Source organism: Glycomyces sp. NPDC048151, assembly GCF_043202775.1.
GTDB lineage: Bacteria > Actinomycetota > Actinomycetes > Mycobacteriales > Micromonosporaceae > Glycomyces.
The window spans coordinates 242,734-356,035 of sequence record NZ_JBIDBB010000007.1 but is presented as its reverse complement, the minus strand read 5'-3'; the positions used below and the strand labels follow the sequence as shown (position 1 = coordinate 356,035).

The following is a 113,302-nucleotide window of genomic DNA, read 5'->3' as shown; positions in this document are numbered from 1 at the left end:
CGGCGATTCCAGGCATAAGTCGCGCTCGCGGTGGTATGACCTGTGGGGGGCGTCCGCGACACGGAAGCCGGGCTCCCAGAAGCGACCCTGCGGAAGGATTCCCATGTCTGCCAAGCAAGACGACAACGGCACCGGCGGCTGTCCGATGGGGCACCGCCCCGCGCTGCTCCCCGTCCAGGGGGGCGGCAACCGGGGCTGGTGGCCGGACCGGATCAACCTCAAGCTCCTCAACAAGAACCCGGCCGCCGGGAACCCCCTCGGCGGCGACTTCGACTACGCGGCGGCGTTCGAGTCCCTCGACCTCGCCGAGGTCAAGCGCGACATCGAGGCGGTCATGACCGACTCGAAGGACTGGTGGCCGGCGGACTTCGGGCACTACGGCCCGCTGTTCATCCGCATGGCCTGGCACAGCGCCGGGACGTACCGCATCAGCGACGGGCGCGGCGGGGCGGGCACGAGCCAGCAGCGGTTCGCGCCGCTCAACTCCTGGCCGGACAACATCAGTCTCGACAAGGCCCGGCGGCTGCTGTGGCCGGTCAAGCAGAAGTACGGCCGCAAGCTCTCCTGGGCGGACCTGATGATCCTCACCGGGAACGTCGCCCTGGAGTCGATGGGCTTTCGCACGTTCGGGTTCGGCGGGGGCCGCGAGGACGCGTGGGAGGCCGACGAGGACATCTACTGGGGCCCGGAGACCGACTGGCTCGACGACCAGCGGCGCGGCGAGGACCAGCGGATCGACGACGCGTTCGCGGCGGCCCAGATGGGCCTCATCTACGTCAACCCGCAGGGCACGGGCGGCCGCCCGGACCCGGTCGAGTCGGCGCAGGACATCCGCGACACGTTCGGGCGCATGGCGATGAACGACGAGGAGACCGTCGCGCTCATCGTCGGCGGCCACACGTTCGGCAAGACCCACGGGGCCGCGCCGGAGTCGAACCTCGGGGCCGAGCCGGAGGCCGCGCCGCTGGAGGCGCAGGGCCTGGGCTGGGCGAACGCGCACGGCACCGGCAAGGGGAACGACACGATCACCAGCGGCCTCGAGGGGATCTGGACGAACACGCCGACCGAGTGGGACAACAGCTTCCTGCAGATCCTGTTCGGCTACGAGTGGGAGCTGTTCGACAGCCCGGCCGGGGCGCACCAGTGGCGGCCGAAGGACGGCGCGGGCGAGGGCACCGTCCCCGACGCGCACGACCCGACGAAGCGGCACGCGCCGACGATGCTGACCACCGACCTGTCGCTGCGGTTCGACCCGGTGTACGAGGCGATCGCGCGGCGGTTCCTCGAGCACCCGGACAAGCTGGAGGACGCGTTCGCGCGCGCGTGGTTCAAGCTCACGCACCGCGACCTGGGACCGATCTGGCGCTACAAGGGCCCGGAGGTTCCTTCTGAGCAGCTGATCTGGCAGGACCCGCTCCCGACCGCGGACTACGAGCCGGTCGAGGAGTCCGACATCGCCGACCTGAAGGAGCGGATCCTCGAGTCGGGCCCGACGCAGCGGCAGCTCATTGCCGCCGCGTGGGCGGCGGCGTCCTCGTTCCGCGGCAGCGACAAGCGCGGCGGCGCGAACGGGGCCCGCATCCGGCTCGAACCGCAGAAGGACTGGGAGGTCAACGAACCGGAGTCGCTCGCGGCCGTGCTCCGCGCGCTCGAAGGCGTCCAGGAGGCGTTCAACGCCCGCTCCGGCGGCAAGCGCGTCTCGCTCGCCGACCTGATCGTCCTGGGCGGCTCGGCCGCGATCGAGCGCGCCGCCGAGGCCGCCGGGCACCACATCGAGGTGCCGTTCACGCCCGGCCGGGTCGACGCGACGCAGGAGCAGACCGACGCGGACTCGTTCGCGCCGCTCGAACCGGCCGCCGACGGGTTCCGCAACTACGTCGGCAAGGCGCAGCGGCTGCCCGCCGAGTACATGCTGGTGGACCGCTCGAACCTGCTGGGCCTGACGGTCCCGGAGATGACGGTGCTCGTCGGGGGCCTGCGCGTCCTCGGCGTCAACTTCGAGGACTCGCCCGTCGGCGTCCTCACCGACCGGCCCGGGCAGCTCACCAACGACTTCTACCGGAACCTGCTGTCGCCGGACATCGAGTGGTCGCCGGTCTCGGACGACTCGCAGCACTTCGAGGCCCGCGACCGCGCCACCGGCGCGCGCAAGTGGACGGGTTCCCGCGTCGACCTGGTGTTCGGCTCGAACTCCGAGCTCCGCGCCGTCGCCGAGGTCTACGCCGCCGACGACGCCGAGTCGCACTTCATCCGCGACTTCAACCGCGCGTGGACGAAGGTCATGAACGCCGACCGCTTCGACGTGCGCTAACCGCGCGGGCCCCCGGCGCGAGCCGGGGGCCGCTCCCCCGAGCCGCGCGCGACGAACCGCGTCGGCAGCTCGATCCTCCTGGTGAACCCGAGCGGGTCCGCCATCCGCTCGATCGCGAGCCGGGCCGCGTGCCGCCCCAGGTCCACCGGGTCGTGGGCGATGACGCTGACGCCGAGCACGTCGGCGGTGTCGAAGTCGTCGAAGCCGATGAGCGCCGGGGCGTCCCCGCCCAGAGAGCGCATGGCGCGCAGCGCCCCCACGGTCATGCGGTTGTTCCCGGTGACGACGGCCGTCGGCGGGTCCTCGCCGCCGAGGAGCCCGGCGATGATCCGCTCCGGGGCGGCGTGCGGGTCGTCGACGAGCCGCTCCCAGCGCCTGGTGTCGCCGATCCCGTTGGCGGCCATGGCCTCCCGGTAGCCCGCGACCCGCTCGGCCTGGGTGGCGACCGAAGCGGGGTTGCACGCGTAGCCGATGCGGCGGTGGCCCAGGCGCAGCAGCCGCGTAGTCGCGTCGCGGACGCCGTCGCGCCCGGCGAGGACGATCGCATCCGCGACGAGGTTCCGCGCGGGCCGGTCGATCGCGACGACCGGCGTCCCCAGGTGCCGCTCGCCCTCCAGATAGGACTGGTCGGCGGCGACGGGCACGAGCAGGAGCGCACCGACGCGCTGGGCGAGCAGGGCGTCGACCACGCGCTCCTCGCCGTCCGGGACGTCCCCTGTGGTGGCGACGACGAGGGCGTTCCCGTTGCGGGAGAGCTCCTGCTCGATCCCTGAGGCGATCCCGTAGTAGAACGGGTTGCCGAACTCCCCCATGACGAAGCCGACCGTGTCGGTCGCGCCGCCGCGCCGCAGTGTGCGCGCGAGCGAGTTGGGCCGGAACCGGAGCCGCTTCGCGGCGTCCAGGACCCGCTCGGCGGTCGCGGGGGCGACGGCCTCCCGGTTCCCGAACACCCGCGAGACGGTCTTCGAGCTCACCCTCGCGAGCCGCGCGACGTCCTCGGCCGTCGCCCGCTGCTGCATCGCCATACCGGGCCCTTCTTCTCCGAACCTGCGCTTATGCGGTCAAGTCATTTGGTGTCCAACGTTGGACATGAAGTCGAATTTCATCGATATGAATTGCCTGATGAAGATATGAATTCCCAGCTCAACGCCTGCTCAATATCCGGAAAGATCACCGATCGATAACAAGACAGCGTTGACATGAACTTGCCCTTAACCGGTTCAGATACTACGCTTCGTTCAGCTCCGCTAGAACGGCCGCGCGGAGCAGTTCAATGAAGAACCCGACAAGGAGTCCCTCATGAAGAAGAAGGCATTGGCCGGTGTCGCGACCATCGCCGCCGCCGCGATCGCGCTCAGCGGTTGCATGGGCGGCGCCGCCGACAACGACCCCTCGAACACGATCGACGGCGAGGTGAAGGGCGACCTCAAGATCATCACGTGGCGCACCGACCTCGTCGAGAACGGCAAGTTCGACGAGTACATCGCGGCGTTCGAGGAGAAGTACCCGGACGTCTCGGTGGAAGTCGAAGGCATCACCGACTACGCGGGCGAGATGACCACCCGCATCAGCACCGACAACTACGGCGACGTCATCGGCATCCCCGCCGCGATCCAGCCGAACCAGTACGACCAGTTCCTCGAGCCGCTCGGCGAGAAGGCCGAGTTCGAGGAGACCTACCGGTTCCTCAACGGCGCCTCCTACGACGGGACCCAGTACGGGCTCGCCATCGGCGGCAACGCGAACGGCGTCCTCTACAACAAGCGCGTGTTCGAGCAGGCGGGCATCACCGAGCTGCCGACCACCCCCGAGGCGTTCCTCGCCGCGCTCCAGCTCATCGAGGACAAGACCGACGCCATCCCGATGTACACCAACTACAAGGACGGCTGGCCCCTCGGCCAGTCCTTCGGGAACCTCGGCGGCGTCACCGCCAACCCCGACGCCTCCAGCCAGATGGCGAAGGACCCCGCGCCCTGGACCGAGGGCAAGGACATGTACGCGATCGACGGCCTGCTCTACGACGCCGTCGCCGCGGGCCTGACCGAGGAGGACCCGCTCACCACGAACTGGGAGCAGTCCAAGATCGACATCGCGACCGGCAAGATCGGCACGATGACCCTCGGCTCCTGGGCGATCTCGCAGATGCAGGCCGCCGCCGAGGCCAACGGGGCCTCCGCCGCCGACATCGGCTACATGGCGTTCCCCTCGAACGTCGACGGCACCCAGCACGCGGTCATCGGCGGCGACTACAACCTCGCCGTCAGCCGCCACTCCGAGTCCAAGGCCGCGGCCTGGGCCTGGATCCAGTGGTTCATCGAGGAGTCCGGCTTCGCCGAGAACGAGGCCATGATCTCCACGGTGAAGGCCGACCCGCTGCCCGAGAACCTGGCCGGCCTGGAGGAGAACGGCGTCGAGCTCATGGAGATGAACGCCGCCCCCGCCGGTGAGGAAGGCCTGCTCAACGAGGTCTCCAGCGATTCGCAGGTCGACCTGTTCGGCAACATCTACCGCCAGGAGCTCGTCGACGTCGCCCGCGGCGCGGCCGACGGCGACAAGGAGGGCTTCTTCGCCGACCTGAACGCCCGCTGGGGCGAGTCGGTCGAACGGGTCGCGGGCTAAGGGACACCAATGGCGATCAACGCAACCGGTGCCGCCTCGGCGGACACCAGCGCCGACCGCCTCCACCCGGAGGGCCGCCCCGCGCGGCCCTCCGGGGCCGCCCGGCGGCGGTCCTGGAGGCAGACGCGGCGCCAGCTCACCCCGTACCTGTTCATCGCGGCCGCGGTCGCGCTGCTGGTCCTGCTCACCTACTGGCCCGCGGCGAACCTGCTGTACTTCAGCCTCACCGACTGGGACGGCATCGACCAGAGCCTGAACTACGTGGGCGTCGACAACTACGTGCAGGTCTTCACCGACCCGCGCATCTTCGAGGTCTTCTACGTCAGCCTCTACTACTTCGGGGCGTCGTTCCTGCAGATCGGTCTCGCGCTGTACTTCGCGACGATCCTGAGCTTCAACACCCGGTTCAGGAACTTCTTCCGCGGCGTGCTGTTCTTCCCGTACCTCATCAACGGCGTCGCCATCGGGTTCGTGTTCCTGTACCTGTTCCAGCCGGGCGGGACGCTCGATACGGTCCTGTCGTGGTTCGGCCTGGCCGACCCGCCGCAGTGGATCGGCGACCCCGAGATCGCGAACTGGTCGCTCGCGGGCACCAGCATCTGGCGGTACATGGGCATGAACTTCGTGCTGTTCCTCGGCGCGATCCAATCGATCCCTTCCGACATCTACGAGGCGGCCGAGCTCGACGGCGCGAACAAGTGGCAGCAGTTCTGGGCGATCATCCTGCCGGGCATCCGCCGCATCATCGGCCTGTGCTTCGTCCTGTCGATCGCGGGCTCGCTCAGCGTCTTCGAGATCCCGTTCATCATGACCGGCGGCGCGAACGGCACGTCCACGTTCGTCATCTCGACCATCCAGACCGCGTTCACGCACCGGCAGGTCGGCGTCGCCTCCGCGATGGCCGTGATCCTGCTCGTGATCGTCCTCCTGGTGACCTTCGTGCAGCGCAAGCTCTTCCCCGACGAGAAGGTGGACCTGACATGACCACCGTCCACAACGACCCGCGGCCGGGGCTGAAGGCGCAGCGCGTCACCGTCGGCACCGCGAAGTACCTGAGCCTGGTCCTGGCGGCGGCGTGCACGCTGCTGCCGCTGGTCACCGTGCTGTTCGCGAGTCTGAAGACCGCGGAGGAGTACGGCTCGACGGGCGCGCTCACGCCGCCGTCGAACTGGTTCAACCTGTCGAACTTCGTGACGGCCTTCGACAGCGGCGAGATGCTCCAGGGCATCGTCAACACCGGCATCGTCCTCGCCGTCTCGCTCACGGGCACGATCCTCATCGGCACGATGGCCGCGTACGGGCTCGACCGGTTCGAGTTCCGCGGCAAGAAGCTCGTGTTCGCGCTGTTCCTCATCGCCACGCTCATCCCGGGCGTCACCAGCCAGGTCGCCACGTTCCAGGTCATCAACGGCATGGGGCTGTACGACACGAAGGCCGCGCTGATCCTCTTGTTCATGGGCACCGACATCATCGCGATCTACCTGTTCATCCAGTTCATGCAGGCCATCCCGGCATCGCTGGACGAGGCGGCGATGATCGACGGCGCGAACCGCTGGACGATCTACTGGAAGATCGTGCTGCCGCTGCTGCGCCCCGCGATCGCCACGGTCGTGATCATCAAGGGCATCGCGATCTACAACGAGTTCTACACGCCGTTCCTGTACCTGCCCTCGCAGGACCTGATCTCCACGTCGCTGTTCCGGTTCAAGGGCCCGTTCGGCGCGCAGTGGGAGGTCATCTCGGCCGGGACGCTCATCGTCATCATCCCCACCCTCATCGCGTTCCTGTTCCTCCAGCGGTGGATCTACAGGGGCCTCACCTCGGGAGCCGTGAAATGACCGCGAACCCCTTGGCCCCGTATGTGGCCGGTATGACCTGGGGCTGGACCGGGGTGCGCGGGACGTGGGCGGCCCCGGAGGCCGCCGCGTCGATGCGGGCGATGACCGGCATCGGCGTCAACTGGACCGCGATCGCGTACGCGGCGGTCCAGGAGACCGCGCAGTCCACTGTGGTGCCGTTCCGGGAGGAGCCCACGGTCACCGACGACGAGGTGGTGTGGGCGATCCGGGAGGCGAAGTCCTTGGGGCTCAAGGTGTGCCTCAAGCCGGTCGTGAACGTCGGCGACGGCACGTGGCGGGCGTACATCGGGTTCTTCGACTGGGACGTCCCGGGCGAGCCGACCTGGGGCGACTGGTTCGCGTCGTACCGGGAGTTCATCGTCCACTCGGCGCGGATCGCCGAGGCCGAGGGCTGCGAGATGCTCTGCGTCGGATGCGAGATGGTCCGCGCCGACGGCCGGGAGGCCGAGTGGCGGGAGCTCCTCGCATCGGTCCGCGAGGTCTACTCGGGGCTGGTCACGTACAACTGCGACAAGTACCAGGAGGACCACGTCACCTGGTGGGACGCGGTCGACGTGGTGTCCTCGAGCGGGTACTACCCGATCGACCGGTGGGAGGCCGAGCTCGACCGGATCGAGCCGGTCGTCGCCGCCTCGGGGAAGCCGTTCTTCTTCATGGAGGCGGGCTGCCCCTCGCGCACCGGCTCGCCGAACCGGCCGAACGACTGGAGCCTGCCGGGCGACCCGTCCGGCGCGGAGCAGGCGCGGTACTACGAGGCGATGTTCGCCGCGTGCGACGCGCGGCCGTGGGTCGGCGGATTCATGCTCTGGGACTGGCCGCCGATGCTCTACGCCGAGGCCGACGCCGCGGCGAACGACGACTACTGCCCGTACGGGAAGCCCGCGGCCGACCTGATCGCCCGCCACTACGCCGAGAGGACCGCCGGGTGACCGCGACACTGGCGATCGACGCGGGGCAGACGAGCGTGAAGGTCCGCCTGCAGGGCGCGGGCCGCACCGCCGACTGGTCGGCCCCCGGGGTCCGCACGGACGGCCCGCTGCTACCGCAGCTCGCGGCCGTCGTCGACCGGGCGGTCGCGGACGGGCACGCGTTCGAGCGGCTGGCCCTCGGCGTCTCGGGCCTGGAGTCGGCGGACACCGAGGCGGCCGCGCTCCTGGCCCGGCACGGGGGCCTCAGGTCGGTCCACATCGCGCACGACTCCGTGACGGCGTTCCTCGGGGCGCTCGGCGACGGCCGCGGCGCGGTCGTCGCCTCCGGCACCGGGGTGGTCACGCTCGCGGTGGGCCGCAACGAGGTCGCGCGGGTCGACGGCTGGGGCCACCTCATCGGGGACGCGGGCAGCGGCTTCTGGATCGGCCGGGCGGGCCTGGACGCGGTGATGCGCGCCCACGACGGCCGGGGCGGCCCGACCGCGCTCACCGGCCTCGTCGCGGCCGACTTCCCCGACATCGAGCGGGCCTACCTCGAGCTGCAGGCCGACCCGGACCGGGTGCGGCGCACCGCCGGGTACGCCCGCGCGGTCACCGCGGCAGCCGCGGAGGGCGACGCGGTCGCCTCGGCGATCCTCGCCGCGGCGGGCCGCGAGCTGGCGCTCTCGGCGGTCGCGGGCCTGCGCCGCGTCGGCGAGGCCGAGCGGCCCCGCGTGCGCGGCATCGGCGGGGTCTTCACCGCGCCGCCGCTCGCGGCGGCGTTCACCGACGCGGTCCAGGAGGCCCTCCCCGGAGCCGAAGTCGCCGTAGGCGAGACGGACCCGCTGGACGGCGCCCAGGCGCTGCCCGACGTGGCCCCCGCGAGCGCCCTCGCCGCACGCATCGCCGTCGCCAGGGCGAACTGAGGCGGCGTTCGCGTTGCGGGACAAGCACTTCGGAGAGAGACGCAGCCTTCACCTGCGCACGGAACCGAGGCCGCCGTCCAGGCGGCGGGCGCGCTCATCGCGCGCATCGCCAGCGCGCACTGGGCGGCGCTCGCGCTGCGGCGCAGGGAATCCGGTGAGCGGTGCGCCCGCCCGCGCCACAGCCGCCGCGCGACCCGCACCCGCCGCGAACACCACCGTCAAGGACTGCGAGCGCGCTAGCGCGGCACCGGCCGTGAGGCCCGGCGGGGCCCGCGCCGCCGCCGCGTAGGACCGGCAAGACCACACCACACCACAACTCAGGAAAGGGAACGGCAGTGCTCCTCCCCATCGACAACGACCCCCGCCCGTACCCGTGGGGCGCGGTCGGCCGGATCGCGGCGCTGCTGGGCCGTCCGGCGACGGGCGGGCCCGAGGCCGAGCTGTGGCTGGGCGCCCACGCGGGCTCGCCCGCGCGCGTGCTCGACCCGGCGGTCGGCACCGACCTGCGGGAGTGGATCGAACGCGAACCGGAGCGCGCGCTCGGCCCGCACGCCGCTGGCCGCCGCCTTCCGTTCCTGCTCAAGGTCCTCGCGGCCGGGTCGCCACTGTCGCTGCAGGCGCACCCCGACCCCGAGCGGGCCGCCGCCGGGTTCGCCCGCGAGAACGCGGCCGGGATCCCGCTGGACGCCCCGCACCGCAACTACCGCGACCCGTTCCACAAGCCGGAGCTCATCGTCGCGGTCAGCGACACGTTCGACGCCCTGTGCGGGTTCCGGCCCGTCGCCGAGACCCGGGACCTGGCCGCCGCGCTCCTCGCGCTCGACGCCGCCGGTCCCGACCCCGATCCGGAACCGCTGCAGGCGTTCGCGAAGCAGCTCGACAGCGGCCTGAGCGCCACGGTCGCCTGGCTCCTCGGCGGCGGCGCGGCACCGGCCGTCGCCCGCATCGTCGGCCTCGCCGGACGCGCGGACCGCCTCCCGCTGGCGCAGGCCGAAGCGCTCGCCACGGTCCTCGACCTCGACGCGGCCTACCCGGGCGACCCCGGCTCGGCCGTGTCGCTCCTGCTCAACCGGGTGGCCCTGCGCCGCGGCGAGGCGCTCTACCTGCCCGCGGGCAACATCCACGCCTACCTCGAAGGCGTCGGCGTCGAGCTCATGGCCGCCTCCGACAACGTCCTGCGCGGCGGCCTCACCGGCAAGCACGTCGACGTGCCCGAGCTGCTCGACGTGCTCGACTTCCGGCCCCTGCCGGTGCCCCGCCTGGACCCCGAGCGGCTCGCGCCGGGCGTCGACCGGTTCCGGCCCGACGTCCCCGACTTCGCGCTCTACCGGCTCGACCTCGACGCGGGCCCGGCCGAACTCCGCCTGCCCGGACCCGCGATCGCCCTGTCCACCAACGGGAGCGGCCGGATCGGAACGGACGCGTTCACCCTCGGCACCGCCTGGTACCGCACCCCGGACCCCTCGCCCGTGACGATCGCCGGGACCGGCGAGCTCTTCGTCGCGACCACCGCGCACGACCTGACACCCGACACCGCAAAGGAACAGCGATGACCCACCTGCCGCCGACCTTCCGCCCGCTCCACGAGGGCTGGACCATGACCGCCGACACCCTCGCGGCGGACGCCCCGGCACCGGTCGCGGCCGCGCTCGCCTCGGGCGTGCCGGCCGCCGTCCCCGGCGAAGCGCACCTCGACCTGCGCCGGGCCGGGCTGATCGACGATCCGTTCGACGGCGGCAACGAGGCCGCGCAGCAGTGGATCGGCGACACCGCCTGGCGGTTCACCACGGTCTTCGACTGGGCCGACGACGGCTCGGCCCGCCACGACCTCGTCGCGTACGGCCTCGACACCGTGGCTGTGCTGTCGCTCAACGGAACCGAGGTCGGCCGTACCGAGAACCAGCACCGCTCCTACCGCTTCGACGTGCGCGGTCTCCTGCGCGAGGGCCGCAACTCCCTCAGCGTCGCCTTCGCCGCGCCCGTCCCCGAGACCGACGCCCGCGCCGCCCGCGACGGCGAGCTCCCGCGCGTGAACCACCACGAGTACAACCAGATCCGCAAGATGGCCTGCTCCTTCGGCTGGGACTGGGGGATCGACGTGGCGGGCGCCGGGATCTGGCGGCCGATCGGCCTCGACTCGTGGTCGGGGGCGCGCATCGCCGCCGTCCGCCCGCTCGTCGACGTCGCCGACCGCCTCGGCGGCGGCCACGACGGCCTCCTCACCGCCCACGTCGACCTCGAACGCGCCGCGGGCGACGCCCCGGTTCCCGTCCAGGTCACGGTGACCGGCCCGGACGGCGAGACCCGGCACGCCACCGCGGAGGTCCCCGCCGGGGCGGCCTCCACCACTGTCGAGGTCCGCGTCCCGGACGTGCGCCGCTGGTGGCCGGTCGGCCACGGCGACCAGCCGCTCTACGACGTCGACGTCACCGCGGGCGAAGCGGTCTGGCACGGCCGCGTCGGGTTCCGCACCGTCGAGCTCGACACCGAGCCGGACGCGGCGGGCGCGCCGTTCGACCTGTTGGTCAACGGCGAACGCGTCCTCGTGCGCGGCGCGAACTGGATCCCCGACCACGCGTTCCTCACCGAGATCGACGCCGACCGGCTCGCGAGCCGCTTCGCGGACGCCTTGGACGCCAACATGAACCTGCTCCGCGTGTGGGGCGGCGGCATCTACGAGACCGAGGCGTTCTACGACCTCGCCGACGAGCACGGCCTCCTGGTCTGGCAGGACTTCCTCTTCGCGTGCGCCGCCTACAGCGAGACCGGAGCGACCCGCTCCGAAGTGGAGGCTGAGGCGCGCGAGCAGATCACCCGCCTCAGCGCCCACCCGTCCCTCGTCCTCTGGAACGGCAACAACGAGAACACCTGGGGCTCGGTCGACTGGTCCTGGGCGCACCACGTCGACGAGCGCGGCTGGGGCGACGCCTACTACTCCGAGCTCCTGCCCGCGCTCCTCGCCGAGCTCGACCCGACCCGCCCGTACTCCCCCGCGAGCCCGTACTCGTTCGGCGACTACCGCCACCCCAACGACGAGCGCTACGGCACCATGCACATCTGGGACGTGTGGAACCGCGCCGACTACAAGGTCTACGCCGACTACAAGCCGCGCTTCGTCTCCGAGTTCGGCTTCCAGGCCCCGCCCGCCTGGTCGACCCTCACCCGCGTCGTGCACGACGAGCCGCTCGACCCGTTCGGGCACGAGATGCTCGTCCACCAGAAGGCCAACCTCGGCAACGCCAAACTCGAACGCGGCTGGCAGGGGCACCTGCCCGACCCGCAGTCCATCGAGGACTGGCACTGGACCACCCAGCTCAACCAAGCCCACGCGATCCGCTTCGGCGTCGAGCACTTCCGGTCCCTCACCCCGCACAACACGGGCACGATCCTGTGGCAGCTCAACGACAACTGGCCCGTGGTCTCCTGGGCCGCCGTCGACTTCGACGGGCACCGCAAACCCGTCTGGCACGCCCTCCGCGACGCCTACGCGCCCCGCCTCGCCACCCTCCAGCCCCGCGCGTCGGCCGCAGCGGTCGCGAACGCCTGGGAAGGCCTCGAAGCCGAACCCGACACGCTCGCGCTCGTCCTGGTCAACGACACCGGCGAACCCTACCGCGGCACGTTCACCCTGACCCGCGAGACCTTCGACGGCGAAGTCCTCGCCAAAGCGGTGCTCGAAACCGCCGTCGACCCGCGCGACGCGACCGCAGTCACCGTCCCCGCCGACGTGGCCGCGTTCGGCGACCCCGCGACCGAGTACCTCCGCGCCGAAGGCGACGGCTTCGCCCCCGCGTTCCGCTTCGCCGCCGAAGTCGCCGCCCAGCGCCTCGACCCGCGGCCCTACACCGTCACGGCGGAACCCGCGCCCGACGGCTGCGTCCTCCACATCACGGCGACCTCCCTCGTCCGCGACCTCTTCTGCCACGCCGACAAGGTCCACCCTGACGCCCGCGCCGACCAGGGCATGCTGACCCTCCGCGCAGGCGACACCGCCACGATCCGCGTCACCGCCCCCACCGCCGACCCCGAGGCCTTCGCCGCGGCCCTCCGCAGCGCCAACGACCTCGCCTGACCCCGCAGACCACGAAACCCCGGCCCGCAAGGGCCGGGGTTCTTCTGTGCGCGAGGGGGGACTTGAACCCCCACGTCCGAGGACACAGGAACCTAAATCCTGCGCGTCTGCCAGTTCCGCCACTCGCGCGAGGTGGTCTGGTGCAGGGCAGCAACTAGTGTTTCACACGCGTCAGGGGTCCCGTAGTCTGGTGGGGATGACTCGACCTGACAAGCGCGCCGCCGACGAGCTGCGCCCCGTGAAGTTCACCCGATCCTGGACCGACCACCCCGAGGGCTCGGTGCTCGTTGAATTCGGCCGCACCCGGGTGCTCTGCACCGCGACGGTGACGCCGGGCGTGCCGCGCTGGCGGCGCGGTTCCGGCGAGGGCTGGGTCACCGCCGAGTACTCGATGCTCCCGCGGTCGACGCACTCGCGCAGCGACCGCGAGTCCATCCGCGGCAAGATCGGCGGCCGCACGCACGAGATCTCGCGCCTCATCGGCCGGTCCCTGCGCGCCTGCATCGACTTCAAGGCCCTCGGCGAGAACACGATCACCCTCGACTGCGACGTGCTCCAGGCCGACGGCGGCACCCGCACCGCGGCGATCACCGGCGCGTACGTCGCGCTGCACGACGCCGTCGACTGGCTCAAGGACCAGAAGATCGCGCGCAAGCCCGACAAGATCCTGACGACCTCGGTCGCGGCGATCAGCGTCGGCGTCGTCAACGGCGTCCCGGTGCTCGACCTCCCGTACGAGGAGGACGTGGCCGCGTCGGTCGACATGAACGTGGTCTGCACCGGCGAGGGCGACTTCGTCGAGGTCCAGGGCACCGGCGAGGAGGCGGTGTTCAACCGCGCCCAGCTCGACGAGCTGCTGGACCTGGCCCTCAAGGGCTGTAAGGAACTCGCCGGCCTCCAGGCCCGGACCCTCCTCGCGCCGTGAGGGTCCTGCTCGCCACCCGCAACGCCGGGAAGATCGACGAACTGCGGCAGATCCTCGCCGAGGCCGCCCCGCACGTCGAGCTCGTCGGCCTGAACGACGTCCCCGACTACCCGGAGACCCCCGAGACTGAGCTGACGTTCGCCGGGAACGCCCTCCTCAAGGCCCGCGACGGCGTCAAGCACTCGGGGCTCGCGACGATCGCGGACGACTCCGGCCTCGCCGTCGACGCCCTCAACGGGATGCCCGGGGTGCTCTCGGCCCGCTGGGCCGGCAGCGCCAAGGACGACGCTGCGAACAACGCGCTCCTGCTCGACCAGCTCGCCGACGTCGCAGACGAATTGCGCGGCGCGAAGTTCGTGTGCGCGGCCGCGATCGCCTGGCCTGACGGCCGCGAACTCGTCGTCCACGGCGAGATGCGCGGCACCGTCGGACGCGAACCGAAGGGCGCCAACGGGTTCGGCTACGACCCGCTGTTCACCCCCGAAGGATTCGACCGCACTAGCGCCGAGCTCACCGCCGCGGAGAAGAACGCGATCTCCCACCGGGGCAAGGCGTTCAGAGAACTGGCAAGCAAGATCTAGCTGAAGAGGCGGCCTCCGGGCCGCCTCTCCGCTTTTCCGCGTTACGCGGCCTTCAGCAGCTCCAGCGCCTTGTCGGCGTGGGCGTTCATGTTGACCTCGCTCTTGAACGCGCCGAGGACCCTCCGGTCGGCGCCGATGACGAAGGTCTTGCGCTTGGCCCCGAGCATGCCGAGCTTGCGGCGCGCACCGAAGGCCTCGGCGATCTTCCCGTCGGGGTCGGACAGGAGCGGGTACCCGAAGGAGTGCTTGGCGGCGAAGGCCGCCTGGCGGTCGACGGTGTCGTTCGAGATGCCGACGGGGGTCGCGCCGACGGCCTTGAAGTCGGCGGCGAGGTCGCGGAAGTGGCAGGCCTCGGCGGTGCAGCCGGCGGTCATCGCCTGGGGGTAGAAGAAGAGCACGACCGGGCCTGACTCGAGGAGTTCGTCGAGGCTGCGCGCGGTTCCGGTCTCGTCGTCAAGGGTGAATGCGGGTGCGGTGTCTCCGGTGTCCATGAAGCCGAGTGTATCCGCGTCCGCCGGGATCGGCCGTTTCGCGCACGGCCGCCCGAACCCGTTGCGTTCCATCAATAGATATAGATACACTCGAATATCACGATATTGTCAGCAGCAGTCCACGAGATCGCGCTGGCTCCTCCAGGGCCAGGTTGGGAGCGCTCCATGTCCGACAGAGGAGTAATTCCATGTCCACCACCGCCACGGCGGCGCTGGGCGGCAGACGCCGCCGCATCGCCGCCGTCATGTCGATGGTCCTGGCCGCCGTAGCGGCCCTGGCCATCACGGGGCTCTTCAGCAGGGACGAGGCCGAGGCCCACGGGGCGACGGTCTTCCCCGGCTCGCGCCAGTACTTCTGCTATTTCGACGCGCTCACGCAGAACGGCGCGCTCGACCCGTACAACGAGGCCTGCCAGGCCGCGTTCGACGAGGTCGGCCCCACCCCCTTCTACAACTGGTTCGGGAACCTCGACTCCAACGGCGCGGGCCAGACCGTCGGGTACATCCCCGACGGGCGCCTGTGCGACGGGAACGGCAAGGGCCCGTACGACTTCGAGCCGTTCAACGACCCGGGCAACTGGCCGCGCACGCACGTGACGGCCGGGGCGACCGTGGAGTGGCGCTACAACAACTGGGCGCACCACCCGGGCCGGTTCGACGTGTACATCACCAAGGCCGGGTGGGACCCGTCGCAGCCGATCGGCTGGGACGACCTGGAGAAGTTCCAGACGATCACCAACCCGGCGTCGAACGGCGGCGCGGGGACCAACGAGCACTACTACTACGCGAACATGACGCTGCCGCAGCGCAGCGGCTACCACGTGGTGTTCACCCACTGGGTGCGCTCGGACTCGAACGAGAACTTCTACGCCTGCTCCGACGTCGAGTTCGACGGCGGCAACGGCGAGATCACCGGCATCCGCCCCGGCGCCGACCTGCCGGGCAACGACGGCGGCGTCGTCAACCCGCCGACCGGGACCCCGACCTCCACGCCGACGTCGACCCCGACTTCGACGCCCACGTCGACGCCGACCGGGAACCCGACCGGCGCCTGCACCGCGACCGCCGAGGTCTACTCGTGGTCGGGCGGCGCGACGGTGAACATCACCGTCAAGAACACGGGCACGACGAGCATGGGGAACTGGATGGTCCACTGGCTGTGGCCCCCGAACTCGGGGATCGCCGTCAGGGACTCGTGGAACACCACGATCAGCACCATGGGCGACATGCAGATGGCCGGGCCCTCCGGCTGGAACGCGACCATCGCGTCGGGCGGGACGGCGAGCTTCGGCTTCAACGTCACCGGCAACCTGACGACGATGCCCGCGATGGACTGCATGCCCGCGTGACAGGCCGGTGATTCGCGAAGGTGACGCCGACCAGGCGGGAACCTGAACGATCGTCGAAATATCGCCGCTTCGACTCCTCCCCCCGAAGGCCTCCTGGAATACTTGAGCCAGCAGGTCTTCCGGGGGGAGGAGCCATGTCAGCATCCGCAGCGCCGGCGAAAGCCGGGCCTGAACCGATGACGGCGTCCACACGCGCCGGGGTCGTCGTCCAGACCTATATCTCCGACCACGTCGACGCGCTCAACCGCGCCATAGCGGCGTTCGAACGCCAGGCGCCCGGCTCCGCCGGGACCGTCCGCGTCACGATCCACCGGCTGCGCACCGTCATCCGCGGCTACGCGCACCTGTTCACCGAGACGCCGCCGCGCAGCCAGGAGCTCGACCACCTCCTGACGGCGCTCAAGCACACCGAGGACCTGGAGCGGCTCCGCGTCCACTTCTCGGACCGCTTCGACCAGCTCGGCCTCGTGGCCCCCGAGTACCCGAAATGGTATGCGGCCCTTGAACACGAGATGCGGTCCTCGTACGCGCAGGCCGAGGGCATCGCGTCGCAGACGTGGGTCGCGGTCCTGCTCAGCCAGGTGCGGCTGTTCACCGAGCACGTCCGGCTCAGCAGGGACGGCGACAAGCCCGCGTCCTCGCTCATGGGCGTGCTCTCGCAGGCGAAGAACCACCTGCTCGACACGTACGGGAAGCTCAGCTACGCCACCGACCTCGCGCTCGCGCGGGACGAGACGCGCGTCGCGGCCCGGGAGGCGCACTTCCTCGCCGAGGCCGCCGTGCCCGCGCTCGGGCAGGCCGCCCAGGACGTCGTCACGCCGGTCGCCGACCTCGAGCATCTGCTCGACCAGTACCGGCAGGCGGTGATCGCCCGCAACTGGCTCCTGCGCCTGCCGGGCGCCGACCGGGCCGACCGCCTCACGGCGAGCCTCGCCGACCTCGAGAAGCAGCACCTGCACCAGCTGGGCGAGGAGATCGACAGGGCCGCGCAGGACCTGACCGAACGCTGGAAGTAGCGAACGACGAACGGGCCCAAGGCGAAAGCCTCGGGCCCGTTCCTCTTGCGCGCTACCCCCGCAGGACGGAGGCGAGGTTGTCGAGGCCGATCGGCCCCAGGTTGAGGGCCCGCGTGTGCCAGGCCTTCAGGTCGAACGACGCACCGGCGGCGGCCTGCGCCTCCGCGCGGGCGTCCACCCACGCGCGCTCGCCGAGCTTGTAGCAGATGGCCTGGCCCGGCCAGCCCGCGTAGCGGACGATCTCCGGGTAGGCGCGGTGCTCGGCGATGCGGCCGCGCGACTTGAGCACGTCGAGGGCGACGTCGAAGCTCCAGCGGTCGCCGTGGCGCTTCGCCTCGGCGGCGGGCAGCGGCAGGTCGAGGTGCCAGCCGATGTCGATCACGACGCGGGCGGCGCGCAGCGCCGAGCCCTTGAGCATGCCCAGGCGCGAGCCCTTGTCGGTGAACCAGCCCAGCTCGTCCGAGAGCCGCTCGGCGTACAGCGCCCAGCCCTCGGCGTGGCCCGAGACCGAGCCGAACACCTTCGCGAAGCGCGAGAGGCCGTCCCCGGCGACCTTCGTCTGGCCGATCTGGAGGTGGTGCCCGGGCACGCCCTCGTGGAACACGGTGGTCAGCTCGCCCCAGGTGCGGAACGTCTCGCGCTCGGCGACCGGCCACCACGTGCGGCCCGGCCGCGACAGGTCCTCGCTCGGGCCCGTGTAGTACGCCGAGCCGGCCGAGGAGCCGTGCACGACCTGCACGTCCAGGTTCATCAGGCGCGGGTCGATGTCGAAGTGGACGCCGTTGAGAGCCTCGAGCGCGCCCTGGTGCTTCTCGCTCAGCCAGGCCAGGTACTCCTCGTGGGTGCCCACGGCCTCGGTCGCGTCCAGGTGGGCGATGACCTCGTCGAGCCCGGCGCCGGGGACGATCTTGTCGGCCTCGGCCGCCATCTCGTCCTCGATGCGGTGCAGCTCGTCCCACGCCCACTCGTACGCGTCGTGCGGGTCGAGGACCGCGCCGAGCGTGGACCGGGCCGCGAGGAGGTACCGCTCCTCGCCGACGCCGTCGCGCGGGGCCGCGTGCGGCGCGTACACCCGCTCCAGGTAGTCGGCGGCCGAGGCGAACGCCTCGTACGCGGCCTCGGCGGCCTCGCGCAGGTCGCGGGCCTGCGCGCCGTCGCCGTACGCGTCCAGGTGCTTGTCGAACGTGCGCGACTCGGCGTTGCGGCGGGCCTGCTTGACGCCCTCGGTTACCTGCAGCAGCGCCACGGTCTCGCCCGCCTCGATCCCGGCGTTCAGGGTTCGGCGCCAGGTCGCGAGCATCTCGGGGATGGCGCGCATCCGCGAGACGTTCAGGCGCCAGTCGTTCTCGGTCTTGCGCGGGGCGAGGTCCACATAGCTCACCAGGCTCTGCAGCATCCCGTACGGGACGCGCAGCGCGCGGCGCCACTCCCCGGCCTCGTGCTGGGCGACGCTCACCTCGAGGCGTTCGGCCATGTGGAGGCGGGCGAGGTCGTCGGCCGGGCCGGTCGACTCCAGGGCGTTCAGCTTCGCGAGGGTGTCGGCGTCGAGCTTCGCCCGCTCGGCGACGGCCTCGGGGCCGAAGTCGGTGGCGACCCCGAAGTCGCCCTTGATGCCGGCGGACCCGGCGAACATGGGGTGGAGGCGGGCGTACTCGGTGATGTACCCGTCGGCGAGCGCGAATATCGGTGAGGTCATGGCCGCCAGCTTACCGCGCGGCTAGTAATCCTTCGTTACGTGATCGTTGCTCGGCTTGGTCGAAACCACGACCGCACCCACCAAAGCGGCCAGGAGCAGCAAAGACAGCACTTCGAACGGCAGCACCCAGTCCGCGAACACCGCCTCGCCCATCCGCGCCGCACCGCCGCCCTCCCGGTCCGCGAGCCCGGCCCGGGTCCATCCGAACGCGCCGACGACCACGGCCGCCAGGCCGAGCCCGACCCCGCCCGCGATCAAGGCCCCGGGCAGCCGCGCCCGGTCCAGGTCGTCCGAAGGATCAGTGGGAGCCCTGGTCAGCATCGTCGCGAACAGCAGCAGCACCACGATCGCGCCGACGTACACCAGCACCAGCACCCAGGCTAGGAACTCGGCCGTCAGCACCAGCGCCGCCCCCGCGATGCCCGCGAACGCCACCGCCAGCCACAGCCCCGCCCGCACGATCCGCCGCGTCGTCACCACCGCCAGCGCGGCCCCGAGCGCGAGCAGCCCGAACGCCAGCAGCAGCACGTCGGCGAGCGTCACCCTTCGTCCGCCTTCACGGTCTCGGTCTTCGCCGCCTCCGGGACCGTCCCGAGCCACTCCCCCAGGTGCTCCTTGTCGTGCAGCAGGTCCCTGATGTCGCCCTCCGCGTACGCGAAGTCGGGGGCCCAGAACAGGGCGTCGAAGGGGCACACGTCGACGCAGATCCCGCAGTACATGCACAGCGAGAAGTCGATGTCGAACCGGTCGAGCACGTTCACCTGCCGCGGCCGGGCCGCGCCCTCGACCTCCACGGTCTCCTTGTGCGAGTCGATGTAGATGCACCAGTCCGGGCACTCCCGCGCGCACAGCATGCAGGACGTGCAGCTCGGCTCGTGCAGCGCGATCACGCCGCGCGTGCGCTCGGGCAGCTCGGGCTCGTTCTCGGGGTACTGGCTGGTGACGGCGCGGCGCGCGGCGGTGCGCGCGGTCTGTGCGAGACCGCTGACCAGTCCGCTCCCGGGAAGCCTCATCCCCTCATCGTGGCAGATGACACCGGTGTTTTCCAGACCGCAAGCCGCGCTTCGCACTCGAATTTCGGATCCGCCCGCCGTCCGGCCCGGCCGCGGCTGTCCGATTCCCGACTCGCCAGGCGTGGCGGCGGGGGCCGGTTTTCGCTTGAAACCGCCTGCTGCGTCCACAAGAGCCGTTACCGTGAGCCATTGACACGTCACGTACCGGGGGCGACCCGGTGCCGTCCGGGGAGGAACCGTGCCCATGCGAATGACGCAGCCCATCCGAGGGATGCTCGCCGCGCTGGCGCTCAGCGCCGCGCTCGTGCTGACCACCGCCGTTCCCGCGAACGCGGCCATCACCGTCACGCTCTCGCCGACGGCGGGCGCGACGGGCACCCGAGTGGACGTGCTCGCGTCGAACTGCGACATGGACGCGACCGGCGACGTCGAGAACACCGACACGAGCTTCAAGCTGCCGAAGAACAACAACAACGCGCAGGGCAGCTTCACCGTGACGGACAAGATGAAGCCCGGCACGTACACGGTCACGGTGACCTGCGGCAGCGACACCGCGTCGACCAAGTTCACGGTGACCTCGGGGACCGGCGCCGCCACGGGCGGCGGCTCGACCGCCTCCGACGCTGCCACGGCGGTGCTGTGGACCGGCGCGGCGGCGGTGCTCGTGGCCGCGGCGGGGCTCTGGCTGCTCAAGCGCCGCAGCAATGTCACTGCCGCCTGAGCCGACGGGCGCCGAGGCGCCCGAAGCACGTCACACTGCCGAACGACCCATCCACCGGCCGGAACCCGCGTTCCGGCCGGTGGCCGTCGTCGTCCTCTCGATCGTCCTCGCCGGGGGCCTCGGGCTCATGCTCGGCAGCGTCGTCCCGGTCCCCTCCTTCTCCATGCCGCACTTCGGGAACCCGTTCCACGAGGACCCGTTCGCCGTCGCCGACCCGGCGGGCGGCACCTGGCTCGACCGCTCCGAGCCGACCCGCGTCGACATCGGCGCCGTCGACATCCACGCCCCGCTCACCGCGCTCGGCCTCGACTACGAGGGGAACTTCGAGGTCCCCCGGATGTGGCGGCCGCACGAGGCGGGCTGGTTCGAGGCGGGCCCGACCCCCGGCGAGTTCGGTCCGACCGTGCTCATGGGCCATGTGGACACCGAGCGCTCCGGCCCGGCGGTGTTCTTCCCGCTCAAGGAGCTCGAGAAGGGCGACCGCATCGACGTCACCCGCGAGGACGGGATCGTCGTGACCTTCAAGGTGACCGCGGTCGAGTCCTACGCGAAGCAGCGCCTCCCGTACGAGGAGGTCTTCGGCATCGAGCCCGAACCGGCGCTGCGCCTCATCACGTGCGGCGGCGCCTTCGACCGGAAGGCGGGCGACTACACCGAGAACCTGGTCGTGTTCGCGAGCTACACGGGCCACCGCGAGGCGACCGAGAAGGACCGCGACCGCCCCTTGCACGGCCGCGACCACTTCAAAGACTGAGTCGACCGCGGGGGCGGGACCGGAGTGCTTGACCCCTGCCGGTCCCGCCCCCGCGGCATTCCAGGGGGCTCGTCCGCGGGCGCTCCGGCGTTGCCCAACCGCTGCCGGCGCGCCCGCGGCGCTCCTATGTCAGGACGCGCTCGAAAGCGGCCCTGGTCTCCTCGAAGACCTCCGCGCCCGGGCGGGCCCAGAGCGCGTCGTTGAACAGTTCGACCTCGATGGGGCCGTCGAAGCCGGTGGCGTCGACGGCGTCGAGGTAGCGGCGCATGTCGACGCAGCCGTCACCGAGCTGGCCGCGTCCGGTGAGGACGCCCGCCGGGAGCGGGGTGATCCAGTCGGCGAGCTGGAAGGACGCGATGCGGCCTTCGGCCCCGGCGCGTGCGATGCCCTGCCACACTTCCGGATCCCACCAGATGTGGTACGTGTCGACCACGACGCCGACGGCGGCCGGGTCGAACGGGGCGGCCAAGTCGAGCGATTCCTTCAAGGTGGTCACGACGCACCGGTCGCTCGCGAACATCGGGTGCAGCGGCTCGATCGCGAGCGTGACCCCCTGCTCCAGGGCGTACGGCGCGAGTTCGGCGAGGGCCGTCTTGACGCCCTCGCGGGCGGTGTCGATGGTGCCGCCGGGCTGGATCGGGCCCGAGACGAGGACGAGCGCCGGGGCGCCGACCGCGGCGGCCTCGTCGATCGCCTTCCGGTTCTCGGCCAGCGCCTCGTCGGTCGGGTCGGTGAAGAAGCCCCCGCGGCAGAGGCTCGTCACCGTGACTCCGGCGTCCTGGACGAGTTTCGCGGTAGCCTCGACGCCCATCTCCTGCAGCGGTTCGCGCCACAGGCCGATGCCGGAGCCGGTGCGCGCGCAGGCTTCGACGGCCTCGCGCTGGTCCCAGAACTTCGCGGTCGCGTGGTTGAACGAGAAGCGGTCGAGGATGCTCATGCGAGGGTCCGCTTCGGCTGGCCCGCCACCTTCAGGAGGGCGTTGAACCGGTCGATCGCGAGCGCTTCGTCCGGGAAGAGGTCCACTTCCAAAGCCAGGTCGACGATCTCGCCGAAGTGCGCGATGGAGCGGGCGGACTCGAGGCCGCCGACCATCTTGAAGTGGTCCTGGTGGCCCGAGAGCCACGCCAGGAACACGACGCCGGTCTTGTAGTTGAACGTGGGGGCCTCGAAGACCTTGCGGGCCAAGGGCACCGTCGGGTCGAGGATCGCGTGGAACCCGGCGACGTCGCCTTCGTCGAGGCGCTGCACGGCCTTCGCGGCGAGCGGCGCGAGCGGGTCGAAGATGCCCAGGAGCGCGTCCGAGTGGCCCTGCTCGTCGCCCGCGATGAGGCGCGGGTAGTTGAAGTCGTCGCCGGTGTAGCAGCGGACGCCTGCGGGGAGCCTGCGGCGGACGGCGATCTCGGCCTCGGCGTCGAGGAGGCTCATCTTGATGCCGTCGATCTTGGCGGCGTTCTCGGTGATGATCTCGATGAACGTGTCGGCGGCGGCCTCGAGGTCCGAAGAGCCCCAGTAGCCTTCGAGGCTCGGGTCGAACATGGGGCCGAGCCAGTGGAGGATCGCCTTGCCGCTGACCTCGCCGAGGAGCTCGGCGTACAGGGCCTTGTAGTCGTCGGCGCTCTTCGCGCTGGCGGCGAGGGCCCTGGAGCACATGAGGATCGTGCCCGCTCCGGCGTCCTCGACGACGGCGAGCTGCTCGAGGTACGTCGCCCGGATCTCGTCCATCGTGGTGGGCACGGCGCCGAGCTGGTCGGTGCCGACGCCGCACGCGAGGAGGTCGTCGGGGCCGGCGGCCTCGGCGGAGCGGCGGATGAGCTGCTTGGTCGCCTCCCAGTCGAGGCCCATGCCGCGCTGGGCGGTGTCCATGGCGTCGGCGATGCCGAGGCCGAGGTCCCACAGGTGCCTGCGGTAGGCGATCGTGGCGTCCCAGTCGACGGCGGCGAGGCGGCCGGGGCCGTTGTCCGCCAGGGGGTCCGCGACGACGTGGGCCGCGGAGTAGATGACGCGTGAGGTGAACTTGCGGGTCACAGGACCAGGTCCTCCAGCTCGATGCGGCGGCCTTCGCGGGCAGACCGGTATCCGGCCTCGGCCAGCTGGACGCCGCGGGCGGCGGCGAGGAAGTCGTGGTGCCACGGCTCGTCGTCGACGACGTGGCGCAGGAACTCCTCCCACTGGATCTTGAAGCCGTTGTCGAAGACCTCGTTGTCCGGCACCTCGTGCCACTGCTGGCGGAAGGGGATCGGCTGGTCGATGTCGGGGTTCCAGACGGGCTTGGGGGTGTGGACGCGGTGCTGGGCGCGGGCCTTGCGCAGGCCCGCGATGGCGGAGCCCTCGGTGCCGTCGACGTGGAACTCGACGAGCTCCTCGCGGTCGACGCGGGTGGCCCAGGAGGAGTTCATCTGGACGACGGTGCCGTCCTCGAGTTCGAAGAGGGCGTAGGCGGCGTCGTCGGCGGTGGCGGCGTAGGCCTGGCCGTGCTCGTCGAAGCGCTCGGGGATGTGGGTGACGACGTGCGCGGAGACGGACTTGACCTTGGCGAACGTCTCTTCGAACACGTAGGACCAGTGGGGGAACATGTCGAGGACCATGCCGCCGCCGTCTTCGGCGCGGTAGTTCCAGGAGGGGCGCTGGGCTTCCTGCCAGTCGCCTTCGAAGACCCAGTAGCCGAACTCGCCGCGCACGGAGAGGACGCGGCCGAAGAAGCCGGAGTCGACCAGGCGCTTGAGCTTGCGCAGGCCGGGGAGGTACAGCTTGTCGGCGACGGCGCCGTTCTTGACGCCGGCGTCGCGGGCGGCCCGGGCGAGGTTGAGGGCGTCGTCGAGGTTGGTGGCGATGGGCTTCTCGGTGTACACGTGCTTGCCGGCCTTGATGGCCGAGTTGACGGCGGCGAGGCGGTGCTGGGTGGTGAGGGCGTCGAAGTAGACGTCGATCTTGTCGTCGCCGAGGGCCTCGTCCAGGCTGGTCGTGTACTTGTCGAGGCCGTGGCGGCCGGCGATCTCGGCGAGCTTGTCGGCGCTGCGGCCGACGAGGGTGAGCTCGGGCCAGATCACGCTGCCGTCGGCGCGCTCGACGCCGCCCTGCTCGCGGATGGCGAGGAGCGAGCGCACGAGGTGCTGCCGGTAGCCCATGCGCCCGGTCACCCCGTTGAGGGCGATGCCGACGGTGATTCTCTCTGCCATAGGGATGTGCTCCAGACCTTGCCGAACATGGCGTGGGGAGCGCTCGCCGAACCATGCAGGCAAACGCTTTCTTATTTCTCTGAACTATACATCAAACAACAGCCGTGTGAAAGCGGTCTCCTGACACTTTCGCCGGAACGGCCGCGCGGGCCGGGGCGGGCACGGAAAAAGCCCCGGCCGCGCGGCCGGGGCTTCCTCGGAAGTCCTAGAGGTACTGCTCGCTGATGTCGGTGACCTCTTCGGCGGGCGCCCAGATCTGGTACACGCCGTTGTCGTACGGTTCGAGCCCGAGCGAGCGGGCCACGTCGCTGCGGCCGCCGCGGTACTCCAGCCGCAGCCACTCCCCCGAGGCGCCGAGCACGAAGAACGGCTCGCCCCGCCAGGTCGCGACCGTGCGCACGTAGAAGAAGTCCTCGAGCTCGCCGATCGGCACGCCGCGCCGGAACCGCCCGTCGGCGACCTCGACGAACCCGTCGCCGCCGGTGGGCGAGTACAGCCGCACGTGGGCCCCGTCGGGGCTGGAGTCGTATTCGGCGCCCTTCCAGCGGGCGATGTAGCCGTCGCGCATCAGGCGTCCTTCCATTCGCGGTCGCGGGTGTCGAGCACGTGCGCGGCCCGCTCCTCCGGGTTGGGACGCACCAGGTCGTAGTGCCCGTCGGCGTCGCCCCAGGCCTCGCCGAGCGCGCTGTCGTAGCCGTACGCCTCGCCCATCGGGCCGCTCGGCGCGGGACCGGCGGGCAGCGCCGGAGCAGCGGACGCCTCGATCGCGGCCGGACCGCCGAACGATCCGTCGATCGGGGTCCACTCGCGGGTGTCGGCGTCGTAGTAGGCGATCTCGGCGACCTCGCCGCGCGAGTCGATCCGGAGGATCTTCGCGCCGTGCGGGAGCCGCACCGAGTCGACCTTGTGCTCGGGGATGCGCTCGTCGCCCTCGGAGGGCGCGAACCCGTCGCCGCGGAACGGGCCGGGCTCGACGACGGTGCCGCCGCGCGACTCGGCCGTCGCGTAGTCGTTGCCGCCCAAGGCGACCGGGTAGAGGTCGGTGCGGTAGCCGATCCAGCGCAGGACGTGCACGGAGTCGTCGGCGGGGCTGAACTCCTCGCTGGAGCGGATGAGCCCGAGCGCGAGGTACAGCTGCGCGGGCGTGCGCAGGTGCTCCACGGCCCCGGCCGGGTGCACGAAGCCGCCGACGCGGTCGTAGCCGCGTTCGAGGTAGAACGGCACCTGCTGGTGCGGGATGGTCTTCTGCCACAGGACGGGCTGGACCTTGTGGGCGGGCGAGTTGGCGCGCGCGGCCGCGGCGTGGCGCTTCTCCATCTCGGTCGCGAACCGGAGCAGGTCCTTGGCCTCGGCCCACTTGATGAGCGGCTCGATCTCGGGGCCGCTCATGTTGGCGCCCACGGAGGTCCCGGGGTTGACGTACAGCGCGTAGTCCTGGGAGGGCCAGTGCTGGATGAGCCAGCCGAAGGGCACCGTGGTGTGCGCGGTGTCCTCGCCGGCGCGCTCGGCCATGCGCTCGGGCGTGGTGTAGACGGTGATGCCGATGATGCCGTCGACGATGTCGCTGGACCAGCGGAACGCCGGGTCGCCGACGCGCAGGTGCGCGGCCTCGGGGTCGCCGATCGGGAGGATCACGCTGGCGCACAGGAGGGTCTGGAGGAACGCGGCGGTGTCGCCGGAGGACGCGGCGGCGGCGAGCAGCGGCTCGGCCTCGTCCCCGGTGAGCTCGACCGGCTCGCCCTGCGCCTGGGCGCTCGGCGCCTCGGCCTCGGCGGGGCGGCGCCCGAAGGCGCTCGACATGGACGCGAACGATTCGGCGGAGCGCTGCGGCTCGGAGCCGAAGGCGCCGTTGCCGAAGCCGTCGCCGTTCTGGAACGGGTCCTGCTGCTGCGGGACGAACGCGGCGGCGTTCCCGAAGGACTCGCCCGCCGGGAACGGCTCGGGAGCGCCCACGGGCGGCGCGGGGGCGCGGGTCGGCAGGGTCGACGGGTCGGGCTGCTGGTCGCGCAGCCAGTCGGGGGCGTCGGGCCATTCCTGCTGCTGCGACTGGCTCGGCCACTGCGCGTCGGCCGGGAACGCCGGAGGCGCCGCGGGCGGCTGGGAGTGGTGCGGCGGCTGCGAGCCGAAGCCCTGCGGCTGCGAGCCGAACTCGCGCGGCTGGGATCCGAAACCCTGGGGCTGCGAGCCGAACGAGCGGGGCTGGGACTGCTCCGGCTCGGGCGGCGGCTGGGACGCGAAGGCGTGCCCGTTGAACGCGTCGGCCTCGGGCGCTTCGTCGCGCGGGGGCTGGCGCAGCGGCAGCCCGGCGGAGGTGGTGCCGCCGACGGTCGAGGCGGCCTGCTGCGCGGCGCCGTTCAAATCGGAGGAGCGGCGCGGGGCGGGCGGGACCTCGGGGACCGGCGGGGCCGGGGGCATGAAGCTCTCACGGCGCGGCTCGGGGGCGGGCGCCATAGGGTTCGCGAACGGGTCGGACTGCGCAGCCGAGAACGGGGACGGCTGCGCGCCGGAGGAGTAGGCGTCGTACTGCTCGGCAGGCGCCGGTTCAGGCGCGGGGTCTGCGGGGACGGTCGTCATGCCCTGGGCGACTTGGGAGACGAACCAGGCCGGGAGGTACCCCTCGATCGGCAGGCCGGGGTTGACGGCGAGCCACCACTCCTCGTCGGGCCAGGCCTCGGCCAGCGCGGCGAAGGAGACGCGGCGGGAAGCGCCGGCGTTGTCGCGGAGGCAGGTCTGGAGGGCGGTCTCGGAGGTGAAGGCGAGGATGTGGGTGCGGTCGTCGGTGGTCCAGGTGGCCCACGTGTCGGCGCCGGACCCGTTCGAGTCCTCATAGGACAGTGGGAGGACGAGTTCGATCTGCGCCAGGATGCGGAAGTATCCGTCCTGGTCCTCGGCTCGGAGCGCCTCGCGGAGGCGCTGCTCGATCTCGTTACTGGGTTCCCACATCGATCCCACTCAGCCCTTCCCCCCTACCGGTCCTGGATGGGGCGGTGCCCGTCGACGGCTCGCAAGCGTCGCCGGGGCATGTCGAGCGAACGCGGCGTCCCCTCGCGATCGTCACCGTAACGCGAGGGCGTTGTCAAGTTTCCGTCAGTAGGGCGAGAATAACGAATTCATAAAGGAGAGCGTGTGTCATTCCCACGCTGTGGGCCTGTCGCTGTGTAACGATCCGGTTCTCATGGGGGACCGGTTCGCTCGCTTCGCTCTCGCCTGTGTGTGCTCGACGCTGTTGGCGCTCTTGCTCTCCGCGCACACGGGCCGGGCCTCCGCGCCCGCGGCGTGGCATCTGGAGGCGGTGGGGGCGCCCGCGGCGTGGGCGACGAGCACCGGTGCGGGCGTGGTCGTGGCGGTCGTGGACTCGGGTGTGGACGCGGACCATCCGGCGCTGGAGGGCGCGGTCCTGCCGGGCCGCAGTTATGTGGACGTGGACCCGGGGGCGGAGCCGCGGCTGCTGGCGTTCGGGTCGGATCCGGGGCCGGTGTACGAGCGGGCGTTCGGCCAGGCCGATCCGGTCGGGCACGGGACGGCGGTGGCGGGGTTGATCGCGGGCCGGGAGGCCGGACATTCGGGGGTGGCCCCGGACGCGGAGATCCTGCCGGTGCGGGTGCTCGACGACGAGAACCGGTACCACGATTCGGCGATGGTCGGCGCGGCCGTGGAGTGGGCGGTGGACAACGGCGCGGACATCGTGAACCTGTCGCTGGGCGGCCATTACGATTCGCCGCCGTTCGCGGAGGCGATCGCGTACGCGGAGGCGCATGACGTCTTGATCGTGGCGTGCACGGGGAACCAGCGCGCGGAGGCGCCCGCCGAGGACGTGTGGTTCCCGGCGCGGGTGCCGGAGGTCTTGGCGGTGACGGGCTCGGACGAGGACGGACGGCGCTGGAAGACCGCGGTGACGGGCGAGGAGACCGATCTGGCCGCGCCGGGCGCGGACCTGACGGCCCCGAAGCCCGGCGGCGGGTACAAGACGGTGACGGGCACGTCGTTCGCGTCGGCCGTGGTGTCGGGCGCGGCGGCGCTGGTGCGTTCGGCGCACCCGGAGTGGAGTGCGGATCAGGTGCGGCGGGCGCTGACGGGTTCGGCGGCCGGTGCCGGTGCGGGCCTGGGCGGCGGGGTCGTGGACGCGGCCGCGGCGGTGGACGCGGAGGTGCTGCCGCGCGCGTCGGGGACGGCGGAGTCGGCGATCTCACCGGTGTGGAGCGCGGCGGCGACGGCCGCCGGGGGCGGCCTGCTGGGGGCGTCGGCGCTGCTCCTGCGGGGCGGGCGCGGGCATCGCGGGCGCGGTCGGCTGCCGGGCCGTCCGCGTACCATGGCGGGGTGACCGCCGCCGACGCCCGGAAGGGTAAAGAGACCGAGCTGGCCAGGAAGCGCCGGGCCCGTGTGATCGACCGCCTGCTGGCCGCGGCGCATCCGGATGCGCACTGCGAGCTGGACTACGCGAACCCCCTCGAACTGGCGGTGGCGACGATCCTGTCGGCGCAGTGCACGGACGTCCGGGTGAACCTGACGACTCCCGCGCTGTTCAAGAAGTACCGTTCGGCAGCGGACTACGCGGAGGCGAACCCGGAGGAGGTCGAGGCGATCATCCGCCCGACCGGGTTCTACCGCAACAAGGCGAAGTCGATCATGGGCCTGGGCAAGGCCCTCGTCGAGCACCACGACGGCAGGCTCCCGGAGGACATGGAGTCGCTGGTGAAGCTGCCGGGGATCGGCCGCAAGACGGCGAACGTGATCCGCGGCAACGCGTTCGGGGTCCCGGGCATCACCGTCGACACGCACATGATCCGGATCACGAACCGGCTCGGCCTCGTGGACGGGAAAGACCCGGTGAAGCTGGAGTTCCAGCTGCAGAAGCTGATCGAGCACCGCGAGTGGACGATGTTCTCGCACCGAATCATCTTCCACGGCCGCCGCGTGTGCATCGCCCGCAAGCCCGCGTGCGGCGCGTGCACCCTGGCGGCGCACTGCCCGTCCTTCGGGGAGGGCCCGACCGACCCGGCCGAGGCCGTGAAGCTCTTGAAGGGCGACAACGTGGACGAGCTGATCCGGCTCGCGGGCATCGAGCGCGCGGTGGGCGCGTGAAGCGGGTCCTGACCGCCGCGGCGGCACTGTTCTTCTTGGCGGCGTGCACGGCGGAGTCGCCCGCGCCGGGCGTCACGGTTCCCGAAGCGGCCGAACCGACCTGGTCGGTCGCCTGCGTTTCCGGCACGACTGCGATCGACGGCGTCGGCGACCTCGAACTGGACTGCCTCGGCGACGAGGCTCCCACAGCGGTGGGCCCGGACGGCAAGCCGATGCTCGTCGTCCTGTGGGCGTCCTGGTGCGGGCCGTGCCAGGCCGAGGCCCCGGAGGTCGAGGCGTTCTACCAGGCGTACGGCGACCAGGTCGACGTGCTCGGGGTGGACACCGCCGACGTGCGCGACACGGGCCGCTCGTTCGCGGAGGAGTTCGGCATGACCTTTCCTTCCGTGTTCGATCCCGAAGAGGCCGTTCGCATCGGGCTCGGCGTCCCGGGCCTGCCGGGGGTCGCGTTCGTGAACGCGGACGGCACCGTCGCCGAGGTCGTCGCCGAGCCCGGCGTCACCACTGCGAGCCTCGCCGAGACCGCCGAGTCCGCGTTCGGACTGGAGCTGGCATGACCGAGACCCGACCCGGCTGGTGGCCGCCGCTGCTCAAGGCCGCCGAGGCCGCGGAGCCGCCGGTGATCGGCCGCGTCATCGCCGACCACCTCCTCCCCTACGAGGAGGACGACGCCCGCACCGCGTCGGTCCTGGTGCTGCTCAAGGACACCGACGAAGGCCCCTCGGTGCTGCTGCAGCAGCGGGCCGCCACCCTGCGCCACCACCCCGGCGAGGTCGCGTTCCCCGGCGGCGGGACCGAGCCGGGCGACGCCGACGCCGCCGCGACGGCCCTGCGCGAAGCCGCCGAGGAACTCGCCGTCGACCCGTCCTCGGTGCTCGTCGGCCGCTCCCTGCCGAAACTGTGGATCCCCGTGTCCGGCTTCGCGGTCACGCCCGTGCTCGCCCTGTGGACCCGCCCGCACCTGGTCGCCCCGCAGGCCGCGTCCGAAGTCGCCGCCGCGCACCAGGTCCCGCTGCCGCTCCTGGCCGACCCGGCCTCGCGCGGCACCGTCCCGTTCCCGTCCGGCCGCAGCGGCCCGGGCTTCCAGATCGAAGGCGTGCCCTTGATTTGGGGGTTCACCGCCGGGGTACTGTCGTGGCTCCTGGACCTCGGCGGGTGGACCCGCCCCTGGGACACCGGCCGGACGATGGAGCTCGAACGGCGCTGAACGGAGGCGGCATGGAACCGACCAGTGCGGGACTCCTCGTCGACGTCGTCATCGTGCTCCTGGCGCTCCTGTTCGCGATCAACGGGTACCGCGAGGGGTTCATCGCCTCCGCGACCACGTTCATCGGGTTCCTCGGCGGCGCGATCCTCGGCATCCAGATCGCCCCGTTCGCCGCCGACTTCTACTCCGAGGCGCTCGCGAAGCTCATCGCGTCGCTCCTGGTCGTCTTCGCACTCGCCCTGGGCGGCATGGCCATCGCCACGTCACTGGGGTACAGGCTCCGCAGGCGGCTGCGCCGCGACGGCTCCAAACGCCTCGACCACCTCGCCGGGCCGATCGTCTCCGTCGCCGCCGTCCTCCTCGTCACCTGGGTCGCGGCCGCGCCGCTCGCGAACTCCTCGATGCCCGCCGTCGCCTCCGCCGTGCGCAACTCCAGCCTCGTCTCCGGCATCGACGAGTACATGCCCGAGGCCGTCAAAGGCGTCTACGAGTCGATGCGCGAATCGCTCAACACCTCCGGCATGCCCGACGTGTTCTCCGGGCTCGACCCGACCGAGGCCCGCTCGGTCGACCCGCCCGACCCCGAGCTCGCCGCGTCCGGCGTCGTCACCGGCTCCAAGGACTCCGTCCTCAAGGTCCACGGCTCCGCGCCGTCCTGCGACCGCCAGATCGAGGGCTCCAGCTTCGTGTACGCCGACGGCCTCGTCGCCACCAACGCGCACGTCGTCGCCGGGACCGAGCAGGTCCAGGTCGAATCCGACGGCGACCTCTACGACGCCGAGGTCATCGTGTTCGAACCCGAGAAGGACCTCGCGGTCCTCTCGGTCCCCGACCTCGACGCCGCGCCGCTCCCGCTCCAGGCCGACACCGCCGCGTCCGGCGACGACGCCATCGTCCTCGGCTACCCCGGCGGCGGCCCCTACACCGCGACCGCCGCCCGCGTCCGCGAGGCGCGCATCGTCACCGGCCCCGACATCTACGACGACGGCACCGTCACCCGCGAGGTCTACCAGCTGTACGCGCAGATCATCGGCGGCAACTCCGGCGGGCCCCTCCTCAACCCGCAAGGCGAGGTGATCGGTGTCATCTTCGCCGCCGCCGTGGACGACCCCGAGACCGGATACGCCCTGACCATGGACGAGTCCGCGCCGGTCCTCGACGCCGGCCGCACCGCCTCCGGACCCGTCGGCACCGGATCGTGCACCTGATCTGTGGGTTCCTGTGGGAATACGCCATTGCCTGATACTGGGCGTGGCGTCACATTGCAGGTAGGCTGTACCGGTCGCTGTCGACGCTTTCCGTTTACCGGAGACAATCCCCTGCTGAGACGGCGTGGTGAGTCTCTCGGGGTGACGCTCGGAACCGACGGAACGCATTCATTCGGATACGAATGTCGATTTCGGCGTCTACGGTGCGCATGTGGATTTACGGGGGTCTCGCTCCCGCAATGCGGACAAGAGGCATAGACTCAGTACTTGCACTAGCGGTGCGTTGAAGAAAGGTGCGAACGGACATGGAAGATGTATTGGCCAGGGCCGCCCTGTTCAAGGGCGTAGACCCCGAAGCTGTCGAGTCGCTCATCAAAGAGATGGAGTACATCGACGTCAACAAGGGCCAGACAGTCTTCACCGAGAACGAGCCGGGTGACAGTCTGTACATCGTCATGTCCGGGAAGGTGAAGCTCGGCCGCCGCTCGGCCGACGGCCGCCAGAACCTGATCGCGGTCATGGGCCCGTCCGACATGGTCGGCGAGCTCGCGCTGTTCGACCCCGGTCCCCGCACCGCCACCGCCACCGCTCTCACCGACACCCGCCTGGCCCGCCTGTCGAAGACGGCGCTGCGCCCCTGGCTGGCCAACCGGCCCGAGATCGCCGAGCAGCTGCTCCGCGTGATAGCTCGCCGGCTGCGTCGCACCAACGACTCGATGGCGGACCTCATCTTCACCGACGTCCCCGGACGCGTCGCCAAGGCCCTGCTGCACATGGCGAGCCGCTTCGGCACCCGCGACGGCGGCGTCCTGCGCGTCACGCACGACCTCACGCAGGAAGAGCTCGCCCAGCTGGTCGGCGCCTCCCGCGAGACCGTGAACAAGGCCCTCGCCGACTTCGCCGGGCGCGGCTGGCTGCGCCTGGACGGCAAGAGCGTCATCATCATGGACCCCGAGCGGTTGGCTCGCCGGGCCCGCGTGTAACGCCCAAGGATGAACATGAGGCCCTCGGCTGTGCCGGGGGCCTTCTTGTTTCCACAGGTCCGCAGCGTGATCTCCCGATCACGGCCCCCGGGCGACTCGACGTTCGCGCCGAAGCCCGTCTAGACTTCCCGTAACCATCCCGGAGTCTGCTGAAGGAGCGTTGTGGCAGGGCAACTGAACGTCGAAGTCGTAGCAGTCGACTCGAAGGTGTGGTCCGGAACGGCCAAGGCCGTCTACGCGCGCACCACCGAAGGCGAACTGGGCGTCCTCCCCGGACACCAGCCGCTGCTGGGCGAACTGCGGATCGACAGCAACGTACGCGTGCAGCCGGTCGACGGCGGCGAACTCGCCTGGCAGATCGAAGGCGGCTTCCTGTCGGTCACCACCGACGGGGTCACCATCCTCGCCGAGACCGCCGAGCCGGTCGCCCCCGCTTCGGCCTAGACCATGCTGAAGGCACTGCTCGTCGTCGCCGCACTGGCGGCGGCCGTCGCGGTGTTCCTCGTGCTCACGTACGTCCGCCGGTCCTTCCTGTCCCGCTCCGGCTCGGTGGCCATGGCCGCCCGGCTCTCCCGGCACATGGAAGGACGCGGCTGGGCCCCCGGCTTCGCCGTCTACGAACGCGGCACCCTCCGCTGGTACCGGATGTTCTCCCTCGCCTTCGGCCCCCGCTACTCCCTGCAGCGCCACGACGTCCAGGTCTCCGAGCGCCGCAAGCCCGCCGGGCCCGAAGCCCAGATCTTCCCCCCCGAAGTGGCGATCCTCCGCTGCAAGTCCTCCTCCGGCGAAGTCGAACTCGCGATGACCACCTCGGCGGTCACCGGGTTCCTCTCCTGGCTCGAAGCCGCCCCGCCCGGAGCCGAGTTCTACAGCGGCCGCGACTGACACGAAAACGCCTCCCCCGAACCGATCGGAGGAGGCGTTCCGCGTTGCTAAGCCGCCGGCTCCAGCGTCTTCACGAACAGCGTGTTCCCGTCGAGGTCCTTGAGCGACACCGTGAACATCTCCGTCTCCGCGTCGATCCCGACCTCCCCGAAGAACTGGTAGCCCATCGCCGGCGACGTGTTCGCCGCCGGAGGCGGCTTCATGAACACGGCCTCGGGGCCGAAGGTCGCATCGAGCTTCCCGGGCCCGAACGCGCCCGCGTTGAGCGGCCCCGACACGAACTCCCAGAACGGGTCGAAGTCCTGGAACACCGCCCGGTCCGGGCTGTAGTGGTGCGCCGCCGTGTAGTGCACGTCGGCGGTCAGCCACACCATGTTCTTCACGCCCTCGCGCTTCGCGAACGACAGCAGGTCCGCGATCTCGCCCTCGCGGCCGCCCGGCGCACCGCCGGTGCCGTTCGAGACCCCTTCCTGCGCACCGGTCCCGTCGCCGACGACGAGCCCGATCGGCAGGTCCGCCGCGATCGCCTTCCACGTCGCATTCGAGCGCCGCAGCTCCCGCTTGAGCCACGCGAGCTGCTCCGCGCCCAGGATCTGCCCGGTCGGGCCGTCCGCGTCCGGGTTGGGGCTCTTGAAGGTCCGCATGTCGAGCACGAACAGGTCCAGCAGCGGACCATGAGCGATCTTCCGGTAGATCCGGCCCGCCGCGTCGAACCCGCCCGGCGTGTACTCCGCGAACGCCTGCCGCGCCCGCGCCGCCAGCACGTCCACGTTCTTCTCCGTGTACTGCGGCAGGTCCAGGATCTCCCCCGGGTACCAGTTGTTCGTCACCTCGTGGTCGTCCCACTGGTTCACCATCGGCACCTTCGCGAGGTACGCGCGCAGATTCTCGTCCAGCAGGTTGTACTTGAACTGGCCCCGGTACTCGTCCAGGGTCTCGGCGACCTTCAGCTTCTCGTCGACGAGCGTGTTCCTCCACGTCCGCCCGTCCGGCAGCGCCACCGTCTCCACGAGCGGGCCGTCGCTGTACACGAAGTCGCCCGAGCACAGGAAGAAGTCCGGTTCGGCGTCGGCCATCGCCTGGAAGATCCGGTACCCGCCGAAGTCCGGGTTGATCCCCCAGCCCTGCCCGGCCAGGTCGCCCGACCACTGGAACGTGATGTCCGCCGGCTCGCACGCGGCCGTCGTGAACGACCCCTCCAGGGCCTCCGACTCCCGCTCGCCCTCGGCGGTGATCCGGTAGTGGTACGTCTTCCCCGCCCGCAGGCCCTTGAGCCGCACCTTCCCGGTGAAGTCCGTCACTTCCGTCAGCGCCGGGCCGTGGATCCGCCTGGCGTGCTTGAAGTCCGGGCGCGTGGACAGCTCCACGCGCATCTCGGAGCCCCGGTCGGCCCGCGTCCACAGGACCGCGCCCCGATCGGTCACGTCACCGGACTGGACGCCGTGGGTGAGCTGCGGGCGCGAAGCGGCGTACGAGATCCCGGGAGTGCCGAGAAGGACCGCGCCGCCGGCCCCGGCGGCCAGCAGCCGCCGACGAGCAATCTGCACTGTCGTCTCCAAAAAACCGTGGGGGTGTTCGATTGACAGCCTCACCCTCCCAGCCGAGGAAGACCTGAAGGTGGCGCGGAGGTGAACACCTTGCAGCCGAGCGGAGGTCAGCAGTCTTTCGGGAGCAGCCTGAAGGCGCCGCCCTGCAGCGGCGTGACCGGTCGGAAGTCCCGCTCATCGCGAGTGAGCAGGTCGAGCGTCTTGTACCGGTAGGCAAGGACAACCAGGCTCGCGTCGGTGAGCCCGAGGTCCAGCCCGGCGTACTTCGCATCGACTCTGACGGCCGTCAGCAGGTCGGTATGGGACATCGAGGCGACCTCGATCATCCGTCCCTGGAGCAGTCCGGACAGGATCCCTCGTGCGGCTTCGCTGCTCACCACCTTGCGAACGAGGTAGTCGAACTCAGCGAGGACGAGCGGGCTGACAATGAGCGGCCTGGTCTGCACGGCAGCGAGCCCCCGGACCTCCTCATGGTGCTGATCGTCGGCGTTGACGAGACTGAGCAGGCAGTTCGTGTCGCAGATTCGAGCAAAGGTAATCCTCTTCGTCTCCGAGCGCGGCGAGCTCCGGGCTGCTGATCACCGGCAACTGGTCCCACTGGGGTGTGGTGGATTCGAGGCCCGCATCGATGAACTCGCGGATCACCTCGGCCTCGGATATCCCGCGTTCGGCAGCACTGCGGCGGATGCCGTCCTTCTCTTCAGGAGTGAGGTACACCGTGGTCTTGAACATAAGCACACTGTGCCATGCGTACGGCGTCTCCGATGAACAAAAAGGGCCCCGCTCCCCGGACCGGCTCGCGCCGTGGTGTTGCCGGGAAGCGGGGCAGGAGACCCCTCTCCTAAGCGCCGAGGCGCGGGAAGGGCTTGGTGGCGAAGACCACTTCGACGGGGACCTCGAAGTACTCGGCGAGCTTCAGAGCCAGGTACAGGCTCGGGCTGTACTCGCCGCGTTCGAGGTAGCCCACGGTCTGGTAGTGGACGCCGAGGGCGTCGGCCAGCTGCCGCCGCGACACGCCCCGCTCGGCGCGCAGCATCGCGATCCGGTTGTAGACCTCGTCCCCGGCCACGGCTCGATCACCAGTCCCTCTGCATGTCGGCGCGGCGCGCCGCCACCGCCGAACCCGATTCGCGCCGCGACATCCGCCGGAGCAGCCTGGGCGCCAAGGCCATCGAGACCACGGCCCACAGCGCGAGCACGGCGAACATGGTAACCGTGCGCCACTCGCCGCCGACCTCCACGGCCGCCATCGAGTCCGGCAGCAGCGCGTGCCGCATGCCCAGGCCCATCCAGTACACCGGGAACGCCTGCCCGACCCCCTGCAGCCAGCCCGGCAGCGCCGTGATCGGGTAGAAGATCCCCGAGACCGCGATCAAGCCCATGATCGGGAACATGACCAGGCCCATGTTGCGCGGGTTGTCGAGCAGCGCGCCGATGACCGCCCCGATCGGCAGGGCCGCGACGATCCCCATGAGCAGCACGGCGGCGAAGATCAGCCACCGGTCGGGCGTCCCGAACTCGAGGCCGTCGAACAGCGGCAGGCCGACCGCGAGCATCGCGATCACCGTGATGCACAGGAACATCGCCGTCGACACGAGGTGCCCGACCAGGTACCCGGTCATGCCGCCCGGCATCGACTTGGCGCGCAGCAGCGTCCCGTTCGTGCGGTCCATCGCCAGCGCGCCGACCATCGCGGTGATGCCGCCGAAGATGACGTTCATGCCGATGAGGCTCGGCATGTTCATGGAGCCCAGGGAGACCGGTGCGCCTTCGAAGTCGGCCCGCTGCATGAAGACGAGGACGACCATGGCGATGCCGGTGGGGACGAGGAAGCCCATGAGGTCCCCCGGGGACGTCAGGGAGATCTTCGTCTGGATGAGGGCGCGCTTCCAGCCGGTCCGGTACTCGTGGAGAGTGTTGGTGCTCATCGGGTGGCCTCCTTGAACGAGTCGACGGCCGTGACCGCTTCGCCCGCTTCGAACTTCGCGACGAGTTCGAGGTAGGCGTCTTCGAGACTGGCTCGGTGGACTTCGAGTTCGGTGACGGTGCCGCCGTCGGTGGCGAGGAGCTGGCGCACGAAGTCGGTGGCGTCCTCGGTGGCGTGGATCTGGAGCTTCCCGTCCTGGACCCACTTCACTTCGGCGGTGGTCGCGGCGGCGCGGGCGAGCTGGTCGGGCGAGCCGTCGGCGATGATGCGCCCGCCCGCGAGGATGAGGATCCGCTCGGCGAGCTTCTCGGCCTCGTCGAGGTCGTGGGTGGTGAGCAGGATCGTGGTGCCGTCGAGGTCGGTGAGCCGGTGGATGAGCTCGTGGAACTCGCGGCGGGCGTGGGGGTCGAACCCGGTGGTCGGCTCGTCGAGGAAGAGCAGGGCCGGGCGGCCGATGATGCCGAGGGCGACGTCGAGGCGGCGGCGCTGGCCGCCGGAGAGCGCTTGGACGCGCTGCCCGCCTTGCGCGGTGAGGCCGACGATGTCGAGGAGTTCCGCCGCGGCCCAGGGGTCGGTGTAGGGCTTGTAGTACTCGGCGAAGTGGGCGACGATGTCGCGGACCTTCCATTTGCCGTTGTCGCGCCATTCCTGGAGGACGACGCCGAGGCGGGCGCGCCAGGCCTCGTTGCCGTTGGCGGGGTCGGTGCCGAGGACTTCGACGTCGCCGCCGGAGCGGCCGCGGAAGCCTTCGAGGATCTCGATGGTGGTGGTCTTGCCGGCGCCGTTGGGCCCGAGGAGCGCGGTGACGCCGCCGGGCTGGATCTCAAGGTCGAGCCCGGTGAGCACGTCCTTGTCGCCGTAGCGCATCCGCAGGTCGGATACGGCGATGGCGGGGTGTCCCATGTTCTTCTCCGCAGTAGCAGTCCGTTGATTGATAGCACTCATGCTACATCTCGCGGTAGGACTCTGCCAAACCGTATAACGACGAGGGCCGCCGACCATCGGTCGGCGGCCCTCGCGGTGCGGAGAGGGTTGGTCTAGGTGCGCCGCTTCTCACCCGAGCGCGCCAGGGCCCTCTGGAGGAGGATGAACGCGAGGAGCAGGACGCCCATCACGATCCGCGCCCACCAGGAGGAGAGGTTCCCCTGGAACTGGATGAGGGTGTTGAGCAGGCCCCACACCATGACGCCCGCGAGCGTGCCGAGCACGAACCCGGCGCCGCCGGTGAGGAGCGTGCCGCCGATGACGACGGCCGCGATGGCGTCGAGCTCGGCGCCGACGTGGCGGAGCGGGTCGGCGCTCTTGGTCGCGAACGCGGCCAGGACCCCGGCGAAGGACGCGCAGAAGCCGCTGACGACGTAGACGCCGATCTTGGTGCGCGCCACCGGGAGGCCCATGAGGAGCGCGGACTGCTCGTTGCCGCCGACGGCGTAGACCCCGCGTCCGAAGCGCGTGTAGTGGAGGACCACGAACGCGATCAGGACGATCGCGATGGCGGCGAACGACAGGTACGGGAGCCAGAACCCGCCTTGGCGGATCCCGCCGCCGAACTCGACGTGGGTCATGCCCCACTGGAAGAACCCGACGTCGCGCATCGACATGTCGCTGGTGGAGATCTGCAGCGTCAGGCCGCGGAACAGGAAGAGCCCCACGAGGGTCGCGATGAACGGCTGCACGTTGAAGTAGTGGATCACCGCGCCGATGAGCAGGCCCCACCCGGTGCCGAAGAGGAGGACGAGGGCGACCACGAGCGGCGCGCCGAGCCCGGCTTCGACGGTGAGCCAGGCGCAGGTCATGGTCGAGAAGGCCATGACCGAGCCGACGGACAGGTCGATGCCGCCGGAGAGGATCACGAAGGTCATGCCGATCGCGATCACCAGGAGCGGCGCGTTGTCGATGAACAGGTTCGCCAGGACCTGCGGCTTCTCGAAGTTGCGGTAGTTGGCGACGCCGCCGGTGTACAGGGCCAGGAGCAGCGCCACGGTGGCGCCGATCGGGATGTACCTGGTGAGGCCGTCGAACAGGGACGAGCGCGACGGGCGCTCGGTCAGGGTCTGGGTGCTCATCTGGCCGGGACCTCCTCGGCGGGCGCGTCCGCCTGCGCGGCGGGTCTCCTCTTGAACGGTTTGAACACCCAGGCCCGGAACTCGCTGCTCTGGAGCAGGGCGACGATGAACACGACGATGGCCTTGACGGTGAACTGCCACTGGTCGGAGAGGCCGATGTTGATGATGGTGTCGCCGAGGGTGCCGATGATGACGACGCCGATCGCGGTGCCCAGCAGGTAGAACCGGCCGCCGAGCAGCGAGGTGCCGCCGATGACGACGGCGAGGATCGCGTCGAGCTCGATCCACAGGCCGCCGTTGTTGGCGTCGGCGCTGCCGAGGTTGGCCGCGCCGATGAGCCCGGCCAGGCCCGCGCACAGCCCGCACACGAGGTACACGAGCACGGTGATGCCCTTGGACCTGATGCCCGCGAGGCGGCTCGCCTCGGGGTTGCCGCCGACCGATTCGAGCAGCATGCCCAGGGCGGTCCTGCGGGTGAGGAGGACGAGCGCGGCGAAGACGGCCGCGGCGATCCAGATCGGCACCGGCACGGTGAGGATCTCGCCTCGCCCGAGCTCGGTGAACGGGCTGGAGTCCTGGACCTTCGGGATCTGCCCGCCGGTGACGAGCTGCGCGATGCCGCGCCCGGCGATCATGAGGATGAGGGTGGCGACGATCGGCTGGATCCCGAAGTACGCCACCATGGTCCCGTTCCACGCGCCGATGACGGCGGTGACGACGAGCGCGACGGCGACGGCCCGGAAGATGAGCCCGGCCGCGGACTGGTCCGCGCCGTCGATGATGGTCTGGCAGGCGATGGCCGCGCCGATGGCGTAGACCGCGCCGACCGACAGGTCGATGCCCTTGGTGGCGATGACGAGCGTCATGCCGAGCGCGATGAGCATGAGCGGGGCCGAGCGGCGCAGGATGTTCACGAACGCGCCGGAGAGGCGCCCGTCCTGGACGTCGGGCCAGATGAAGTCGAAGCCGGTCACCATGATGTTGACTACGACGAGGACGACGAGGACCAGCACGGGCCACATGAGGCGGCGCGCGTACTGGTTGGCGCGGATGCGGTCGAGGGCGCTACTCACTGCCGCCTCCGGCCACGATCGTGTCGACGATGCGTTCGGTCGTCATGTCTGCCTCGGATTCGAGCACGCTGATGAGTTCCCGGTCGCGCAGGACCGCGATCCGGTCGGACAGGCGGGTGACCTCGTCGAGCTCGGCGGAGACGAACAGGACGGCCATCCCGTCGCCGGAGAGCTCGGCGACGAGCTTCTGGATGTCGGCCTTCGCGCCCACGTCGATGCCGCGGGTCGGCTCGTCGAGGATGAGGAGCTTGGGCTCGATGAGCATCCAGCGGGCGAGCAGCACCTTCTGCTGGTTGCCGCCCGAGAGGTTCTTGACGGGCATGTCGGGGTTCGCCGGGCGGATCCCGAGCTTGTCGATGAACTCGGCGACGACCCGGTTGCGCTGCGCGGCAGGGATCGTGCGGGCCCAGCCGCGAGCGGCCTGCATCGCCAGGATCATGTTCTCCGCCACCGTGAGGTCGCCGACGAGGCCCTCGGTCTTGCGGTTCTCGGGGCAGAACGCGATGCCGCGCGCGGCAGCTGTGCGCGGGTTGTGTCCGCCGACCTTCGCGCCGTCGAAGAGGAGCGAACCGGAGTCGGCCCGGTCGGCCCCGGCGATAAGCCGGACGGTCTCGGTGCGGCCCGAGCCGAGGAGCCCGGCGAGGCCGACGACCTCGCCGCGGCGCACGTCCAGGTCGTACGGGGCGATGGAGCCCTTGCGGCCCAGGCCGTTCGCGCTCAGCAGCGGCGCCTCGTCGGCGACCTCGTGCGCGGCCACGGACCGCTCCAGCTGCTCCAGCGTGGCGGCCTCGCGGCCGAGCATGTGCCCGATGAGCTCGGACTCCGGCAGGTCCGCCGTGGCCCACTCGCCGACGAGCTTCCCGTTGCGCAGCACCGTCATCCGGTCGCAGATGTCGTAGACCTGGTCGAGGAAGTGCGAGATGAACACCATCGCGGTGCCCCGCTCGGCGGCGAGGCGGCGCATGAGCCCCAGGAGGACGGCGACCTCGTCGCGGTCGAGCGAGGACGTCGGCTCGTCGAGGATGAGCACCTTCGCGTCGATGTCGACCGCCCTGGCGATCGCCACGAGCTGCTGCATCGCGATCGAGTACGACGACAGGGGCGCCGCCACGTTCAGGTCGATGCCGAGGTCGTCCAGGAGCGCCTTCGCCTTGCGGCGCATGGCCCTGAAGTCGATGAAGGGGCCGAGGCGCGGCTCGCGCCCGGCGAGGAGGTTCTCCGCGACCGACAGGTTCTCGGCCAGGTTCACCTCCTGGTAGACCGTGGCGATCCCGGCGGCCTGGGCCGCGCCCGGGCTGTGGAAGCGCACCGGCTTCCCGTCGAGGAGGATCTCCCCCGCGTCGTGCGCGTGCACGCCCGTGAGGACCTTGATGAGTGTGGACTTCCCGGCGCCGTTCTCACCCATGACGGCGTGGATCTCGCCGGGTCTGAGGGTGAAGTCGACGCCGTCGAGGGCGCGGACGCCGGTGAAGTCCTTCACGATGCCGGTCATCGAGACCAGGGCAGCATCGGACATGGGACTCGTCCTTCGTTCGGATCGGACTCTGGGGTCGGCGGCGCCGTCCAGGACGAGGGGAGGTCCTGGACGGCGCGGCGGTGCCCTTGCGGGGCTTTAGAACTGACGGTTCGGGAGCTCGGCCTCGAAGGTCTCGGGGCCGAAGACGCCTTCCTCGACCGGCGTGAACTTCTCCGGGCTGCCGCCCTCGATGACGTCGACGACGACGTCCATGAGCTGCTCGCCGAACGCCGGGTTGCACTCGACGATGTAGTTGACCTTGCCGTCGACGCCGGCCTGGAACCCGGCCTTCGAGCCGTCGACGATGATGATCTGGATGTCGGTGCCCGGGGCCTTGCCGGCCTCCTCGATGGCCTGGATCGCGCCGAGGCCCATCTCGTCGTTGTGGGCGTACAGCAGGTGGATCCCGTCGAGACCGTGGGTCGTGATGAAGGTCTCCATCGTCGCCTTGCCCTCTTCGGCGGTGAAGTTGCCGGTCTGGGAGTCGACGAGCGTGTAGGCCACGGCCTTCTCGTCGAGGACGGCGAAGAACCCGGCCTTGCGGTCGTTCGCGGGAGCCGAGCCCGTCGTGCCGGTGAGCTCGAGGATCTTGAAGTCCGGAGTCGCGGCGAAGGTCGTCGCGGCCCACTCGCCGGCCGAGCGGCCCTCGGCCTCGAAGTCCGAGCCCAGACGCGTGACGTACAGGTCCTCGTCGGCCGCCTCGATGCCGCGGTCGGCCAGGACCACCGGGATGCCGGCGTCGGAGGCCTCGGTCAGCACGTCGGTCCAGCCGGTCTCGACCACCGGTGCCAGGACGATGGCGTCGACCGCCTGGTTGATGTAGCCGCGGACCGCGGCGATCTGCTTCTCCTGGTCCTGCTGGCCGTCGTCGAACTTGAGCTCGATGCCGCGCTCGTCCGCGGCCGCGGCGTCCTGCACGGACTTGGAGTTGGCGGTGCGCCAAGCGGATTCGGCACCGACCTGCGAGAAGCCGATGACGTACCCGTCGCCGCTCCCGCCGTCGCCGCCTTCACCGGAGTCCTCGCCGCAAGCGGTGAGGCTGAACAGAGCTGCGCCGGCGCCGATGCCGGCGAGAGACCGTCGTTTCAAGGGGGGTCGCCTTTCGAGAGCGGATTTGCACTACGAGGGTTTTCGATATTTGCGAATATGCATGTTACCGCTCATATCCTCACCTGTGTTATCGCTCTCGTCAAGCTGGCAACCTTGTTCAGGCCAGTAACGATTTGAAAACGCGGCGAGACGACGCCCTGTCTACGCCTGCGACGCCCCCGGCTTCCACAGCACGTCGCCGCCCGGGTTCGCCTTGCGCGCCAACACGAACAGCAGGTCCGAGAGCCGGTTGAGATACGTCACCGGCACCGCGTGCGTCGTGTCCGGCTCGGCGTCCAGCAGCGCCCACACGTGCCGCTCGGCCCGCCGCGCCACCGTGCACGCCTGGTGCAGCAGCGCCGCGCCCGGCGTCCCGCCGCGCAGGATGAACGACCGGAGCGCCTCGAGGTCGGCGTTGCACTCGTCGATCCACCCCTCCAGACGGGTCACATAGGACTCGTCGATCCGCATCGGCGGGTACTTCGGGTCCTCGGACACCGGCGTCGAGAGGTCCGCGCCGACGTCGAACAGGTCGTTCTGGACCGCGAGCAGGATCTCCCGCTCGCGCTCCCCGATCTCGCCCGTGTGCAGCGCCAACGCCGTCCCGATGACCGCATTGGCCTCGTCCACGTCGCCGTACGCGGCGAGCCTGACATGCGTCTTGGGGACGCGGGAGAAGTCGGCGAGGCCGGTCGTGCCGTCGTCGCCGGTCTTCGTGTAGATCCTGGTGAGATTGACCGCCATGCACCGACCATATAGCCTCGCCCCATGGCAACAGTCACAGTAATCGGTTCGGGACTCATGGGCTCCGGGATCGCGCAGGTCACGAGCCTGGGCGGTTGGGACGTCACGTTGATCGACACAGACAAGAGCGCCCTCGAACGCGCCAGGGCCACGATCCGCGGTTCGCTCGACCGCTTCGTGGCGAAGGAGAAGGTCACCGCGGAGGACGCCGAGGCCGCGCAGGCCCGCATCACCGTCGCCACCGACCTCGACGCCGCCGCGGGCTCCCAGATCGCCGTGGAGGCGGTCTTCGAGCGCCTCGCGGTCAAGCAGGACGTCTTCCGGAAGCTCTCGGCGGTCTGCTCCCCCGAGACCGTCCTCGCGACCAACACCTCCGCGATCCCCATCACCGAGATCGCCGCCGCCGCAACGCATCCCGAACGGGTCGTCGGCACCCACTTCTTCTCGCCCGTCCCGATGATGCAGCTGTGCGAGCTCGTGCGCGGCATCCACACCAGCGACGACGCGCTCGACGCGGCCCGCCGCCTCGCCGAGTCCGCCGGGAAGACCTGCGTGGTCGTCAACCGCGACGTCGCCGGGTTCGCGACCACGCGGCTCATCTGCGCCCTCGTGAACGAGGCCGCCCGGCTCGTCGAGGACGGCGTGATCTCCGCCGAGGACCTCGACACCGCCTGCAGGCTCGGCTTCGGCCACCCGATGGGCCCGCTCGCCACCGCCGACCTCACCGGCATCGACGTCATCACGCACGCGACCGAGAACATCTACGAGGACACTGCTGACCCGCAGTTCTTCCCGCCCGCGCTCCTGCGCCGCCTCGTCGCGGCGGGCGAGATCGGCCGCAAGTCCGGGAAGGGCTTCTTCGACTACAGCAAGTTATCCACAGGCCTGTGGACAACGGAAAACGGCGCTGACCTGCTGGTCAGCGCCGTTTCTCGACGTCTCGTTACTTCGCGGCCAAGGTCGCGCGCACCGGGGCGAGGACCTTCTCGCCCGCGCTCGTGACGGTCATGGCCAGTTCGACCGAGGCCGCGTCGACCTTGCGGACCTTGCCTTCCACGACGACTTCCGCGCCTTCGGCGGCGGGCACGACGACCGGCTTCGCGAAGCGCGCCGAGAAGTCGGTGAGGGTCGCGTCGATCCCGGCGTCCGCGGCCCATTCGCGGACCGCGCGGGAGACGAGGCCCATCGTGTACATGCCGTGGGCGATCACGTCAGGGAGCCCGGCGGCCTTGGCCGCGGCTTCGTCCTGGTGGATCGGGTTCTGGTCCCCGGAGGCGTCCGCGTACGCGACGAGGTCGGCGCGCGTGACCGGGAACGCCGTGGTGAACACGGTCTGCCCCGTTTCGAGTCCGCTGAAGGTCACGCCTGGTCTCCCGCCACGAACAGGGTGGTCCACACCTCGGCGACCAGGTCGTCGCCCTCGCGCACGTCGGTGCGCAGCGCGAGGAGGTCGTTCCCGGCGACGGACTTGATCGACTCGATCGTCGCGGCGCACGACACGGCGGCGCCCGCCCGGAGCTCCCGGTGGTACGCGAAACGCTGCTCGCGGTGCAGGACGCGGCTCCAGTCGAGCCCGAAGTCGGGGTCGTCGATGAGCCGCTCCGCCGCGGGCAGCGTGAGCGATATCAAGAACGTAGGCGGAACCGAACCGTCGTCGTCCAGGCCGAGGGCCTGGACGAAACGGGTCACCGAATCCGGGGTCACGACCACCGGTTCAGCGGGCGGCAAAGACCGACCTATGTACGAAGTGTTGAGCATGTACTGCGGTGGAAGGACTAGCGGGTCTCTTTGTGGGTACGCGAGACCTTGCACTTCGGGCAGTACTTCTTGAGCTCGAGCCGGTCGGGGTGGTTCCGACGGTTCTTCTTCGTGACGTAGTTGCGCTCTTTGCACTCCACGCACGCCATGGTGATCTTGGGGCGGACGTCAGTAGCCTTGGCCACGATGAGTGCCTTCCTCTAACGCGGCCTGCCGGGATGACGGGCCGTTCTTGAACAAAACAAAGCGTCGGCCAGCATATCTCAGTGACCGACGCTTGACAAAAGTAGCGATGGGCAGGATCGAACTGCCGACACAACGATTATGAGTCGTTTGCTCTACCACTGAGCTACACCGCCGTGCGCTCACTGCCTACAGATGGCTCTGTGTGAGCAGTACAGCACTCGAATGGTTCTTGAGTGCTTCCGAGCCCCCTTACGGAATCGAACCGTAGACCTTCTCCTTACCATGGAGACGCTCTGCCGACTGAGCTAAGGGGGCGTTCGCGAGGCTTCCCTCGCGGCCTTGACAAGAGTACATGACGGGCCGCCGGGAACGAACACGGGGCCCGCCTTGCGGTGCGGGCCACAGCGCCGCCGTCAAACGACGCGGAGGCGGGCCCGGCCGGTGCCGCCGGCCTGGCTGTCGAGCCACGCGGCGAACCGGTCGGCGGGCAGCGGGCGCGAGAAGTAGTAGCCCTGACCGGCCTCGCAGTGGAGCTCGCGGAGCTGCTCGACGGTCTGGTGCGCCTCGATGCCCTCGGCGACGACGTCGATCGCGAAGTGCCGGGCGAGGCCGAGCACGGCCTCCACGATCGCGCGGTCGTCGGCGTCGGTGGCCATGCCCTGCACGAACCGCAGGTCGATCTTGATCTCCTGCACCGGCAGCCGCCGCAGGTACGCGAGCGAGGAGTACCCGGTCCCGAAGTCGTCCACCGAGAGGCGCACGCCCATCTCGTGCAGCCGGTCGAGCGCGGGCGTGAGCCGCGGCTCGCCCGACACCACGTCGTCCTCGGTGATCTCGAACGTCAGACGGTCCGCCGGGACGCCGTGCCGCTCCAGGACCGTGGCGACCTTGTCGGGGAAGTCCGCGTCCGCGAGCGTGCGCGGCGACAGGTTCACCGACATCGGCAGCGGCCCGTCCTCCCCCGCCCACTCGGCCGAGCGCCGCAGCGCCTCGTCCAGGACGGTGTCCGTGAGCTGCCCGAGCTGCCCGGTCGACGCGGCGATCGGGATGAACTCCTCGGGCGCGACGAGCCCGAACGTCGGGTGCGGCCAGCGCACGAGCGCTTCAGCGCCGAGGATCGCGCCGGGGTCGGTGAGGGCCCGGTCGAGGCGGACCTTGGGCTGGAAGTGCACTTCGAGCTGGCCGCGGTCGAGGGCGCGGCGCAGGTCGGCGGCGAGGCCGATGCGGCGCAGGCTCTCCGATTCGAGCCCGGAGTGGTAGAGCTGCACACCGTCGGCGGCGTTCTTGGCCTGCCTCGTGGCGCCGTCGGCGCGCTTGAGGAGTTCGTCGGCGTCGGCGGCGAAGTCGGGGTGGGTGACGACGCCGACGGCGGCGGAAAGGCTGACGGCGACACCGCCGACTTCGAAGGGGCCCTGGACGGCGGCGCGCAGGCGCCGGGCGGTGTCGAGCGCCTCGTCGGTGGAGGCGAGGCGGGTCTGGAGGATGAACTCGTCGGAGTCGATGCGGCCGAGGAAGGACGCGGCGGGGGCGTGCCGCTTGAGGCGTTCGGCGAACTCCCTGAGGGCGGTGTCCCCGGCCTCGTGGCCGAGGGCGTCGTTGATCTCGTGGAGGGAGTCCACATCGAACATGAAGACGGCGACGACTTCCCCGGGCACGGTGATCGAGAGGGCCTCCTGGAGCGCGGCGAGGGAGCGGCGGCGGCTGGGGAGGCCGGTGAGCGGGTCGTGGTAGGCGTCGTAGCGGAGCTGGTCGACGAGGCGCTCGTTCTGGACGGCGATGCCGACGTTCGCAGCGATCGTCTCCATGAGCTGGAGGTCGGTGGGCACGAAGTGGGAGATCTCGCCGCCGATGCGGTCGGCGACCGAGAGGCACCCGTAGACCTCGTCGCCGGACCTGAGCGGCACCATCATCGCGCCGCGGAGCCCGGCGGCCTCGAGGGCGGCCTTCTGCTCGCGGGTGCCGTTCTTGGGGCTGAGGAGGACGCCTTCGCCGGAGGCCATGACGGCCTGCTGGAGCTCGTCGGGGATGGGGTCGAGGTCGGTGAGTCCGGCGTCGTCGAGAGTCGAGGTCAAGCGGATCTCGGGGTAGCGCCCGGACTTGGGGACCCAGACGGTCGCGGACTCGGCGGAGAGGATGTCGCGCAGGCGTCCGAGCATGGCGTCGATGAGGCGCTTGGAGCGGACGGAGTCGACGACGAGCTGGGTGAAGTCGTTGAGCTCGCGCAGGACGTGCCGCTGGCGGCGCAGCGCGGTGTAGCTGCGGGCGAGGTAGATGAAGGCGGCGACGACTGCGGCGATGAGGACCCCGGTCCACAGGTTCGCGCCGAGGAGCACGAGGAACAGGACGCCGACGCAGGCGGCGAGGATCGGGCCGATGAGGGTGAGGGCGAAGCCGATCCAGGCCTTCTTGACGCTGTCCCATCCGGAGAGGAAGAACAGCATGAGGGAGATGAGGATCGTGGTGATGAGGCCGACGATGACGATCGCGGAGATGAGGACGAACCAGGTGCGGGGGTCGGCGGCCGCGCCGAGCTGCATGTACTGGACGTAGAAGACCGCGACCGCAGTGGAGGAGGTCGTCATGCCGACGTTGAACGTCGGCTTCATGAGCCCGATGTCCTCGCGGATGTACCGCCCGGCGTAGTAGCAGGCGGAGGCGAAGCACTTGGTGGCGACGACCCAGAACGGGGGCAGGAAGAACAGCGCGATGACGAGCGGGATGTCGGTGAGGTTGAAGGAGATCCGCATCCCGCGGGCCTCGTGCTGGACGAGGAGCCCCTGTGCGACGACGAAGAAGACGACGAACAGGGCTACCTGGACCACGGGGAAGTTAGCGGGCGGCCCCAGGAGGGCCAGCCCGCCGATGCCCATGGCGGTGACGACGCCGGTGACCACCCGAGGCATGACCTGGCGGAGTACCCGGTCACGGCCTCTGGTCACCGTCATCGCGTATGGACCTGTCGCTGAGCGGAGGCGCTAGCTGATGTCGCCCGAGCTCTGCGCGGACATGGAGATGTCGCCAGAGCTGTTCGGGTTCGCGGAGATGTCTCCGGAGCTGCCGCCGGCGTTGGCGGCGGTGGCGCTTCCGGCGATGATGCCGAGCGCGAGGAGCCCCGCGGCAAGCGCAGCGCCGAGCCGCTTGAAGAAGTTGACCGGTTTCACGAGGCCTCCCGTGAGGTGTGGGAATGTGCTGTCAAGGGGACCAGTAGAGCCCATGGTGCCACAGTCCGCTCTCCCTGGGGAAGGCTTGCGACCGTGATTCTCGCGCTCTTTCTGGTTCAGCCGTACGGGTGAGCACGGCTCACACCATTCTCGCCGATGCCCGGAGGGGGCTCGCCCACGGGTCGGGCGTTCGCACGCCTGGTCGTGCTCGGTCATGTAGGTTAGGCTCACCTTACACAAGAATATGATCGCTGTTCGATAAGGAATACGCACATGCCTGCAGACACCGCCGCTGCGAACGGACCGGCCGACGCCGGTGCGCCCCTCTTCTCGGCCCGGATCCGCGAAGCCTCATGGTCGCGCCACCAAGGGCTCGACCCGTCGGCCGACGAGGCCGCCGAGAAGGCCCCGGGCGTGTTCGACCTGCTCTTCGACGGCACCCTCAGCGTCGACGACTACACCCGCTGGCACGCGCAGCAGTACTTCGTCTACGAGGCGATCGAGGCCGCGGCCGCACGCTTCGCAGACGACCCGGCCGCCGGGCCGTTCGTGTTCCCCGAGCTCGCGCGCGTCCCCGCGATCGAGGCCGACCTGAAGTTCCTCATGGGACCGAAGTGGCGCTCCGGCATCGAACCGCTCCCGGCGACCAAGGCCTACGTGGACCGGATCAACGAGGTCACCGCCGACTGGCCCGGCGGGTACATCGCCCACGCCTACACCCGCTACCTCGGCGACCTCTCCGGCGGCCAGGCCTTCGGGAAGGCCGCGCGCCGCAACTACGGCTTCGAGGACGAGGGCGCGTCCTTCTACGTGTTCGCCGACATCAAGAGCCCCAAGGCGTTCAAGGACGAGTACCGGGCCCGCCTGGACGCGGTGGACCTGCCGGAGGCCGACAAGGCCCGCGTCATCGAGGAGATCCTCCTGGCGTACGACCACAACGGCGCGGTGCTCGCGGCGCTCGGCGCGGAACTGGGCCGCAACCCGTTCGAGCCGAAGGTGATTGCCGCGATCTGCCACCACATGAACACCGACCACGTCGCCGACACGCTCGTGATCTGCCAGGGCGCGGGCGGCCAGCGCGACGCGGCGACGGCGCGCATGACGGGCTTCGACGGCGAGGGCGCGGACTTCGCGGCGGTCGTGGACGGCGCGGAGGTGCCGGTGCGGATCAACTGGGCGGGACCGTTGTCGGAGCGGGCGGAGGTGCGGCCGGAGATCGTGCGGCTGTTCACCGAGTCCAAAGCGCAGCTCGAGAACGCCTGACCACTACCTTCCGGGAATGTCCTGATTGTCGCGACACGCCGGGCGGTGACGAATCTCGCCCGCCCGGTGTCCGCGGCGCTACCGTGTGGCGGTTGCCAAGCCCACGGCAGGCCCCCCGGGAACCTCCGGTTCCGAAGCGCCGCCGATGGGCACCGCCACTATCTCGGAGCTCGAATGTCCGATTCCGGACCGGTAGCCGCCTCCGCCATCAGGCGTCACGCCGCCCGGCCGCACCGCACGAGGGGCCAGCACCGCGCCTCGTGGGCCGCTGAACTCTCCCCGCTGCTGGCGGGGACGCAACGCCGTTACACCGCCGTGGTCGGCTCGGCCGTCGCCGGGGCGTCGATCGTCGCGATGGCGACCGGCGCCGGGTTCTCCTCCGGCGAGGAGGCCCCGGAGCGGTCGCGGGCGGTGGCCGACATCGCGGCGCTGGCCGCGGAGGCGAGCGTCCCGGAGACCGAGGTGGGTTCCACTGGGGACGTCCCGATCGGGACGGCGACGGCCGACGCGGCCGCGGTCGCGGAGCGGACGTCGCCGGTGACGGGGCAGGCGGCGCAGATCGCGTGGACGCCGATGCTGGACGACATCACGATCACGTCGCTGTTCGGGCAGCGGTGGGGCCGCAACCACAACGGGGTCGACTTCGACGCCGAGACCGGGGACCCGGTCTATGCGGCGTATCCGGGGACGATAACGCACGCGGGCTGGGAGACGGGGTTCGGGAACCTCGTCGTCATCGACCACGGCGACGGGGTCGAGACGTACTACGCGCACAACTCGGAGGTCCTCGTGAGCGAGGGCGACTGGGTGGACGCGGGCGGGCAGATCGCGAACGCGGGCAACACGGGCCGCTCGTTCGGCTCGCACGTCCACTTCGAGGTGCACGTGAACGGCGAGCCGGTCGAGCCGCTGAGCTACCTGGCCGAGGCCGGGCTGGACCTGTGCTGAAGGCCGCCCGGCGGGCGTACGGGCGGTCCCGGGTACCCTCCCGATCCCACCTTCACCACTACCAGTGAAAAGGACACTCTCCCATAAGGGTCCGACAATCGCCCCTGACCTGCGGGTACGTCAGAGTTTGCTGACGGGGGCGAGCCGGAGGATCACCCATTTGGGTTCGCCGTCGCCGAAGTCGATGCGGGCCTGGGCCCTCGGGCCGGAGCCCTTGAGCTCGACGACGCGGCCGAGGCCCCACTTGTCGTGGGTGACCCTGTCCCCCACGTCGAGCGCGGGGATGTCGGCGGCGTTGCGCATGACGATCGGGGAGCCGAAGGTCGCGGTGGTCTTGGATTTGACCACGCGCGGCGGCGGGGCCGACTCGGACCATTCGATGAGGTCGCCCGGGATCTCGGCGAGGAAGCGGCTGGCGGCGTAGAACTGCGGCTGCCCGAAGATGTTGCGGGTCCCGGCGCGCGTGAGGTGCAGGTGCTTGCGGGCGCGGGTGAGGCCCACGTACGCGAGGCGCCGCTCCTCCTCCATGTCGCCGGGCTTGTTCATGGACCGCTCGTGCGGGAACAGGCCGTCGTCGAGGCCGGTGAGGAACACCGTGTCGAACTCCAGGCCCTTCGCGGTGTGGAGGGTCATGAGCGTGATGACGCCGCCCTCCTCCGCCTCGGGGTCGGGGATCGAGTCGGCGTCGGAGACGAGCGCGACGTGCTCCAGGAAGGACGGCACGTCGGCGGTCAGGTCGGACTCGTCGGCGTCGGTGGTGCCGCGCACGACCGACTCGGTGAACTCGTGGGCGACGGCCACGAGCTCCTGCAGGTTCTCGATGCGGCCCTCGTCCTGCGGGTCCTTGGACTGCTCCAGGCCCTCGAGGTAGCCGGTGTCGCCGATGAGCTTGTCGAGGACCTCCTCGGGCGGCGCGGTCTGCGCCAGCGCGGTCGCCTCGTCGAGGATCTCGCAGAACCGCTTGATGCCGGTGCGGGCGCGGCCGGAGACCCCGGGGGCCTCGTCGACGCGGTGCAGCGCGGCCGGGAAGGAGATCCGCAGGCGCGCAGCGAGCGCCTCGACCTCGGCCACGGCCCGGTCGCCGACGCCGCGCTTGGGGACGTTGACGACGCGCATCGCCGAGACCGTGTCGTCGGGGTTCGCGGTGAGCTTGAGGTACGCGAGCATGTCGCGGACTTCCTTGCGCTCGTAGAAGCGGACGCCGCCGACCACTTTGTACGGGATGCCGCGGCGCACGAAGACCTCTTCGAACGCGCGGGACTGGGCGTTGGTGCGGTAGAAGATCGCCGAGTCGCCGAAGCTGGTCTCCCCGGCGTCGACGAGCTCGTCGATCCGGTTGGCGACCCACGCGGCCTCGTCGTGCTCGTTGTCGCCGGTGTGCCCGAGGATCGCCGTGCCGGGGCCCTCGTCGCTCCACAGGCGCTTCTCGCGGCCGCGTTCGGTGTTGTTGCGGATGACGCCGTTGGCGGCGTCGAGGATCGTCTGCGTGGAGCGGTAGTTCTGCTCCAAGAGGATCGTCTTCGCGTCGGGGAAGTCCCGCTCGAACTCGATGATGTTGCGGATCGTGGCGCCGCGGAAGGCGTAGATGGACTGGTCGGCGTCGCCGACGACGCACAGCTCGGCGCGGTCGTCGCCGGTGCCGACGAGTTCGCGCACGAGCGTGTACTGGGCGTGGTTGGTGTCCTGGTACTCGTCGACCATGACGTGCCGGAACCGCATCCGGTACATCTTGGCGACGTCGGGGAACGCCTGGAACAGGTGCACGGTGGACCCGATGATGTCGTCGAAGTCGACGGCCTGGGCCAGGCGCAGCCGCTCGGTGTACTGCGCGTAGACGTCGGCGACGAGCTTCCCGCGCGCGTCGTCGGCTTTGCCCGCGGCCTCTTCGGGGCCGATGAGCTCGTTCTTGAGCCGCGAGATCTCGGCGGCGAACCAGCGCGGCGACTGCTTCTTGGAGTCGAGGCCGAGGTCCTTGACGATCTGGGTGAGGAGCCTGCGGGCGTCGTCGGTGTCGTAGATCGTGAAGCTGGACTTCCAGCCGAGCCGGTGGGCTTCGCGGCGGAGGATCCGCAGGCACGCGGAGTGGAAGGTGAGCACCCACATCGCGCGCGAACGGGGGCCGACGAGCGCGTCGACGCGTTCGCGCATCTCCGCGGCGGCCTTGTTCGTGAAGGTGATCGCGAGGATCTCGCCGGGGTGGGCGCCGCGCTCGGCCAGGAGGTGGCCGATGCGGTGGGTGAGGACGCGGGTCTTGCCCGAGCCCGCTCCCGCGACGATGAGCAGCGGGGACCCGGCGTGCTCGACGGCTTGGCGTTGCGGTTCGTTGAGGCCGGTCAGAAGGTCGTTCATCACGTCCAATTATGCCGCAGCTTGCAAGGCATAACGGAGGCAGAGCGCCGCGCCGGGTACGACACCCCTCCGGCGCGGCATCACTCTTTAGAGGGGTCCGCGGCCGGAGCGCAGGACCAGCATGGCGATCTGGATGCCGTCGTCGCCGAGGGCGGCGCGGTACTTCTCGAGGATGGCGCGCTCGCGGTCCAGGACCAGGCGGGTGCCGCCGTTGGCCATGCGGATCTCGCCGACGCGCTTGGAGACCTCCGCGCGGCGCTGCCACAGGCGGATGATCTCGGCGTCGAGGCCGTCGATCTCGACGCGCAGCGCCTTGAGCTCGTCGGGGACGACTTCGGTTTCGATGCTGGCGGTCATCAGGGCTTCTCCTTAGAGCGATTACTCATCTGACTCCGGGCGGTTGTGGGCCCTGGGCGTGAAAAAGGCCCCGGGCTGTTCGCCCGGGGCCGGTAGGTCTTGGTGTCAGCGCGACGACCTACGGCTCGGACGGTTCCGGCCGTAGTAAAAGTAAAATCGCGCGCTCTGGGACACGCGGCAAGTATGCCACACGCCCGCCGGTCTGACCAGCGGGCGTGTGGCGGTTATCGCAGTGTTCAGTCGCTGTTAAGCGTCCGAGCCCCAGTTCGCGGCGGCGCGGCGGCGGCGCATGAGCACCATCGCGACGACGCCGGCGAGCAGGACCGCGCCGCCGACGGAGGCGACGGTGGTCAGGCTGGAACCGGTGACGGGCAGCTGCGGCTTCGGGGACTCGCTGGTCGGCGGGACCTCGTCCACGACGATCTCGAACTCGACCTCGGCGGAGTACTCCTCGGAGTGCTCCTCGGCGAGGATGAGGCGCTGGCCCTCGACGTCCGCTCCGGCGTCGTCGACCGGCACGAAGGTGCGGCCGGCCGGGGTGGTCCAGAAGAACGAGTCGGTGACGAGGGTGACCGAGCTGGTCTTGGCCTCGTCGAACTTGACGTAGAAGACCTGGCCGTCGGTGAGGGAGGTGATCTCCTCGCCGTTCTCGTCGACGATGGTCGCGCCCTCGGGCTGCGAGAAGGTGAGTTCGTCGATGTTGGTCGAGGCGGTCAGCGGGCCGAAGGTGCTGCCCTCGGTCTTGGCCGCGGAGTCGTCGACGTCGAAGTAGGGCTCGAAGTCGGGCTCGTCGGTCGGCACGGCCTTCTCGAGGATGTAGGCCTGGAGGGCCGGGACGATCGCGTCGGCGACGTCGTTCTCGGTCGGGTCGGTGGTGTCGAGGACCCAGCCGTCGGTCAGCGACCAGATCGCGGACTGGGTGGCGGCGTAGGCCAGCTGGTCCTGGGTGACGTCGCCGTAGTCGTCGCTGGCGAGGCCGGCCGCTTCGAGGAGCTCGCCGGCGTTGGTGCCGTCGTAGCCCTCGCTGAGGACGCCGAGGACCATCGGGAGGTCTTCGACGGGCACGTCCTCCCACGGGCGCTCCTCGTGGAGGTACTGCTCCTCGAGGTTGACGTTGAGCTGGATGCAGTAGACGGTGCGGATGTCGCCTTCGGCCATCTCGAGGCCGATCATCGAGGCGTGGGGCTCTTTCTCCACGCCCGCGGCTTCGCCGTACAGCTGAATGCCGCCGTCCTCGATGATCACGTTGCCGGCGGCGAGGGTGCTCGGCGCCTCTTCATCCTGGGCCTGAGCGGCGGCGACGCCGGTGAGACCGAGAGCGACGCCCGCGGCAGCGGCCATCGTCCCTTTCAGGGCTTTGGTCATCATTGGTAGAAGTCCCTTTGCTTTTCCGAGGGATTGACGCGTTGACTCTTCATGCGACACGTTAGCGGTACGCCGCCGGTTGCATTCGAGGGCGCGAATTTCTCGAGCTGGACTTTGACTGCGAGACAACGGAAACGGCGCGGCCTGCGAGAGCCGCGCCACTATAACGATTCGGTATCGACCGTGCCTTTGACTTCAGACGGTGACGTGTGGATACCCGTGGGACGAGAGTGGCCGGGACCGGAGGGGATCGCTTCCTCCGGTCCCGGCCGCACCATGCGCCGGGCCTTGTGTCGAGCCGCGGAGCGCGCCCGGGTCCGGACCGTTCGACGTGGTCCGGAACGCTCCTTGCGGCAGCGGGCGCTCGCCATCGGCAAGCGGGCGCCCGCATCCTTCAGGTCTTAGTGGTCGGCGGCCTTGCGGCGCTTGCCGAGCGCGATCACCGTGAGGCCGCCGACCAGGAGCGCCAGGCCCGCCGCGAAGGCGACCGTCAGGCTCGAACCGGTGGAGGGCAGCTGCGGCTTGGGCGCCTCGCTGGACTCGGGCGTGTCGAGGGCGAAACGCCACTCGGCGGGGACCTCGCCCTCGCGCGGCTGCGCGAGGATCAGCTTCTGGGAGTCGCCCACGGTCATCGGGTTGACAGCGTCGCCTGAGAGCGCTTCATCGCTGGTGGCCAGGAAGACCCGGCCGACCGGCAGGTCGTACTGGGCGTTGCCCTTGACGGTGATCTCGTTCGTGCCCTCGTCGAGGACGATCCAGAACTGCCCGCCGTCGTTCAGCGACTCGACCGCCTCGCCGTCGGCGGTCTCCAGGCGCCCGCCTTCGGCGGAGAGCTCGACCGGACCGGCGTTGGAGCGGACCGTGTAGGGGCCGAAGCGGCCGTCCTCGAACGTCGCGGACTCCTCGCCCTCGAGGTCCACAGTGAACCCGGACGGGTCCGGGACGCTGCCGGTCTCCTCGGTGAGGTGGTTGTAGACCGCGAGCACGGCCTCGTCCTCGCCGTTGTTGCCGCCCTTGACCGGGTTGTCCTTCAGCAGGTTCCAGTCGTCGGTGAAGTGCCAGACTGCGGCCTGCGTGCCCGCGAAGGCGACCTGCTCGAGCTTCTCGTCGTCCCAGTCGGGGTTGACCTCGGCGCCCGCGGCCTCGACGAGGTCGGCGGCGCCGACGTTCGGGTAGCCGCTGAACAGGACCCAGCGGACCTGCTCGAGGTTCGCGACCCCGGACTCCTCCCAGTCGCCCTCGGTGTACGGGCTCTCGGTGTCGAGCGGGGTGTGGATGTCGATGCAGTAGACGACGAGCGTCTCCTCACCGCCGTGCGGCTTGAGACCGAGCACGTTGGCCCACACGTCATAGCGTTCCTCGTCGAACTCCCCGCGCAGCTCCAGGCCGGGGGCGGTGACGACGTCGCCGGAGACCGGCTCGGGCTCCTCGGCGTGGGCCGGGGCGCCCGCGAGCACTGCGAGGAGCGCGGCTGCGGCCGCCAGCGGCGTGCGGATCGTCTTGAGTCTCATCGTGGTTCGGTCCTCCTGGGAGCGGACTTGAGGTGTGAGGTCTTCTATGGAGGGGAAACGAGACGACCCTCGGTGACGGCGCGGCCACTCGGCCGAACGATGTCCAGAACCCTCCGAAAGTACGAGCCCAAACCAGGACAAGGGTCGCGTCTCATCACCGCCGCAACACGCGAGCGCGGACCGGACCCGTCGGCGCGGCGCTCTATAGTCGGAGGCATGCCGATCTCGAAAGCCGCCGCTCGCGGCATCACCGACGAATTCGCTCGCCGGAGGGGCCCCAAGACCGGCCTGGTCGTGGGCGCGGCCTGGGGGAACCCGGTGCTGACGGCCGCGCTCGAAGCGCTCATGCCCGCCGACCGGCTCACCGTCGTCGCCGACCCCGTCTCCATTGAGGACTTGAAAGCTTCGCTGGCGGCCGAGGGCTCCTGGACCGCCGGGAACGTCACCGCCGTCGCCGCCCTCGCCGACGCCGAACCGGCCGAAGAGGTCATGCTCGCCTCCCCCGTCACCGTGGAGGCCGAGGAGTTCATCGCCGACATCGAGCTGCTGCGCGAGAAGGTCGTCCCCGGCGGCGTCCTCTCCTTCGCCGCGACGCTCACCGCGCCCGCCCGCGAGGAGATCGCCGAGCTCGTCGCCGAATACGGCATCGGCACCGACCTCATCGTCCGGTCGCTCCCGCCCGTGCGCATCCACAAGCTCCGCATCGGATCCGCCGCGAAACGCGAAGGCGAACCGCTCGCGGTCGCCCCCGCCGAAGACCTCGCCCCCGCCTGGCGCGCTTCTTCAGTCGCCGTCACCCCGCGCATGCACCTCGACTCGAACGGCGTCATCGCCGCCGGGCTGCTCCTCGGGACCGCTTGGGCCGCAAAGAAGATCCGGCCCTCATCGAAGGCGTGGGTCCTGCCCGCGCTCGCCGCCGTCCCGGTCGCCGCGTTCTTCCGCGACCCGCAGCGCGAAGCGGACCTGCGCGGCGAGGACGACGAGCCCGAAGCGGTCCTCGCCGCCTCCGACGGCACCGTCATGGCCGTCGAGACCGTCGTCGACGAGCGCTTCGGCGCCGCCACCGGCACCGCCGGATCCGAGTGGCTGCGCGTCAGCGCCTACCTCTCGGTCACCGACGTCCACATCAACCGCGCGCCCGTCGCCGGGGAAGTGGTCGACGTGTTCACCGAACGCGGCGGCTACTCGAAGGTGAGCGCGCCCGAAGCCGAGCACAACGCCGCCTGCTACACGGTGCTGTCGACCCCGCGGGGCCGCGTCGTCGTCGCCCAGCGCACCGGCGCGCTCCTGCGCCGCATCGTCAACCGCACCAAACCCGGTGCGGCCGTTGCCAAGGGCGAACGGTACGGGCTCATCCGGTTCGGCTCCCGCACCGACGTGTACCTGCCCGCCGGGGCAGCCGAAGCCGCGGTCGTCCCCGGCGAAGTCGTCCGCGCCGGAGAGACCGTCCTGGCCAGATGGCGTTAGGCCTGAGCGGCGAGGTTCTTCAGGTCGACGACCTGGAGCGCGTCCTCGACGGCGGCCGAGAGCGGCAGGTCGTCGAGGGCGTCCGCATTCCACCAGCGGGACTCGCTCGTGGAGCCGCCCGCGGCCTCGACCACCTGCGCGGCGGACGGGTCGGGGACGGTCGCGGAGTAGATCGCGCGCACCCCGTGCCAGTCCAGCGGGTAGCCCTCGGGGCCGATCGCGCGGCGGTGCCGGAATGACGTCACGTTGAGCAGCTCGCCCACCTTCGCCTCCTGGCCGGTCTCCTCGTAGATCTCGCGGGAGACGGCCGCCGTCGGCGACTCCCCGAAGTCGACGCCGCCGCCGGGCAGGTGCCAGGTCCCGCCGCCGGGGTAGCCCTCGGCGATGCGGGCGAGGAGGATGCGGCCGTCGCCGTCGGCGACGACCCCGTACGCGCCGAAGCGCTGGCCGCGCCTGCGGCGGCCCTTCTTGGCCTTCGCGGGCGGCACAGGGCGCGTCTCCTGGGGGGCCTTGTCGACGCGTCCGGCGAGCCGGTCGTCGGCGAGGTGCAGGCACGCGGAGACGAACGGCGAATGGGATTCGGCGGCCGCGCGGGCCGGTTCGACCCATTCGGCGGCGTCGCCGTCGAAGTCGCCGCCGGGGCCGCTGGTCACGGTGGCGGTGTAGATGATCGCGTTGGTGTGGACGCCCCGCCTGGCGACGGCGACGGCTTCGAGGGGAGCGCCGACGGCGACCTCGTAGCCGGTGTGCTCGCCGACGAGGCGCCCGGCGGCCCGCTTCGGGGGTTCGCCGTGGTCGATGACGCCGCCCGGCAGGTGCCAGGGGCCCGCTTCGCGTCCGCGGGTCCGCCTCGTCAGCAGGACCCGGCCGTTCTCGTCACGGACCTCCCCGTACGCAGCTATCCGGAATTGCATCCCTCAACTGTACGGCGTGATCACAGAATGACTATTCCCATTCGATGGTCCCCGGGGGCTTGCTGGTCACATCGAGGACGACGCGGTTGACGTCGGCGACCTCGTTGGTGATGCGCGTGGAGATCTTCGCGAGCAGCTCGTAGGGCAGGCGGGACCAGTCGGCGGTCATCGCGTCCTCGGAGGAGACCGGGCGCAGCACGATCGGGTGGCCGTAGGTGCGGCCGTCGCCCTGGACGCCCACGGAGCGGACGTCGGCGAGGAGCACCACGGGGAACTGCCACACGGAGCGGTCGAGCCCGGCGGCGGTGAGCTCGGCGCGGGCGATCGCGTCGGCGGCCTTGAGCAGGTCGAGGCGTTCGCGGGTGATCTCGCCGACGATGCGGATGCCCAGGCCGGGGCCGGGGAACGGGTGGCGCCACACCATCGCCTCAGGGAGGCCCAGTTCGAGGCCGATCGCGCGGACCTCGTCCTTGAAGAGGGTCCGCAGCGGCTCGATGAGCGCGAACTGGAGGTCGTCGGGCAGGCCGCCGACGTTGTGGTGGGACTTGATGTTGGCGGTGCCGGTGCCGCCGCCGGACTCGACGACGTCCGGGTACAGGGTGCCCTGGACGAGGAAGTCGATGCCCTGCTCCTCGGCGATCTCCCGGGCGGCGGCCTCGAAGGTGCGGATGAACTCGCGGCCGATGATCTTGCGCTTCTCCTCCGGGTCCGTGACGCCCTTCAGGGCCGCCAGGAACTGCTCGGAGACGTCCACGGCGCGCACGTCGATACCGGTGAGCTGCGCATAGTCCTTCTCGACCTGCTCGGCCTCGCCCGCGCGGAGCAGGCCGTGGTCGACGAACACGCACGTGAGCTGGTCGCCGATCGCGCGGTGCACGAGGGCCGCCGCGACAGAGGAGTCGACGCCGCCGGAGAGGGCGCACAGGACGCGCTTGTCGCCGACCTGCTCGCGGATGGCCTGGACCTGCTCGTCGATGATCGCCGAGTTCGTCCAGTTCGGCTTGATCCCGGCGATGTCGTGCAGGAAGTGGCGGATGACGGCCTGGCCGTGCGGGGTGTGGGCCACCTCGGGGTGGTATTGGACGCCCGCGAGGCGCGACTCGAGGTTCTCGAACGCGGCGACCGGCGCACCGGCGGTGCGGGCGACGACCTCGAACCCGGCGGGGGCCTCGGTGACCGAGTCGCCGTGGCTCATCCACACCGACTGGTGCTCGGGCAGGCCCTCCAGCAGCTTCGACGGGCACAGCACGTCGAGCTCGGTCCCGCCGTACTCCGACAGGCCGGTCTTGGCGACCGTGCCGCCGAGGGCGTTGGCCATGGCCTGGAAGCCGTAGCAGATCCCGAGGACGGGCACGCCCGCCTCGAAGAGGGCGCGCTCCACCTGCGGGGCCCCTTCGGCGTACACGCTCGAAGGACCGCCCGAGAGGATGATCGCCGCCGGCTCCTTGGCGAGCATCTCGCTCGCGGGCATCGAGGAGGGCACGATCTCCGAGTAGACGTTGGCTTCGCGTACGCGGCGCGCGATGAGCTGCGCGTATTGGGCCCCGAAGTCGACCACCAGCACCGTTTGTCGCATGCCACCAGCGTAACCGGTAGCCCGCCTCACACGAGAAGGCGCGGCAGCCGGTGTGGGGCGTTCGCGACCGGGCACGGCCCCGCCGCGGACGCCCCGCACCGCCTAAGCTCATGACGTGCTCAACCCTGGGGTCCGCGAATCGTTCCGCCGGGTCGGCCGGGACCTGCGGTCATGGACCCCGGGCGAGGCCGTGCCGGTCCTCGCCGTGCGCGCCGCGTTCGGCATCGCCGTCGCCATGGCCGCCGTCGCGTTCCTCGACCACCCGCACTGGGGCCAGGCAGCGATCATGGGCGCCTGGCTGGGCGGCGTCGCCATGCTCACCCCCGGCACCCGCACCGGACCGGCCCTGCCGCTCCTCGTCGGCGCCGCCGGAGCCCTCGGCGTCGTGCTCGGCGCGATCGACCAGCCGATCGTCCTCATCGCCGCCGCGGCCGCCTACGCGTTCACGCTCACGTTCATCGGCTCCGTGACGCACATCGCGGGCGTCACCTTCACCGTGTCCGGCATCATGTTCTTCCTCGCCGACCACCTCACCGCGGGCACGAGCATCCTCCTCGCCGCCCTCGCCGTCGCCGCGGGCGGCGCCGTCCAGGCCCTCACCGCGCTCCTGCCCCCGTACTTCCGGTGGGCCGAGGACCGGCGCACCCTCGCCGACGCCTGGCTCGCCCTCGCCGCCGAAGCCGACGCGCTCGCCGCCGACCCCGACGCGCCGTTCCGCACCGAACCGCTCTTCGAGGCCGCGCAGGAACTCGACCGCCGCCGCGCCCTGCCCGCCGCGATCCTCGAAGCCCGCCGCCAGCTGTACGCCGTGTCGACCGCGATCGGCCGCACCGCCTCCGCGCGCGCCCGCGCCGACGCCCAGGACCGCGACACCGTCGAGTTCTACTCCGAAGCCCTCGAACTCACCGCCCGGCTCCTCAACCACTTCGCCGAGCAGATCACCTCCCGCGCCCAGGTGAAACTCGACTGGGACGCCCTCCTCGACGGCCTCTCCCAGAACCCCATGGCCACCTCCACCGGCACCATGCCCACCGAGATCGGCGGGCTCCTGCGCACCCTCCACGAGACCGGCGGGTTCGCCGAACGCATCACCGCAGGCGGCGACGACGTCGTCGCCGACCCCGCGCTCGCCCACGCCACCTCGACCGCCCGCCAGGCCGTCGGCCAGCTCCGGGCCCGGCTCCACCGCCGCGACCCGGTGATCCACCACGCGCTGCGCCGCGCCGGCGTCATCGCCCTGGCGATGACGATCGGCCTCGCCTGGCCGACCGGCCACGGCTACTGGATCCCGCTCACCGCATGGCTCGTCCTCCAAGCGGACTTCGCCGGGACGCTCACCCGCGGCGTCACCCGCGCCGTCGGCACCACCGGCGGCGTCGTCCTCGCCTCCCTCCTGGGACTGCTGCTGCCGCAGGACCAGTTGTGGCTCAGCCTCATCGTGCTCGCCTACGCGCTCATCGCGTACCTGACGCGACCGGTGTCGATGCTCGTGTTCGCCGCCGCCGTCTCCGGATTCACCGTGTTCCAGATCGACCTCTCCGGCGAGAGCCCGGTCGCCGCCGCGTTCGACCGGGGCCTGTGCACCCTCGTCGGCGCCGCACTCGCGATCGGCTTCTACACGCTCGTCCCCACCTGGCAGACCCGCCGCCTCGGCGACCTCCTCGGGGACCTCGTCGACGCCTACCGCGACTACGCGCGCCTCTCCCTCGACCGGCAGGCGCACCCGGCCGACTACGACCGGAAGGTCATGCACGCCGCGATCGACCGCATCCGGGCCCGCCGCGCCGCGCTCACCAGCGCGGCCGACCAGGCGAAGGCCGAACCGGTCGCCGGGCCGGGCCCGCTCTCGGCCGACGCGCTCGGCGCGGAAGCGGCCCTGTCAAGGGCGGGAAGGGCTCTGGTGGCGGTGAACGCGACGCTCGGCCGCGACGAGGAGGCGAAGGGGCTCGCGGGAGTCGACGCGTTCGCGGACTCGCTTGACACGGCCTACCTGCGGCTGGCGGCGCTGGCGCGGGGCGTCGCGCCGCCGCGCGGCATCGACCTGGGGGCGGCCGCGCACCGGCTCGACCTGCGGCTCGCGGCCGTCGACGACCGGGACACGCGCACGAGGCGGAGCGTCCTGCGCTGGGAGTCGGACAACCTCGTCGAGGCGTTGGACGACGCGGCGCTGTTGATGGCCGACTGGAACTAGAAGAGGGCCGCGCGGGCCCTCTGGACCGCGGCTTCGGCTTGCGCGCGCTGCGTTTCGGTGAGCTCGGCTTCGAGGAGGTCGAGGCCGATGACCTGGAGCTGGTCGGGCAGGTTCATGTCGTTCGGCAGGCGCGGGACGGCGCGGCGCGGCCGGCCCTCGGCGTCGGCGGTGAGGTCGGCGAGGCGCTGCACGAGGGCGTGCATCGGCTCTGCCTTGGAAGACCAGCGAGCGGGCGACCAGTGGCGCGTGCCTTCGACGACACGCCCGATCGCCCGCTCGAGTTCGGTGCTCAAATGCGCTACTCGCCCTGGAAGTACGAGAGCAGGCGCAGCAGGTTCCAGTACAGGAAGATGAGGCCCGCGGTGAGGCCGAAGGCCCCGGCCCAGGCGTACTTCTTCGGGGCGCCGTGCGCGGCGGAGTACTCGATCATGTCGAAGTCGAGGATGAACGAGAACGCGGCCCACAGGGTCAGCGCGATCGCGATGATCCACTGGAGGGTCGTCGGGTCGCCGCCGGGGGAGGCGAACAGACCGAGGTTGACGCTGAAGAGGCTCGCGACGAAGTTCACGAGGAGCAGGCCCGCGATGCCGAAACCGGCGCCGACGATGACCTTGGTGAACATCGGGGAGTTCTTGAGGATGCGGAACTTGTAGAGCGCGAGCATGCCCGCGAACACCAGGACCGTGCCGAGGAGGGCGTTCACGACGATGCCGGGGAATCGCGATTCGAAGATCGCGGAGACGCCGCCGAGGAGGAAGCCCTGGCCGATCGCGTACGCGAAGGCCACGAACGGGTTCGTGATCGGCTTGAACATCGAGAAGATCATGACGCCGATGCCGACGACCGAGCCGAGCGTCATCAGCAGCCCGGCCGTACCCAGCTGAGAGCTGTCGCCGCTGGCGTACATGCCCCAGGTGAGCATGGCCGCGACGAAGGTCGCGCCCACGAGAGCGACGGTGCGCACGATGACGTCGTCGATCTTCATGGTCTCGGCCTGCGGCGCCTGGGTCATCTGCCCGTAAGGCCCGTACGCGGCACCCATGTGCTGCTCGTTGTACTGGGTCTTCACCATGTTGCGAAGGGATGAGTTCCTGCTTTGCATTGCCATGACCTGCGGTCCGTCCTCCGTTGGAGTTCTAAGGGTGTCTTTCAGCCTATCCGGTCATCACCGGAAACACGACACAGCGGCGGAGCATTCCCTGCTCCGCCGCTCTCGGCGCTGCTTGCGAGCCGTAAATGTGCCCTGTGAATGTACTCAGGAAACTACTTGATGATCGTGACCCGGCCGAGCTCCGGCGCTTCGAGCGGCGTCGCAGCGGTTCCGAACTCGGTGATGTAGTCCTCGAAGGCGTCCACATCGAGCTCGCCGAACAGCTTGTTCGTGCCGCCGAGGAACGCGGTGAACGAGTCGCCGCCCTCGGCGAGGAACGAGTTCGTCGTGACCCGGTAGGTCTGGTCGGCGACGATCGGCTGGCCGTTGAGCATGAGCGAGTCGGCGACGATCTGGTCGGTGCCGGTCTTCGTCTTGTCCCATGTGTACGTGAAGCCTTCGGAGACCTGCATGAACAGGGTCGTCTGGCGTCCGCCCGGGATCGGCAGCTGCTGCTGGAGGACCTGCAGGAGCTGCTCGCCGGTCAGGTCGAGGGTGACGACGTAGTTGTTGAACGGCTGCACGTCGAAGACCTCGCGGTAGGAGACCTCGCCGGGGACGCCTTCGGCGTGGATGAGGTCGTCGCGGACGCCGCCGGGGTTGAGGAGCGCGATCTCGGCGCCGCCGGTGTCGGCGCTGGCGGTGTTCCACAGCTGCGCGTCGGCGATGAGGCTGCCGAGCGGGAACTCCTCGGCGCGGGTCGCGCCGCGCTTGATGTCCTCGGCGAGGTAGCCGACGACGCGGCCGCCGGCCTCTTCGGCGGCGGGGCCGTACTCGGCGATGATATCGGTCTGGTCGCCATCGGCCTCGACGTCACGGGTGACGACGGTGTTGGAGCCGGTGACGGAGGAGCGGACGATGTCCTTGGTACGGCGGTCGTACGTCGCGTCGATCTGGGTGAACACGCGGCCGTAGGAGGACGCGGAGGTCACCATACGCGGGTTGCCCTTCGGGTCCGGCACGGAGCACACGTACTCCTGGTGGGTGTGGCCGGTGACGAGGATGTCGACGAGCGGGGTCATGTTCTCGGCGATGTCGACGATGGGGCCGGACATGCCGACGCCGGAGCCGTCGAGGGACTCGCACTCGTGGCCGGTGTCCTCGGCGACGGGCACGCCGCCTTCGTGGAGGAGCACGACGATCGAGTTGACGCCCTTGCGCTTGAGCTCCTGCGCGTACTTGTTCGCGGTCTCGACCTCGTCGAGGAACTCGAGGCCCTCGATGCCGGACTTGGAGACGATGTCGCCGGTGCCCTCGAGGGTCATGCCGATGAAGCCGACCTTGACGCCGCGGCCGAAGTCCTTGACCCAGTACGGGTCCAGGACGGTCTTGCCGGTGGCCTCGTCGACGACGTTCGCGCCGAGGTACGGGAAGTCGGCGCCCTCGAAGTCCTCGTCGCCCTCGATGATCCGGTTGAGCTCGTCGAACCCGGCGTCGAACTCGTGGTTGCCGACCGAGGAGACCTCGACGCCCATCTCGTTCAGCGATTCGATCGCGGGCTCGTCGTCGAAGATCGCCGACATGAACGGGCTCGCGCCGATGAGGTCGCCCGCGGCCACAGTGGTCGAGTAGCGCTCGCCCTCACGGGCCTGCTCCAGGTGGGTGGCGAGGTACTCGGCGCCGCCGGCGGGAACGTTCACGCCGTCCACCGGGTAGGTGTCGCTGGTCTCGGCCGCGACGTGCCCGTGGAAGTCGTTGATCGCGAGGAGCTGCAGGTCGATGTCGCGGCCGTGGCTCTGCTGTCCGGCGTTGGCCGACCACGCGCCGACGGCGAGCGTGGTCGCGGCGAGCGCGGCAGCGGCGCCCGCCGCCGCGAGGCGCTTGTGTCTGGGCTTCATTGCTCTCCATGGGGCTTGACGGGGCTCAGGGGAAGACGAGGGCGCAATCGCCCGATCGTGATCCAATCATGGGACGATTGCGCCCGGGTCAACTGAACATAACGGCTTCACAAAGCCGAGGTCAAGACTCCCTAGCGCGGCTTGCGCTCCTCGATGCGCTTCATGACGCGCGCCGCGACCGCCTTCATCGCGTCCACGTCGTCCTGCGTCCACTCGTGCGTCTTGTTGTCGATCACCCACACCGTGCCGATCGTGTGCCCGTCGCTGTCGACCAGCGGCGCGCCCATGTACGCGCGGATCCCCAGCGCGTCCACGACCGGGTTCGTCGCGAACCTTGAGTAGTCCAGGACGTTGTTGAGCGCCATGGCCTTCTCCCGCGCCACCACGTGCACGCAGTACCCGGCCTCCGCCGGCATCTCCCGCCCGATCTCCGGCTCCTTGCCGTCCACGGACTCCGTTCCCGGACCCGCGATGCCCGGGAAGAACTGGGCCTGGCCCTCGCCGACGAAGTTCACCCCCGACCAGGTCGCGCCCGTCAGCTCCAGCAGCTCCTTCGCCACGTCGTCGTACTCCGGGTCGGCCTCCGGCAGCGCGCCCCAGTACTGCAGCTTCGCGGCCCGCTTCGAACCGTCCGGGTCGCTGGGGGTGATGGTGAGGCGGAACTCGTGCTCCAGATCGGTCATTGCTGTACTCCTTGTCGGACGACCGTGGTGGCGGTCGAGATGAGGTGCCGGGTCAGGGTGACCAGCACCAGGGTGGCGGAACGGGGGTCGCGGGCGTCGCAGGAGACGATCGGGACGTGCGGCGCGAGGTCCAAGGCGTCCCGCACCTCCTCGGGGTCGTAGCGGAACGCGTCGTCGAACACGTTGACCGCCACCACGAACGGCGTCTTGCGCCGCTCGAAGAAGTCGAGCGCGTTGAAGCAGTCCTCCAAGCGGCGCGTGTCCGCCATGACCACCGCCCCGAACGCCCCGTCCGACAGCTCGTCCCACATGAACCAGAACCGGTCCTGCCCGGGCGTGCCGAACAGGTACAGGATGTGGTCCGAGTCGAGGGTGATCCGGCCGAAGTCGAGCGCCACCGTCGTGGTCGTCTTCGCGCCCACGCCCGTCAGGTCGTCCACGCCGATCGACGCGGTCGTGATCGTCTCCTCGGTGCTCAGGGGCTCGATCTCCGAGACCGAGCCGACGAACGTGGTCTTGCCGACCCCGAACCCGCCCGCGACGAGGAGCTTGATCGCGGTCGGGACGGGTTGTGCGGGCGCCCTGTCAGAGTCGCCGTTGTAGGCCATTGAGGAGTGCCTCCAGAAGGTTCAGGTCCGTGGGGTCGAGGGCGGCCTCGGGAGCGTGCGCGGTCACCGCGCCGTACTCGACGAGGTCCGAGAGGAGCACCTTGACGACCATCGCGGGCAGGCGCAGGTGCGCGGCGATCTCCGCGACCGACACCGGCTCGTGGCAGAGCAGGAGCACCGCCGCCTGCTCCGCCTCCAGCTGCGAGGGGCGCATCCGGCCCGTCGACTTCACCAGCGACAGGAGGTCGAAGTCGGCCGTCGGGTTCGTGCGCCCGCCGCTCACCGTGTACGGGCGCACGAGCGGCCCGGCCGCGTCGTCCAGCAAGCGCTCCTCCTCGAAACCGGGCATCAGCTTTGGGCGGCGTAGGCCTGGCGCATCGGCGTCTCCAGATGCGGCCGGACGCTCTTGACGAGCACCGACATCTCGTAGCCGACCGTGCCCGGGTCGGCCTCTCGGTCCGTGGTCACGGCCAGGACCGCGCCGAAGCCCGCCGTCGACACGAACAGGAACGTGTCGTCGAGCTCCGCGATCACCTGGCGCACAGGGCCGTTCGACCCGAACTGCGCCCCCGCGCTGCGCGCCAGCGAGAACATGCCCGACGCGATCGCCGACAGCTGGTCCGCCTGGTCGACGCTGAGCCCGTGGTGGGCCTTCTTCATGCCGTCCGAGGACAGCAGGAGGGCGCTCCGGGCGTGCGGGACCTTCTTGACCAGGCTCGCCAGCAGCCAGCTCAGATCGGTTGCCGCCTCTTCGCCTGCCATCAGGCCTCCTCATTCTTCGGCTGGACTGGGTGTTCCGATGTGGGGACCGGAAGTTCGGCGGCGCGGTGCTGGCCCTGCTGGAAGGCCTTCATCAGGCCGGGGTCGTGGCCTGCTTCAGGGGCGCGCTGGCCCGGACGGGGGGTGGTGTCGCGGAGCTGGGGGGCGAGGTGGGACTGCTTGCGGCGCTTGGGGAGGTCGGGGCGGTCGCCGCGGGGCTCGTCGATGGCGGGCATCTCGGCGGTGGCCTGGAGGTCGGCCCGGGCCGGGTCCATGCGGGGGATCGCGCCGGAGTGGTGGCCGGTGCCCGCGGTGGGGAGGGCGCGCATCTGGACGGCGGGCAGCTGCACCGGCGGGGGCACGGGCTGCGGCGCGGCGGGGAGCGCGACGGGTTCGGGCGCGGCGATCTCGGGCATCTGGGGGAGGTCGCCGAGCAGTTCCTCGGGGATGATGAGGATGGCCTGCGTGCCGCCGTAGATGTTCCCCTGCAGCTGCACGGTGAGGCGGTGCTGGTGGGCGATGGAGGCGACGACGTAGAGGCCGATGCGGCCGTCCTCCAGGAGGGCGGCGAGGTCGGTGCCCTCGGGGTCGGCGAGCATCCGGTTGAACTTGTCGCGCTCGCCCTGGTCGACGCCGAGGCCGCGGTCCTCGACCTCGACGGCCAGGCCGGTGCGGACGCGGGAGACACGCATGAGGACCGTGGTGTTGGGGTCGGAGAACACGGTCGCGTTCTCCACGAGCTCGGCGACGAGGTGGATGAGGTCGGCGACGGCGTGGCCCTGCACGGTGCCCTTGATCGGCAGGACGAGCTTCACCCGCGCGTACTGTTCCACTTCGGACACTGCGGAGCGCAGGATCTCGTAGACGTTGATCGGGCGGGTCCACTGCCGGTGCGGGGTGGCGCCGCCGAGCACCGCGAGGTTCTCGGCGTGGCGGCGGATGCGGGTCGCCAGGTGGTCGACCAGGAAGAGCCCCTTCAAAAGGTCGGGGTCCTCGACCTGCTTCTCCAGGTGGTCGAGCTCGATGATCTCCTTGTGCACCAGCGGCTGGATGCGGCGCGCGAGGCTCACGAAGATCCCGACCTTGGCCTGCGCGTTGAGCACGGCCGGGGCGGGCGGAGGCGACACGGGCCGCTGCGGCGGCGGGGCGACGACCCGCGGCGGCTGCACGGCCGGGATGCCGCGCACGACGATCGCCTCTGCGGCGGAACGCAGGTGGCGCGTCTCGTCCGCGAGCTGGCTGATGGCCTCGTCGGTGGTCGCGGCGATCTCCCCGCCCGAGGGGAGCGGCACGGACCAGCGCTGCTCGACGGGCCTGGAGCGCTGCAGGTCGTCGAGGGCCTGCCACACCTTGTAATGCGTCTCCACAGTGGAGCGTCGCACGGATCCGATCCGGCGGCCGAGGTCCGCGTCGATCTTGGTGGCGGACATCAGGGTCAGGTAGCCGACGATGAGCAACAGGACCGCGGCGGAGCCGTAGACGACGGGCGCCAGGTCGGACTGGCCCTGGGCGAGGAAGACCGCGACGCCGGCGCCGGCGAGCACGGCGGCGCAGAAGGGCAGGAGGCCCAGACGGAGCAGGCGGGCCTTGAGGTCGGGCCCGGCGGGGTCGGGAGCGTGGGGTGCTTCCGGCTGATAGGTCTGGGTAGTGGTCCGAGATGTTTCGGGCATCGCCATCCTTACGACACAGGCCTATCGACACCGTGAAATCGGAAAGATTCAGAACTATTGCAGCGCAACGGGGATCTGGGGAACCAAAGCGGGCTGGCTCGACAGAATGGTACCAATGCTCAGGTATTGGATAGCACGGCTTCCCACGAACAGTCAACAGCCTCAACCCGATCGGGCCATCGGCCGGGCGGACCGGGCGCCCCCACCTGTCGCCCGCCCGCGTCGCCGCCCGTGCCCGAGACGGGATTTGAACCCGCAAGTCTCACGACGGCCGGTTTTAAGCCGACTGTGTCTACCAGATTCCACCACTCGGGCCCGTGTACTGACACGCTAGCGGGAATCCGGGTCCGATGGTCCCCCTAGTTGCGGGGACAGCGGCCCTCACCTGAGGGAACATCGAAGTGTCGTGATCCCGACAGTGAGCGGTCCACTTCCCTTGGCGTTCAAGCGGCGCCGACTAGTGGGAGTGCTTCCATTGTCCCACTTCGGCTCTCGCCTGTCAGTACACAAGGTTCAATCGGGCGGCGACGAAGAGGCAGCATGATCCGCCTCTCCCACTTCGGCTTCGGGGTCCGTGTCGGTCCGTCGCGAATAATCCTCATATCCATCATGGACATTAATTCACCCGTCTGGGTGATGACACTAGAACCCCTGTTCGATATCATTGACATATAACAGCCAACGCGACAATCGGATAACTCCCGAGGGGGTGAGCAGGATGAATGGCACAGACCGAAACTCACAAGCACAAGCCCTGCGCCCCCGGATCGACAACCTCACCTCGCAGCTCTGCGCAGTCGAGGCAAATCTCCTGCAAGCAGTGATCGCCTACACCTCTCAAGGGCTCCACAAGGAATGCGACGGCTTCTCCGGCATTCGCGACTGGATAAAGGAATCCTTCAATCTCAACGAGGCCTGCGCCGGCCAGATCGCCTCCATCGCCCGCCTCGCCCCGAAGTTCAAGCACCTCACCGAGGCCGCCCTCGCAGGGGCCGCCCGCATCGACGCCATCGCCTACGCGATGCGCCGCATCGAGCGGGAAGGCCTGGCCGTGCACGCCCGGGCTCCGTACCCTAGCCCGGTCGAATCCCCCTACAGCCCAACGCTTTGCAACACCTCCGAGGAACTGATCCGGGAGTACTGCATCCACTCCACCCGCTCCGAACTCGCCGAGCACCTGGACCGCATCTGCGCCGAGCTCTTCGACCAGCAGTCCCTGCTCGACGAACTGAGCCAGCAGTCCCTGGCCTGGCTGGAAGTCAACCAGCGCCCAGACGGCATGTGGGACATCGAAGGCCTCCTGACCGACGACACCGGGCAGCTCATCAGCAACGCCCTGAAGACCGCCGTCCCCCCTCCCCGCCAGGACGAGGCCGACGCAGACGGTCTGCTCCCCCGCGTCTCCGGCCGCAACGCCGAAGCCCTGCACCAGATGGCAGCGGCCTACGGCACCTCTCCTGACGCCCCCAGGCGGCACGGCCATACCGCCACTCTGAACCTCACCTGCGACATCGAGACCCTTCGCGGCGACAAGACCGGGCGGCTCGCCAAGCTCGACGGCAAGACGATCTCCGTCGCCAAGGCCCGCCTCCTCGCCTGCGAAGCCGGGGTCATCCCCTCGGTCTTCGACTACAGCACAGGCGAAGCGATCGAACTGGGCCGAGCCAAGCGCCTCCCCAACGTCGCCCTCCGCCACAAGCTCGAACTCGAACAACCCGAGGGCTGCGCTTGGCAGGGCTGTCGGGCTCCGATCTCCTGGACTGAGGCGCACCACGTAGTGCATTGGGCAGACGGGGGCGCGACCTCCGCTGAGAACCTGATCCTCCTGTGCAGGTTCCATCACTCCAGGATTCACCTGGACACTTGGAGCATTACGAAGACGGGCCCTGGCAAGGCATCGATCAGGCACATCCGCACCGGTGCAACGGATGCCGAGTGGGATGCCGACGCCGACCTGCCCAGTGGCCAGGTGAGCGAGGAGTTCTCCCGGGGCCTGAAGCGGCAGCTTGACGACTATGCGAACTGGTTCGCCCAGAAGAACATGGAAGCGAGCATCACTCGGGCCCGGACGAGTCTTCGAGAGGAGCAGGCCGCAGAAGTGAAGGCCTGCAGGGTGGTCGAACCAAGCACGGTGGCGAAGCCTGCCCTCGTACCGGTGGTCCTCCGGGAGGATCCGGGCGATCCGCCCTTCTTATCCTGCCCTCAGCGGGCGACTGCTGAGGGAGCGCGGTCAAGGCCAGCGCAGCCCGATTCCCAAGGGGGACCGGGCCCCTCAGCATGTCCAGGGTCGGGAACGGCCTCCAAGCGCGGCCCCGCCAGACCGGGAAGCCACAGTCCCCGCCCCGCCCGACACCTTCCTATCGCTGCCCGCTTGAAGGGCGACCGGATCGGTCCGAGGGCCGGAATCCGGGCCCCGCTCCTCCCCTGCCTCGTTGTCGCTGCCCGCTTGAAGCAGGGCCCGACCGGACCGGGGAGCCGAAGTCCAGGGCCCGCCCCCGCCTACCTCTTTGTCGCTGCGAGGTTGAACCGAGGCCCGGTCGGGCCTCGGGGCCGCAGTCCTGGCCTCACTCCTCCTCTGCCTCTTCGTCGCTGACTGCTTGAAGCGGGACCTTCGAATCTGCTGGTGGCGGCCGAATCGCGAACCCGGCCCCTATCGTCTTTCCGACAAACCCGGCAGGGCCGATTCGGGCCGCTCGGAGGGGTTTCCGCTGCGAGCATGAGTCGTCATCGTCGTCTCACAGTGAGGTGGTCAAATGCGACGAATCCTGGCCAGTGCGGCCGCTGCCATCGCGATCGGGGCGGCCTGGGCCGCGCCCGTGTCCGCCGAAGAGCCTGTCGCGTCCGAAGCGCCGCTGACGCTCGCGTCGGACTCCGAGAGCGTGTACTGCAGCGCCGCGTTCAGCACCGCGACCGTGGTGCGCGAGTACCCGAGCGCGACCGCCGGGCAGATCGGTCCGAAGATCCCGGCGGGGACCTGGGTCGACGGGTCGTGGTGCGCGCCGTTCACCGACGGCGGGGCGCACAAGACGTGCGGGTCCTGGTCGAAGGTGTGGATCGTCGTGGACTGGAACGACACCTGGGGCTTCGCGCACGTCGGCTGCCTGCAGAGCTACTACGTCGACTGACCGGGTCACTTGAAGGCCGGGCCGCGGGACTCTCAGCCGCGGCCCGGTTTCGCGTTCCTGCGGGAGTCGTAGTAGACGGCCTCGCAGAGGTCGTCGACGTCGTCGTTGTCGCGCCAGTCGTCGAAGTCGGCCACGAACACCATCTTCGCCTCGGCCTGCCGGTCCCGGCCCAGCACCTGGAGGACCTTCTTCCAGTCCGCGAGGTTCGGGTGGTCGTAGTCCCGGCACGCCCCGGCCGGTTCGAGCAGGCGGATCGCCTGCTGCAGGGTCGCGGCGTTCACCGCGTACGACTCCGAGCCGCCCCGGTGGCCCAGGACGGTGGCCATCACGACCGCCGGAAGCGGGTGCTCCCCGACGTTCTTGCGGCCGAAGACCAGCTCGCCGGAGACGTCGTAGATCCCGAGCCCGTAGGCCGCGGGCTGCTTCCAGCCGGGGAGGTCGGCGATGAGGCGCTCGCGGGCGGCGGCGATCTTCTCGCGGGTCTCCCAGCGGTCGCCGAGCTCGGCGAGGAGGGCGGTGACGGTGGCTTTGGCAGCAGTCATGGCCGAAGTCTCGCACCCGCGGGCGAGGGCCCGCGAGACGAGCACCGGAAAAGAGACGGGCCGCCCCACCGAAGTGGGGCGGCCCGGTACTGCGTTCGCTAGACGAGCTGCTTGGGCTCCGCGTAGTGGCACGCCGCGCGGGTCAGGCCCGCGTGGTCGGACCGCAGGAGCGGCTCGACGTCGATGCACTTGGCCTGCTGCGACTCGTCGAGCTGCTTGAACAGCGGGCAGCGGGTCCGGAAGCGGCAGCCCGAAGGCGGGTTGGACGGGCTCGGCACGTCGCCCTGGAGGACGATGCGCTCGCGGGTCCGCTCCTTGCGCGGGTCCGGCAGCGGGATCGCCGACATGAGCGCCTGCGTGTACGGGTGGGCCGGACCGGCGAAGAGCTGGTCGGTCGTCCCCTCCTCGACGATCTTGCCGAGGTACATGACCGCGACCTTGTCCGCGATGTGCCGCACCACCGAAAGGTCGTGCGAGACGAACAGGTACGACAGCCCCAGCTCGTCCTGCAGGTCCTCCAGCAGGTTGATGACGCCGGCCTGGATCGACACGTCCAGGGCCGACACCGGCTCGTCGAGCATGAGCACGCGCGGCTGCAGGGCCAGCGCGCGGGCGATGCCGATGCGCTGGCGCTGACCGCCCGAGAACTCGTGCGGGTACCGGTTGCGGTGCTCCGGGTTCAGGCCGACGATCTCGATCAGGCTGTTGACCCGGTCGCGGCCGCCGTTCTTGAACAGGTTGTGCACGCGCAGCGGCTCGGCGATGATCTCGAAGACCGTCATGCGCGGGTCCAGCGAGGCCATCGGGTCCTGGAACACCAGCTGCAGGTCCCGGCGGATCGGCCGCATCTGGTTACGCGAGAGCTTCGTGAGGTCCTTGCCGTCGTACAGGATCTCGCCCGAGGTCGGCTCGATGAGGTTCATCATGAGCCGCGCCGTGGTGGACTTGCCGCAGCCGGACTCGCCGACGAGCGCCAGGGTCTCGGTCTGGCCGATCTCCAGGCTCACGCCCGAGACGGCGTGGACCGCGCCGACCTTGCGGCGGAGGATCCCCTTGGAGCGCACGGGGAACTCCTTGACCAGGTTCTTCCCGGCGATGACCGGGCTCGCCGCGGTCTGCGGAGTGTCGAGCATGGCGTTCACTTGTCCTCCTCCTCGTGGAGCGCGGCGGCCTCGGCTTCGGCGGCTTCGACTTCCGCTTCGACCGACAGGTCGGTGGCCACGGGCGCGAACACGTCGTCGGGGGCCTTGCCCTCGAGCTGGTCCGAGAAGTGGCAGGCCGAGACGTGCCCGGTGGGGCCGATCGGCAGCAGGTCCGGTTCGACCTCGGCGCAGATGTCCTGGTGCATGGGGCAGCGAGGACGGAACGGGCAGCCCGGCGGCAGGTTGAGCATCGACGGCGGCGTGCCGTGGACGGGGGTGAGGCGGTGGCCCCGGTCCTCGTCCATGCGCGGCAGCGAGCCGATGAGGCCCAGCGTGTAGGGCATGCGCGGCTCGTAGAAGATCTCGTCGACGGTGCCCTGCTCGACCGGCTTGCCCGCGTACATGACGAGGACGTCGTCGGTGTGCCCGGCGATGACCCCGAGGTCGTGCGTGATGAGGATCAGCGCGGCGTTGACCTCTTCGCGGGCCTTCTCCAGGGCCTCGAGGACCTGGGCCTGGACGGTCACGTCGAGGGCCGTGGTGGGCTCGTCGGCGATGATGACGTCCGGGTTGTTCGCCATGGCGATGGCGATGACCACGCGCTGGCGCATGCCGCCGGAGAGCTCGTGCGGGTAGGCGTCGACCCGCTGCTGCGGGTTCGGGATGCCGACCGAGTCGAGCAGGTCGATGCAGCGCTTGCGCGCCTCGGCCTTGGAGATGTCCGTGTAGTGGACGCGGATGGCCTCGGCCAGCTGGAAGCCGACCGTGTAGACCGGGTTGAGGCTGGTCAGCGGGTCCTGGAAGATCATGGAGATCTTCTTGCCGCGGACGCGGGAGAGCTCGGCGTCGCCGAGACCGAGGAGCTCTTCGCCCTCGAGCTTGGCGGAGCCGGTGATCTGGGCGGTCTTGGGCAGGAGGCCCATGATCGCCATGGAGGTCACCGACTTGCCGGAGCCGGACTCGCCGACGATGCCGAGGCTCTGGCCGCGGCGCAGCTCGTAGGAGACGCCGCGGACGGCGTGGACGAGCCCGTCCTCGGTCGGGAAGGACACGTTGAGGTCCTTCACTTCGAGGACGGAGTCGCCCTTGGCGCCGGTGGTGCGCTTGGCGCCGTTGGTGCTCACTGAGATGTTCGACATCGCTATCGCCTCACCATCGTCTGCCGCGGGTCCATCGCGTCGCGCAGGCCGTCACCGATGAAGTTGATGGTCAGCGCGATGAGGATGATCATGACACCGGGGATGTAGAACAGGTACCAGTGCTCGTTGAACGCCGACGCGCCCGCCGCCTCGATGAGGAGGCCCAGGGACGTGTCGGGGCTCTGGATGCCCAGGCCGAGGAAGGACAGGGTCGTCTCCGACAGGATGGCGAAGGCGATCTGCAGCGTCACCGAGACGATGATGACGCTCATCGTGTTCGGGATCAGGTGCTTCACGATGATGTGCCAGTCCGATCCGCCCGCGGAGCGCGCGGCCTCGATGAACTCCTTCTCCCTCAGGGATAGCACTTCCGCGCGCACGGCGCGGGCGATCGAGGTCCAGCCGAAGATCGCGAGGATGAAGGCCATGTGGTACCAGCGGACGCTGGAGTCGATCGCGCCGGCGATGGCGCCGGTGATGACCAGGAACGGGATCACGAACATGATGTCGAGGAAGCGCATCATGAGCGAGTCGACCCAGCCGCGGTAGAACCCGGCGACGGCGCCGTAGAGCGCGCCGATGACCGTGGAGCCGATGGCGACGACGAGCGAGACGTTCAGGGACTGCTTGGTCGCCTGCATCATCGCGCCGAGCATGTCGCGCCCGGCCTTGTCGGTGCCGAACGGGTGGTCCAGGCTCGGGGCGGCCCACGAGGGGATCTCCGAGTGGATCTTGTAGTCCCACTTCCACAGGAAGGGGCCGAGGTAGGCGAACAGCACGATGATCACGAAGATCACGAGGCTGATGACGGCGGCGCGGTGGCGGAAGAAGCGGCGGGCCACCATCTCCCACTGTCCGCGTTCCTTGCTGGTGATGGCCTCGGCTTCGAGGCGGGGCGATGCGGTGTTACTCATAGCGGATCCTCGGGTCGAGCACGCCGTACAGGATGTCGGAGATCAGGACGCCGATGAGGACGACGAGGCCTGAGATGAGCACGTAGGCCATGACGACGAAGGTGTCGCCCGCCCGGATGGCGTCCAGGGAGTACACGCCCAGGCCGCGCCAGCCGAAGATCGACTCGGTGACCATGGCGCCGCCCATCGCCCCGGAGAGGGCCAGCGGCGCGAAGGTCGCGACCGGGATGAGCGCGGTGCGCAGGGCGTGGCGGCGCATGACGGTGCGGTTGCGCACGCCCTTGGCGCGGGCGAGCCGCACGTAGTCGGAGTTCATGACCTCGAGCATGGAGGCGCGCTGGTACCGCGAGATCGCCGCGTAGCCGCCGAGCATGAGCACGAGGGTCGGGACGATCAGGTAGGGCAGGGAGTCGACGAAGACCTCCCAGCCGTTGCCCTGGAAGCCGGTGGTGCCCGAGCCGTACGTCTGGAAGACGGTGGAGCCGAGGATCTTGTTCAGCTGCACCGCGCCTTCCTTGAACAGCGAGCCGAGCCAGAACACCGGCATGGCGAGGAACAGGAAGCCCAGGAAGGTCAGCGTGTAGTCGGTGCGCGAATACTGCTTGACCGCGCTGACGACACCGGAGAGAATGGCGATGCCGATGGACGCGAGCGTCGCGAACAGCACGAGCCGGAGCGTGATCCAGAAGCGCGTGGAGATCTCGTAGCCGATGTCCATGGCGGAGCCCTCGATGGAGGGGCCCCATTCGCCCTTGAGGAGGCCGATGTCCCCGTTGGTGTCACCGATGCCGGTGAGCCAGATCCAGTAGCGCTCGGGGATGGACCGGTCGTAGTACAGCGACGCTTCGAGGGCGTCGACCGTGGACTGCGGCACCGGCTCGCCGGTGGACTGCTGGATCTCGAAGACCATGTCCTGGACGGGGTCGTTGACGACGTCGACCAGGACAAAGCACAAGATAGTCGCTCCCAGCAGCACCGGGATCATCAGTAGGGTGCGCCGGATTATGAATACAACCATAATGCCTCGTTAACGGTTTCTCTGGTGTGGACCGGTTCGCCTGCCGACCGGCCCGTCCGCGCCGAGGCGCGGCTTCTCCACTGTTCCAAATTCACTGCACTTCCTCGGCCTCACTCAGCAGCGACCCCCCATTCGGCCAAGTTGTACGCGGCCCGCTGCTGCGACGCCCAATTGTCGCGGACGTTCACCAACCTATCGGAGACCATCACCGCGACCGGTGTGTCCACGATAGGGAGCGAATAGGCGTTCTGGACGACGCGCTCGACGGCGGCGTTGGCGAGGCCGGCCGCCTCGTCGATGTCGAGGGTGCCGTTGACCTGCGCGATGCGCTCGTCCAGCTCGGAGTCGGAGAGGTCGCCGAAGTTCGAGCCCGAGCCGGTCTCCCAGTACTGGGACGCGGCGGCGACGAACAGCGGGTCGGAGCTCCAGCCGAAGGCGATCATGTCGAACTCGCCCCCGCCGAGCACGTCGCCGAGCTCGGCGTCCGGGATCGACCGCAGTTCGACCTCGATGCCGAGGTCGGCGAGGTTCGCCTGGACGAGCTCGCCGGTGATCCGGCGGTTCTCCTTGGACTCGGAGTAGCGGAAGTCGAGCTTGACGGGCTCGTCGTCCGGGTTGTGGAGCACGCCGTCCTTGAGCTCGTAGCCCGCCTCCTCGAGCATCGAGTAGGCCAGCTCGACGTCGCCGGTGCCCTGGCCGGTGGCGGCGAAGTAGTCCGTGTAGTACTCCGAGCCGTTGCGGAAGAGGTGGTTGCCCTTGCGCTGGATGTCGGACTGCACGTACGCGTAGGTGCGCGAGATGAGGTTCTCGATGTCGATCGCGGTGAACACGGCCTGGCGCAGCACGGGGTCGGAGAGGAACTCGTTCTTCGTGTTCAGGTCGATGTGCTCCCACGAGGGCCCGCCCGCGACCGCGTACTCGAGGCCTTCGGCGCCTTGGAGCTGCGTGATGGTCTCGGCGGTGACCGCGAACGGCGAGGCGCCGTCGATCTCGCCGTTGCGCAGGGCGGTGACGATGTTCTCCAGGCCGTCGATGACCTTGAAGGTGACCTTGTCGAGGGTCACCTCGGTGTCCCCGGCCCAGTCGTCGTTGGGCACGTAGACGACGTGCTCGCCGACCTTGGCGTCCTGGATCTCGAAGGGCCCGGTGGACCAGGTGGGGACGGTCTCGGAGAAGTAGTCCTCGGCGGCCTTCATGGCCTTCGGGTCGTTCTGCCAGTCGAAGCCCTGCTCGGTGGCGACGTGGGCGGGCTCGGAGAGCACTTCCTCGTACTGCCATTCGGCGGAGTGGTAGGTGTCCTTGTAGGTCACGGTGACCTTGGAGCCGTCGCCGGTGATCTCCTCGACCTGCGAGCCGCGGGTGATGTTCGCGGGGTCGCAGCCTTCGCACTTCTCCTGGTCGCCCGAGGTGGCGTACCAGTGGTAGATGAAGTCGTCGACGGTGATGTCGGTGCCGTCGCCCCAGTTCGCGCCGTTCTTGAGGGTGTACTCCACGGTCACCGGGTCCTCTTTGACGAGTTCCGGGTTGGAGGCGAAGACGCCCTCGTTGACGATGTACTCGCCGTCGGGGCCGAACTGGCCGGTGTAGGGCCAGACGCCGACGAGCGCCATCGACACGTACGCGTTGTTGCCTTCAGAGGTGTTCTGGTTCCAGGTGCCCCAGGAGCCGTCGAGGGCCCAGGTGATCTCGCCGCCGTCGGCGCGCGAGCCCGAGTTGCAGCCCGCGGGGTCGTCGAGGCAGGCATCGAGGCTGGACGAGGTGGTCTCGTCGCCCTGCCCGCAGCCCGCGAGCACCAGGGCGGTGCAGGCGAGGGCGGCGACGGCCGCGGTGTGGTGTCGCTTCATGGTTCCTCTCGAAGGTTTGCGTCACCGACGTTCCGGCGGGAGGAACGACGTGGGGCCGGTGGCTCCGGGCCGGGCCGCCGGGTCCGCTGGTGGGAGCGGAGCAGGGCGGCGGTCGGGTGACGCGAGGTACAGCCTTCCACGGGAATCCCGGGTTTCGGACAACCGAACACGAGATGAGTTTCGTTCGTTACGTTCCCGTGATGTTCATTCCCTGAATGGCGGCCGAAAGTGGAAAATTCACTGTCTGCCAGCGCAAATCCTTGGCTCGCAAGCATCGCCGAGGAGGGAGGATCCGCCGCCCGCCCGGGGGGAGGCGGGTCGGCCGCGCCGATGCGGCCGGAGGCGGAGAGGGGTTCGGGCGGGGCGTCGACGGCCGGTCACCTCCGGGCGACCCGGCCGAAACACGGCCCCTGAAAGCGGGAAGCGGCGAGGCCCCGGAAGGCCCCGCCGCTCAGCTCAGAGAGCCCTTACGCGTTCTTCCACTCGACCACGTTGAAGATCGGGCCGGCCTGGCTGTTGCCGTTCGGCACGACGCCGTCGATGATGGTCGGGTTCCAGACGATGCCCTGGGGCTCGTCGTAGAACGGCAGCGTCAGCGCGAGCGGGACCACGATGGCCTCGACCTCGTTGGCGAAAGCGGCCGACTCGGCCACGTCGATCGTGCTCTGCACCTTCGCGATGGCCTCGTCGACCTCGGGGAAGGAGTAGTTGCCGTAGGCGACGTCGGTCAGGAAGTACTGGCCGGGGGCCGAGCCGAAGGTCGGGCTGCCGGACCAGCCGAAGACGACCAGGTCGAAGTCGGACTCGGTCAGGACCGTGCCGAGCTCGCCGTCCGGGATGGCCTTGAGCTCGAGCGCGATGCCGATGAGCGCCAGCTGCGCCTGGGCGAGCTCGGAGATCGTCGTGCGGGCCGCGTCGCCTTCGCCGTAGCGGATGACGAGCTTGACTTCCTTGCCGTCCGGGGTCTTCAGCGTCTCGCCCTCGGCCGCACCGGTGTAGCCGGCGGCGGTGAGGATCTCGGCGGCCTTGGCCACGTCGCCCGAGCCCTGGCCGGTCGCGCTCAGGTGGTCGACGAAGTACTCGCTCTTCTGGCCGAAGAAGTGGTTGAGGCGCTGGGAGACCTCGGTCTCGGGGAAGATGCGGGAGATCGAGTCCGCGACGTTGACGGCGGTGAAGACGGCCTGGCGCAGGGCCTGGTCCTTCAGGAACTCCGACTTGACGTTGGTGTCGAGGTGGATCCAGACACCGCCTTCGTAGACGGCCTGCTCCAGGTTCGGGTCCTCGGCGACCTTGTCGAACTCCTCCTGCATGAACTCGCTCGGCCACGCGCCGGCGATGGTGCCCTGGCGGAGCTCGGTCACGATGGCCTCGGTGCCCTCGACGACCTTCATGGTGAGCTTCTCGACGGTCGGCTTGACCGAGCCCTGGTAGTTCTCGTTGATCTCGTAGACGACGTACTCGCCGAGCTTGGAGTCGACGGGCTTCCACGGGCCGGTGACGACGTCGATCAGGTTGGCCTCGGACCACTCGATCGCGTTGCCCATGATCGCCGGGTCGGTCTGCCAGCCTTCGAAGCCGTTGGCCTCGAGGACGTGCGAGGGGAGGTACACGGTGGGGCTGTAGAGCCACTCGGGGTCGAGGTGGCCCTCGACGAAGGTGACGACGACGCCGGCGTCGGAGGCCTCGATGGAGGCGATCTTGGAGCCGTAGGTGGTGGAGGCGGGCTGGGCCTGCTCCTGGTTGGCGTGCTCGGGGTTACCGGAGATGCTGTACCACTGGAAGATGAAGTCCTCCACGCGGATCGGCTTGCCGTCGGACCACTGCGCGTTCTCCTGCAGGGTGTACTCGACCTGGAACGGCTGCTCGTTGATCACCTTGGCGTCGGCGAAGACGGCGTCGTTGAGGTGGAAGTCGCCGTTCTCGTCGAAGTCGCCGGAGGAGTTGCCGTCCAGGCCGAAGGTCTTCGGGAACATGGCCTGGTGGCCGTACGAGTTGTTGCCCGCACCGGTGTTCTCGTTCCAGGACTCCCACGCCGAGGGGATCGCCCAGATGAGTTCCTTGGCGCCCGAGCCGCCGTTGCCTTCGTTGCCACCGCAGGCGGCGAGGGTGAAGGCGGCCGTGCCGCCGATGGTCAGGCCGCCGAGAGCTCTACGGGTCAGAGCCATGGTTGTTCTCCTCCAGAGGTCGATGCCGAGGGGCCTTCACGAAGGCGCCGATGCCTCGTGTCCCGGGGTGCGGGATCGGGGAAGGCTTCAGGGGCCCCCGGCGGTGTTGGGACAAACACTGGCACAGACGTGAGCGGATTGACATGGCCGAGGCCCCAACTGGAGTTTATTCGTGATGTATTCGTGACTTTGCGCCGTGGAGCCTGTGCGCAACATGGACCGTGGGGCCGATGTGGCATCGGCCCCACGGGGGAATTCACTGAATTATCAGGACGGATGGTGTCGAATCGAATACCGCTTCGCACGCCCGTCCCGTCCTGGAATGTGGGACTACGGCTTCTTCCACTCGCGGACGTTCCACAGTGCAGACGCCTGGCTGTTCGGGTTCACCTCAGGGCCTTCGACCATCTCGGTGTTCCAGAAGATCGCCATGGGGCTGTTGTAGAGCGGCAGGGTGTACGCCTGCGCGACGGCCTGGGCGCTGATCTGGTTCGCGATCTCGGCGGCCTCGTCGAGCACGAGCGTGTTGCGGACGCCCGGCAACAGCTCGTTGATGACCGGGTCGTCGTAGCCGCCGTGGTTGGAGTCCGACTCCGGCGAGAAGTACTGGTCGGGCGAGGTGGTGAACGACGGGTTCGCGACCCACGAGTAGACGACGAGGTCGAAGTCGCCGCCGGAGAGGGTCGTGGAGAGCTCGTCGTCGCCGAAGCCCTTGAGCTCCAGGTCGATGCCCAGCTCGACGAGCTGGGCCTGGATGATCTCGCCGGTGAGCTTGCGGATCTCGTTGGAGGACGCGAAGCGGAAGTTGAACGCCACGACGTCGCCGTCCTTGTTGACGAGCTTGCCGTCGCCGTTCGTGGTGTAGCCCGCGCCGGTGAGGATGGTCTTGGCCGCCTCGACGTCGCCCTTGCCGTAGTTCGCGGGACCGGTGTAGTCCTGGTAGTACGGGCTCTCCTCGGTGAAGAAGTGGTTGCCGAGCCACGGGGCCTCGGTGCCCGGGAAGGCGCGGGCCTTGATCTCCTCGATGTCGATGGCGGTGAAGACCGCCTGGCGCAGCGCCACGTCCTTGAGGAACGCGTTGTTGACGTTCATGTCGAAGTGCGACCAGGTCGCGCCCGCGTAGACCTCGTACTTGAGCTCCGGCTGCTCGTCGAGCGGCTGCATGATCTCGAGGCTGAAGTCGTTGGGCCAGCAGCCCGCGATGGTGCCCTGGCGCAGCTCGGTCACCTGGGCCTCGACGCCTTCGATGGCCTTCATGGTGAGCTTGTCGTACGACGCCGGCGTCGAACCCGTGTAGTTCTCGTTGGGCTCGTAGACGACGTACTCGCCGACCTTCCAGTCGACGGGCTTGTAGGCGCCGAGCACGACGGTCCACAGGTCGTCGTTGAAGAAGTTGATGGCGTCGCCCATGATCTCGGGGTCGGTCGCCCAGGCCTCGAAGCCGTTCTCCTCCGCGAAGTGGCTCGGGAGGTAGACGCCGCCGGTGAAGGTCCACTCGGGGTCGGTGGTGCCCTCCTTGAACGTGAACACGATCTTGCCCGGCTCGGGCTCCTCGATGCTCGCGATGTTCGCGCCGGTGGTGCCCGCGGGCAGGGCCTTCTCCTGGTTGGCGTGGGCCGGGTCGCCGGAGGTCGAGTACCACTGGAAGATGAAGTCCTCCAGGCGGACCGGCTTGCCGTCAGACCACTTCGCGCCTTCCTTGAGCGTGACCTGCACCTGCATCGGCGCCTCGTTGAGGAGCTCGGGCGCGCCTTCGAAGATCGCGTCGTCGTAGAAGACGTTGCCTTCGGGGTCCCAGTCGTAGCCGACCTGGCCGACCGGGTTCATGGGGGTGGTGGCGATGTTCGTCGCCGAGGCGTTGCCGGTGCCGGTGTTCTGGTTCCAGGCCGACCAGCCGGACGAGACCGCCCAGACCAGTTCCCCGCCGCGTTCGCTGCCGCCTTCATCGTCGTTGCCGCCGCACGCGGCGAGCATGAGGGCGGAAGACCCGCCGATGGTCAGGCCGCCGAATGCTCTACGAGTCAAAGCCATTGCTGTGTCTCCTCCATAGGGTGTCCGGCCGAGGGGTGCGCCCGATGCGCCGCTGGGGCTTCGTCGCCGTCAGGGGTGTGGCGGAGGGGCCAGGCGGCCGCTCGGCAAGTGTTGGGTGCCACAGTGCCACGCATCAGTGGCGAAGGGAACGCATCGGTACGAAGTTGCGCGGGCATTGTTACCGGACCGATACGCAGACGGGGCGGCCCGAAACGGGCCGCCCCTGCCGGAAACCCCTGGCCTAAGCGGGCTTCCACTCCTGGATGTTCCACATCGGGCCCGCCTGGCTGTTGCCGTTGGGGACGATCCCGTCGAGGTTGCCGTTCAGGTAGACGACCGACTGCGGCTCGTCGAAGATCGGCAGCGTGAACGCCTGCGGCACGACCATCGCCGAGACGTCGTTCGCGAACTGCGCGGCCTCGCCGATGTCGGTCGTGGAGCGCACCTTCGCGATCGCCTCGTCCAGGCCGTCGAGCCGGTACTTGCCGAAGTTCGAGGACGAGTCGGAGCCGAAGTACTGCTGCGGCGCGGTCGTGAACGCGGGCGTGCCCGACCAGCCGAAGATGACCAGGTCGAAGTCGCCCTCGGAGAGGACCGTGCCGAGCTCGCCGTCCGGGATGGCCTCGAGCGACACGTCGATGCCGATCTCGGCCAGGTAGGACTGCACGAGTTCGCCTGCGAGCGTGCGGGTCGCGTCGCCCTCGCCGTAGCGGAAGTTCAGCGTCACGGCCTGGCCGTCGGGCGTCATGAGCGTGTCGCCCGTGGTGTAGCCCGCGGCCTCCAGCAGCTGGTTGGCGGCGGCGGCGTCGCCCGCGCCCGGCTCGGGGTCGACCGCTTCGAGCGCGTTCTCCCAGTACTGGGACTGCTCGTTGAAGAAGTGGTTGGTGCGGGCCATGACCTCGGTGTCCGGGTAGGCCTTGGCGATGATGTCCGCGTTGTCGATCGCGGCGAACACCGCGTTGCGCAGCACCGCGTCCGACAGGAACTGGTTGTTCGCGTTCGTGTCGATGTGGAGCCAGATCGAGCCCTCGTAGACCTCGGTGGTCACGGCCGAGTCGTCGGCGACCTTGTCGAGCTCCTCCTGGCTGAACTCGCTCGGCCACGAGCCGTCGATCGAGCCCTGCCGCAGCTCGGTGATGATCGACTCGGTGCCCTCGACGACCTTCATCGTCAGCTTCTCCAGGGCGGGCTTCGTCGAGCCCTGGTAGTTCTCGTTGGCCTCGAACGTGACGTGGTCGCCCGCGACGCCCTCGGTCGGCGTGTACGGGCCGGTGCCCCAGGTGGGCGGGTTCTGCGTGAACCAGGTGGCGCTGCCGCCCATCTGGGCCGGGTCGGTGGCCCAGTCCGGGAAGCCGCTGGCCTCGGCGATGTGGGCCGGGTACATCGGCGTCTGGAAGTACTGCCACTCGGGGTCGAGATAACCGTCCACATAGGTCATCGTGACGACGTCGCCCTCCTGCGTGATCGAGGCGACGTTCGCGCCCCAGTCAGTGGAGGCGGGCAGGCACTGGGTCTGGTCGCAGTGCTCGGCCTTGCCGGACATCTGGTGCCAGACGTAGGTGAAGTCGTCGACGTCGAACGGGTCGCCGTCGGACCACTGGGCGTCCGGGTTGAGCGTGTAGGCCACGGTCATCGGCGACTCGCTGGTGAGCTCCGGGGCCTTGGCGAGGAGCGCGTCGTTGAAGACCCACTCGGCGTCCTGGTTGAAGTCGCCGAGCGAGGTCAGGGCCGGCGACAGGGCCTGGTGCAGGTATGAGGTGTTGCCGTCGGCCGTGTTCTCGTTCCACGACTCCCAGCCCGAGCTGACCGCCCAGGTGACGTCGGTGTCGCCGCCGCCCGAATCGCTCCCGCCGCCGCAGGCGCCGAGCGCCGCGGCGGCCAGCGCCGCCGCTCCGGCGAGGGCGCCCGCCCTCGCTTGTGCAGGTCGCATATATGACCACTCCCCCGTGTGTGATTCCACTGTGGGCCGCATACAGCCCGCAATTGGATCATCGTGACACCTGGAAGGGCCGGTTTCGGGAAGTTCCGGACAAACGGCGGGGCGCGGTGCGACCCTCACGCCTCCATTTCGCGCGGGAGCGGGTCGGCGTGGACGACGGTGAGGCGCGAGACGGCGCGGGTGAGCGCGACGTAGAGGTGCCGCAGGCCGACGCCGTCGATGGTCGCGCCGCCCGTGGCGGGGGCGGCGACGATCTCGGCGGGTTCGACCACGACGACGTGGTCGTACTCGAGTCCTTTGGCGAGGCTGGCGGCCACGACTTCGACGCGTTCGGTCCCGTCGAACAGGGCCCGGAGCGCCTCGGCCCGTTCGTCGGCGGCGATGACGCCGACGAGGCCTTCCTCGGCGAGCGCCTTCGTGACGGCTTCCCGCGCGCCGGCGGCGAGGTCGCCGTTCGCGATCACGTCGTAGGAGCCGTCGGAGCGGATGGAGCGGGCGGGCGCGACGTCGACGCCGAGGTGCGGGAGGACCCGGTTGGCGAGGGCGATGATGACGGCCGGGACGCGGAAGCCGGTGGTCAGCTCGGTGTGCTCGACCTGGTCCTTGCCGAGGTGGCGCATCTGGTCGGTCCAGGAGGCGGCGGCCCAGGGGGTGGTGCCCTGGGCGAGGTCGCCGAGGACGGTGACGGAGCCCTTGCCGGAGCGGCGGGCGATGACCCGGCACTGCATCGGGGAGAGGTCCTGGGCTTCGTCGATGACGATGTGGCCGAAGGACTCCGAGGGTTCGCGGAGTTTCATGTGGGATTCGATCTCGTCGGCGATCAGCAGGTCGCCGGGGGTGGGCCGGGCGGGTTTCCCGGCGAGGAGGGCGGCTTCGTCCTCGCTGAGGATGCCGCGTGTGGCGTCGGCGCGGAAGGCGGCGTCGGTGGTCAGCTTCTTCATGACGGTCTTGGTGTTGAGCTTGGGCCAGACGGCGTCGAGGAAGGCCTTCACGGACTCGGAGCGCTTGAGCTTGGTGGCCCATTTGTTGTCCGGGGAGTGGCCGGAGCGGATCTCGGCCTGGCGGCGGGCACCCTGCACGATCGCGTCCTCTACGGCTTTGCGTCCGCCGGTGTAGGTGCTGGTGTGCTTGCGGGCGTTGGTGATCGCGTCGTTCAGGTAGTTGAGGCCGAGGCGCCAGCGCCAGCCGCCGTCGGTGATGAGGAGGCCTTCGTCGGCGGTGACGCCGCCGTCGAAGGCGGTGCCGACGTGGCCCCAGACGGCGCGTTCGCAGACGAGGGCCATGCGGGCGTCGTGCTTGACGAGGGCGGCTTCGTGTGTGTCGGCGGCGAGGGCGGTGTGGGCGCCGGTGAGCTGTTGGACGGTGACCTGCCAGACGGAGGACTCGCCGAGGGTGGGGAGGACGCCGGAGATGTAGTTGAGGAAGCCCTCGTTGGGGCCGACGACGAGGACGCCGGCCTTGTCGAGCTTCTCGGTGTAGTTGTAGAGGAGCCAGGCGGCGCGGTGGAGGCCGACTGCGGTCTTGCCGGTGCCGGGGGCGCCTTGGACGCAGAGGTTGGCGGCGGCTTCGCGGCGGATGAGCTCGTCCTGCTCGGGCTGGATGGTGGCGACGATGTCGCGCATCGGTCCGGTGCGGGGGCGTTCGATCTCCTCGGTGAGGATGTCGGAGGCGACCTCCTCGCCGAGTATGAGGTTCTCGTCTTCGAAGCCGGTGATGCGGGCGCCTTGGAAGCCGAAGCGGCGGCGGCGGGCGACGTCGCGGCGGTCGTGGGCGGAGGCGCGGTAGTACTGCTCGGAGAGGGGCGCGCGCCAGTCGAGGACGAGCGGGTCGTTGTTCTCGTCGCGGATGTGGCGGCGGCCGATGTGGAAGTCCTCGCCGTCGTCCATCCAGATGCGGCCGAAGAAGAGGGCGATGTCGCGGTCGGAGAGGTCGGCGAGGCGGGGGACGGTGTAGTTGGCCATGGCCCAGCCGAAGAGGTGGTCGGACCTGACGTCGCCGAGGCCGAGGTTTCGGGTGGACTCGTCGAAGTCCCCTGCGTAGAGCTTGTGGATGCCTTCGGTGAGGTCGCGCATGGCGGCCATCTGGGCGCGGGCGTGCTCGTGGTGCTGCAGCTCGGCTTGGAGTTCGGATTCGGACACAGCTCTGCTCCCGGTGGATTTGCAGGATCGAGTGAGACGAACCGTCGAGCCTACCTACAGCTGACCTGCGGGAGCAAACCGATTTACCGGGCGGCGAGGGGCTTGACGTCCACGAGTCGGCCGTCGTCGCGGTGGAGGACCCATCCGGTGCCGGGAGGTGCGGTGTCGGGGCCGTTCAGCGGAAGGGTGAGGTCGTGTCCGGCGAGGTCGTGGCCGTCGCGGGCGGCGACGGCGACCAGGAGCGCGGCGAGGACGATCCCCTCGGCGCAGACGACGGTGGTGCGGCGCGGGTCGGGGAGGGTGCGGATCGCCTTGGCGGCCAGCCAGACCGCGGTGTGGGCGGCGTCGGGGAGCGCGGGCGCGGCGGCGCTCAGGTCGTCGGAGACGGCGACGCGGAGGTCGAGGCGGCTGGCGAGGGGCGCGAGGGTGTCGGCGCAGGCGCGGGCGGGGCCGCTGAGGAGGTTCGTGGGGTTGTAGAGCTGGAGGAAGTCGGCGAGCGACCAGGCGCGGCGGGACTCGGCGTCGGTGAGCGGGGCCGGTTCAGCGCCGGGGAGGGCGACGTGGCGCAGGAGGATGAGCGCGGAAAGCATCAGCGGCCCCCGTTCGCGCGGAGGCGGGACGAGGGCCGGGGCACGGCAACCGGGAGACGCATATTGAAGATGCTTCATCCCTAAGTGAACTGTGGATGAACCCGAAGTTGAAGCGCAGGTGAACAGTCCGCAGCAGAGCCGTCTAAGGCTGGTAGCGCAGGTCCTCGTACTCCTCGTGGCGCTGCATCCAGCGGTCCACGAACGGGCAGGTCGGGTAGGCCTTCGTGCCCTTCACGCGCAGGTCGTCGAGGGCGTGGCGCACGAGCCGGTCCCCCCAGCCCTGGCCGCGCAGCGAGCGGTCCACTTCGGTGTGCGGCAGCACGTAGAAGTCCTCGCGCGGGAGGTACTCGAGGTAGCCGAGCACAGCCCCGTCGTCGTCGCGCAGCTCGTACCGGTGCTCGTCGACATTCTCGACCACAGAAAGATCCGCCATGCGGCCAAGCCTATCCAGGCGAGGCCCCATCCAGCGAGGATCTGCGGGCTCGCACACGTCCGGGAATAAGGAGCGAGACGAGGGCGGCGGCGGCGCAGATGCAGGCCGCTGCAGTGAAGACTTCGGCGTACTGGGTGGCGAGGGCGGCGTTGAAGGCCTTGAGGTAGTCGGCTTGGAGGGCGAGGTATTCGGCCTCGGGGATGCCGAAGGGGAGGGGGGTGTCGAGGTCGGCGGTGGCGTTCTGGAAGCGGTGGAGGCTCCAGGAGGTGAGGGCGGCGACGCCGATGAGCATGCCCATCATGCGGGCGACGACGACCGCGGCGGAGGCGGTGCCGTGGCTGTCTTCGGGGGTGGTGCGCAGCGCCGCGGAGGAGAGCGGGGCGATGGTCGCGCCGAGTGCGGCTCCGGCGAGGGCGAGGCCGGGTTCGATGTCGGGGACCGTGGCGCCGATCCAAGAGAACGCGGCGGCGGCGAGGGCGAAGCCGATGACGGCGGGGAGGCGCTCGCCGAGGCGGGAGGCGGCGAAGCCGCCGATGAGGGCGCCGACGGGCAGGCCGACGAGGAACCACAGGAGCAGCAGCGCGCCGCCGGTGGAGTCGAGGCCGCGGAGGGTCTGGGCGAGGAGTTGCACGTCGACGAGGGTGACCATGAGGACGGCCCCGGCGGCGAGGCTCGCGGCGAGTCCGGCCGCGAAAGGACGCCAGGCGACTCCGGCCGAATCGAGGAGCCGCGTGGTCGAGAAGCGTTGCTGGAAGCCGAAGACGACGAGGACGGCGACGCCGGCGAGCACCGTCGGGAGGCCCCAGGACGGGAGGACGGCCGCTTCCGGGTCGGGGTTATAGAGCCCGACTGTGAAGAGCCCCAAGGCGACGGCGATGAGGAGGCCGCCGGTCCAGTCGATCCGCGCAGTGTCGCGTCTCGCCTCGGTCTTCGGCAGGGCGTAGTGGATCGCCAGCGCCGCAAGGAGGGCGAGCGGGAGGTTGATCCAGAAGATGCCGCGCCAGCCGACGAGGGCGGCCACGCCCGCGCCGAAGAGGGGGCCGAGGACCGCGCCGAGTTCCTGTGCGGCGCCGACCCATCCGAGGACGGCGGGCCTGCGGCGGGCGGCGAAGAGGTCGGCGGCGAGGGCCATGGTGACGGGCAGGAGCGCGCCGCCCGCGAGGCCTTGGAGGGCGCGTCCGGCGACGAGGGGCCAGAGGGCGGTGGCGGTGGCGCTGACGACGGAGCCGGCGGCGAACGCGGCGAGGCACGCGTAGATGATCGGCTTGCGGCCCAAGCGGTCCGAGAGGCGCCCGAGGAGCGGCATCCCGGCGGTGTAGCCGAGGAGGTACCCGGTGACGAGCGGGGTGGCGCGTTCGAGGTGGTTGACTGGGATCCGGAGCTCGCCGATCATGTCGACGAGGACGGACACGAGGACGTAGGCGTCGATCGAGCCGAGGAGGACGGCGGCTCCTGCCGCGCCGATGGCGAGCCTGCGGCGGCCCGCCTCAGGGGGCGTCAACGGTCACGTCTCGGTCGTAGTCGGTGAGCAGGAGGGTCACGGTCGCGTCCCCTTGGGAGAACTCGGCTTTGACGACGCGGGAGGTCTCCTGGTCGAACCAGACTGTGGCGGCGTTCCAGTCGCCTTCGGCGGGGATGAGCGCAGCGAACGCGGCGGGGTCGAACTCGACGCTGTAGCGGTAGGTGTCGGTGCCGTCGACCTCTTCGGTGTCCTGCGGCTCGGCGGAGTCGACCGCTTCGAGGAGGGTCGCGACGCCGGCGTCGGGATCGAGCAGCAGCGTGGGGTCGTAGGGCAGCATGTCGTCGCCGACGGGGATCTGCTGGAAGCCGCCGGTGGGGCCCTTGACCCAGGCGTCCTCGCCGATGATGACGTACTCGGCTTCGATGTCCATGCCGAACGCGGTGAGGGTCCCGGTGCCTTCGGCGGAGCCGTCGGCGGTGATGACACCGTCCGCGGCTTTGACGTCGAGCCCGGGGACGTCGCCGTCGACGGCGAGGTCGAAGCGGACGTTCTCGACCTCGCGCATGGCGGTCGCGGCGTCGGGGAGCATCTGGTCGGCCGCGGGCAGGTCGCCGCCGCCGGAGCAGGCGGCGGCCGCGAAGAGGGCGAGACCGGCGGTGACCGCGAGGGGTATCGAGCGCATGGCCCGATCCTATGTCGAAGCGGCGCGCCATCGCGGTCCTCGGCCCGGTGAACATCACAGCGGGCGCACCGATTCCCGGTGGCGGTGCGCGTTGACGACTCGCAAGCTTCGTCGTTACTGTCGACCGCAGGAAACCCCATGTCACCCCGTGGAACGCCGTCGAAAGGACACCCTGCCGTGCTCGCGAACCCCGTCTTCCGGTACCGGATGCTGACGCTCGCCGAGGGGTGGTCGTTCGTGCTGCTCCTCGTGTTCGGCTCGCTCCTGAGCCGTGTCTCGGACATCGACCTGGTGATGCCGCTCGGGGCCCTGCACGGCGCGCTGTTCGTGCTCCTGGTCCTCGCGACCCTCTTGATCCGCCGCCGCCTCGACTGGGGCTTCGGCACCACCCTCGTGGCCCTGATCTGCTCGGTGGTCCCGTTGGCGCCGTTCTTCTTCCACCACGCGAAGAAGGACGAGTTCCTGGAGGCCGAACGCGCCGCCCAACCCGCCTGAGGCAACGAAAAATCCGCCCGAGTCGACAGACTCGGGCGGATTCGCGTTGTGCCCCCGGCAGGATTCGAACCTGCGACACCTGGTCCCGGAAACCAGTGCTCTATCCACTGAGCTACGGAGGCGCAGCGGTGATGATGCTACCAGTGTCCGGGCGGAGCGTCGCAGCCGGTTTCGCCGGTGAGGATCACACCCGGGTGAGTGCGGCGGTTTCGCGGGAGGAATGTCGGCGGGCGGGTCTAGGCTGACCCGGCGGGAACCCCCGAGCCTAGCTGACACGCTGGGGGTTCGGTGTCCGAAACACCGGAAAACCGCAACATCTTGGGGCGACCCCAAGTGCCGACCACTACATGTATGATTCTGCTCTGTCAGGTCGGTGCTGTCAGCTCCCGTTCCCACTGCGCGGGGAGGGCGGCGCCGCCGCGCCGCCAGCGCGATCCGCAGCAGATCGCAACGTCACCGAGGGGATGCAGAGATGACCGGGCTCGCCACCACGCCATCCGCCACCACCACCGCGCCGCAGCAGCGGGAACCCGAGCAGGGTCCCGCCGCCCTCATCGCCGAGCGCCTCCGCACGCACGCGGCCGGACTGCCCGATGTGGACGCCGAGAAGGTCATCGCCCAGATCGAGGCGGGCCTGTGGCCCGGCGCGACCGAGCAGGCCCTGCGCGAGCGGGCCATCGAGATCACCTCGGCCACCGTCGCCTCCGAGCCCACCTACTCCAAGCTCGCGGCGCGGCTCCTCGCCGAGCACATCGCCGACGAGACCGCGCGCGAGGGCGTCACGAGCTTCACGTCGTCCATCGCCGCCTGCAACGCGAACGGCCTGCTCGCCGACGACCTGGTGGCGTTCGTGGACGCCAACGCCGCCGCGCTCGACGCCGTCATCGACGAGACCGCGGACGACCGCTTCGAGTACTTCGGCCTGCGCACGGTCTACGACCGCTACCTGCTGCGCCACCCCGAGCACCGCACCGTGCTCGAGCGCCCCCAGTACTTCATGCTCCGCGTCGCGTGCGGACTGAGCCAGTCGGTCGAGGAGGCCGCCGAACTCTACCGCCTGCTGTCGACGCTCTCGTACCTGCCGTCCTCGCCGACGCTCTTCAACTCCGGCACCCGCCGCGCGCAGCTCTCGTCGTGCTTCCTGCTCGACTCCCCGAAGGACGAGCTCGACTCGATCTACGAGCGCTACAGCCAGGTCGCGCGCCTCTCGAAGTACGCGGGCGGCATCGGCATCGCATGGTCGCGCGTCCGCTCGCGCGGCTCGCTCATCCGCGGCACCAACGGCCACTCGAACGGCATCGTGCCGTGGCTGCGGACCCTCGACTCGTCCGTCGCCGCCGTGAACCAGGGCGGGCGCCGCAAGGGCGCCGCGTGCGTGTACCTCGCGTCGTGGCACGCCGACATCGAGGAGTTCCTGGAGCTGCGCGACAACACCGGCGACGTCGAGCGCCGCACGCACAACCTGAACCTCGCGAACTGGATCCCCGACGAGTTCATGCGCCGCGTCGAGAACGACGAGCAGTGGTCGCTGTTCGACCCGAAGGAGACCCCGGAGCTGGTCGACCTCTGGGGCGACGACTTCGACCAGGCCTACCGGGCCGCCGAGGCCGCGGGCAAGGCGAAGAAGGCGGTTCCGGCGCGCGACCTGTACGGGCGCATGATGCGCACGCTCGCGCAGACCGGCAACGGCTGGATGACCTTCTCCGACACCGCGAACCGCACGTCGAACCAGACGGCGCGCAAGGAGAACGTCATCCACCTCTCGAACCTGTGCACCGAGATCCTCGAGGTGACCAACGACTCCGAGACGGCCGTGTGCAACCTCGGCTCGGTGAACCTGGCCGAGCACACCACGCCCGAGGGCTTCGACTTCGCGCGTCTGGAGGAGACCGTCCGCACCGCGGTGAAGTTCCTCGACCGCACGATCGACCTGGGCTTCTACCCGACCGCGGAGGCCGAGAAGGCCAACCGCAAGTGGCGTCCGATCGGCCTGGGCTGCATGGGCCTCGCCGACGTGTTCTTCAAGCTGAAGCTCGCGTTCGACTCCGAGGAGGCCCTCGCGCTGTCGACCGCGATCGCCGAGCGCATCGCGATCGTCGCGTACGAGACCTCCGCGAAGCTCGCCGCCGAGCTCGGGGCGCACCCGAACTACGACGAGACCCGCGCCCACGACGGCGTGCTGCACGTCGACCACTTCGCGGACGCCCGGATCACCCTGGGCGAGCGCTGGGACGCGGTGCGCGCCTTGATCGGCGAGCACGGCCTGCGCAACTCGCTGATGATCGCGATCGCGCCGACCGCGACGATCGCCTCGATCGCCGGCTGCGCCGAGTGCATCGAGCCGGTCGTGTCGAACGTCTTCAAGCGCGAGACCCTGTCGGGCGAGTTCCTGCAGGTCAACCGTCACCTGATCGCCGAGCTCAAGGAGCTCGGGATCTGGAACGAGCAGGTCCGCCAGGCGATCGTGGTCGCCGAGGGCTCCGTGCAGGGCATCGACGCGATCCCGGCCGAGCTCCAGGAGCGGTACCGCACCGCGTGGGAGCTGCCGCAGAAGGCGCTCATCGACCTGGCCGCGGCCCGCACGCCGTTCATCGACCAGGCCCAGTCGCTCAACCTGTTCCAGGCCGCGCCGACCATCGGCAAGCTCTCGTCGATGTACCGCTACGCCTGGAAGTCGGGCCTGAAGACCACGTACTACCTGCGCAGCCGCCCGGCCACGCGCATCAACCAGACGACGGTGAGCGCCGCGCCCGCGCAGCAGCAGCCGACCGAGCTGGAGGTCATCCCGGCCGACATCGCGTGCTCCCTGGAGAACCCGGAGAGCTGCGAGGCCTGCCAGTAAGACCCCGGGGGCGGGGTCCTGCGGGGCCCCGCCTTCCCCTTGCTCCCCACCGCAACCGACGACCTGAGAGGAACACCCGATGCTGCTCGACCCGGGCATGAACCTGACCCTGCGACCGATGAAGTACCCGGACTTCTACGACCAGTACCGGGCCGCCATCAAGAACACCTGGACCGTCGAGGAGGTCGACCTCGCGTCCGACCTGACCGACCTCGCCGGGTTCACGCCCCAGGAGCAGCACCTCATCCACCGCCTCGTGGCGTTCTTCGCCACCGGCGACACGATCGTCGCGAACAACCTGGTGCTCAACCTGTACCAGCACGTCAACTCCCCCGAGGGCCGCCTGTACCTGTCGCGGCAGCTGTTCGAGGAGGCCGTGCACGTCCAGTTCTACCTGACGCTGCTCGACACCTACCTGCCCGACCCGGACGAGCGCGCGAAGGCGTTCGACGCGGTCAACAACATCCCGTCGATCAAGCGGAAGGCCGACTTCTGCTACAAGTGGATCGACGAGGTCTTCGACATGCAGGAGCTGAAGACGGCGGACCACCGCCGCAAGTTCCTGCTCAACCTCATCTGCTTCGCCGCGTGCATCGAGGGCCTGTTCTTCTACGGCGCCTTCGCGTACGTGTACTGGCTGCGCAGCCGGGGCCTGCTCGACGGGCTCGCCACCGGCACCAACTGGGTGTTCCGCGACGAGTCCTGCCACATGAACTTCGCGTTCAGCGTGGTCGACATCGTGCGCCAGGAGGAGCCCGAGCTGTTCGACGAGCAGATGCGCCAGGAGGTCACCGACATGCTGCAGGAGGCCGTCGACGCCGAACTGCAGTTCGCCGAGGACCTCATCGGCGAGGGCATGCCCGGCATGACCGTCAAGGACATGAAGTCGTACCTGGAGTACGCCGCCGACCAGCGCCTCGTGCGCCTCGGCATGCCCAAGAAGTGGGGCTCGGAGAACCCGTTCCCGTTCATGGCGCTCCAGGACGTGCAAGAGCTGACGAACTTCTTCGAACGTCGCCCGACCGCCTACCAAGTGGCCGTGGAAGGCAAGGTCGACCTCGACGAGGAGTTCTGATCCGAAGCCGCTCGACATCTCCCATGAGCGGCGGAAAGGGCCCGGCACCACCAGGTGCCGGGCCCTTTTTTCGCTGTCTAGCCCGCCCGGGCGAAGGTGGCGCCCGTGGCCTCGGCGCCGTCGCTCAGCTGGGCGACGCACTGGAACGTGCCGTCGCCCGAGACGTACACGTCGGTGGCCCAGTCGAGGGAGTCGCCGCCGATGAGCTGCGAGAGCGGCCCGCCTTCGGTCTGCGCGTCGACGCACGCGGCAGCGACCGTCGCGTCGGCGCGGGCCCCGTCGGCGTCGGTGACGCCCTCGGGGAGCTGGCCGGTCGCGTAGGCCTCCCACTGGTGGGGGGCGTTGCACTCGGTCGCGGCGAAGGACGCGTCGTAGCAGGCGGGTTCGGGGACGCAGCCGACGCCTTCGGTCTCGAGCGTGCATTCGCCGACGTAGTCGCCCGCGTTGGACTGCGCCGCGAGGTCGGGGGCCTCCTCGCCGCTGAACAGCCAGATGCCGCCGACGATGAGCAGTCCGAGGACGACCAGGCCCGCCGCGCCCATGCCGATGATGCGGCCCATCTCGGAGCCGCCGCCGCCCTCCTTGAGGCGGCGCTCGCGGCGGGTCAGGCCGGTCTCGTTGCGCGGCACGAGAACCGGCAGGCGCGAGTCGTGGTCGTCGCGCGCGCCGCCGGAGGCGAAGGCCTTCCAGGCGGTGGTCTCGGCGGCCGGGTCCTGCCGGGGCGGCGCGGGGCTCACAGGCGGGCTCGTCGGCCCGGCCGCGAACGGCGCGGGGTCGGGGACGACCGGGGACGTGAACGGCTGCGGCGCTTCAGGGGCGCGGCCGCGGCGCTTGCTCGGGGCGAGCCGGAGTGTCGAGGGCGCGTCGGGGAAGGAGGCCGGGTCGAGCTGGGCGTACCCGGGAGGCGACGTGCGGGCCTCCTCCTGCGGCGGCGACGAGTACGCGCCGAAGACGCCGACGCCTTGGGGCGCTGGGGAGCTCGGCGGCGGGTCGTCCGTCACTTTGGCGAAGATCCCGGTGGAGGCCTCGGGGATCGAGGCGAGGAACTCGCGGAACTCGACCGCGGTCGGGCGGCCGCCGGGGTTGTTGATCAGGGCCGTGCGGAGCATCTCCAGCAGCAGCGGCGATATACCGGGGATCGCCGGGATCGGCTGATCGAACAGGGCCGCGACGTCGTTGATGTCGAGCACCCCGTCCACGGGGAACCGCGGGGGCGTGCCGGACAGCATCGTGTAGAGCGTCGCGGCGAGCGAGTAGACGTCGGCGCTGGGGCCGACCTCGCGCATCTGGAAGACCTCCAGGGGCGCGTACGCGGGCGTCGCCATGGTCGAGACGGGCTCGCCGGGGCGGGGGGCCGCGATGAGGCTCGAGAGCCCGAAGTCGCCGAGGACGGCGTGGCCGTGGTGGTCGACGAGGAGGTTCGCGGGCTTCACGTCGCGGTGGACGATGCCGGCCTCGTGGGCGGCGGCGAGGGCGTCCGCGATGCGGATGCCGATCTCGATGGTCCGGTGCGGGGGGATCCGGCCGTGCTTGTCGAGCAGGTCGGCGACGGTGCCGCGGCAGCGCTCCATGACGACGTACGGGTTCGCCTGGTGGGTGAGGCCCGCGGAGAGCATCTTGACCACGCACGGGTGGTCGGAGAGGCGCCCGGCGGTCTGGACCTCGCGGCGGAAGCGCTCGCGCGCGGCGTCGTCGGTGAGCGGCCTGGCCTCGACCTTGACGGCGACTTCGGAGCCGTCGTCGTAGCGGGTGGCGCTGTAGACGATGGAGAACGCGCCGCGGTCGATCTCGCGGAAGCCGGTGAGGCGCTCGATGCCCTGGAAGAGGGCTTCGGGGTCGGCGCCGGGATCGGTGGCGGACGGGGAGAGGTGGGGACCGGTTGGAGCACCGTAGGACGAGATGGTGTCCACTTTGATACAGCCTCCGTTCTCGGCGGCGCCTGCGGCGGTGCAATGGCCTGGCGTCGGTTCTGATGCAGGTCGGTGCGCGGACCTTCAACGGCCTGCGCGCGGGGGACGTTCCGAACCTAGGTCTCGCAGCTCGGACCTGGGGGAACCGAGTCATGGGACCTTTGACGCATAACGTTACGGCAACGCGCCCACGATTCTGTATACCCCTGGACGAAGAGCCAGCGATAACTGGCCGAACGGTTGATATGTCGCTTCCGCTGGGCGAACTGCCGGTAGCCCATAGTGAATGCATCCCCCGTGCGGCGCGCGGGAGGACGGGCGGTCCGACTGGAACGGGCCCCGTGCCGCAAGGCCACGGCCCGAAAGGGCCGCCCGTCCACCCGCTGCGTCTCCCCCACTGCATCGATCCTCGCAGCATCCGAGGGCGTTCCGGCGTACACGGTGTGCGGCCTCTCAGGAGACCTTGGCCGCTTCGAGGTAGCCCTCGGCCCACTCGGTGGCCTCCGGGTCCTCGCCGAAGGACTTCAGCGTGATCCTGGCCCACTCGCGGGCCGCCTCGACCTGGCCGTCCTCGTCGAGGAGGCGGGCGTAGCGGGCCACGATCGCCCGGCGCGGACGGCCCAGCGCGGGCTCGTCGTGGTGCGCCGCAAGGGGTTCGAGCATCCGCAAGGCCTCAGCGCGGTCGCCCTTGGCGGCGCGCACGTCAGCCAGGAGCGCGGTGTTGGCCGCGCGGCCCGGCTCCAGGACGTCGTCGGTGACGAGCGCCAGCGCCTCTTCCGCGGCGGCCTCGGCCGTGGCCGCGTCGCCGAGTTCGAGGGCGCAGCGGCCTCTCAGGTTGTGCGCCAAGGAGATCAGGAGCGGGTGGCCGGTCTTCGTGCCGTACTCCTCCGCGCCCTGGGCGAGGTCGAGGGCGTGGTCGAGCGCGCCGATCGAGCGCGCCGCGAGGGCCCGCACGTACTTGGCGAAGCCGCGGCCCCAGTCGTCGTCGATGCGCTCGAAGTCGCGGAACGACTTGCGGGCGGCGGCGTCCGCGCCCTCGGGGTGGCCGAGGGCCACCTGGGCGGCGGCGCCGATGGCGCGCAGGAGCCCGACGGCGAACACGTCGCCCGAGCGCTCGCCGATCGGCATGAACACATCGGACAGTCGCTTGGCCTCGGTGAAGCGCCCGGCCATGAGGAGGGCGAACGCCGAGACGCCGCGCACCCAGGCCCGGCCGACCAGGTCCATCTGGCGCGCAAAGGCTTTCGCCGCCTCTCGGAGGACGTCGTCGGCGCCGTCGAAGTCGCCGCGGGCCACGAGGACCCACGCGCGGTGCTGGAGCGCCCAGGCGAGCCGCTTGTCGTCGCCGACGCCCACGGCGGTGTCGTACGCGTCGAGGAAGCGGTTCTCGGCCTCGCTGAGGTGCCCGGCGAGGAAGTCGAGCAGGCCGATGCGGCACTGCGCGTCGCAGCGCGGCCCGGCGAGGCCTTCGCGCCGCGAGAGCGCAAGGGCCGCAGTCCAAGCGGTGCGGGCGTCCTGGAGTTCGCCCTTGTAGCGGTGGAGGCGGCCGCGGAGCAGCAGGAGCTGCGCCACGAGTTCGGCCTCGTCCTCGGCGAAGTCGTCGCCGAAGAGCCGCCCGGACGGGTGCTCCTCGTGCTCGCCGGGTTCGCTGTCGTCGGCGACGATGAGGCCGATGTCGATGGCGAGGCCCTCGATCTCGGACTCGGCTTCCTCGGTGCGGCCCAGGCGGGTGAGGGCCCGGCCGCGCAGGAGGCGGTCGTCGAAGGACAGGGGCGCGAGGCGTTCCACGCCGTTGAGGAGGGCGACGGCGCGTTCGGGCTCGGAGGCGTCCATGGCGCGGGCGGCCTGCTTGCGGACGGCCTCGACCGCGAGCGGGAGGACGTTCCAGACCTCGTCGAGCGCTTCGATCTCGACTTCCTTGGCGAGGGTGACGGCCTGCTCGGCGTGGAAGACCACGAGGTCGTCGGCGCTCTGGCCTTCGAGTTCGGTGTCGGCGGCCCAGCGGGCGATCTCGGCGTGCGCGTGCGCGGCGTCGGCTTTCCCGATGGGCGCGTAGGCGGCCTGGCGCAGCAGCGGGGTCACGAAGCGGTAGCCGCCGTAGGAGCGGCGGCGCAGCATGCGGCGGTCCAGGAGCTCCTGGAGCGCGGCCTCGAACTCGCCGGGGACCTCCTTCTCGAGGAGCTGCGTGGCCTCGGGCGGCACGGCGTCGCCGAAGATCGACGCGGCGCGCAGCAGCGCTCGCGCGGCGGGGCTGAGCGCGTCGATGCGGGCGCCGAGGACCTGCGCGAGGTCGCGGGAGAGCACCCGGCCGGTGAGCGACCCGGCGGCGAGCCGCCAGTGGTCGCCGTCCCCGGAGAGCAGGCCCTGCTCGGTGAGGAGGGTGACGAGTTCGGCGAGGTAGTACGGGTTGCCTTGGGCGAAGCCGAGGAGGCGGTCCTCGTCGGGCTTGGGCATACGCCCGCCGCCGAGGAACTCGCGGAGCAGCCGCGCGGCGTCGGCACCGGCGAGCGGCGGCAGCGGGTGCACTTCGGCTTCGGAGATCCGCGTCAGGACGCCCGAGGAACGCGTCAGCTCGGGCCGCCCGTAAAGAATGACGAGCACGGGCCCGTGGATCTTCGAGAGCGCGACGCCGAGCGCGTCGATGCCGTCGGCCGAGGCGGTGTGCAGGTCGTCGATGTTGAGCACGAGGGGACCCTGGGTCGCCATGTGCGTGATGAGCTCGGCGACGGCTTCGGGGATCGTGTACGCGTCGGACTGCTGGCCGGTGAACCCGCCGACCCTGTCAGTCGCGCCGGGACGCCCGTGGCCGAGCAGCCCGAGCAGGAGCGTGATGTTCAGGCGGCACTCGCCGTGGTCGGCGTGCCCGTCGGCGATCCGCCGGAGCTTCGCCTCAGCGGTAGCCCGATCATCATCGAATCGCAGGCCGGCAGCCTTGCGAACCAGGTCCGCCAGAGGCCCGAAACGGCGGCCCTCACCATAAGGCGCAACACGAACGGTCAGCACTCGCGCGCCGCGCTCGGTGGCGATGGTCCGGACCTCGCGGGCGAACCGGGTCTTGCCCATGCCCGCCTCGGCGGTGTGGATGAGGACCAGCGGCTCGCCGCGGTCGATGACGGCTTCGAGCCGACCGGTGACACGCCCGATCTCGGCATCGCGGCCGATGAACGGCGCGGTGTCGCCCAGACTGGCACGCGTCCCGGGCTCGTCTTCGAGACCCAGGAGCTGGAACACCTCGACGGGCTCACGCTTGCCCTTGAGGCGCACCGGAGTGAGGCGGCGCCAGGCGGCGGCGTGCTTGGTGGCGCGCTGCGTCTCCTCGCCGGCCCAGATGGTGCCGACGGAGGCGATCGCGCAGATGCGCGACGCGGTGTTCACGGTGTCGCCGATGACGGTGTACTCGAGGTTCGCCTGCATGCCGGCGACGACGAGGCCGGAGCGCAGCCCAATGCGAAGTCCGATGGGAAGACCACCACCGGACTCGGCTTTGAGGAGGCGCCGCACCCGTTTCTGCATGGCCTGAGCGGCGCGAACGGCCCGCTCGGCGTCGTCCTCGTGCGACAGGGGCGCTCCGAAGACGGCCATGAGGCCGTCGCCCATGAGCTTGTCGACGTGCCCGCCGAACTCGTTCACCGCGGAGACGCACTCGGCCAGCAGGCGGTCGGTGACCGACGAGACCCGCTCGGGGTCGAGGCTTTCGGACCAGGTCGTGAAGTCGGAGAGGTCGGCGAACAGCACCGTCACATACCGGCGCTCCGTCTGGGGGGCGGTGGCCTCCGGGGAGAGGGGCGCTCCGCAGTTGTGGCAGTAGCGCGCGCCAGGGACGGTGGGCACGGAGCAGAATGGGCAGGTCACAGCAGCACCAACGCCGTAAGCAGGGTGTGTTGTTCCCCACTCCTTGTGGGAATGGGGTGGTTCTTGGCCTTCACGCTGGCAAGGATACGTGGCCTAGCTGACAGATACCTGTGTGCGAGCACTCATTTATGGCTCGCAAGCTCACGAAGCCCGGCACAATCCGCCGACAACCGGCCCAACCCCCCCACCCAAAAGTACGACCCCGTCCCCGCGAACAGGACACCAGCTCAGAACCCACGCGCCCCGCCAACCCCGGTAAAATCAACCCAACCGAGCCTCACCCCCTCGCAGCCCCTGAAGACGAAAGCCCCCATATGGCCCCCGAACCCCTCGACGCCGCCCCTGAAATGCCGACCTTGCTCACCGTGCGAACGAATCGACTCCGCGGCGTGTGGGTCGGGGCCGCCTGCTTCGTACCAGGGCTGCTTCTCCTCGCCTATTTTCCTACGGCCGACGGAGTCTTCTACAGCGCAGTTCGAGGCGTCCTGTTGGGAGGTCTCGTCGGGTTCGGGGCGGCAGCCCTGATCCTGGCCTCTCGAAAGCAGCTCCTCGAGTTCGATTCGCGAACCCGCACCATGCGGTGCTTCAGCAGCGGGAAACCGCACAGGATCTACCCGGAAGCCGGGTTCGACCGGATCGAGTACCGGGCCGCCAATCGTCGGATCTACCAGACGCGCGCCGACGGCAGCTCCCGCCGTGTTCCGGCCAACCGGTTCTGGGCGAACCAGCACGACTGGGAATCGCTTGTCCAACGGCTCTCTGAGTCCACGATGCCCCGGTCTCGTTGAGACGAGCCGAGGGCACGGGGATCAGGCGGGCCAGACGGGTTCTCCGTCGATCCATTTGACGGACTTGTTGCGGCAGAGGCAGAAGGGGTGGCCGACCGGGTCGGTGTAGATCCTCCAGCCGTAGCCTTCTTCGCCGGTGAAGTCCTTGCGGAGGGTCGCGCCGAGGGCGGTGAGGCGCTGTTCTTCGGAGTCGATGTCGTCGACTTCGAAGTCGAGGTGGAACTGCTTGGGGTGCTCGTCGTCGGGCCAGCTGGAGGGGCGGAAGTCGTCGACCTGTTGGAAGGCCAGTTCGATCTCGCCGAACTCGATGCTGATCCAGCTGCCGGTGTCCTTGACCGGACGTCCGGTGACCTCGGCGTAGAACGCCGCGAGCTTCATGGGCTCGGGGCAGTCGATGATGAAATCGGTGAGTTTCAGCATCGGCCGATACTCGCACGAGCCAGCTGAAAAGGGAAGGGAGAAAGCGAAAGAGGCCCAGAGCGCGACAGCGCTCCGGGCCCCTTGCAGTCGCTTGTTACGCGGTCACCAGGCTGGCCTTCTGGAATTCCTTGACCGTGGTGTAACCGGTCTTGGCCATGGCGCGGCGCAGGCCTCCGAAGAGGTTCTGCGAGCCGTCCGAGGAGTTCGAAGGGCCGTAGAGGATCGCCTCGAGGTCGGGGACCTCGACGTCGCCGGAGTCGCCCGGGCGGAAGCGGCCGCGCGGGAGCTTCGGGTGCGAGGCGGCGGAGTGCCACCAGGCGCCCGCGGCCGGGGACTCGGCGGCGTCGGCGAGGATCGAGCCGAGCATGACCGAGTCGGCGCCGCACGCGATGGCCTTGGCGATCGCGCCAGAGTTGGTCATCTCGCCGTCGGCGATGAGGTGCACGTAGCGCCCGCCGGTCTCGTCGAGGTAGTCGCGGCGGGCCGCGGCAGCTTCGACGATCGCGGAGGCCATCGGGACGTCGATGCCGAGGACGGTGTCCGTGGTGGACCAGTCGTCCGAGCCGACGCCGACGATGACGCCGGCCGCGCCCGTGCGCATCAGGTGCATCGCGGTCTTGTAGTTGGTGGCCCCGCCGACGACGACAGGGACGTCCAGGTCGGCGATGAACTGCTTCAGGTTCAGGACGTCGCCGCCGGAGGAGACGTGCTCCGCGGAGACGATGGTGCCCTGGATGACCAGCAGGTCCACCCCGGCCTCGACCGCGAGCGGCCCGAGTTCGGCGGTGTGCTGCGGGCTGAAGCGCATGGCGGTGGTGATGCCGCCCGCGCGCAGCTCGGCGATCCGCTCCGCGATGAGCTCAGGCTTGATCGGCTCGGCGTAGATCTCCTGGAGCCGCTCGATGGCGGCCTCGGCCGGAGTGTCCGCGAGTTCCTTGAGCAGGGACGTGGGGTCGACGTAGCGGCACCACAGCCCTTCGCCGTTGAGGACCCCGAGACCGCCGAGGCGGCCCATCTCGATCACGGAGGCCGGGCTCATCGTCGCGTCGGACGGGTGGGCCACGGCCGGGATCTCGAACCGGTAGGCGTCGAGCTGCCACTCGGTGGAGACGTCGTCGATGTCCCGGGTACGCCGGGTCGGGACGAGTGCCACTTCGGACAGCCGCCAGCCGCGCGCCACGATCTTGCCGGGGCCGATCTCGACCAATTCCCGCACAGTCTCTCCTCCTACAGGCCCGCTACCGCGTGTGGTAGTTGGGCGCTTCCACGGTCATCTGGATGTCGTGCGGGTGGCTCTCCTTGAGGCCCGCAGCGGTGATCCGGACCAGACGGCCGCGCTCATGCATCCCTTCGATGGTACCGGCACCGGTGTAGCCCATCGCGCTGCGCAGACCGCCCACGAGCTGGTAGACCACCTGTGCGAGGGTGCCGCGGTAGGGAACCTGGCCCTCGACGCCTTCGGGGACGAGCTTGTCGTTGGACTCGACGCCGCCCTGGAAGTAGCGGTCCTTGGAGTAGGACTTGGCCTCGCCGCGGGACTGCATGGCCCCGAGCGAGCCCATGCCGCGGTACTGCTTGAACTGCTTGCCGTTCATGTAGATGAGGTCGCCGGGGCTCTCGGCGCAGCCCGCGAAGAGCTGGCCCATCATGACGGTCGAAGCGCCCGCGACGATGGCTTTCGCGATGTCGCCGGAGTACTGGATGCCGCCGTCGGCGATGACCGGGACGCCGCGTTCGCGGGCGACGCGGACGGTGTCCATGATCGCCGAGACCTGGGGCGCGCCGACGCCCGCGACGACGCGGGTCGTGCAGATCGCGCCGGGACCGACGCCGACCTTGACGCAGTCGGCGCCCGCGTCGATCATCGCGTTCGCGGCGGCGGCGGTGACGATGTTGCCGCCGATGATGTCGACCTTGTCGCCGAAGTCCTTGGAGACGCGGGCGATCATGTCGAGCACGCCGCGGGAGTGGCCGTGCGCGGAGTCGACGGACAGGACGTCGATCCCGGCCTCGACGAGCTGCCCGGCGCGCGCGTACTGCTCGTCGCCGACGCCGATCGCGCCGCCGACGCGCAGGCGGCCGGAGTCGTCCTTCGAGGCGTTCGGGAACTCCTCGCGCTTGGAGAAGTCCTTGACGGTGATGAGGCCGCGCAGGTAGCCGTCGGCGTCGACGATCGGGAGCTTCTCGATCTTGTTGGCCTTGAGCAGCTGCAGGGCCTCTTCGCTGGAGACGCCCTCAGGGGCGGTCACCAGGTTGCGGGAGGTCATGACGGAGGCCACGGTCACGGACATGTCGTTCTCGAACCGCATGTCGCGGTTGGTGACGATGCCGATGAGCTTGCCGTCCTCGTCGGTGACGGGGAGGCCGGAGATGCGGTACTTGCCGCAGAGCTTGTCGACCTGCTCGAGCGTGTCGTGCGGGGAGCAGGTGACGGGGTCGGCGACCATGCCCGACTCGGAGCGCTTCACGAGGTCGACCTGCTGGGCCTGCTCTTCGGCGGACATGTTGCGGTGCAGGATGCCCATCCCGCCGAGGCGGGACATGGCGATCGCCATGCGGGCTTCGGTGACGGTGTCCATCGCGGCCGTGAGCAGCGGCACCGAGATGCGGATGTTGCGGGTGAGCTGGGTGGAGGTGTCGACCTCGGACGGGATCACGTCGGATTCGCCCGGGAGGAGCAGTACGTCGTCGAAGGTCAAGCCGAGCGGGATGGCACTGGCCGAGCCCATCGGCACCGTGGTTCCGCCGACCCGCTCACCGGTAGCACCCTCGTGCCCCTGAATTCCGAAATCCCCTGAGAACGCCATGGGTCAATCGTAGAGCCGTAACCTGCGTCGCTCCGAAGCGCACACGTCCCCTTGAGGTGTGATTCGCAGCGGAAACGCTGCGAATTGAGGGGATGACCGGACGGGCCCGGCGGTGGTTTCGCCGGGCCCGTTTCGGCTTTGACCGGTATGTCCTAGATGAAGGTCGAGATGAAGGCCTAGATGAGGTCGTCGACCTCGTCGGAGACGGTCTCGAACGCGTCGGACTCCGACACGGCCTCCCAGGCGTCGCCCGCGCCGTCGCTCACGTCCTCCCAGACCTCGGTGGCGTCGATGTCGGTGACCGCGTCGGCGACGCCGTCCACCACGTCGTCGAAGATCTCTTCTACGTTCTCGCCGAAGCCGTCCATGCCGTCTCCTCAGATGCTCGAGTGGGTTGACTTGCGGCCCAGCCTAACCAGCAGGGCGGGCAGTGTCATCACGCGGCGTCGAGGCTGGCATGGATCCGGGAGTCACCGCCCGCCCACCGCGGTCCCCCGGCAAGGTCGTTGCCAAGGGTTAGGCTGGTAGACGTGTATGAGGAGCCACGCGACCCATTCGCCGACGATCCCGACCACGCGGTCGCCCCGTTCGAACCCGAACTGGACGAGGACGACCGCGCCGACCTCCTCGAGGACCTCCACGAACTGGAGCTGTTCGAGAAGGTCCTGCATCCGCAGGGCTACCGCGGCGTCGTCGTCGACTGCGACGACTGCGACGAGCCCCACTACTTCACGTGGGGCCTGCTCCAGGCGAACCTGCGCGGCCTCCTCGAGGCGAACTGCGCGCAGGTCCACGAACCGGCCTTCGACCCCGACCCGGCCCACTACGTGACCTGGGACTACGCCCGGGGCTTCTCGGACTGCTGGATCATGACGCACGGCGAGGACGGCGCCTGAGCGCCGCCCCGCGCGTCTAGCCGACCGCCTCCTGCTCCGGCACCGGAGCCGCGGCGTCGGCGGCCCGGGGCTTCGGCGCGTTCCGCTTCGCGGCCTTCGCCTTCCGGTCCTCCAGCACGTCGAGCCGCTCGGCCGCCAGGATCGCCCGCGTCAACCCGGCCCGCACGTACGGCGCGTCGGAGCCGGTGTTCTTGAACGTCCAGATGCCGATGTTGATCAGCGCGATCGCGATCGCGTACATCAGCTCGTCCTGCAGGCGGTCGTTGTAGAGGAAGATCCCGATGATGACCACCGGCAGCGCGTAGAGCCACGCCGCGGGCTGCCACGAGACCAGGCGCTGCAGCGTCATGATCTCTCCCTTGGGGACAGTGGAGAGGCCCTTGCCGTCGTTCCAGGCCCGGGCCCGCCGGTTCGCGTCGAGCGCGAACCACAGGCAAGCCGAGATCATCGTCGCCACGGTGATGATCCCCAGCGGGCTGAAGATCACCCACCACCGCCGCTGCACGAGCGTCGGCAGCAGGATGTACACGGTCGGGTAGACCGCCGAGGCCCGCATCATGAACGAGGCCGCCGCCGTCTTCACCCCGCGCCAGCCGCGCCGCCGGTACGCCGAGTGCGGCGTCATGTCCGCGAAGATGTTCATGTACAGCCGCAGGCCCGGGATCGCGTAGGCCAGCGCGATGATCCGCACCGGCAGGTTGTCCCACGCGGCCGGGATCACGTAGTCCGCGGCGCGGACGTCGTCCAGGAGCGGGATGCCGGCGTTCCCCGAGCGGTTGAACACCCAGTTCGCGATCTCGACGTACTTCGCCTGCCAGAACAGGTCGAGGTCCCGCGACCACCAGGTCAGCACCAGCGCCAGCGTCACCCACGACATGAGCGCGCACGCGATCGCCCAGTACTTGAGGCCGTTCGCCTGCCGCAGGTGGTGCGCCTGGCGCGGGTGCTTCGCCTTGTCGGTCGCCTTGGCCTGCTTGCGGCGCACCTTCGCGATCTCGCGCTGGCGGGAGACGACGCTCGCGGCGGGCAGCAGGCCTTTGAACCGCTGGTAGGCGGTCTTCGGCTTGCCTTTCTCGGCGGCTTCGAGCACTTCGATCTCGCGCATGAACAGGTCGCGGATCTCGGTGTAGCGGCCCAGGCCCGCCTCGATGCCGGAGACGACGAGGCGCTGGCGCGGGTCGGCGTCGACGAGGTCTTCGAGGAGCCGCGCGAGACCGACCGAGGCGACGTAGAACTGGTCGGGCACGGTGCCTTCGGCGCTGTGCGGGATTCCGCCGATCGCTATGAGCACCATGCCGACCGAGTACAGGTCGGCCCGGTAGCCGCCGGTGCCCGAGGTCTTCACTTCGGGCGCGACGTAGACCGACTCGCCGGACTGCGCGCCGACGATCGTCCTGGTGTGCAGGAAGTTCACGCCGAGGTCGATGAGGCGGATCTTGACCACGTCCGGGTTGTCCTCGTCGACCTGGACGATGATGTTCGACGGCGTCAGGTCGTTGTGGTAGCCGACGTTCGCGGCCAGCACCGACATCGCGCCGAGCAGGGGCGCCCCGACGGCCCGCAGCTGCTTGAGGTCGACCGGTCGCGTGATCTCCGACTTCGGGTCCTTGCGGCCCTTCTCTGCGGCGCGGAGGTAGTCGGTGAGGGTCGTGCCTTTGATGAACTCCATGAGGACCCAGCTGTCGTAGCTGGCGAAGACGGTGACGAGCGGCGAGCCTTCGGGCCGCACGCCGCCGAACTCGCGCTCATAAGCCCTGGTGGCCTTGACGATCGCGGGGATGCGCAGGTACGGGTAGATGAGGCATTTGAGGGCGTAGTGCGTGGGCCGCACGGCCTTGTTGGGGGGATCGGAGTCGACGGTGATGATGATCGAGGTGGTGCCTTGGCGGTGGAAGGCCATGGTGGAGAAGTCGATCTCGTCCCAGATCTCGACCGCGTCCGCGTCGTCGTCGGCGGGCCGGTAGAGCGCTTTGACGGCCTCCCGCACGCCTGTGTGGGCGACCAGGGAGGCGCAGCGCTCGTCGGCCGGGCGCCCGTCGATCTCGCCGCCGTCGTAGGCCTCGCCGTGGTAGCGCATGCGGTCGGAGCGGTGCATCCCGGTCAGGGTGAGCAGGAAGAACCCGAGGTAGCCCTTGGTCGCGGCGCTCACGCGGCCGTCGGGTTCGCTTGCGTCCCACCAAATCCAGAGCGCGTCGAGTTCGGCGGCGCGGCCGACCCCGAAGCGATCCTCGTAGGCGCGTTCGTCGAGGGGGACGTCGAGGAGCGCGGCCCGCCAGTCCTCGGTCTGCCACGAATCGAGTTCGGTTACGGCGTCGCGGTTCTCGGCGCGGCCGGTGAGGTGGGCGCAGGCTCTGGTGAGGAGGTCAACTGACGCGTTTGCCATCGGCGGTCCTCACGGTGACGATGCGGGGCACGGAGCGGAAGGACCCGGCGCGGATCTCGGCGACGGGGACGCCCTGGATCGCGGCGGCCATGACAGCGTGTGCTTCCCGGGCGGCGGTGACGAGCGCGTCGCGGTCGCGGGTCTGGTTCCCGACCTCCCGCATCCACGGCAGCGGCGCGAGGTCGAGGACCTTCGGGCCGTCGCCGGGTTCGGTCATCCACTGCTGCAACTGCCTGCGCTGCTTGCGGTATTCGACCTGGGAGGCGGCGTAGGCGCGGCCGAGGCCGCGTTTCACCCGTTCGAGGTAGGCGACGGAGAAGCGGCGGCCGGGCGCGAGGTGGCTCGGCGGCGGCTTGATGGGCTTGGTGCTGAGGGAGAGCACGTGGGTGCAGCCGTCTTTCATGGCGAGGAGGTGGGGGTGGGCGGTGAGCACGCCGCCGTCGAGGGCCCTTTGGCCGCGGAACATGCCCGTGCCGGGGACGGCGACGGGCATCCAGCAGCTCGCCTTGAGGGCGGACTTCAAGTCCTCTCTGGACTCGAACTCGTGCGGGCCGATGGCGGTCAGGCTGTCCACGAGGCTGATCGTGACGTGGAATTCGGTGGGGCCCTTGAGGACCTTCTCGAAGTCGAGGGGCTTGATGGTCTCCAGGACCTCGTCGAAGGCGTAGTCGAGGTTGAGCATGGGACGCCGGTTGAACATGTTGCGCATGTCGACGAACTTGGTCGTGGCCAGGTCGTCGAAGTAGATCGTCAGCGGGTACCAGCAGTCGCCGCCCGCGAAGAAGTAGGCGGCGTTGATCGAGCCTGACGAGGAGCTGTACACGGCGTCGAACACGCCGCGAAGCCCCAGGTCGTCGAGGGCGACGAGCATCGCGGCGGACGTCACGCCGCGCATCCCGCCGCCCTCCACGGCCAGGCCGAGCTTGAACCCGTCGACCCGCGCCCCGGGCGCGGAACCGGCGGCGCCACGGGCCCGGATCAGTTCCAGGACCGGATGGTCGTCGGCCCAGTAGCGCTCGGCGTCATGGGCATAGATGGCGGCAGGGTCAGGAGCGCGGTCACGGGCAAGGTCGGACGCATCGCTCAGGGCATCACTGAGGGCATCACTGAGGGCATGGTCAGGGGCATGATGAAGGGCATCGTCATCGGACAATTCGGCCTCGCTCAGGGGTGTGGTTGGAGCGGCGGAATCGGATTGTCCTCAGGATAGCCCGTATGGACACATTGTGGAGTCCCCCGATCACCGTGCCCGAGCAGCGATCCCGCGCGCGTCGCGCTCGATCGCGGCGCACATCCGGTCGCCCTTCCACGTGTCCCGCCAGTCGACCGGGCCCTTCGGCGGATGCGTGAACACCGCGACCGGCCGAGGCCCCGCGCCCTTGTCCTCGTCTGAGCTGATGCCGTGCAGCGCAGGGTTCTCCGTGTTGCGCTCGACGATGAAGCGCACGTGCCCGCCCAACCCCGTCGAGTACGTGAAGTCGCCGATCGCGGTCCAGCATTCCGGTTCAGCGGCCATCGGCGGACTCCCCGACGACCTCGGCCACTGCGACGAAGTCGAGCAGCGTCGCGAGCCGGTTCCGGTCGCGGTAGCGGTTCGCGAAGAAGAAGGTCAGCGCGGTCCGGTCCGCGTCGCTCCAGACCTTGCGGTGGCCCGGATAGATCGTGATCTGGGCCGTGACCGGCTCGATCTGGTCGATGACCCCGATGTCGACGGGGTCGCCGGGGTAGAGCTGCCGGAGCACGACCGACCCGGGCTCGCCTTCGGGGACGAGGCCGGACACGACCCGACCGGTGAAGTCGGCGGTGCCGATCTTGATGCCGCTGACGGTGTCGCTCATGCCAGGGCCTGCGCGATCGCGATGCACTCGGCGAGCGGACCGGGCTGGCGCGGATGCGGACTGGGCTTGCGCCGATGCGCGCCGGTCCGGACGCGGCGACGCAGGTGCAAATCGTCGCGGGTGATCCGCCCGGACGCCATCGCCTCACGCTGCTGCGCAGCGGTCGCCGTCTGCACGAACCAGCGCGCGGCGGCTTCGCGGAAGTAGCAGCCGAACCGGCCCCACTTCTCCGAGCACCATTCGCAGCGGAGCGGCCCGAGGCCGAACCAGCTCCGGCGCGGTTGATGCAGGTGTAGGTCGATCTTGGCCCGAGCGGGCACAGCATCGCGAGCTAGGCTGAGTAGTGCCACGGGAGCACACCTCTCTGTGGTTTGGGCGGCCCGCGCAGGACTCTCGCCAAAGAATTCACATGCGCGGGCCGCGTCTTTGAGCGGCCGAATTGAAGTTGTCGAAGTCGCCCGCCCCCGAACGGGGGTCCGGGGACGGGCACCGGCTGATCCCCCACCGAACCAGCCGACATGGTTGAAGCTCGAAGCTCCCCGATCACTCTGCGCGAGATGGATCGTGCATTTAGGTTCGCACATCCGATATCCAAATGCAAGCACTTGATCGGGCGAATCTTCCGATGCTAGGATATTTTCCCACAGTGGTCAGGTTTCCTGACCCCGCCGGAACCCATTGGGGGGTAAGCATGGTCAAGTCCAACCCGCCCACAGCGCGAGCCAGGTACATCGGCAGAGTGATGCGAAAGCTCCGAGATGACTTGGAGTACAAGGCAGCTCAGGTCTCCGACCACATCGGCAAGAACATGGCCACCCTGAGCCGCTACGAGTCAGGGGACTACCCGATCCCCGGCGACATCTTCATTACCCTGCTGGACCTCTACCGGGTCGATGACCAGGTAGAGCGCGCGAGCCTCATCCAGATGAACATCGAAGCCGCGAAGCGCGGCTGGGTGGACTCGTTCCAGCCCTACATCAAGAGCCTCGCCAACCACATCTGGATGGAGGATGAAGCCGAGGAGATCCAGATCCTCTCGCTCACGGTCCTGCACGGCCTGACCCAGACGAAACAAGTCGCCGAAACCCTGATCAGCAACGGCCCCAAGCGAGACAACCCGGTTGCAGTCAAGCGTCAGGTCGAGGCTCGCATGATCCGAACCCAGCTGCTTAGCAAGACCGACGGTCCAGTTATCAAGATCCTGATGCACGAGGCGATCCTCGATCAGCGTGTCGGCAGCACCGAAACCATGATCGAGCAGTTCGAGCGGCTGCTCGAAATCACCGAGCTGCCGAAGGTCGAGATCCGACTGCTCCCCCGCGACAGCTGGGCACACATCGCTGCCGGAATCGGCGTCGGCTACACGGTCTTCAGACTGCCGGAACCCCTCCCCGACGTGGTTTACATCGACAGCACCGCCGCCGCGATTTACGAGGAAGACCCTGACATAGACTCGTTCAAAGAGACCTACGATGCGCTCTGGAACGACGTCGCCCTCAGCTCCAAGGCGAGCGCCGAGCGCATCGCCAGCGAGTTGAAAGAAGTGAAGCGCGAATGAGTCAAGCGGCCGGTCAGCAGCGGATCTGGCGCAAGAGCACCCGAAGCTCTGACACCGGCAACGGCGACTGTGTCGAGGTGGCCTGCGCGCACTGGCGCAAGAGCACCCGAAGCTCTGATTCCGGCAACGGGGACTGCGTCGAGGCCCGCCCCGCCCCGACCGGTTTCGAGGTCCGCGACTCCAAGCTCGGTACCGACTCCCCGATCTTCGCCCTCCCCGCCAAGGACTTCACCACCTTCCTGGGAACCCTCAAGACCCGCTAGACCGCAGGACCAAGAAAGCCGCGATGGAGGCCAGCCCTCCACCGCGGCTTCTTCGTTGCTCAACGACCTTCCGCGCGGCCCTCCGCGATGGCCTGCAAGCTCGGCACATCGAAGCAAATGACCTCTGTCCCGGCACTCACCACCACCGTGCCCGGAGCGGCGAGCGCGACACTCCGCACTAGCGCGCCGATCTCCAGCCGGTCGATTTCCCTCCGGTCTCGCAGGTCCCAAATGCGCACCGACAGGTCGCGACTGCCGGTGACAACGATCGGCCGGTCACTGATCTTGCCGAACGCGAGCGCGGTCACCAGGTCTTTGTGGCCTTCGAGGACCACCTTGTCAGTCGGGTCTTCCGGGCGGAAGCAAACGACCGAACCGTCAAGGCGGCCGTAGAGGATGACCGTGGTTCCATCGATCTCGCCGAAGGCGACCTGCGGGCGGTCGCTCTCCTCGTCACCGTCGAAGGACATCAGCGCCCGCGGAGCGCGAGGGCTCCACCTCCGGTTCAACCATCCGAGTCGCGGTTTGAAGCCCCACGCCTGCACACCGTCTTGGCCTCCGCCGATGAAGCACGGCTGGCCTGCTACCGCCCCGAACGCGACAGAGCGGACCCAGGGCAGCGGATCCTGGAATGCCGCAGCCAGCTTCCTTCTCCTGAGATCCCAGATCCGTATGGCTCCGTCGCCGCCGGTACTCGTGGCCAGCGGCCTCCCGGCGATCTCGCCGAAAGCCACGTTGCTGACCCAGTGGTCGTGGGCTTGATGTGTCGACCTGCGTTTCTGCTGCACCAGGTCCCAGACTTGCACTGTGCGGTCTTGCCCACCGCTGACGAGGACCGGTGTTCCGCCGATGTGTCCGTAGGCCACGGTGCTGACCGGGCCGTCGTGGCCGCGCATGACCGCCCGCTCACTGCCATCGAGGAGATCCCAGGCTCTCACCGACCCGTCTTCGCCTCCGCCGAAGACGACACCGTCGCCCCCCAACGTCCCGAACACGATCGAGTCGACCTTGTTCTCCTGCGGGGAGCCGGTCTGTTTCGTGTCGTCGACGGAGACTTCCGCCGAACCGTCTGGGCCGCGCAGCTCCCAGATCCGGATCGACTCATCCTCACTCTCACTGACAACCATCGGCTGCCCTGCGACCCAGCAGATCTCGATTCGGAGCACGCGTCCAGCGTGGCCGTGGAAAGCTTGAATCTGGCGCATCGTTGCCAGGTTCCAAACCCGCACGGACCGATCGGTGCCTCCGCTGACCGCGATCGGCATTCCATCGACCTCCCCGAATGCCACCGCGTTGACCGCGTCGTCGTGGCCGTCAAAGGTGGCTCGCTGGCTTCCGGATGTGAGGTCCCAGACCCGCACAGTCTCGTCCTCGCTGCCGCTGATCACGACGGGCGTGCCGTCGATCTCGCCGAACGCCACCGCGTTGACCGCGTCGTCGTGGCCGTCAAAGGTGGCTCGCTGGCTTCCGGATGTGAGGTCCCAGACCCGCACAGTCTCGTCCTCGCTGCCGC

The 113,302-nt window shown here is 69.8% G+C and carries 101 protein-coding genes, 5 tRNA genes and 1 pseudogene; 36 read left to right on the top strand and 71 right to left on the bottom strand.

Annotation, left to right across the window (positions count from 1 at the left end):
* Window positions 1-103 precede the first annotated feature (103 nt).
* Entirely contained in the window at window positions 104-2,311 is a 2,208-nt protein-coding gene (katG, locus tag ACGGCP_RS19120) for a catalase/peroxidase HPI (RefSeq protein ID WP_392967878.1), read from the top strand.
* On the opposite strand, the gene ACGGCP_RS19115 is transcribed toward katG, so the two are convergent.
* Window positions 2,308-3,336, bottom strand: a complete 1,029-nt coding sequence (locus tag ACGGCP_RS19115) for a LacI family DNA-binding transcriptional regulator (protein ID WP_392967876.1) — start codon at window positions 3,334-3,336, stop codon at window positions 2,308-2,310. The genes katG and ACGGCP_RS19115 overlap by 4 nt on opposite strands.
* A gap of 274 nt (window positions 3,337-3,610) precedes the next feature.
* On the opposite strand from ACGGCP_RS19115, the gene ACGGCP_RS19110 reads away from it, so the two are divergent.
* The 7 genes from ACGGCP_RS19110 to ACGGCP_RS19080 all read left to right on the top strand — a co-directional run bounded on the left by ACGGCP_RS19110 (window position 3,611) and on the right by ACGGCP_RS19080 (window position 12,695).
* On the top strand, window positions 3,611-4,930 hold the full coding sequence (locus ACGGCP_RS19110) for an ABC transporter substrate-binding protein (RefSeq protein WP_392967874.1): 1,320 nt from the start codon (window positions 3,611-3,613) through the stop codon (window positions 4,928-4,930).
* 9 nt (window positions 4,931-4,939) lie between these two features.
* Entirely contained in the window at window positions 4,940-5,914 is a 975-nt protein-coding gene (locus ACGGCP_RS19105; RefSeq protein ID WP_392967872.1) for a carbohydrate ABC transporter permease, read from the top strand.
* Window positions 5,911-6,768: a carbohydrate ABC transporter permease gene (locus tag ACGGCP_RS19100; RefSeq protein ID WP_392967870.1), complete on the top strand. Its 858-nt coding sequence runs from the start codon at window positions 5,911-5,913 to the stop codon at window positions 6,766-6,768. The genes ACGGCP_RS19105 and ACGGCP_RS19100 overlap by 4 nt, the downstream gene beginning before the upstream one ends.
* Window positions 6,765-7,718: a glycoside hydrolase family 113 gene (locus tag ACGGCP_RS19095; RefSeq protein WP_392967868.1), complete on the top strand. Its 954-nt coding sequence runs from the start codon at window positions 6,765-6,767 to the stop codon at window positions 7,716-7,718. Before ACGGCP_RS19100 ends, ACGGCP_RS19095 begins: the two co-directional genes overlap by 4 nt.
* The gene (locus ACGGCP_RS19090) at window positions 7,715-8,623 is read left to right on the top strand and encodes a BadF/BadG/BcrA/BcrD ATPase family protein (protein ID WP_392967866.1); all 909 of its coding nucleotides are present in this window, start codon (window positions 7,715-7,717) and stop codon (window positions 8,621-8,623) included. Before ACGGCP_RS19095 ends, ACGGCP_RS19090 begins: the two co-directional genes overlap by 4 nt.
* A gap of 335 nt (window positions 8,624-8,958) precedes the next feature.
* Window positions 8,959-10,176, top strand: coding sequence for a mannose-6-phosphate isomerase, class I (manA, locus tag ACGGCP_RS19085; RefSeq protein WP_392967864.1), 1,218 nt, complete (start codon window positions 8,959-8,961; stop codon window positions 10,174-10,176).
* A complete protein-coding gene (locus ACGGCP_RS19080) occupies window positions 10,173-12,695 on the top strand; it encodes a glycoside hydrolase family 2 protein (protein ID WP_392967862.1) in 2,523 nt (840 codons plus the stop codon). The genes manA and ACGGCP_RS19080 overlap by 4 nt, the downstream gene beginning before the upstream one ends.
* Window positions 12,696-12,742: 47 nt before the next feature.
* Here the strand turns inward: ACGGCP_RS19080 and ACGGCP_RS19075 are convergent.
* Window positions 12,743-12,824: transfer RNA gene (locus tag ACGGCP_RS19075), tRNA-Leu, on the bottom strand.
* Between the two features lie 67 nt (window positions 12,825-12,891).
* On the opposite strand from ACGGCP_RS19075, the gene rph reads away from it, so the two are divergent.
* Window positions 12,892-13,620: a ribonuclease PH gene (gene rph / locus ACGGCP_RS19070; protein ID WP_392967860.1), complete on the top strand. Its 729-nt coding sequence runs from the start codon at window positions 12,892-12,894 to the stop codon at window positions 13,618-13,620.
* A complete protein-coding gene (rdgB, locus tag ACGGCP_RS19065; protein ID WP_392967858.1) occupies window positions 13,617-14,201 on the top strand; it encodes an RdgB/HAM1 family non-canonical purine NTP pyrophosphatase in 585 nt (194 codons plus the stop codon). Before rph ends, rdgB begins: the two co-directional genes overlap by 4 nt.
* Before the next feature lie 41 nt (window positions 14,202-14,242).
* Here rdgB and ACGGCP_RS19060 read toward each other — a convergent pair whose 3' ends face one another.
* The gene (locus ACGGCP_RS19060) at window positions 14,243-14,692 is read right to left on the bottom strand and encodes a peroxiredoxin (RefSeq protein ID WP_392967856.1); all 450 of its coding nucleotides are present in this window, start codon (window positions 14,690-14,692) and stop codon (window positions 14,243-14,245) included.
* Window positions 14,693-14,880: 188 nt separating this feature from the next.
* Between ACGGCP_RS19060 and ACGGCP_RS19055 the strand changes: the two genes are divergently transcribed.
* Window positions 14,881-16,041 carry a lytic polysaccharide monooxygenase gene (locus ACGGCP_RS19055; protein ID WP_392967854.1) on the top strand — a complete coding sequence of 387 codons (1,161 nt, stop codon included), beginning with the start codon at window positions 14,881-14,883 and terminating at the stop codon, window positions 16,039-16,041.
* Between the two features lie 134 nt (window positions 16,042-16,175).
* A complete protein-coding gene (locus ACGGCP_RS19050; protein ID WP_392967852.1) occupies window positions 16,176-17,057 on the top strand; it encodes a hypothetical protein in 882 nt (293 codons plus the stop codon).
* 52 nt (window positions 17,058-17,109) lie between these two features.
* Here the strand turns inward: ACGGCP_RS19050 and ACGGCP_RS19045 are convergent, their stop codons facing one another.
* From ACGGCP_RS19045 to ACGGCP_RS19035, 3 genes are read right to left on the bottom strand one after another with little or no spacing between them, the layout of a single operon-like run.
* Complete coding sequence (locus tag ACGGCP_RS19045; RefSeq protein ID WP_392967850.1) at window positions 17,110-18,753, bottom strand: DUF885 domain-containing protein; 1,644 nt, start codon at window positions 18,751-18,753, stop codon at window positions 17,110-17,112.
* A 21-nt stretch (window positions 18,754-18,774) separates the two neighbouring features.
* On the bottom strand, window positions 18,775-19,296 hold the full coding sequence (locus tag ACGGCP_RS19040; protein ID WP_392967848.1) for an NADH-quinone oxidoreductase subunit J: 522 nt from the start codon (window positions 19,294-19,296) through the stop codon (window positions 18,775-18,777).
* The gene (locus tag ACGGCP_RS19035) at window positions 19,293-19,766 is read right to left on the bottom strand and encodes a 4Fe-4S binding protein (protein ID WP_392967846.1); all 474 of its coding nucleotides are present in this window, start codon (window positions 19,764-19,766) and stop codon (window positions 19,293-19,295) included. Before ACGGCP_RS19035 ends, ACGGCP_RS19040 begins: the two co-directional genes overlap by 4 nt.
* Window positions 19,767-20,010: 244 nt before the next feature.
* On the opposite strand from ACGGCP_RS19035, the gene ACGGCP_RS19030 reads away from it, so the two are divergent.
* Window positions 20,011-20,487 (top strand): hypothetical protein, encoded by a 477-nt coding sequence (locus tag ACGGCP_RS19030; RefSeq protein WP_392967844.1) that lies wholly within the window; start codon window positions 20,011-20,013, stop codon window positions 20,485-20,487.
* Window positions 20,471-21,241 (top strand): class F sortase, encoded by a 771-nt coding sequence (locus ACGGCP_RS19025; RefSeq protein WP_392967842.1) that lies wholly within the window; start codon window positions 20,471-20,473, stop codon window positions 21,239-21,241. Before ACGGCP_RS19030 ends, ACGGCP_RS19025 begins: the two co-directional genes overlap by 17 nt.
* Window positions 21,242-21,365: 124 nt before the next feature.
* On the opposite strand, the gene ACGGCP_RS19020 is transcribed toward ACGGCP_RS19025, so the two are convergent.
* The 5 genes from ACGGCP_RS19020 to ACGGCP_RS19000 form a co-directional block, all read right to left on the bottom strand.
* On the bottom strand, window positions 21,366-22,178 hold the full coding sequence (locus tag ACGGCP_RS19020) for a sugar phosphate isomerase/epimerase family protein (protein WP_392967841.1): 813 nt from the start codon (window positions 22,176-22,178) through the stop codon (window positions 21,366-21,368).
* Complete coding sequence (locus ACGGCP_RS19015) at window positions 22,175-23,317, bottom strand: dihydrodipicolinate synthase family protein (protein WP_392968050.1); 1,143 nt, start codon at window positions 23,315-23,317, stop codon at window positions 22,175-22,177. Before ACGGCP_RS19015 ends, ACGGCP_RS19020 begins: the two co-directional genes overlap by 4 nt.
* Complete coding sequence (locus ACGGCP_RS19010) at window positions 23,263-24,417, bottom strand: Gfo/Idh/MocA family protein (protein WP_392967839.1); 1,155 nt, start codon at window positions 24,415-24,417, stop codon at window positions 23,263-23,265. Before ACGGCP_RS19010 ends, ACGGCP_RS19015 begins: the two co-directional genes overlap by 55 nt.
* A 205-nt stretch (window positions 24,418-24,622) precedes the next feature.
* Window positions 24,623-24,988, bottom strand: coding sequence for a hypothetical protein (locus ACGGCP_RS19005; RefSeq protein WP_344469334.1), 366 nt, complete (start codon window positions 24,986-24,988; stop codon window positions 24,623-24,625).
* Window positions 24,985-27,360: an SseB family protein gene (locus ACGGCP_RS19000; protein ID WP_392967837.1), complete on the bottom strand. Its 2,376-nt coding sequence runs from the start codon at window positions 27,358-27,360 to the stop codon at window positions 24,985-24,987. Before ACGGCP_RS19000 ends, ACGGCP_RS19005 begins: the two co-directional genes overlap by 4 nt.
* Before the next feature lie 283 nt (window positions 27,361-27,643).
* Here ACGGCP_RS19000 and ACGGCP_RS18995 point away from each other — a divergent pair, with 283 nt between their 5' ends.
* The 8 genes from ACGGCP_RS18995 to ACGGCP_RS18960 all read left to right on the top strand — a co-directional run bounded on the left by ACGGCP_RS18995 (window position 27,644) and on the right by ACGGCP_RS18960 (window position 33,782).
* Window positions 27,644-28,738, top strand: a complete 1,095-nt coding sequence (locus ACGGCP_RS18995; protein ID WP_392967835.1) for a S8 family serine peptidase — start codon at window positions 27,644-27,646, stop codon at window positions 28,736-28,738.
* Window positions 28,735-29,499, top strand: a complete 765-nt coding sequence (nth, locus tag ACGGCP_RS18990; RefSeq protein ID WP_392967833.1) for an endonuclease III — start codon at window positions 28,735-28,737, stop codon at window positions 29,497-29,499. Before ACGGCP_RS18995 ends, nth begins: the two co-directional genes overlap by 4 nt.
* Window positions 29,496-30,056 carry a TlpA family protein disulfide reductase gene (locus tag ACGGCP_RS18985; protein ID WP_392967831.1) on the top strand — a complete coding sequence of 187 codons (561 nt, stop codon included), beginning with the start codon at window positions 29,496-29,498 and terminating at the stop codon, window positions 30,054-30,056. Before nth ends, ACGGCP_RS18985 begins: the two co-directional genes overlap by 4 nt.
* The gene (locus ACGGCP_RS18980; RefSeq protein WP_392967829.1) at window positions 30,053-30,706 is read left to right on the top strand and encodes an NUDIX hydrolase; all 654 of its coding nucleotides are present in this window, start codon (window positions 30,053-30,055) and stop codon (window positions 30,704-30,706) included. The genes ACGGCP_RS18985 and ACGGCP_RS18980 overlap by 4 nt, the downstream gene beginning before the upstream one ends.
* An 11-nt stretch (window positions 30,707-30,717) precedes the next feature.
* Window positions 30,718-31,914 (top strand): MarP family serine protease, encoded by a 1,197-nt coding sequence (locus ACGGCP_RS18975; protein WP_392967827.1) that lies wholly within the window; start codon window positions 30,718-30,720, stop codon window positions 31,912-31,914.
* A gap of 305 nt (window positions 31,915-32,219) precedes the next feature.
* On the top strand, window positions 32,220-32,897 hold the full coding sequence (locus tag ACGGCP_RS18970; protein WP_030144656.1) for a Crp/Fnr family transcriptional regulator: 678 nt from the start codon (window positions 32,220-32,222) through the stop codon (window positions 32,895-32,897).
* 162 nt (window positions 32,898-33,059) lie between these two features.
* Window positions 33,060-33,341: a F0F1 ATP synthase subunit epsilon gene (locus ACGGCP_RS18965; RefSeq protein WP_392967825.1), complete on the top strand. Its 282-nt coding sequence runs from the start codon at window positions 33,060-33,062 to the stop codon at window positions 33,339-33,341.
* Between the two features lie 3 nt (window positions 33,342-33,344).
* Entirely contained in the window at window positions 33,345-33,782 is a 438-nt protein-coding gene (locus tag ACGGCP_RS18960; RefSeq protein WP_392967823.1) for a DUF2550 domain-containing protein, read from the top strand.
* Between the two features lie 47 nt (window positions 33,783-33,829).
* Here ACGGCP_RS18960 and ACGGCP_RS18955 read toward each other — a convergent pair whose 3' ends face one another.
* The 11 genes from ACGGCP_RS18955 to ACGGCP_RS18905 form a co-directional block, all read right to left on the bottom strand.
* Window positions 33,830-35,329: an alkaline phosphatase D family protein gene (locus tag ACGGCP_RS18955; protein ID WP_392967821.1), complete on the bottom strand. Its 1,500-nt coding sequence runs from the start codon at window positions 35,327-35,329 to the stop codon at window positions 33,830-33,832.
* Window positions 35,330-35,436: 107 nt separating this feature from the next.
* Entirely contained in the window at window positions 35,437-35,835 is a 399-nt protein-coding gene (locus ACGGCP_RS18950) for a type II toxin-antitoxin system VapC family toxin (RefSeq protein WP_392968047.1), read from the bottom strand.
* Window positions 35,798-36,061, bottom strand: a complete 264-nt coding sequence (locus ACGGCP_RS18945) for a CopG family transcriptional regulator (protein ID WP_392967819.1) — start codon at window positions 36,059-36,061, stop codon at window positions 35,798-35,800. The genes ACGGCP_RS18950 and ACGGCP_RS18945 overlap by 38 nt, the downstream gene beginning before the upstream one ends.
* 109 nt (window positions 36,062-36,170) lie before the next feature.
* Complete coding sequence (locus ACGGCP_RS18940) at window positions 36,171-36,365, bottom strand: helix-turn-helix transcriptional regulator (RefSeq protein ID WP_392968045.1); 195 nt, start codon at window positions 36,363-36,365, stop codon at window positions 36,171-36,173.
* 40 nt (window positions 36,366-36,405) lie between these two features.
* On the bottom strand, window positions 36,406-37,257 hold the full coding sequence (locus ACGGCP_RS18935) for an ABC transporter permease (RefSeq protein ID WP_392967817.1): 852 nt from the start codon (window positions 37,255-37,257) through the stop codon (window positions 36,406-36,408).
* Window positions 37,254-38,159 carry an ABC transporter ATP-binding protein gene (locus ACGGCP_RS18930; RefSeq protein WP_392967815.1) on the bottom strand — a complete coding sequence of 302 codons (906 nt, stop codon included), beginning with the start codon at window positions 38,157-38,159 and terminating at the stop codon, window positions 37,254-37,256. The genes ACGGCP_RS18935 and ACGGCP_RS18930 overlap by 4 nt, the downstream gene beginning before the upstream one ends.
* 134 nt (window positions 38,160-38,293) lie before the next feature.
* Window positions 38,294-39,322: a sugar ABC transporter permease YjfF gene (locus ACGGCP_RS18925; RefSeq protein WP_392967813.1), complete on the bottom strand. Its 1,029-nt coding sequence runs from the start codon at window positions 39,320-39,322 to the stop codon at window positions 38,294-38,296.
* Window positions 39,319-40,344: an ABC transporter permease gene (locus tag ACGGCP_RS18920; RefSeq protein WP_392968043.1), complete on the bottom strand. Its 1,026-nt coding sequence runs from the start codon at window positions 40,342-40,344 to the stop codon at window positions 39,319-39,321. The genes ACGGCP_RS18925 and ACGGCP_RS18920 overlap by 4 nt, the downstream gene beginning before the upstream one ends.
* A gap of 43 nt (window positions 40,345-40,387) precedes the next feature.
* Window positions 40,388-41,911, bottom strand: coding sequence for a sugar ABC transporter ATP-binding protein (locus ACGGCP_RS18915; protein WP_392967811.1), 1,524 nt, complete (start codon window positions 41,909-41,911; stop codon window positions 40,388-40,390).
* Window positions 41,912-42,007: 96 nt separating this feature from the next.
* The gene (locus ACGGCP_RS18910) at window positions 42,008-43,000 is read right to left on the bottom strand and encodes an ABC transporter substrate-binding protein (RefSeq protein WP_392967809.1); all 993 of its coding nucleotides are present in this window, start codon (window positions 42,998-43,000) and stop codon (window positions 42,008-42,010) included.
* Between the two features lie 162 nt (window positions 43,001-43,162).
* Window positions 43,163-43,744 (bottom strand): cob(I)yrinic acid a,c-diamide adenosyltransferase, encoded by a 582-nt coding sequence (locus tag ACGGCP_RS18905; RefSeq protein ID WP_392967807.1) that lies wholly within the window; start codon window positions 43,742-43,744, stop codon window positions 43,163-43,165.
* 24 nt (window positions 43,745-43,768) lie between these two features.
* Between ACGGCP_RS18905 and ACGGCP_RS18900 the strand changes: the two are divergent.
* A pseudogene (locus ACGGCP_RS18900) lies at window positions 43,769-44,611 on the top strand (3-hydroxyacyl-CoA dehydrogenase family protein); the annotation flags it as partial.
* A gap of 76 nt (window positions 44,612-44,687) precedes the next feature.
* On the opposite strand, the gene ACGGCP_RS18895 reads toward ACGGCP_RS18900, so the two are convergent.
* The 7 genes from ACGGCP_RS18895 to ACGGCP_RS18865 form a co-directional block, all read right to left on the bottom strand.
* Window positions 44,688-45,107, bottom strand: coding sequence for a MaoC/PaaZ C-terminal domain-containing protein (locus ACGGCP_RS18895; protein WP_392967805.1), 420 nt, complete (start codon window positions 45,105-45,107; stop codon window positions 44,688-44,690).
* Window positions 45,104-45,433: a MaoC family dehydratase N-terminal domain-containing protein gene (locus tag ACGGCP_RS18890; RefSeq protein WP_392967803.1), complete on the bottom strand. Its 330-nt coding sequence runs from the start codon at window positions 45,431-45,433 to the stop codon at window positions 45,104-45,106. The genes ACGGCP_RS18895 and ACGGCP_RS18890 overlap by 4 nt, the downstream gene beginning before the upstream one ends.
* A gap of 86 nt (window positions 45,434-45,519) precedes the next feature.
* Entirely contained in the window at window positions 45,520-45,687 is a 168-nt protein-coding gene (rpmG, locus tag ACGGCP_RS18885) for a 50S ribosomal protein L33 (RefSeq protein WP_270110586.1), read from the bottom strand.
* 102 nt (window positions 45,688-45,789) lie between these two features.
* Window positions 45,790-45,861: transfer RNA gene (locus tag ACGGCP_RS18880), tRNA-Met, on the bottom strand.
* Window positions 45,862-45,930: 69 nt separating this feature from the next.
* Window positions 45,931-46,003 (bottom strand) — tRNA-Thr (locus ACGGCP_RS18875).
* Window positions 46,004-46,101: 98 nt separating this feature from the next.
* Window positions 46,102-48,627, bottom strand: a complete 2,526-nt coding sequence (locus ACGGCP_RS18870) for a putative bifunctional diguanylate cyclase/phosphodiesterase (RefSeq protein ID WP_392967801.1) — start codon at window positions 48,625-48,627, stop codon at window positions 46,102-46,104.
* Between the two features lie 36 nt (window positions 48,628-48,663).
* Complete coding sequence (locus ACGGCP_RS18865) at window positions 48,664-48,849, bottom strand: hypothetical protein (protein ID WP_392967799.1); 186 nt, start codon at window positions 48,847-48,849, stop codon at window positions 48,664-48,666.
* Between the two features lie 273 nt (window positions 48,850-49,122).
* Here ACGGCP_RS18865 and ACGGCP_RS18860 point away from each other — a divergent pair, with 273 nt between their 5' ends.
* Both ACGGCP_RS18860 and ACGGCP_RS18855 read left to right on the top strand, forming a co-directional pair.
* A complete protein-coding gene (locus ACGGCP_RS18860; RefSeq protein ID WP_392967797.1) occupies window positions 49,123-50,112 on the top strand; it encodes a biliverdin-producing heme oxygenase in 990 nt (329 codons plus the stop codon).
* A 174-nt stretch (window positions 50,113-50,286) separates the two neighbouring features.
* Window positions 50,287-51,060 carry a M23 family metallopeptidase gene (locus ACGGCP_RS18855; protein ID WP_392967795.1) on the top strand — a complete coding sequence of 258 codons (774 nt, stop codon included), beginning with the start codon at window positions 50,287-50,289 and terminating at the stop codon, window positions 51,058-51,060.
* 120 nt (window positions 51,061-51,180) lie between these two features.
* Here the strand turns inward: ACGGCP_RS18855 and pcrA are convergent, their stop codons facing one another.
* The 4 genes from pcrA to ACGGCP_RS18835 all read right to left on the bottom strand — a co-directional run bounded on the left by pcrA (window position 51,181) and on the right by ACGGCP_RS18835 (window position 56,642).
* Window positions 51,181-53,409 carry a DNA helicase PcrA gene (gene pcrA / locus ACGGCP_RS18850; RefSeq protein ID WP_392967793.1) on the bottom strand — a complete coding sequence of 743 codons (2,229 nt, stop codon included), beginning with the start codon at window positions 53,407-53,409 and terminating at the stop codon, window positions 51,181-51,183.
* A gap of 87 nt (window positions 53,410-53,496) precedes the next feature.
* On the bottom strand, window positions 53,497-53,766 hold the full coding sequence (locus tag ACGGCP_RS18845; RefSeq protein ID WP_392967791.1) for a chorismate mutase: 270 nt from the start codon (window positions 53,764-53,766) through the stop codon (window positions 53,497-53,499).
* A 246-nt stretch (window positions 53,767-54,012) separates the two neighbouring features.
* Entirely contained in the window at window positions 54,013-55,134 is a 1,122-nt protein-coding gene (locus tag ACGGCP_RS18840) for a Cys-Gln thioester bond-forming surface protein (RefSeq protein WP_392967789.1), read from the bottom strand.
* Between the two features lie 398 nt (window positions 55,135-55,532).
* Complete coding sequence (locus ACGGCP_RS18835; protein ID WP_392967787.1) at window positions 55,533-56,642, bottom strand: Cys-Gln thioester bond-forming surface protein; 1,110 nt, start codon at window positions 56,640-56,642, stop codon at window positions 55,533-55,535.
* Window positions 56,643-56,858: 216 nt separating this feature from the next.
* Here ACGGCP_RS18835 and ACGGCP_RS18830 point away from each other — a divergent pair, with 216 nt between their 5' ends.
* Window positions 56,859-58,109, top strand: a complete 1,251-nt coding sequence (locus tag ACGGCP_RS18830; protein WP_392967785.1) for a phosphatidylserine decarboxylase — start codon at window positions 56,859-56,861, stop codon at window positions 58,107-58,109.
* On the opposite strand, the gene ACGGCP_RS18825 is transcribed toward ACGGCP_RS18830, so the two are convergent.
* Together ACGGCP_RS18825 and guaA are read right to left on the bottom strand one after the other, a co-directional pair.
* The gene (locus ACGGCP_RS18825) at window positions 58,106-59,023 is read right to left on the bottom strand and encodes an NUDIX hydrolase (protein WP_392967783.1); all 918 of its coding nucleotides are present in this window, start codon (window positions 59,021-59,023) and stop codon (window positions 58,106-58,108) included. The two genes, ACGGCP_RS18830 and ACGGCP_RS18825, sit on opposite strands and share 4 nt — an antisense overlap.
* Window positions 59,024-59,054: 31 nt before the next feature.
* Window positions 59,055-60,599: a glutamine-hydrolyzing GMP synthase gene (gene guaA / locus ACGGCP_RS18820; RefSeq protein WP_392967781.1), complete on the bottom strand. Its 1,545-nt coding sequence runs from the start codon at window positions 60,597-60,599 to the stop codon at window positions 59,055-59,057.
* 115 nt (window positions 60,600-60,714) lie between these two features.
* Between guaA and ACGGCP_RS18815 the strand changes: the two genes are divergently transcribed.
* A complete protein-coding gene (locus ACGGCP_RS18815) occupies window positions 60,715-62,790 on the top strand; it encodes an FUSC family protein (RefSeq protein WP_392967779.1) in 2,076 nt (691 codons plus the stop codon).
* On the opposite strand, the gene ACGGCP_RS18810 is transcribed toward ACGGCP_RS18815, so the two are convergent.
* The 9 genes from ACGGCP_RS18810 to ACGGCP_RS18770 form a co-directional block, all read right to left on the bottom strand.
* Window positions 62,787-63,083, bottom strand: coding sequence for a hypothetical protein (locus ACGGCP_RS18810; RefSeq protein ID WP_392967777.1), 297 nt, complete (start codon window positions 63,081-63,083; stop codon window positions 62,787-62,789). The genes ACGGCP_RS18815 and ACGGCP_RS18810 overlap by 4 nt on opposite strands.
* A gap of 5 nt (window positions 63,084-63,088) precedes the next feature.
* A complete protein-coding gene (locus ACGGCP_RS18805; RefSeq protein WP_392967775.1) occupies window positions 63,089-63,862 on the bottom strand; it encodes a Bax inhibitor-1/YccA family protein in 774 nt (257 codons plus the stop codon).
* 191 nt (window positions 63,863-64,053) lie between these two features.
* Window positions 64,054-65,778 carry a bifunctional metallophosphatase/5'-nucleotidase gene (locus ACGGCP_RS18800; RefSeq protein ID WP_392967773.1) on the bottom strand — a complete coding sequence of 575 codons (1,725 nt, stop codon included), beginning with the start codon at window positions 65,776-65,778 and terminating at the stop codon, window positions 64,054-64,056.
* A 131-nt stretch (window positions 65,779-65,909) separates the two neighbouring features.
* The gene (locus ACGGCP_RS18795; protein WP_392967771.1) at window positions 65,910-66,461 is read right to left on the bottom strand and encodes a GAF domain-containing protein; all 552 of its coding nucleotides are present in this window, start codon (window positions 66,459-66,461) and stop codon (window positions 65,910-65,912) included.
* Complete coding sequence (locus tag ACGGCP_RS18790) at window positions 66,458-67,069, bottom strand: ATP/GTP-binding protein (RefSeq protein ID WP_392967769.1); 612 nt, start codon at window positions 67,067-67,069, stop codon at window positions 66,458-66,460. The genes ACGGCP_RS18795 and ACGGCP_RS18790 overlap by 4 nt, the downstream gene beginning before the upstream one ends.
* Window positions 67,047-67,418, bottom strand: coding sequence for a DUF742 domain-containing protein (locus ACGGCP_RS18785; protein ID WP_392967767.1), 372 nt, complete (start codon window positions 67,416-67,418; stop codon window positions 67,047-67,049). Before ACGGCP_RS18785 ends, ACGGCP_RS18790 begins: the two co-directional genes overlap by 23 nt.
* Complete coding sequence (locus ACGGCP_RS18780; RefSeq protein ID WP_392967765.1) at window positions 67,418-67,831, bottom strand: roadblock/LC7 domain-containing protein; 414 nt, start codon at window positions 67,829-67,831, stop codon at window positions 67,418-67,420. The genes ACGGCP_RS18785 and ACGGCP_RS18780 overlap by 1 nt, the downstream gene beginning before the upstream one ends.
* Complete coding sequence (locus tag ACGGCP_RS18775) at window positions 67,831-69,498, bottom strand: sensor histidine kinase (protein WP_392967763.1); 1,668 nt, start codon at window positions 69,496-69,498, stop codon at window positions 67,831-67,833. Before ACGGCP_RS18775 ends, ACGGCP_RS18780 begins: the two co-directional genes overlap by 1 nt.
* Window positions 69,499-69,730: 232 nt before the next feature.
* Window positions 69,731-69,813: transfer RNA gene (locus ACGGCP_RS18770), tRNA-Leu, on the bottom strand.
* A 349-nt stretch (window positions 69,814-70,162) separates the two neighbouring features.
* On the opposite strand from ACGGCP_RS18770, the gene ACGGCP_RS18765 reads away from it, so the two are divergent.
* Together ACGGCP_RS18765 and ACGGCP_RS18760 are read left to right on the top strand one after the other, a co-directional pair.
* Complete coding sequence (locus tag ACGGCP_RS18765; protein ID WP_392967761.1) at window positions 70,163-72,091, top strand: DUF222 domain-containing protein; 1,929 nt, start codon at window positions 70,163-70,165, stop codon at window positions 72,089-72,091.
* 160 nt (window positions 72,092-72,251) lie between these two features.
* Window positions 72,252-72,623 carry a hypothetical protein gene (locus ACGGCP_RS18760; protein WP_392967759.1) on the top strand — a complete coding sequence of 124 codons (372 nt, stop codon included), beginning with the start codon at window positions 72,252-72,254 and terminating at the stop codon, window positions 72,621-72,623.
* A 32-nt stretch (window positions 72,624-72,655) separates the two neighbouring features.
* Here the strand turns inward: ACGGCP_RS18760 and ACGGCP_RS18755 are convergent, their stop codons facing one another.
* The 14 genes from ACGGCP_RS18755 to ACGGCP_RS18690 all read right to left on the bottom strand — a co-directional run bounded on the left by ACGGCP_RS18755 (window position 72,656) and on the right by ACGGCP_RS18690 (window position 90,662).
* Window positions 72,656-73,165 carry a hypothetical protein gene (locus ACGGCP_RS18755; protein WP_392967757.1) on the bottom strand — a complete coding sequence of 170 codons (510 nt, stop codon included), beginning with the start codon at window positions 73,163-73,165 and terminating at the stop codon, window positions 72,656-72,658.
* A gap of 98 nt (window positions 73,166-73,263) precedes the next feature.
* The gene (locus tag ACGGCP_RS18750; RefSeq protein ID WP_392968041.1) at window positions 73,264-74,298 is read right to left on the bottom strand and encodes an ABC transporter ATP-binding protein; all 1,035 of its coding nucleotides are present in this window, start codon (window positions 74,296-74,298) and stop codon (window positions 73,264-73,266) included.
* Between the two features lie 5 nt (window positions 74,299-74,303).
* Window positions 74,304-75,446 carry an ABC transporter ATP-binding protein gene (locus tag ACGGCP_RS18745; protein ID WP_392967755.1) on the bottom strand — a complete coding sequence of 381 codons (1,143 nt, stop codon included), beginning with the start codon at window positions 75,444-75,446 and terminating at the stop codon, window positions 74,304-74,306.
* A gap of 2 nt (window positions 75,447-75,448) precedes the next feature.
* Window positions 75,449-76,360: an ABC transporter permease gene (locus tag ACGGCP_RS18740; protein WP_392967753.1), complete on the bottom strand. Its 912-nt coding sequence runs from the start codon at window positions 76,358-76,360 to the stop codon at window positions 75,449-75,451.
* Window positions 76,353-77,378: an ABC transporter permease gene (locus ACGGCP_RS18735; RefSeq protein WP_392967751.1), complete on the bottom strand. Its 1,026-nt coding sequence runs from the start codon at window positions 77,376-77,378 to the stop codon at window positions 76,353-76,355. The genes ACGGCP_RS18740 and ACGGCP_RS18735 overlap by 8 nt, the downstream gene beginning before the upstream one ends.
* Window positions 77,379-77,488: 110 nt before the next feature.
* The gene (locus tag ACGGCP_RS18730; RefSeq protein WP_392967749.1) at window positions 77,489-79,222 is read right to left on the bottom strand and encodes an ABC transporter family substrate-binding protein; all 1,734 of its coding nucleotides are present in this window, start codon (window positions 79,220-79,222) and stop codon (window positions 77,489-77,491) included.
* A gap of 467 nt (window positions 79,223-79,689) precedes the next feature.
* Window positions 79,690-81,387 (bottom strand): ABC transporter substrate-binding protein, encoded by a 1,698-nt coding sequence (locus ACGGCP_RS18725; RefSeq protein WP_392967747.1) that lies wholly within the window; start codon window positions 81,385-81,387, stop codon window positions 79,690-79,692.
* A 330-nt stretch (window positions 81,388-81,717) separates the two neighbouring features.
* Window positions 81,718-83,418, bottom strand: a complete 1,701-nt coding sequence (locus ACGGCP_RS18720) for an ABC transporter substrate-binding protein (RefSeq protein ID WP_392967745.1) — start codon at window positions 83,416-83,418, stop codon at window positions 81,718-81,720.
* 241 nt (window positions 83,419-83,659) lie between these two features.
* The gene (locus ACGGCP_RS18715; protein WP_392967743.1) at window positions 83,660-85,348 is read right to left on the bottom strand and encodes an ABC transporter family substrate-binding protein; all 1,689 of its coding nucleotides are present in this window, start codon (window positions 85,346-85,348) and stop codon (window positions 83,660-83,662) included.
* 125 nt (window positions 85,349-85,473) lie between these two features.
* Window positions 85,474-87,495: a HelD family protein gene (locus ACGGCP_RS18710; RefSeq protein WP_392967741.1), complete on the bottom strand. Its 2,022-nt coding sequence runs from the start codon at window positions 87,493-87,495 to the stop codon at window positions 85,474-85,476.
* Between the two features lie 83 nt (window positions 87,496-87,578).
* Entirely contained in the window at window positions 87,579-88,085 is a 507-nt protein-coding gene (locus ACGGCP_RS18705; protein ID WP_392967739.1) for a hypothetical protein, read from the bottom strand.
* Window positions 88,086-88,227: 142 nt separating this feature from the next.
* Complete coding sequence (locus ACGGCP_RS18700) at window positions 88,228-88,518, bottom strand: GNAT family N-acetyltransferase (protein WP_392967737.1); 291 nt, start codon at window positions 88,516-88,518, stop codon at window positions 88,228-88,230.
* 10 nt (window positions 88,519-88,528) lie between these two features.
* Entirely contained in the window at window positions 88,529-90,019 is a 1,491-nt protein-coding gene (locus ACGGCP_RS18695) for an MFS transporter (protein ID WP_392967735.1), read from the bottom strand.
* A complete protein-coding gene (locus ACGGCP_RS18690) occupies window positions 90,006-90,662 on the bottom strand; it encodes an LppX_LprAFG lipoprotein (protein WP_392967733.1) in 657 nt (218 codons plus the stop codon). Before ACGGCP_RS18690 ends, ACGGCP_RS18695 begins: the two co-directional genes overlap by 14 nt.
* 177 nt (window positions 90,663-90,839) lie before the next feature.
* Between ACGGCP_RS18690 and ACGGCP_RS18685 the strand changes: the two genes are divergently transcribed.
* On the top strand, window positions 90,840-91,157 hold the full coding sequence (locus ACGGCP_RS18685) for a DUF3817 domain-containing protein (protein ID WP_392967731.1): 318 nt from the start codon (window positions 90,840-90,842) through the stop codon (window positions 91,155-91,157).
* Window positions 91,158-91,206: 49 nt separating this feature from the next.
* Here the strand turns inward: ACGGCP_RS18685 and ACGGCP_RS18680 are convergent.
* A tRNA-Arg gene (locus ACGGCP_RS18680) sits at window positions 91,207-91,279 on the bottom strand.
* Window positions 91,280-91,629: 350 nt separating this feature from the next.
* On the opposite strand from ACGGCP_RS18680, the gene ACGGCP_RS18675 reads away from it, so the two are divergent.
* Window positions 91,630-93,999 carry a ribonucleoside-diphosphate reductase subunit alpha gene (locus ACGGCP_RS18675; protein ID WP_392967729.1) on the top strand — a complete coding sequence of 790 codons (2,370 nt, stop codon included), beginning with the start codon at window positions 91,630-91,632 and terminating at the stop codon, window positions 93,997-93,999.
* A gap of 79 nt (window positions 94,000-94,078) precedes the next feature.
* The gene (locus ACGGCP_RS18670; protein ID WP_392967727.1) at window positions 94,079-95,074 is read left to right on the top strand and encodes a ribonucleotide-diphosphate reductase subunit beta; all 996 of its coding nucleotides are present in this window, start codon (window positions 94,079-94,081) and stop codon (window positions 95,072-95,074) included.
* 77 nt (window positions 95,075-95,151) lie between these two features.
* On the opposite strand, the gene ACGGCP_RS18665 is transcribed toward ACGGCP_RS18670, so the two are convergent.
* A complete protein-coding gene (locus ACGGCP_RS18665; protein ID WP_392967725.1) occupies window positions 95,152-96,984 on the bottom strand; it encodes a protein kinase in 1,833 nt (610 codons plus the stop codon).
* A gap of 453 nt (window positions 96,985-97,437) precedes the next feature.
* Window positions 97,438-100,815: an adenylate/guanylate cyclase domain-containing protein gene (locus ACGGCP_RS18660; RefSeq protein WP_392967723.1), complete on the bottom strand. Its 3,378-nt coding sequence runs from the start codon at window positions 100,813-100,815 to the stop codon at window positions 97,438-97,440.
* Between the two features lie 335 nt (window positions 100,816-101,150).
* Here ACGGCP_RS18660 and ACGGCP_RS18655 point away from each other — a divergent pair, with 335 nt between their 5' ends.
* The gene (locus tag ACGGCP_RS18655) at window positions 101,151-101,624 is read left to right on the top strand and encodes a hypothetical protein (RefSeq protein ID WP_392967721.1); all 474 of its coding nucleotides are present in this window, start codon (window positions 101,151-101,153) and stop codon (window positions 101,622-101,624) included.
* A gap of 21 nt (window positions 101,625-101,645) precedes the next feature.
* Here the strand turns inward: ACGGCP_RS18655 and ACGGCP_RS18650 are convergent, their stop codons facing one another.
* The 4 genes from ACGGCP_RS18650 to ACGGCP_RS18635 all read right to left on the bottom strand — a co-directional run bounded on the left by ACGGCP_RS18650 (window position 101,646) and on the right by ACGGCP_RS18635 (window position 105,219).
* The gene (locus ACGGCP_RS18650) at window positions 101,646-102,044 is read right to left on the bottom strand and encodes a VOC family protein (protein WP_392967719.1); all 399 of its coding nucleotides are present in this window, start codon (window positions 102,042-102,044) and stop codon (window positions 101,646-101,648) included.
* A gap of 94 nt (window positions 102,045-102,138) precedes the next feature.
* Window positions 102,139-103,260 (bottom strand): GuaB3 family IMP dehydrogenase-related protein, encoded by a 1,122-nt coding sequence (locus ACGGCP_RS18645; protein ID WP_392967717.1) that lies wholly within the window; start codon window positions 103,258-103,260, stop codon window positions 102,139-102,141.
* A 22-nt stretch (window positions 103,261-103,282) separates the two neighbouring features.
* On the bottom strand, window positions 103,283-104,773 hold the full coding sequence (guaB, locus tag ACGGCP_RS18640) for an IMP dehydrogenase (protein ID WP_392967715.1): 1,491 nt from the start codon (window positions 104,771-104,773) through the stop codon (window positions 103,283-103,285).
* Between the two features lie 254 nt (window positions 104,774-105,027).
* Window positions 105,028-105,219 carry a hypothetical protein gene (locus tag ACGGCP_RS18635; protein ID WP_392967713.1) on the bottom strand — a complete coding sequence of 64 codons (192 nt, stop codon included), beginning with the start codon at window positions 105,217-105,219 and terminating at the stop codon, window positions 105,028-105,030.
* Between the two features lie 162 nt (window positions 105,220-105,381).
* Between ACGGCP_RS18635 and ACGGCP_RS18630 the strand changes: the two genes are divergently transcribed.
* Window positions 105,382-105,747, top strand: a complete 366-nt coding sequence (locus ACGGCP_RS18630) for a DUF5319 family protein (RefSeq protein ID WP_392967711.1) — start codon at window positions 105,382-105,384, stop codon at window positions 105,745-105,747.
* 16 nt (window positions 105,748-105,763) lie between these two features.
* Here the strand turns inward: ACGGCP_RS18630 and ACGGCP_RS18625 are convergent, their stop codons facing one another.
* The 5 genes from ACGGCP_RS18625 to ACGGCP_RS18605 all read right to left on the bottom strand — a co-directional run bounded on the left by ACGGCP_RS18625 (window position 105,764) and on the right by ACGGCP_RS18605 (window position 110,318).
* Window positions 105,764-108,130 carry a protein kinase gene (locus ACGGCP_RS18625; RefSeq protein ID WP_392967709.1) on the bottom strand — a complete coding sequence of 789 codons (2,367 nt, stop codon included), beginning with the start codon at window positions 108,128-108,130 and terminating at the stop codon, window positions 105,764-105,766.
* On the bottom strand, window positions 108,111-109,283 hold the full coding sequence (locus ACGGCP_RS18620) for a patatin-like phospholipase family protein (protein WP_392967707.1): 1,173 nt from the start codon (window positions 109,281-109,283) through the stop codon (window positions 108,111-108,113). The genes ACGGCP_RS18625 and ACGGCP_RS18620 overlap by 20 nt, the downstream gene beginning before the upstream one ends.
* Window positions 109,284-109,370: 87 nt before the next feature.
* Window positions 109,371-109,646 carry a hypothetical protein gene (locus ACGGCP_RS18615; protein WP_392967705.1) on the bottom strand — a complete coding sequence of 92 codons (276 nt, stop codon included), beginning with the start codon at window positions 109,644-109,646 and terminating at the stop codon, window positions 109,371-109,373.
* On the bottom strand, window positions 109,636-109,968 hold the full coding sequence (locus ACGGCP_RS18610; protein WP_392967703.1) for a hypothetical protein: 333 nt from the start codon (window positions 109,966-109,968) through the stop codon (window positions 109,636-109,638). Before ACGGCP_RS18610 ends, ACGGCP_RS18615 begins: the two co-directional genes overlap by 11 nt.
* Window positions 109,965-110,318 (bottom strand): hypothetical protein, encoded by a 354-nt coding sequence (locus ACGGCP_RS18605; RefSeq protein ID WP_392967701.1) that lies wholly within the window; start codon window positions 110,316-110,318, stop codon window positions 109,965-109,967. Before ACGGCP_RS18605 ends, ACGGCP_RS18610 begins: the two co-directional genes overlap by 4 nt.
* A 245-nt stretch (window positions 110,319-110,563) precedes the next feature.
* On the opposite strand from ACGGCP_RS18605, the gene ACGGCP_RS18600 reads away from it, so the two are divergent.
* Both ACGGCP_RS18600 and ACGGCP_RS18595 read left to right on the top strand, forming a co-directional pair.
* The gene (locus tag ACGGCP_RS18600; protein ID WP_392967699.1) at window positions 110,564-111,526 is read left to right on the top strand and encodes a helix-turn-helix domain-containing protein; all 963 of its coding nucleotides are present in this window, start codon (window positions 110,564-110,566) and stop codon (window positions 111,524-111,526) included.
* Entirely contained in the window at window positions 111,523-111,789 is a 267-nt protein-coding gene (locus ACGGCP_RS18595) for a DUF397 domain-containing protein (RefSeq protein ID WP_392967697.1), read from the top strand. Before ACGGCP_RS18600 ends, ACGGCP_RS18595 begins: the two co-directional genes overlap by 4 nt.
* 59 nt (window positions 111,790-111,848) lie before the next feature.
* Here ACGGCP_RS18595 and ACGGCP_RS18590 read toward each other — a convergent pair.
* Window positions 111,849-113,302, bottom strand: a 1,454-nt coding sequence (locus ACGGCP_RS18590; RefSeq protein WP_392967695.1) for a WD40 repeat domain-containing protein, incomplete at its 5' end; no start/stop codon positions are given.

Bases quoted from the DNA above. Each gene is read 5' to 3' on its own strand.
- ACGGCP_RS18750 (WP_392968041.1), bottom strand. From the start codon at position 74,298: ATGCTCGACACTCCGCAGACCGCGGCGAGCCCGGTCATCGCCGGGAAG.
- ACGGCP_RS18860 (WP_392967797.1), top strand. From the start codon at position 49,123: ATGCCTGCAGACACCGCCGCTGCGAACGGACCGGCCGACGCCGGTGCG.
- rph (WP_392967860.1), top strand. From the start codon at position 12,892: ATGACTCGACCTGACAAGCGCGCCGCCGACGAGCTGCGCCCCGTGAAG.
- ACGGCP_RS18705 (WP_392967739.1), bottom strand. From the start codon at position 88,085: ATGCTTTCCGCGCTCATCCTCCTGCGCCACGTCGCCCTCCCCGGCGCT.
- ACGGCP_RS18920 (WP_392968043.1), bottom strand. From the start codon at position 40,344: ATGTGGCCCGTGCTGGTCCTCGTCGTCCTCGTCGTAGTCAACATCATG.
- guaA (WP_392967781.1), bottom strand. From the start codon at position 60,599: ATGCGACAAACGGTGCTGGTGGTCGACTTCGGGGCCCAATACGCGCAG.
- ACGGCP_RS19045 (WP_392967850.1), bottom strand. From the start codon at position 18,753: ATGACCTCACCGATATTCGCGCTCGCCGACGGGTACATCACCGAGTAC.
- ACGGCP_RS18730 (WP_392967749.1), bottom strand. From the start codon at position 79,222: ATGAAGCGACACCACACCGCGGCCGTCGCCGCCCTCGCCTGCACCGCC.
- ACGGCP_RS18935 (WP_392967817.1), bottom strand. From the start codon at position 37,257: ATGAGCACCAACACTCTCCACGAGTACCGGACCGGCTGGAAGCGCGCC.
- ACGGCP_RS18760 (WP_392967759.1), top strand. From the start codon at position 72,252: ATGCGACGAATCCTGGCCAGTGCGGCCGCTGCCATCGCGATCGGGGCG.
- ACGGCP_RS18915 (WP_392967811.1), bottom strand. From the start codon at position 41,911: ATGTCCGATGCTGCCCTGGTCTCGATGACCGGCATCGTGAAGGACTTC.
- ACGGCP_RS18715 (WP_392967743.1), bottom strand. From the start codon at position 85,348: ATGCGACCTGCACAAGCGAGGGCGGGCGCCCTCGCCGGAGCGGCGGCG.
- ACGGCP_RS18845 (WP_392967791.1), bottom strand. From the start codon at position 53,766: ATGACCGCCAGCATCGAAACCGAAGTCGTCCCCGACGAGCTCAAGGCG.
- ACGGCP_RS18775 (WP_392967763.1), bottom strand. From the start codon at position 69,498: ATGCCCGAAACATCTCGGACCACTACCCAGACCTATCAGCCGGAAGCA.
- ACGGCP_RS18610 (WP_392967703.1), bottom strand. From the start codon at position 109,968: ATGAGCGACACCGTCAGCGGCATCAAGATCGGCACCGCCGACTTCACC.
- ACGGCP_RS18800 (WP_392967773.1), bottom strand. From the start codon at position 65,778: ATGAAGCCCAGACACAAGCGCCTCGCGGCGGCGGGCGCCGCTGCCGCG.
- ACGGCP_RS18970 (WP_030144656.1), top strand. From the start codon at position 32,220: ATGGAAGATGTATTGGCCAGGGCCGCCCTGTTCAAGGGCGTAGACCCC.
- ACGGCP_RS19060 (WP_392967856.1), bottom strand. From the start codon at position 14,692: ATGGACACCGGAGACACCGCACCCGCATTCACCCTTGACGACGAGACC.
- ACGGCP_RS18825 (WP_392967783.1), bottom strand. From the start codon at position 59,023: ATGCAATTCCGGATAGCTGCGTACGGGGAGGTCCGTGACGAGAACGGC.
- ACGGCP_RS18830 (WP_392967785.1), top strand. From the start codon at position 56,859: ATGCCGATCTCGAAAGCCGCCGCTCGCGGCATCACCGACGAATTCGCT.
- ACGGCP_RS18930 (WP_392967815.1), bottom strand. From the start codon at position 38,159: ATGGGACACCCCGCCATCGCCGTATCCGACCTGCGGATGCGCTACGGC.
- ACGGCP_RS18700 (WP_392967737.1), bottom strand. From the start codon at position 88,518: ATGGCGGATCTTTCTGTGGTCGAGAATGTCGACGAGCACCGGTACGAG.
- ACGGCP_RS19025 (WP_392967842.1), top strand. From the start codon at position 20,471: ATGTCACTGCCGCCTGAGCCGACGGGCGCCGAGGCGCCCGAAGCACGT.
- ACGGCP_RS18980 (WP_392967829.1), top strand. From the start codon at position 30,053: ATGACCGAGACCCGACCCGGCTGGTGGCCGCCGCTGCTCAAGGCCGCC.
- ACGGCP_RS19100 (WP_392967870.1), top strand. From the start codon at position 5,911: ATGACCACCGTCCACAACGACCCGCGGCCGGGGCTGAAGGCGCAGCGC.
- ACGGCP_RS18690 (WP_392967733.1), bottom strand. From the start codon at position 90,662: ATGCGCTCGATACCCCTCGCGGTCACCGCCGGTCTCGCCCTCTTCGCG.
- ACGGCP_RS18740 (WP_392967753.1), bottom strand. From the start codon at position 76,360: ATGAGTAACACCGCATCGCCCCGCCTCGAAGCCGAGGCCATCACCAGC.
- ACGGCP_RS18840 (WP_392967789.1), bottom strand. From the start codon at position 55,134: ATGATGACCAAAGCCCTGAAAGGGACGATGGCCGCTGCCGCGGGCGTC.
- ACGGCP_RS19030 (WP_392967844.1), top strand. From the start codon at position 20,011: ATGCGAATGACGCAGCCCATCCGAGGGATGCTCGCCGCGCTGGCGCTC.
- ACGGCP_RS18655 (WP_392967721.1), top strand. From the start codon at position 101,151: ATGGCCCCCGAACCCCTCGACGCCGCCCCTGAAATGCCGACCTTGCTC.
- ACGGCP_RS18795 (WP_392967771.1), bottom strand. From the start codon at position 66,461: ATGACCGATCTGGAGCACGAGTTCCGCCTCACCATCACCCCCAGCGAC.
- ACGGCP_RS18905 (WP_392967807.1), bottom strand. From the start codon at position 43,744: ATGGCGGTCAATCTCACCAGGATCTACACGAAGACCGGCGACGACGGC.
- ACGGCP_RS18720 (WP_392967745.1), bottom strand. From the start codon at position 83,418: ATGGCTTTGACTCGTAGAGCATTCGGCGGCCTGACCATCGGCGGGTCT.
- ACGGCP_RS18855 (WP_392967795.1), top strand. From the start codon at position 50,287: ATGTCCGATTCCGGACCGGTAGCCGCCTCCGCCATCAGGCGTCACGCC.
- ACGGCP_RS18745 (WP_392967755.1), bottom strand. From the start codon at position 75,446: ATGTCGAACATCTCAGTGAGCACCAACGGCGCCAAGCGCACCACCGGC.
- ACGGCP_RS18625 (WP_392967709.1), bottom strand. From the start codon at position 108,130: ATGGCAAACGCGTCAGTTGACCTCCTCACCAGAGCCTGCGCCCACCTC.
- ACGGCP_RS19115 (WP_392967876.1), bottom strand. From the start codon at position 3,336: ATGGCGATGCAGCAGCGGGCGACGGCCGAGGACGTCGCGCGGCTCGCG.
- ACGGCP_RS19010 (WP_392967839.1), bottom strand. From the start codon at position 24,417: ATGGCAGAGAGAATCACCGTCGGCATCGCCCTCAACGGGGTGACCGGG.
- ACGGCP_RS18785 (WP_392967767.1), bottom strand. From the start codon at position 67,418: ATGCCCGGTTTCGAGGAGGAGCGCTTGCTGGACGACGCGGCCGGGCCG.
- ACGGCP_RS18675 (WP_392967729.1), top strand. From the start codon at position 91,630: ATGACCGGGCTCGCCACCACGCCATCCGCCACCACCACCGCGCCGCAG.
- ACGGCP_RS18940 (WP_392968045.1), bottom strand. From the start codon at position 36,365: ATGCTGCGCGCCGAGCGGGGCGTGTCGCGGCGGCAGCTGGCCGACGCC.
- ACGGCP_RS19080 (WP_392967862.1), top strand. From the start codon at position 10,173: ATGACCCACCTGCCGCCGACCTTCCGCCCGCTCCACGAGGGCTGGACC.
- ACGGCP_RS18595 (WP_392967697.1), top strand. From the start codon at position 111,523: ATGAGTCAAGCGGCCGGTCAGCAGCGGATCTGGCGCAAGAGCACCCGA.
- pcrA (WP_392967793.1), bottom strand. From the start codon at position 53,409: ATGAACGACCTTCTGACCGGCCTCAACGAACCGCAACGCCAAGCCGTC.
- ACGGCP_RS18725 (WP_392967747.1), bottom strand. From the start codon at position 81,387: ATGGCTCTGACCCGTAGAGCTCTCGGCGGCCTGACCATCGGCGGCACG.
- ACGGCP_RS19110 (WP_392967874.1), top strand. From the start codon at position 3,611: ATGAAGAAGAAGGCATTGGCCGGTGTCGCGACCATCGCCGCCGCCGCG.
- ACGGCP_RS18735 (WP_392967751.1), bottom strand. From the start codon at position 77,378: ATGGTTGTATTCATAATCCGGCGCACCCTACTGATGATCCCGGTGCTG.
- ACGGCP_RS19000 (WP_392967837.1), bottom strand. From the start codon at position 27,360: ATGTGGGAACCCAGTAACGAGATCGAGCAGCGCCTCCGCGAGGCGCTC.
- ACGGCP_RS18615 (WP_392967705.1), bottom strand. From the start codon at position 109,646: ATGGCCGCTGAACCGGAATGCTGGACCGCGATCGGCGACTTCACGTAC.
- ACGGCP_RS18650 (WP_392967719.1), bottom strand. From the start codon at position 102,044: ATGCTGAAACTCACCGATTTCATCATCGACTGCCCCGAGCCCATGAAG.
- ACGGCP_RS18755 (WP_392967757.1), bottom strand. From the start codon at position 73,165: ATGACTGCTGCCAAAGCCACCGTCACCGCCCTCCTCGCCGAGCTCGGC.
- ACGGCP_RS19050 (WP_392967852.1), top strand. From the start codon at position 16,176: ATGTCAGCATCCGCAGCGCCGGCGAAAGCCGGGCCTGAACCGATGACG.
- ACGGCP_RS18975 (WP_392967827.1), top strand. From the start codon at position 30,718: ATGGAACCGACCAGTGCGGGACTCCTCGTCGACGTCGTCATCGTGCTC.
- ACGGCP_RS18635 (WP_392967713.1), bottom strand. From the start codon at position 105,219: ATGGACGGCTTCGGCGAGAACGTAGAAGAGATCTTCGACGACGTGGTG.
- katG (WP_392967878.1), top strand. From the start codon at position 104: ATGTCTGCCAAGCAAGACGACAACGGCACCGGCGGCTGTCCGATGGGG.
- ACGGCP_RS18780 (WP_392967765.1), bottom strand. From the start codon at position 67,831: ATGGCAGGCGAAGAGGCGGCAACCGATCTGAGCTGGCTGCTGGCGAGC.
- ACGGCP_RS19020 (WP_392967841.1), bottom strand. From the start codon at position 22,178: ATGAGCATCCTCGACCGCTTCTCGTTCAACCACGCGACCGCGAAGTTC.
- ACGGCP_RS18960 (WP_392967823.1), top strand. From the start codon at position 33,345: ATGCTGAAGGCACTGCTCGTCGTCGCCGCACTGGCGGCGGCCGTCGCG.
- ACGGCP_RS19105 (WP_392967872.1), top strand. From the start codon at position 4,940: ATGGCGATCAACGCAACCGGTGCCGCCTCGGCGGACACCAGCGCCGAC.
- ACGGCP_RS18790 (WP_392967769.1), bottom strand. From the start codon at position 67,069: ATGGCCTACAACGGCGACTCTGACAGGGCGCCCGCACAACCCGTCCCG.
- ACGGCP_RS18805 (WP_392967775.1), bottom strand. From the start codon at position 63,862: ATGGTGAAGACCCAGTACAACGAGCAGCACATGGGTGCCGCGTACGGG.
- ACGGCP_RS19095 (WP_392967868.1), top strand. From the start codon at position 6,765: ATGACCGCGAACCCCTTGGCCCCGTATGTGGCCGGTATGACCTGGGGC.
- ACGGCP_RS18945 (WP_392967819.1), bottom strand. From the start codon at position 36,061: ATGTTCAAGACCACGGTGTACCTCACTCCTGAAGAGAAGGACGGCATC.
- ACGGCP_RS18670 (WP_392967727.1), top strand. From the start codon at position 94,079: ATGCTGCTCGACCCGGGCATGAACCTGACCCTGCGACCGATGAAGTAC.
- ACGGCP_RS18925 (WP_392967813.1), bottom strand. From the start codon at position 39,322: ATGAGCACCCAGACCCTGACCGAGCGCCCGTCGCGCTCGTCCCTGTTC.
- ACGGCP_RS18835 (WP_392967787.1), bottom strand. From the start codon at position 56,642: ATGAGACTCAAGACGATCCGCACGCCGCTGGCGGCCGCAGCCGCGCTC.
- ACGGCP_RS18600 (WP_392967699.1), top strand. From the start codon at position 110,564: ATGCAAGCACTTGATCGGGCGAATCTTCCGATGCTAGGATATTTTCCC.
- guaB (WP_392967715.1), bottom strand. From the start codon at position 104,773: ATGGGCTCGGCCAGTGCCATCCCGCTCGGCTTGACCTTCGACGACGTA.
- ACGGCP_RS19055 (WP_392967854.1), top strand. From the start codon at position 14,881: ATGTCCACCACCGCCACGGCGGCGCTGGGCGGCAGACGCCGCCGCATC.
- ACGGCP_RS19035 (WP_392967846.1), bottom strand. From the start codon at position 19,766: ATGAGGCTTCCCGGGAGCGGACTGGTCAGCGGTCTCGCACAGACCGCG.